This window comes from Streptomyces reniochalinae (assembly GCF_003323735.1).
Lineage (GTDB): Bacteria > Actinomycetota > Actinomycetes > Streptomycetales > Streptomycetaceae > Streptomyces > Streptomyces reniochalinae.
In genome coordinates this window covers 57,672-173,014 of record NZ_QOIM01000033.1, presented here as the reverse complement: position 1 = coordinate 173,014, position 115,343 = coordinate 57,672, and the positions used below count along the sequence as shown (strand labels likewise).

Genomic DNA, 115,343 nt, shown 5'->3' with positions numbered 1-115,343 from the left:
GGCTGGCCAACCCGCCGACGGTGGACGTGTCCGTCTCCCGCCGCATGGGCCTGTTCGTGGTCGGCCGCCTCTCGCTGCGGCACGGCATCCGCATCCAGCTGCGCCCCTCCGACTCCGGTGGCACGACCGCGCTGGTCATGCTCCCCATCGACGTCGCACAGGGCGCCAAGGGACGCGCCGGTGCGCCCGGCGGCCAAAGCGGACCGCCGCCCGCGCAGCAGCGCGGCGGCAGCAAGGGCGGCAACCTCGCGGCGGCCCTCCAGCGCGGCCCGCAGGGCGGCACGCCCGGTGCGCCGTCCGCGGGCACCGGCGCGGGAGCCGGAGCCGGCTCCCTGGGCCAGGGCGGCTCGCGGCTGGGCGCCCTGCCCACGCGCGGCCAGAACGGCGGCGGCGCCCGTCCGGCGCTGCCGGGCGGGGGCGGTGCGCAGGGCGCCTCGGGCGGCAGCGCCGTGAACTTCTTCGGAGCCCCGCCGAGCCCGGCCCGTCCGGGCGAGGCCCCCGCGGGCCCGAGCGGCGCCGGTGCCCCGCAACCCCCGCTGCCCACCCGCGGCGGCCCCGCCGGCCAGCTCCCCGGCGGGGCGAGCGAGGCCGCCGGTGCCCCACAGCAGGACGGCACGGACCGGTTCGCGCTGGAGCAGCGCTCGAGCGGCCCCGCCGAGACCGGCCAGTTCGCCCAGCCTGGCGGCCCCGCGCAGTCGGGCGCCCCCGCGCAGGACGAGGGCCCGGGCAGCACGAGCCAGTTCCCGCGTATCAGCGCCGGCGACGCGGGCCGGGCGGGCCGCTTCCCGCAGCAGGGTTCTCCGTCTCAGGGTCCCGGCAGCACGAGCGAGATTCCGCGGATCGCGCCGGACGGTCCCTCGGACACCGGCCAGTACGCGCAACCGGGCGGCCCCGAGTCCACGGGCGGATTCCCGCAGCCGGACGCGTCCAGGGGGACGGGCCAGTTCGCGCTGGAGCAGGGGCCGGCAGGACCGGCCGACACCGGCCGCTTCCCGCAGCAGGGTTCTCCGTCTCAGGGTCCCGGCAGCACGAGCGAGATTCCGCGGATCGCGCCGGACGGTCCCTCGGACACCGGCCAGTACGCGCAGCCGGCCGACCCCTACTCCACGGGCGGGTTCCCGCAGCAGTCGGGTCCGACGGACACCGGCCAGTTCCCGCCTCCCACGGACACCGGCCAGTTCGCGCTGCCGCAGCAGTCGGGTCCCACGGACACCGGCCAGTTCCCGCAGCAGTCCCCTCCCACGGACACCGGCCAGTTCGCGCTGCCGCGGCAGCCGGGTGGCCCGGCGGACACGGGTGAGTATCCGCAGGCGCCTTCCCCTTCGGACACCGGCGAGTACGCCGGCCCCGGCAGGCCCGACGGGCCGGGTCACACGGGCCAGTTCGCGCCGCCGCAGCCGGCGGACACGGCCGACGCGTCGCAGAGCCGCCCGAGCTGGGCGCGGCCCGAGCAGGGTCCGCCGCAGGACGCCGAAGCGCCGCGCGGCCACGACGAGCCCGAGGGCACCGGCGAGCACGCGCGGCCGCAGCAGCCCGGCACCGGTTACTCGGACGGCATACCCTCCGGGCCCCCGGCCCCGCAGGACGCACCGACTCCGATCTTCGCCTCCATGGAGTCCAACTGGTTCCGTGGCGCGGGGGAGCCCACCCCGCAGGCACAGCCGTACGAGGGCCGTCCGGGCCCGGCGGACGACGGCAGCGGTACGCAGGGCAACGGGCGGCAGCCCGCCCCGGCGTTTGCTCCCCGCCCCGGGCAGCCCGCCTCGGCGGTGCCGCCGCTGCCGCAGCGCCGGTCCACCCCGGGCGCTCCCGCCGGGAGCGACGGCGCTGTCGCCGAGGGCGATCCGGCGGCCTCCCACGGCGCGGCGCCCGACGCCGGCAACTGGGGAGCCTCGCCCAACGACGAGCGCTGGCGGCGTGCCGAGCAGCTGCGTGAGCCCGCTGCCGGCGGCGTCACGACCTCGGGTCTGCCGCGCCGTGTGCCCCGCGCCAACCTGGTGGCGGGTACCGCACAGCAGCAGTCCACCGCACAGTCCGGTCCACAGGTCTCCCGCGCGCCCAACGACGTGCGTGGCCGGCTGACCAATCTCCGCCGTGGCGTCCAGCAGGGCCGACAGGCCGGTACGGACACCCACGGCGCAGGCCCCACCTATCAGCAGGAGCGTTAGTTGAGTCCGATGAGCCAGGCTGCGCAGAATCTGAACTGGTTGATCACCAACTTCGTGGAGAACACCCCCGGGGTGTCGCACACGGTGGTGGTCTCCGCCGACGGCCTGCTTCTGGCCATGTCGGAAGGGTTCCCCCGGGACCGTGCCGACCAGCTGGCGGCGGTCGCCTCGGGGCTGTCCTCGCTGACGTCGGGTGCGTCGCGGATCTTCGAGGGCGGTGTCGTCAATCAGACCGTGGTGGAGATGGAGAGGGGATTCCTCTTCATCATGGCCATCTCCGACGGTTCCTCACTCGCCGTCCTCGCCCACCCGGAAGCGGACATCGGCCTAGTCGGCTACGAGATGGCGCTGTTGGTGGACCGTGCCGGAAGCGTACTCACTCCGGACGTACGCGCGGAACTCCAGGGAAGCATTCTCAACTGATCGTCACGCTCCCCCCACCTGAGCACCACAGTCCGCCCGCCGACCCCATGCCTCGCTCGGAGGAGCCATGACCCCGCCGCCCGCCTCGCACGACCCGTACGGCGCGTACAACGCCCATGCGCCGTACGGTGGTGAGGGCGACCAGCCGCTGGTGCGTCCCTACGCCATGACCGGCGGGCGCACCAGGCCGCGCTACCAGCTCGCCATAGAGGCCCTGGTGAGCAGCAACGCGGACCCGATGCAGTTGCAGGGGCTGCTCCCGGAGCACCAGCGGATCTGCCACCTGTGCCGGGAGGTCAAGTCGGTCGCGGAGGTCTCCGCGCTGCTGGCCATCCCGCTGGGGGTGGCCAGGATCCTCGTCGCCGACCTCGCCGAGGCCGGCATGGTGGCCATCCACCAGCCGGGCAGTGCCTCGGACCCGGGCGGTACCCCCGATGTGACGCTGCTGGAAAGGGTGCTCAGTGGACTTCGCAAGCTCTAGCCCGCAGATGGACCCGGCCGGGCGGCAGCCGGCCCCGCCGGTGGGTCCGATGGGCTCCATGGGCCAGCACGGCCAGCAGGGTTTCGGGGTGCCCGCGCCCGCGCGTTCGACGACCTCCGCGAAGATCGTGGTGGCCGGCGGTTTCGGCGTGGGCAAGACGACCTTCGTCGGCGCGGTCTCGGAGATCAACCCGCTGCGTACCGAGGCCGTGATGACCTCGGCCTCGGCCGGTATCGACGACCTGACCCACACCGGTGGCAAGACCACCACGACGGTGGCGATGGACTTCGGCCGCATCACGCTCGACGACGACCTGATCCTGTACCTGTTCGGTACGCCGGGTCAGGACCGGTTCTGGTTCATGTGGGACGACCTGGTGCGCGGTGCCATCGGTGCCGTGGTGCTGGTGGACACCCGCCGGCTGGCGGACTGCTTCCCCGCGGTGGACTACTTCGAGAACAGCGGGCTGCCGTTCATCATCGCCCTCAACGGGTTCGACGGGCACCAGCCCTACTCTCCTGAGGAGGTCCGCGAGGCGCTGCAGATCGGTCCCGACGCGCCGATCATCATCACCGACGCCCGCCACCGGGCCGAGGCCAAGAGCGGGCTGATCACGCTGGTGGAGCACGCACTGCTCGCCCGCCTCAAGTAGCGCCCTACGTCCGACGCCCCGGGCAGGGCCGCGCTGTGTTTTTCGCCATGTCCGGCAGCCGTCGCGGCTTCACGTTCATAACGTTTCGAAAGAGAATCGCGCCCGGCTGAACACGCCGGGCGTGCGGAACGTTTCGCTCTGCGCACGAATGCCGGGCCATTTGGCGCCGCACGGCCCCAATGCCCGTTTTTCTGTCGTCGGCTCCGCGCTGCTCTCTTCGCCTTCCGTAGCCCTCCGTAATCCGCCAGGTGTTTGGACGGGGCGGCTTTGACGTGCTGGAATTCCCTGAACTCAGCAGTAGCGCAGGCGCAGTACGTCCGAAGGCGTCGCGCACCGAGAGGTGAGAAGTCGAGTGAGGCGAACGACCAGGGGTACGCCGGGCCCGGCGCCGGAGCGCTCCGAGGGGGGCGTCTCCGCGGAGTCGCGGGGCAACTTCACCCCACCGCCGCGTCCCGCCGCGCCACGCGGGCCACAGGGTGCCGCGCGCCCTGTGCCTGCCACCGGCGGTGGCAGCCGGTGGTCGGCGCGCAACTGGCGCGTGGCCACCCGGCTGAACGCGATCCTGCTCATACCCGTGCTCGTCGCCCTCGTCTTCGGCGGATTCAAGGTCGAGTCCGACATCGCCGCGTGGCAGGACGCCAAGGAGGCCCAGCGTACGGCCGAACTCGTCGAGGCGGCAGCCGATTACGGCAACGCCCTCATCGACGAGCGTGACAGGACCGCCGAGCCGCTGCTGAAGGGAAAGAGGGACACCTCCGAGGTCAAGAAGGCCAGGGACGCCACGGACGCGGCCGCCAAGAAGTTCAAGCGCGCCGCCACCCACCTGCCGGACAATCCCGGCCTCAAGCGCCGGCTCGCCGCGTTCGAGAAGGCCGAACCGAAGCTCCCCGCCCTGCGCACCGCCGCGTTCTCCGGGGAACTGAGCGGGGTGCAGACGGAGGAGGGCTACGTCGACGTCCAGCACCCGCTGATGGAGTTCGCCAACGAGCTGGGTCTGGGCACCGGCAACGTCACCTCCTACGGCCGCACGGTCTACGCCATCTCGCTGGCCAAGGCCGCCGAGTCCCTCCAGCGCTCGCTGGGCACCCACCTGCTCGTCAAGCCGGGGCCCTCCGCCAAGGACAAGGAAGCGCAGCTCACCGCGCTGGCCTCGTACCACTACCTGGAGCGCATCGCCCTGGGCGAGTACACCTCCGGCGGCCGCCCCGAGGACGTGGACCTGCTCAAGGAGCAGGTCGCCAAGGCCAAGAAGGCGGGCAGCGCGCGCGTACAGGCGGCGCGCGAGAAGGCGACGGCGAGCGGACGGAAGTTCGTGGCGCCGCCCTCCATGGACGCGATGGTCAAGGCCATCGGCTCCGGTGCGAGCGCCCGTGAGCTGCGCGCCAAGGGCATCACCACCGACAGCTGGTTCGCGACCTCCACCGCCACGTTCGACGCCTACCGTGCCGTGGAGTCGAAGCTGACGCGCGACGCGGTCGCGGAGACGGAGAGCATCGCCTCCGACGCCCGCCGTGACGCGATCATCAACTCCGCGATCGTGCTGGTGGCGCTGCTGCTCGCGTTCGTGGTGGCCGGGCGGATGGCCCGCGCCATGAGTCTGAACATGCGGGCGCTGCGTGCGGCGGCCTTCGACGTCGCCCAGCAGCGGCTGCCGATGCTCGTCGACCAGCTCTCGCGCACCGACCCCGGCCGGGTGGACACGCGGGTGGCGCCCATCCCGCTCACCAGCAGGGACGAGATCGGCGAGGTCGCCCGCGCGTTCGACCAGGTGCACCGCGAGGCCGTACGGCTCGCGGCCGAGCAGGCGATGCTGCGCGGCAACGTCAACGCGATCTTCACGAACCTCTCGCGACGGAACCAGGGCCTCATCGAGCGCCAGCTGGGCCTGGTCACGGAGATGGAGAACAGCGAGGCCGACCCGGACCAGCTGGAGAAGCTCTTCCGGATGGACCACCTGGCCACCCGCATGCGCCGCAACGGCGAGAACCTGCTGGTTCTCGCGGGTGAGGAGCCCGGCCGCCGCTGGACGGAGCCGGTGCCGCTGGTCGACATCCTGCGCGCGGCCTCCTCCGAGGTCGAGCACTACGAGCGCATCGAGATCACCGGCATCCCGGAGACGGACATCCACGGGCAGGTGGTCAACGACCTGGTGCACCTGCTCGCCGAGCTGCTGGAGAACGCCGCCTCGTTCTCGTCGCCGCAGTCCAAGGTGCGGGTGACCGCGACGCGGCTCCCGGACGGCCGGATGATGGTCGAGATCCACGACAAGGGCATCGGACTGACCGCCGAGGACTTCGCGGACATCAACCACAAGCTCGCCAACCCGCCCACGGTGGACGCCGCCGTGTCCCAGCGCATGGGCCTGTTCGTGGTCGGCCGGCTCGCCGACCGGCACGGGATCCGCGTCCAGCTGCGGCCCTCGGGCGAGCAGGCGGGCACCACCTCGCTGGTGATGCTGCCCGACGTGATCACCCACGGCGGGGGAGGGGAGGAGGGCCTCGAGGAGGACTTCACCGTCTCCCGGATCGTCCCCGAGCACCAGAACGAGGGCGCCCGCCCGGTGCACGATGATTCCCGCTCGGCCGCGGAACTGGGCTTCGACGACTCGCGCTACGGTGCCTCGGCCCCGTCCTTGCCGAGGGGGCCCGCGGACCGCCAGCGGTTCCCCGCTGAGGGCACCGGGACGACGGAGTTCCAGCAGCAACCGCACTTCCCCGAGCAGCGGGGTCCCCTCCCGGGACAGGGCGGCGGGTACCCGCAGGGCTACGAGCCCTCGGGTGAGATCGCCGCGCAGCAGTACGCGGGCGCCGGGCACGACCAGCAGTTCGACCAGCAGTACGGGCAGCCCTACGGTCCTTCGCAGAGCCAGGACCCCTTCGCGAGCCCGCACGACCAGCCCTACGCGACCGGCCACCCGCAGTCCTTCGACGGGTCGGGCGCGAGGCTCCCCGGTGCCCCGGAGCAGCAGGATGCCAGGAGCCAACTCAGCCCGTACGAAAGCCAGTACGGCTCGCCGCAGCCAGAAGCGGAATCCTCCGTCGGCATGGCAGAGACGGACGCCGAGCGCGTAGGCTTCGACCGTCAGGGTCCCCTCCCCAGCAGCTATCGCACCACCACCGAAGCGGGCCTCCCGCGTCGTGAGCCGGGGCGAGCGCAGCAGGAAGGGGACGGGGGAGCGGGCGGCCCGGACCCGGCGCACGGCGGACAGGCACCGTTCGCGCAGTCCGAGCGGCCCTCGTCACCGGACGAAACCGGAATGCCCCGGCGGAACGAGAACGACGAACGCTGGGACAGGGCGGGCCAGTTGCGCGACCCGCAGGCCGGTGGCATCACCACCTCCGGACTGCCGCGGCGGGTGCCCAGGGCCAACCTGGTCGCGGGCGCCGCTGAGGAGAACCAGCGGGGCGGCCCCTCGGTCTCCCGCGCGCCCGAGGACGTGCGGGGCAGGCTGAGTAATCTGCACCGCGGCATCCGCCAGGGACGCACGGCGGGCGACCCCGACCAGACCGACCGACAGGGCTTCGGCCCCGGCAGCACCTACGATCAGGAGCGTTAGTGTGAGCCCGATGAGCCAGGCGGCGCAGAACCTGAACTGGTTGATCACCAACTTCGTGGAGAACACCCCCGGGGTCTCCCACACCGTGGTGGTCTCCGCCGACGGACTTCTGCTCGCGATGTCCGAGGGCTTTCCCCGCGACCGCGCCGACCAACTGGCGGCGGTGGCCTCGGGGCTGACCTCGCTGACGTCCGGTGCCTCCCGCATCTTCGAGGGCGGCGTGGTCAACCAGACCGTGGTGGAGATGGAGCGCGGCTTCCTGTTCATCATGGCCATCTCCGACGGTTCCTCGCTCGCCGTCCTCGCCCACCCGGAGGCCGACATCGGTCTGGTCGGCTACGAGATGGCCCTGCTGGTCGATCGCGCGGGAGGCGTCCTCACCCCGGATCTGCGCGCGGAACTGCAGGGCAGTCTTCTCAACTAGGGCACAACTGACCCGCGGCCGTGCGCATCGCGTCCGGGCGCCATAAGGTGCCGTGAGCGCAGACGGCCGTATGTCCGTGAGTCGGAGGAGGAAACGTGGCAACGCCCCCAGGAGGTCCGTCGTCGTACGGCAGTGGTCATACCGACCAGCCGCAGGACGCCCAGTCGGCCGCGGCCCCGGGCGGGGACGCGCCCTTCCTGAACCGTTTCAACTTCCCTTCGGCTCCCAGCGAGCACGTCCAGCGCCCGGCCGGCCCCGCCGACCCGCAGCCGCACGCGCCGCACCAGGGGCAGCAGCCGCCGCACCAGGGCCGGCAGCAGCCGCCCGGGCAGCCGCAGCACGGACAGCCCCAGCCCCCCGCGCAGCCCCAGTACGGTCAGCAGCCGCCCCACCAGGCCCAGCCGCCCCACCAGGCCCAGCCGCCCCACCAGGCCCAGCCGCCCCATCAGGCGCAGCCGGACCAGGGGGCGCAGCAACCGCAGCAGCCCCACCCCCAGTCGCCGCACCAGGCACCGCAGCCCCAGCAGCGGCGACCCCAGCAGTCCCGTATCCAGCCGGTGCAGCCCACGCACGGTGAGATGTCGGCCGCCAACGAGCGAAGCGCCGAACACTCCCCGCCCCCGCAGCAGCCGCTGGTGCGCCCCTATGCCATGACGGGTGGCCGGACCCGTCCCCGCTACCAGCTCGCCATCGAGGCGCTGGTGCACACCACGGCGGACCCCGCCCAGCTCCAGGGCCAGCTCCCGGAGCACCAGCGGATCTGCCGCCTGTGCTACGAGATCAAGTCGGTCGCCGAGATCTCCGCACTCCTGACCATCCCGCTCGGCGTCGCCCGGATTCTCGTCGCCGACCTGGCCGAAGCCGGGCTCGTGGCCATCCACCAGCCCGGTGGCGACGAGACCACCGCCGACGGCCAGCCAGACGTGACACTGCTCGAAAGGGTGCTCAGTGGACTTCGGAAGCTCTAGCGCCGGGCCCGTCGAAGATACGACAGCCCGTTCGACGACCTCCGCGAAAATCGTGGTGGCCGGCGGCTTCGGCGTGGGCAAGACGACCTTCGTCGGCGCGGTCTCGGAGATCAACCCGCTGCGCACCGAGGCCGTGATGACCTCAGCCTCGGCCGGTATCGACGACCTCACGCACACGGCCGACAAGACCACCACGACGGTGGCCATGGACTTCGGCCGCATCACGCTCGACCAGGACCTGATCCTGTACCTGTTCGGTACGCCGGGTCAGGACCGGTTCTGGTTCATGTGGGACGACCTGGTGCGCGGTGCCATCGGTGCCGTGGTGCTGGTGGACACCCGCCGGCTGGCGGACTGCTTCCCCGCGGTGGACTACTTCGAGAACAGCGGGCTCCCCTTCGTCATCGCCCTCAACGGGTTCGACGGGCACCAGCCCTACTCGCCCGAAGAGGTCCGCGAGGCGCTGCAAATCGGCCCCGACGCCCCGATCATCACCACCGACGCGCGCCACCGCGCCGACGCCAAGAGCGCACTGATCACGCTGGTGGAACACGCGTTGATGGCGCGGCTTCGCTGAGGAGCGCGCAGCCGGGCCGACGGCCGGGACGTCTCACGCGGGCCGCCGGCCGGGACGTCTCACGGACGGGGCCGGGGTGAGTCGGGGGAGGGCCACGGGCGAGGAAGGGCGGGGCACGGGACGAAAACACCCGGCCCCGCCCTGCGCGGCCGGTGGAATACGCTGGGGTCCCAGCCATTGACACCGGTATCAAAGGACCCCCGTGCGCATCGCAAGATTCTCCCTGGACGGAACCGTGGGTTTCGGCGTCGTGGAGGGCGAGCCCTCGACCCCCGAGGGCCCCGTCCTCGACATCATCAAGGGCCACCCCTTCGCGGAGTTCGAGCGCACGGGCCACAAGCTCCCCCTGAACAAGGTCAGGCTGCTCCCGCCGACCCTCCCCAACAAGGTCGTGGCGATCGGGCGGAACTACGCCGAGCACGCCAAGGAGATGGGCAACGAGGTCGACGAGACACCGGTCACCTTCTTCAAGCCGTCGACCTCCGTCATCGGGCCCGGCGACCCCGTCGCCTACCCCTCCTTCTCCTCCGAGCTGCACCACGAGGCGGAGCTGGCCGTGGTCATCGGCCGCATGTGCAAGGACGTGCCCCGCGAACGCGCCCGGGACGTCATCCTCGGCTACACCTGCGCCAACGACGTCACCGCGCGTGACACCCAGCGCTCGGAGAAGCAGTGGGCCCGGGCCAAGGGCTTCGACAGCTCCTGCCCCCTCGGCCCGTGGACGGAGACGGACCTGGACCCGGCCGACGTCGGCATCATGTGCACCGTCAACGGCGAACAGCGCCAGCTCGGCCGCACCAGCGAGATGGTCAGGCCCATCGAGGACCTGATCGTCCACATCACGGAGGCGATGACCCTCCTGCCCGGCGACGTCATCCTCACCGGCACCCCCGCGGGTGTCGGCCCCCTGCACGTCGGCGACGAGGTCGCCGTCACCATCGAAGGAATCGGCACTCTCACCAACAAGGTGATCAAGCGTGACTACTGAGTTCTCCGGGAGGGAAGGGACCGCGGGCTCGGACGTCCGCGTACGTTTCTGTCCCTCCCCGACCGGCAACCCCCACGTGGGCCTGGTCCGTACCGCCCTGTTCAACTGGGCGTACGCCCGGCACACGGGCGGCACCCTGGTCTTCCGCATCGAGGACACCGACGCGGCCCGCGACTCGGAGGAGTCCTACCAGCAGCTGCTGGACGCGATGCGCTGGCTGGGACTGGACTGGGACGAGGGCCCGGAGGTCCGTGAGGACGGCTTCGTCGCGGGCGGCGGCCCGCACGGCCCCTACCGCCAGTCCCAGCGCATGGACATCTACGCGGACGTCGCGCGCAAGCTGCTGGACGGCGGTTACGCCTACCCCTGCTACTGCACCGCCGAGGAGCTGGAGCACCGTCGCGAGCAGGCCCGCAAGGAGGGCCGCCCCTCCGGGTACGACGGCGCGTGCCGCGACCTGAGCGGCGAGCGGATCGCCGCGTACGAGGCCGAGGGCCGCAGCCACGTCGTCCGCTTCCGGATGCCGGACGAGCCGATCACCTTCACCGACGCGGTGCGCGGCGAGATCACCTTCCAGCCGGAGAACGTGACCGACTACGGCATCCTGCGTGCCAACGGTGCCCCTCTCTACACGCTGGTCAACCCGGTCGACGACGCGCTGATGGACATCACGCACGTCTTCCGCGGCGAGGACCTGCTCTCCTCCACCCCGCGCCAGATCGCCCTGTACTGGGCGCTGATGGAGCTGGGCATCGCCGAACGCGTCCCGGAGTTCGCACACCTGCCCTACGTCATGGGCGAGGGCAACAAGAAGCTCTCCAAGCGCGACCCCCAGTCCTCGCTCAACCTCTACCGGGAGCGCGGATTCCTCCCCGAGGGGCTGCTCAACTACCTCTCCCTGCTGGGCTGGTCGATCTCCGAGGACCGGGACATCTTCTCGCGGGACGAGATGGTCGCCGCCTTCGACATCCACGAGGTCAACGCCAACCCGGCGCGCTTCGACCTCAAGAAGTGCGAGGCGATCAACGCCACGCACCTGCGGGAGCTGCCGCTGGGCGACTTCGTCGCGGCCTGCGAGCCGTGGCTGAAGGCCCCCTACGCGCCGTGGCCGGCGCGGAACTTCTCCCAGCAGGCGTTCGAGGAGCTGGCCCCGCTGGCCCAGACCCGGCTCACGGTGCTCTCCGACATCACCGACAACGTCGACTTCCTCTTCCTCGACCAGCCTGTCGAGGACGAGAAGTCCTGGCAGAAGGCGATGAAGGAGGGCTCGGCCGACCTGCTGCGCACGGCGCGCGGCAAGCTGGACGTCGCCGACTGGACGTCCGCCGACGCGCTCAAGGAAGCCGTCCTGGCCGCGGGCGAGGAACACGGCCTCAAGCTGGGCAAGGCCCAGGCGCCGGTCCGCGTCGCCGTCACGGGCCGCACCGTGGGGCTGCCCCTGTTCGAGTCCCTCCAGGTGCTGGGCAAGGACCGCACCCTGGAGCGCGTCGACGCGGCCCTGGCGAAGCTGGACTCGTAGGCCCCGGACGGAAGACGGTGCTCCGTGGCGGGCCCGGCGGAACTCGTTTTGGAGCACCGTCTTCCATCGGGTAATGTTCTTCCTGTCGCCGAACGGGGCAGGCCGAAAGGGCCGGAACCGCAGGCGGCCACCCAGACAAGATCCCCGCAACCGGTTGCGGTTCAGGGGGTTGCGTTTCGGTGGGCTATGGTGTAATTGGCAGCACGACTGATTCTGGTTCAGTTAGTCTAGGTTCGAGTCCTGGTAGCCCAGCAAGATCCGCGCGCAGGTCACACCCTCCGCGAGATCGAGGCCCCCGTTGTGTAGCGGCCTAGCACGCCGCCCTCTCAAGGCGGTAGCGCCGGTTCGAATCCGGTCGGGGGTACGGATTCCGTCCGACAGGTCGGGATCTCAGGTAGGGCCCCCGTTGTGTAGCGGCCTAGCACGCCGCCCTCTCAAGGCGGTAGCGCCGGTTCGAATCCGGTCGGGGGTACTCGATCACGAAGGCCCCGCACCAGCAGGTGCGGGGCCTTTGCCGTGTTCCACTCCGCGAGGGCGGGCCGGGCGTCACTCCCTGTCCGCGCCCGCGAAGCGCCGCGCCGACTCCTCCGCGTGCGCCGGCCGCCGCGGACTCGGCAGCACGGGCTCGTGCGGCACCGTCGGCACCACACCGGCCTCGACCTGCGCGGGTCCGGGCGGGAAAGCTCTGGGACCTCCCGCGCGGGCCGTATCCGCCCGGCTCCTGGGGCTCCGGGCTCGTAGTGGGCCGGGCGGCGCGGCGGCGGGTCAGCTCGGGCGGCGCAGGGACTCGCTGAGGCGGGCGGCGGCGTCCACGATGGCCTGGGCGTGCATGCGTCCTGGGTGGCGGGTCAGGCGCTCGATCGGGCCCGAGACGGAGACGGCGGCCACGACGCGGTGGGAGGGGCCGCGCACCGGCGCGGAGACGGAGGCGACGCCCGGCTCGCGTTCGCCGATCGACTGGGCCCAGCCCCGGCGCCGTACGCCGGACAGCGCGGTGGCGGTGAACCGGGCGCCCTGGAGCCCGCGGTGCAGCCGCTCGGGCTCCTCCCAGGCCATCAGGATCTGTGCCGCTGATCCCGCCTTCATCGGCAGCGTGGAGCCGACCGGGACGGTGTCGCGCAGCCCCGAGAGGCGCTCGGCGGCGGCGACGCAGATGCGCATGTCGCCCTGGCGCCGGTAGAGCTGGGCGCTCTCGCCGGTCACGTCCCGTAGGTGGGTGAGTACGGGGCTCGCCGAGGCGAGGAGCCGGTCCTCGCCCGCCGCCGCGGCCAGTTCGCCCAGCCGCGGGCCGAGTATGAACCGGCCCTGCATGTCGCGGGCCACCATGCGGTGGTGTTCGAGGGCCACCGCCAGCCGGTGCGCCGTGGGGCGCGCGAGCCCGGTCGCGGAGACCAGCCCGGCGAGGGTGGCCGGACCGGACTCCAGAGCGCTCAATACCAAAGCCGCCTTGTCGAGAACGCCGACGCCGCTAGAGTTGTCCATGCGTCGATACTCGCGTCTCATAGTGTGAAACGCAAGTTCAATTTTCCGGGCGACCCGCCAACCTTGAAGGACGGCCGCCGCTCCTCGGGGTCCCCCCGGCCGAAGGCTGGGGCGGCGGAAAGCATCTCGACATGTGGTCGGCAGCGCTGCCGGCCGGAGGGAAAGCGATGGGACGCACACTCGCGGAGAAAGTCTGGGACGACCACGTCGTCAGGCGCGTGGAAGGCGAGCCGGACCTGCTCTTCATCGATCTCCACCTGCTCCACGAGGTGACCAGCCCGCAGGCCTTCGACGGTCTTCGCAAGGCGGGCCGCGGCGTGCGGCGTACCGACCTGACCCTCGCGACCGAGGACCACAACACCCCGACCCTGGACATCGACAAGCCGATCGCCGACCCGGTCTCGCGCACCCAGCTGGAGACGCTGCGCAAGAACTGCGCCGACTTCGGGGTCAGGCTGCACCCGCTGGGCGACGTCGAGCAGGGCGTCGTCCACGTCGTCGGCCCGCAGCTGGGGCTGACGCAGCCGGGCACGACGGTGGTCTGCGGCGACAGCCACACCTCCACCCACGGCGCCTTCGGGGCGCTGGCCTTCGGCATCGGCACCTCGCAGGTCGAGCACGTGCTGGCCACGCAGACGCTGCCGATGGCGCCGTTCAAGACCATGGCGGTCACCGTGAACGGCGAGCTGCCCGAGGACGTCACCGCCAAGGACCTGATCCTGGCGATCATCGCCCGCATCGGCACCGGCGGCGGCCAGGGCTATGTGATCGAGTACCGCGGCGAGGCCATCGAGAAGCTGTCGATGGAGGCCCGCATGACGATCTGCAACATGTCCATCGAGGCGGGCGCCCGCGCCGGGATGATCGCCCCGGACGAGACGACCTTCGCCTACGTCGAGGGCCGCGAGCACGCCCCCCAGGGTGAGGACTGGGAGGCGGCGGTCGCCTACTGGAAGACGCTGCGCACCGACGAGGACGCCGTCTTCGACCACGAGGTGGTCATCGAGGCCGCCGAGCTGGCGCCGTTCGTCACCTGGGGCACCAACCCGGGCCAGGGCGCCCCGCTGTCCCAGGCGGTGCCGGACCCGGCCACCTTCCAGGACGTCAGTGCGAAACTGGCCGCCGAGAAGGCCCTGGAGTACATGGGCCTGAGCGCGGGTCAGCCGCTGCGCGAGGTCGCTGTGGACACCGTCTTCGTCGGCTCGTGCACCAACGGCCGCATCGAGGACCTGCGTTCGGCGGCCACCGTGCTGGAGGGCCGGAGCGTGGCGGACGGTGTGCGGATGCTGGTGGTCCCCGGGTCGGTACGGGTGGCACTTCAGGCCGTCGAGGAAGGTCTGGACAAGGTGTTCACCGCCGCGGGCGCCGAGTGGCGGCACGCAGGATGCTCGATGTGCCTGGGCATGAACCCCGACCAGCTCCAGCCGGGTGAGCGCGCCGCCTCCACCTCGAACCGCAACTTCGAGGGCAGGCAGGGCAAGGGCGGACGCACTCACCTGGTGTCGCCGCAGGTGGCGGCGGCGACGGCGGTACTGGGCCATCTGGCCTCGCCCGCCGACCTGGCCGACGTACGCGAACCGGCCGCGGTCTGACAAGCGCAAGGCGCCCGAGGGAGACGCAACAGATGGAAGCCTTCACCACCCACACAGGCCGGGCCGTACCGCTGCGCCGCAGCAACGTCGACACCGACCAGATCATCCCCGCGCACTGGCTGAAGAAGGTCACCCGCGACGGTTTCGAGGACGGGCTGTTCGAGGCCTGGCGCAAGGACCCGGACTTCGTGCTCAACCAGCCGGCCCACCAGGGCGCCACTGTGCTGGTCGCGGGCTCCGACTTCGGTACCGGATCCTCGCGCGAGCACGCCGTCTGGGCGCTGCAGAACTACGGCTTCAAGGCCGTCATCTCCTCCCGGTTCGCCGACATCTTCCGCGGCAACTCGCTGAAGAACGGCCTGCTCACGGTCGTGCTGCCGCAGGAGACCGTGGAAGCGCTGTGGGAGCTGACGGAGGCGGAGCCGACCGCCGAGGTGACCGTCGACCTGGTGAACCGCAAGGTCGTGGCCCCCGGTGTCGAGGCGGACTTCGAGCTCGACGAGAACGCCCGCTGGCGGCTGCTGGAGGGGCTGGACGACATCAGCCTCACCCTGAAGAACGAGGAGGCCATCGCCGAGTTCGAGGCCTCCCGCGCGGCCTTCAAGCCCCGGACGCTGGCCGCCTGAGCCCCCTTCACCGCCTGTCAGGACCTCTCCGCGCCCCCGCCGCATCCGGCGGGGGCGCGGTGTTGTGCGGCCAGGACGCGGGAACTCGGGCAAGAGCACACGTGCGCCACTGAATGACGTGAATTAGTCTTGACGTCGGCTCCAGTCGCACCAAAGAACAGTGCCGTTCGCGACGCGCCAGCCCGACTCGTCGCGAGGGGGTCAACTCGGCTGCTGCCCAGTCGAGTTGCCGTCCACACCTCGTGAGGACCCGCCCGACGTCGACCCGCTGGAAGCGACAACTCACCCCAGATGGCACAATCACCGCATGGAACGCGACGGTCAACTGGAGCTCTACGACCGACTCGCCGCCCGACTCAAGGAGGCGCACTCCCGAGTGCGCTCCCCGCAAATCCCACAGAGCGCACGGGTCGCGCTGACCCGGAAGCTGCTCGTCATCACCGCGGCTTCCAAACACGATCTCGCCGATGCCGAACGGCGTCTGGAGCGTCTGATGGCCGACCTCGACGAAGGACGATTCACCGCAGGGCGGGGGGATGTGCGCGCGGACGGAACTCCGTGACGGGCGAGTTCGTTGCGACACAAGGGTGATTCGCCCGTTTCGTGTTTGATTTGCGGTATATATCTGCCTAACGTGCGAAAAAGCTGAACACATTCGTTCCGGCAATGTCTCCGAAGGGGAAGACGTGAACAAGGCGCAGCTCGTTGAAGCTATCCAAGATGACCTCGGTGGACGCCAGGACGCCGCCAAGGCGGTCGATGTCGTACTGGACGCGATCGTCCGTGCGGTTGTCGCCGGTGAGCGTGTTTCGGTCACCGGCTTCGGCTCCTTTGAGAAGGTCGACCGCCCGGCCCGTTACGCCCGCAACCCGCAGACCGGTGAACGCGTCCGGGTCAAGAAGACCTCCGTGCCGCGCTTCCGCGCAGGCGCCGGTTTCAAGGACCTGGTGAGCGGCGCGAAGAAGCTCCCCAAGAACGATGTCGCGGTCAAGAAGGCCCCCAAGGGCAGCCTCTCCGGCGGAACGGCCACCAAGAAGGCCACCGCCAAGAAGGCCGGCGCGAAGAAGGCCACGGCCAAGAAGACCACGGCCAAGAAGGCTCCGGCGGCGAAGAAGACCACCGCCAAGAAGGCCACCCCCGCGAAGAAGGCCCCGGCCAAGAGCACGGCGAAGAAGACCACCGCCAAGAAGACGCCGGCCAAGGCCCCGGCGAAGACCACGGCCAAGAAGGCCCCGGCGAAGAAGAGCACCGCCAAGAAGGCTCCGGCCCGCAAGACGGCCGCTCGCAAGACCACCGCGAAGAAGACCACCTCGCGCAGGCGGTGACGACCACCTCGCGCAGGCGGTGAGGACGCGGAGGCGGACACCGCACTCCGCCGCCCCGCCCGCAGGCGGGGCGAAACGATCCCTCTCCCGGACCAGGGCCCCGGGAAAGGGACCGGGCGGCACCATGCCGCGTCGGCAACGCCGGGCCGGGCTCCCTCGGGGGAGCCCGGCCCGCGGCCGTTCGGCCCCTTCCCGTGAATCCCGCCGAGCCTGCGGAGACCGTCGAGCCAGCGGAGGCGCCCGGGCAGCCGTTCACCGGAGCCGCGGACAGCCGTTCACCGGGTCCGGGCAGCAGTTCACAGGGTTTGCAGTGTCACCAGGGTCACGCGCCGGTCCGTGCCGCGGCCCTGGGTCTCGATCCGCACCCGCTGGCCCGCGCGCAGCAGCAGGAGCCCGCCCGCGTCGAACGCGGCCGCGTCGAAGGAGAGCGGGGTCCCGTCGTCGAGCAGCACGCTGCCCGAGCGGGAGTCCGGATCGTAGGTGTATGCCGTGGCCTGCATGGCGAAAGCCTAGCCGCAGCGGTCGGCCGCCCGTCTCGCGAGCACTCCCGCGGTGACGTCGCCGACACCCAGTGCCAGTGCGGCGCTCAGGTCGGCGGGCGTGTCCACGTCCTGGCGGACGCTGCGGACCCGGGGCAGGTCCAGCTCCCGCGCCCCTGAGGCCCGGTGCCGGGCTCGTGAGGGGCCCCCGAAAGCGGGGGAAAGCGCGGTGTCGGGCAGCGCCGTCAACAGCGTTGTTCCGATTTCCGCGGCGTCGGGCAGAAAAGCGCGGCGGAATTGTGCGGCCGCATTCAGCACGCGCGTCAATTCGGCGGGGCGCAGAGCGGGGAGGTCGGCGTTCAGCGCGGCGAGGGCCGTGTGCGGGTGCCGGGCGCGCGCGGCACCCGCTCCGTGGGCGAGGGCGGCGTTGAGGCCGTCCTGTGGCTCGTCCGGCACCCGGTGGGCGCCCAGCGCCTCCAGCGCCCGTGCGGCCAGCGGATCGTCCGTGACAACCACCACATCGCGCACCGCGGGGCTGCTGAGCGCGGCGCGCACCGTGTCCTGTGCGAACGCCAGCGCGAGTTGCGGCAGGGGAACGCCGGGGACGGCGCCCGTCAGCCTGCTCTTGGCCCGAGTCAGAGGCTTCAGCGGTACCACGAGGGTCCAGTCGACGGGCGTCACATGGGGCTGCATCGGCCCCATTCTCGCCTGCCCGCCCGGCGCCGGCGCAGGAGCGGGGTTACCGTGTGCCCCGCGACCGGGCACGGACAGTGTGCTCGACAGCGGGGCGGTTGGTGGCGACACTTGTGCGGTTGTCGATTGGCCCCCCAGTGGATGGGCCCCACAAGGAGCCCCCTAAAGGAGATGGTGTCCGGGTGTCCCGCCTCATCGTGCCCGCACCGGGAGCAACCCCGAGACCACCGGCCACACATGCCGGGACCGACGGGAACGAGGGGGCGCACGATGGCGGGGAGTGACGGCAAACGCAGGAAGATCGGTTTCTGGTACCGGCTCGCCGCATTTCTGGCGAAGCCGCCGCTGATCCTCCTCTTCAAGCGGGACTGGCGCGGAATGGAGAACATTCCCCGTGACGGCGGCTTCATCACCGTCGTCAACCACAACTCGTATCTCGACCCGCTCTCCTACGCCCATTACCAGTACAACACCGGTCGCGTCCCGCGCTTCCTGGCGAAGGTCGGCCTGTTCAAGGGCGGTTTCGTCGGCGCCGTCATGCGCGGTACGGGGCAGATCCCCGTCTACCGCGAGTCGACCGACGCGGTGGGCGCGTTCCGGGCCGCCGTGGAGGCGATCGAGAAGGGCGAGTGCGTGGCCTTCTACCCGGAGGGCACCCTCACCCGCGATCCGCAGATGTGGCCGATGACCGGCAAGACCGGTGCCGCCCGCGTCGCCCTGCTGACCAGGGCGCCCGTCGTGCCCGTCGCCCAGTGGGGCGCCAACCTGGCGATGCCGCCGTACGCCAGGGAGAAGAAGCTGCGGCTCTTCCCCCGCAAGACCCTCACCGTGCAGGCCGGCCCGCCGATCGACCTGTCCGCCTTCTACGACCGGGAGCCCACCGCAGAGGTGCTCCGCGAGGTCACGGACGTCATGATGGGCGCTGTCACCGAGCAGCTCGCCGTCGTCCGCGGCGAGGCGGCGCCCGCCGAGCGCTACGACATGCGCAAGGCGGCCGCTCTGCGGCGGGAGCAGCGTTCTTCGCGGGAGAACACGGGCGCCGGGCGGGAGAACACGGGCGCCGCGCACCACCAGCAGGACGAGCACGACGAGCCCGGCCCGGCTCCGGCCGCGGCCGAGGCGGCAGAGGGAGAGAAGAACGCGTGAGGGCGAGCGAGGCAGACCAGGAGCGGGACCGGAGGGAGGCGCGGGAGGCAGGGGAACACCCGAGGAAGGCCGCGGTCTTCGGCACGGGTTCCTGGGGCACCGCCTTCGCCGCGGTGCTCGCCGACGCCGGATGCCGGGTCACCTTGTGGGGCCGCAGGCCCGAGGTCGTCGAGGCGATCAACACCACGCGCCGCAACCCCGGCTACCACCCCGACATGGAACTCCCGGCAGGGGTGCGGGCCACCACGCAGGCCGCCGAGGCGGCGCGGGACGCCGACTTCACCGTGCTGTCCGTTCCCTCCCAGACGCTCCGCGCCAACCTGGAGTCCTGGCGGGAGATGCTGCACCCCGGCACCGTGCTCGTCTCCCTGATGAAGGGCGTCGAACTGGGCACGGCCAAGCGCATGAGCGAGGTCGTCGAGGAGGTGGCCGGAGTACCGGCCGAGCGGGTCGCCGTGCTGACCGGCCCCAACCTCGCCTGGGAGATCGCCGCCCGCCAGCCGGCCGCCGCGGTGGCCGCCTGCGCGGACGAGGAGGCGGCGCGGGCTGTGCAGAGCGCCTGCCACACCCCCTACTTCCGGCCCTACACCAGCACCGACGTGGTCGGCTGCGAGCTGGGCGGTGCCGTCAAGAACGTCATCGCGCTCGCGGTGGGCATCGCCGACGGCATGGGGCTCGGTGACAACTCCAAGGCGTCGCTGATCACCCGCGGGCTGGCCGAGACGACCCGGCTCGGTCTCGCCATGGGCGCCGAGGCACACACCTTCGCGGGCCTGGCCGGCATGGGCGACCTGGTCGCCACGTGTTCCTCGCCGCTGTCCCGCAACCACACCTTCGGCACCAACCTCGGCCGGGGCATGACGCTCCAGGAGACGATCGCGGTCACCAAGCAGACGGCGGAGGGCGTCAAGTCCTGCCAGTCGGTGCTGGACCTGGCCAGGCGGCACGGCGTGGAGATGCCGATCACGCAGACCGTCGTGGGGATCGTCCACGAGGGCAAGTCGCCGCACGTGGCCCTGAAGGAACTGATGTCCCGCAGCGCCAAGCCCGAGCGGGCCTGAAGGGGCGGGCGCCGGGTCCGGAGCGGCCGCGGGATCCGTGTGCGCCGGGCGCGCGCAACGGGGCGTCCGCATCGGCGGCGCGGGCCCGACGCGGTAAAGTCCCAGCGTTATGAGCAGCCAGAGCCCCGCCCCCAAGCCCCGAGTCGCCGTCGTCTTCGGCGGACGCAACTCAGAGCACCAGATCTCCGTCCTGACGGCCGGCGCGGTGCTGGGCGCCATCGACCGTGACAAGTACGAGGTGCTGCCCATCGGCATCACCGCGGACGGACGCTGGGCGCTGGCCGCCGACGATCCGGCCCGCATGGCGATCGACGGCCGCAGCCTGCCCAGCGTCGAGCAGCTGGCCGAGTCGGACACCGGCGGTGTGCTGCTGCCGGTCTCGCCCGCGAGCCGCGAGGTCGTCCACACGGAGCCGGGCCAGGTCCCCAAGACGCTCGGCGAGGTCGACGTGGTCTTCCCCGTGCTGCACGGTCCCTACGGCGAGGACGGCACCCTCCAGGGGATGCTGGACCTGGCGGGGGTGCCGTACGTGGGCGCCGGTGTGCTGGCGTCGGCGGTCGGCATGGACAAGGAGTACATGAAGCGGGTCTTCACCTCCTTCGGGCTGCCGGTCGGCCCGTACGTCACGGTGCGGCCGCGTGAGTGGGAGAGGGATCCTGCGGCGGCGCGCAAGAAGATCGTCGACTTCGCTGCCGAGCAGGGCTGGCCGGTCTTCGTCAAGCCCGCGCGTGCCGGCTCCTCGATGGGCATCACCAAGGTCGGTGGCCTGGGCGAGCTGGACGAGGCGGTGGAGGTCGCGCGGCGCCACGACCCGAAGATCATCGTCGAGTCGCTGCTGCGCGGCCGGGAGATCGAGTGCGGCGTCCTGGAGTTCGAGGAAGGACCGCGCGCCAGCGTCCCCGCGGAGATCCCGCCGGTCAGCGAGCACGACTTCTACGACTTCGAGGCCAAGTACATCGACTCGGCCTCCGGCATCGTGCCCGCGCCGCTGACCGAAGCACAGACGGCGCGGGTGCGCGAGCTGGCCGTTGCGGCCTTCGAGGCGGCCTCCTGCGAGGGGCTGGTGCGGGCCGACTTCTTCCTGTGCGAGGACGGCGAGTTCGTCATCAACGAGATCAACACGATGCCGGGCTTCACGCCGATCTCCATGTATCCGCGTATGTGGCAGGAGACCGGCGTCGGCTATCCGGAGCTGGTGGACCGCCTCATCCAGGCGGCGCTCACCCGCTCGACCGGCCTGCGCTGAACCGCCCCGGACCGGCGGCAGGGTCCGTCGCGGGGCCGGAGCGCTGCGGTCGCCTCTTCCGCGGGTCCGCAAGGGCGCTCAGCTCTTCTTCTTCGGGACCGAACGCTTGACCGCTTCGCTGAGGTCGGCCAGCGGGCTCACCTCGGGGGCGTAGTCGTCAGGGACGGTCAGTTCGATGTAGGCGGCCCGCTCCGTGGTGGTGAAGCGGTAGCCGTCGTCCCGCTTCTCCATCATCCAGGACACCCCGTTCACCTCCGCCGCCTCGGTGGTGGGGTTGTACTCTTCGTTGCCTGGCGTGAGCCTGGCGGGCCGTGGCACCCCGCAGCGCAACGCGATGGCGGGATCCCCCCAGACGGCCGTGTAGTCCGAGGCGGGGTCGGTCTCGCCGCGCTGCTGTCCGACGACCTTCTGGGGCAGCGCGTCGTGCAGCGTCCGGCACGCCTGGGCGGTCCTGCCGGAGGGGCTGGGGGGCGTGGGTCCGGCGTCACCGGTGACCGAACAGGCGGAGGCGGCCACGGCGGCCAGGCCGCAAGCGGCGATGTAACGGACGGGAACGGAACGAGGGCATGCCCGGCGTCGAATCCTCACCGGGCGAGCATACGGGGGGCTCAGAGGTGGACGATGGGGCAGGTCAGGGTGCGGGTGATGCCTTCCACTTGCTGGACCTTGGCGACCACCATGCGGCCGAGATCGTCCATCGTGTCGGCCTGGGCGCGCAGGATCACATCGTACGGACCCGTTACATCCTCGGCCTGGATCACGCCCGGGATCTTGGAGACGATCTCCGCGACGGTCGAAGCCTTGCCAACTTCGGTCTGAATCAAGACGTACGCCTGTACCACGGAACCTCCCAGGGGGCCGCGAGGATCATGCGGGGCGAGAGAGAGACGCCACCGTACCGCGTCGCCCCGGCCTCCGGGAGACCACCGGGCCGCCCTCGTGGCGGGGAGGCGGTGCCACACGGCGGTGCGGCACACGACAGCCACGGCGCACGAGGGGGGCGCGGGCGGGGGACCTCCGCGCACGGCACACCATCCGCGCACGACCGGCGCGCGAGCAACGACAGAAGCGAAAAGGGGCACGACAATGCGTGATCTGAACGGCGGTACCGCGCCAGGGCCTTCACCCTCCGGTGCCCAGACCCCCCACGGCCCGGCGCGGGAGCGGGCCAAGGGGACCGTGGGGGAGCTGGGGGAGTTCGGACTGATCCGGGAGCTGACCTCCCGGCTGACCTCCACGACCGCCGTACGGATCGGCCCGGGCGACGACGCGGCGGTGGTGGCCGCGCCGGACAGGCGGACCGTCGCCACCACGGACGTCCTCCTCGAAGGGCGCCACTTCCGCCGCGACTGGTCGACGGCGTACGACGTGGGGCGCAAGGCCGCGGCCCAGAACATGGCGGACATCGCGGCCATGGGCGCCTACCCCACGGCCCTGCTGCTCGGCCTCGTCGTCCCCGTCGACCTGCCCGCCAACTGGCCGACCGAGATGATGGACGGCATCCGGGACGAGGCGCAGGTCGCCTCCGCCGCGGTCGTCGGCGGCGACGTGGTGCGCGGCGACAGCGTCGTCCTGTCCATCACCGCGCTCGGCGACCTGCGCAACACCGACCCCGTCACCCGCTCGGGTGCCGGCGCCGGCGACGTCGTGGCCGTCACCGGGTGGCTCGGCTGGTCGGCGGCCGGGCACGCGGTCCTCACCCGCGGCTTCCGCTCCCCGCGCGCGTTCGTCGAGGCCCACCGGCGCCCCGAGCCGCCCTACCACGCGGGCCCCGCCGCCGCCGGGCTCGGCGCCACCGCCATGATCGACGTCAGCGACGGGCTGGTGGCCGACCTCGGGCACATCGCGGAGGCCAGCAAGGTCCGCATCGACATCCGCTCCGCCGACCTCGACGTCCCCGCGCAGATGTCCGACATCGGCCAGGCCGTCGGCGTGGACCCGCTCCAGTGGGTGCTCACCGGCGGAGAGGACCACGCCATCGTCGCCACCTTCCCCCGCGAGCAGAAGCTCCCCGCCCGCTGGCGCGTCATCGGCGAGGTCCTCGCCCCCTCCGCGCTGCCCCACGTGACGGTCGACGGCGCGCCCTGGACCAGGACGGGCGGCTGGGACCACTTCTCGGACGACATCGACGGCTGAGTACCGTCAATGCCATGGACGATGTGAACCCCCGCCCCGGCAGGCCGCCGCTGGTACTGACCGTCGCGGGATCCGACTCCGGCGGCGGCGCCGGTATCCAGGCCGACCTCAAGACCATGCTCGCGCTGGGCACCCACGGCATGAGCGTGATCGCGGCCGTCACCGCGCAGAACTCGCTGGGTGTGCAGGGCTATTGGGAACTGCCCGTCGAGGCCGTCCGCGCGCAGTACCGCAGCGTGGTGGACGACATCGGGGTGCAGGCCGTCAAGACGGGCATGCTCGCCTCGGCGGCGCTGGTCGAGACCGTCGCCGAACTCCTCGCCGGTACGGACGCCCCCGTCGTCGTCGACCCGGTGGGGGTCTCCAAGCACGGGGACTCGCTGCTGGCCGGCGACGCCGTCGACTCGGTGCGCTCCGAACTGCTGCCTGTGGCCACCGTCGTCACCCCCAACCTGGACGAGGTGGCCCAGCTCACCGGCGTCCAGGTCACCGGCGAGGAGGGCATGCGCGAGGCCGCGGCCGCCGTCCTCGCGCACGGGCCGCGCTGGGCGCTGATCAAGGGCGGGCACCTGCCGGGCGACGCCGTCGACCTGCTCACCGACGGCACGCGGGAGCACTGGCTGCGCGCCCCCCGCCGCGACAACCGGCACACCCACGGCACCGGCTGCACCCTGGCCAGCGCCCTGGCCGCGTCGCTGGCCAAGGGGCTGGACGTGCCGGCTGCCGCGCGCGCCGCGAAGGAGTACACGACGGGCGCGATCGAGGCGGGCTTCTCGCTGGGCTCGGGGCTGGGCCCGGTGCACCACGGGTGGCGGTCGGCGGAGCGCTGAGAGCGCACGCAGAAAACCGGCCCGCTCACAGCGGGCCGGTTCTTCGTTCTGCTCGGCGTGGGCCGCGCGGTTACGTCGGTGACGTCAGCGCGAGACCTTGCCGGCCTTGATGCACGAGGTGCAGGCGTTGAGGCGCTTCGGCGTCCCGCCGACCACGGCACGCACGCGCTGGATGTTCGGGTTCCAGCGACGGCGGGTGCGGCGGTGCGAGTGGGAGATGTTGTTGCCGAACTCCGGCCCCTTGCCGCAGACGTCGCAGTTCGCAGCCACGGGTCACTCCAAAGACTTCAGATACACGTACGGTGAATCCCGGCCACGCGGGACCACGAGTGACCGGGCGCGCCAGGGAGATCGTCGCCGACCGGACCAAACCATCCGGATCAGGCAACCGGAGCAGCATACAACGGCCGGTCTCGAACAGGGAAACCGGAGGAAACCCGGGCCCCTCCGTCCCGGCCCCGACCTGGGATTCCGCCGGGGGCCGCACTAGCCTTCCCCCACAACAGCCTCCCCGAGCGCCCCACCGTCCGCGCGGGCGCCCAGGGCGGCCCGCGCTCCGCACGAGGAGGTCAGGACACGTGCCGCAACCGCTCGACGCCGCCGCGGTACGCCGGTGGTGCGCCCTCGGCCGGGAGTCACTGCGCGCCCACTGTGCGCGCATGGACGCCATCAACGTCTTCCCGGTCGCCGACGGTGACACCGGCACCAACCTGTGCCTCACCTTCGAGGCCGCGGCGGAGGCGCTCTCGGCGCCGGAGGCGGCCCCCGGGGCCGAGGCGCTCCCGGCAGCGCTGGACGAGGAGCACGGTGGCCGGATGCTGCGCGCGATGGCGCACGCCGCGCTGCTCGGCGCCAGGGGCAACTCGGGCACGATCCTCGCCGAGTACCTGCGGGGCATGGCGCGGGGCCGCACCGAGGACGGCGGCCTCGCCGCGATGCTGCGCGGCGCCGCCCGGGCCGCCCGGGCCGCCGTCGCCCACCCCGTGGAGGGCACGATGCTGACGGTGGCGGCGGCCGCCGCTGACGCGGCCGAGGCGGGCGGTGATCCGGCCGCCGCCGCGAACGAGGCGCTGAGCGCCACCCCGGGGCAACTGGCCGCGCTGGCCAGAGCGGGCGTCGTGGACGCCGGTGCGCTCGGCCTCACGGCCCTGCTGGGGGCGCTGTGGGCGGCGCTGGGGGAGCAGGCGCCCCCGCTGCCCGAACCGTCCGAGCCGCCCGGGCCCTCTGTGCCTGCGGCGCGGGAGGCGCCCTGCGGCCCTGCCCGCGGGGAGCCCGTGCCCTCCCGTTCGGAGTTCGAGGTGATGTACCTCCTCGAAGCGGACGATCCCGCCGCCCTCGACGCGCTGCGCAGCCGCCTCGACCCGCTCGGTGACTCCCTGGTCATCGGCGGCGGTGAGGGGCTGTGGAGCGTCCACGTCCACGTCGCCGACGCCGGGGCGGCCGTGGAGGCGGGCCTTGCCGCCGGACGCCCGTACCGCATCCGCATCGCCCACCTGCCCGGGCCGCAGGGCGCACCGCGAAGCGACCGGGCGGCGGGCCCGGCGCCCGGCGCGGTGCCCGTGCGGCGCGCCGTCGTCGCCGTCGTCCCCGGAGAGGGGCTGGCCGCGCTCTGCCGTGACGCGGGCGCGAGCGCGCTGCCCGCTCCCGAGGCCGCCTCCGAGGAGGCGCTGCTCGCGGCGGTGCGGGCCTCGGGCGCCGGCGAGGTGGCGCTGCTGCCCAACGGCGGCGAGCTCCACACCGTCGCGGCGCGCGCTGCCGACGCCGCCCGAACCGAGGGCATCCGGTGCGCCGTCATCCCCACCCGCGCCGCCGTGCAGGGCCTCGCCGCGCTCGCCGTGCACCAGCCGGACCGCCGCTTCGACGAGGACGTCGTCACGATGACCTCGGCGGCCGGTGCGACGCGGTTCGGCGAGGTGACCGTCGCCACCCGCCAGGCGTGGACCTCCGCCGGTGTCTGTCAGGCCGGGGACGTGCTCGGGCTCGTCGAGGGCGATGTCGCCCTCATCGGGAGCGGCACAGCGCAGGTCGCCAAGGACGTGCTCGCCCGGATGCTGGCGCCGGGGGGAGAGCTGGTCACGCTCGTCCTCGGCGCGGACGCGCCGCAGGGCCTGGCCACGGAGTTGGAGGCGTACGTACGCGCCGGGCACCTGGCCGTCGACACCGTCGTCTACGAGGGAAGGCAGCACGACGCCTCGCTGCTCATCGGCGTCGAGTAGGCGCTGCTCGTCGGCGTCGGGCACAAGCGCGGCCGCGCGGCGCGCCGTGACGGCCGCAGGCCGGGCCGGGACGCGATCCTCGCGCTCGTGGCGAGTGACGCGCGCGTTGTCACACCCGTCCGCCAAAATGGTGCCGTGCCCCCGATCGAAACGACGCGAAGCGAACCGCTCCGAGAGCCGCTCAAAGCACTGCTCGGCGGCAACACCGCCAAGGCCATGGCGGACCATCTCGGCCTGCACACGGTCGGCGATCTGCTGCACCACTACCCGCGCAGATACGCCGAACGCGGTGAGCTGACGCGGCTGTCCGACCTGCCGCTGGACGAACACGTCACGGTCGTCGCCCGCATCCACGACGCACGGGTGCACAAGTTCAACCGGGGCAAGGGGCAGCGTCTGGAGGTCACGCTGACCGACGGCAGCGGCCGGCTCCAGCTCGTCTTCTTCGGCCGCTCGGTCCACTACCACCAGCGGGAGCTGCTGCCCGGCAGGCGCGGCCTGTTCGCGGGCAAGGTCGGGGTGTTCAACCGCAAGCTCCAGCTCTCCCACCCCGATTACAAACTGCTGGACGAGGAGAGCGACCAGCAGACGGTGGAGCGGTTCGCGAACGCCCTGCTGCCCCTCTACCCGGCGTGCCGCCAGCTGACGTCCTGGAGCATCGAGCAGTCGGTCGCCACGCTGCTGACGGCGCTGGAGGCCACCGGCTGGCGCGGGCTGACCGATCCGCTGCCCGAAGCGCTCCGCGCCCAGCGTGGACTCCTCCCGCTGCCCGAGGCGTTCGAGAAGGTGCACCGCCCGCGCACCAAGGCCGACATCGGCCAGGCGCGCTCCCGCCTCAAGTGGGACGAGGCGTTCGTCCTCCAGGTCGCCCTCGCCCGGCGCCGCGCCAAGGAGACGGAACTGCCCGCCGTGCCCCGCCGCCCCACCTCCGGCGGACTGCTGGAGGCGTTCGACGCGCGGCTGCCGTTCACCCTCACCGAGGGGCAGCAGCAGGTCAGCCGCGAGATCTTCGCCGACCTGGCCACCGAGCACCCCATGCACCGGCTGCTGCAAGGCGAGGTCGGCTCCGGCAAGACGCTGGTGGCGCTGCGGGCCATGCTCGCCACCGTCGACGCGGGCGGCCAGGCGGCGATGCTCGCCCCCACCGAGGTCCTCGCCCAGCAGCACCACAGGTCCGTCACCGAGATGATGGGCGAGCTGGCCGAGGGCGGCATGCTGGGCGGCGCCGAGCAGGGCACGAAGGTGGTTGTGCTGACCGGCTCGATGGGCGCGGCCGCCAGACGCAAAGCCCTGCTGGACCTGGCCACCGGCGAGGCCGGGATCGTGGTGGGCACCCACGCGCTGATCGAGGACAAGGTCACCTTCGAGGACCTGGGCCTGGTCGTGGTGGACGAGCAGCACAGGTTCGGTGTCGAGCAGCGCGACGCCCTGCGCTCCAAGGGCAAGCAGCCGCCGCACCTGCTGGTGATGACGGCGACACCCATCCCCAGGACGGTGGCCATGACCGTCTTCGGAGACCTGGAGACCTCCGTCCTCGACCAGCTTCCGGCCGGACGCTCCCCGATCGCCACCCACGTCGTCCCCGCGAGGGACAAGCCGCACTTCCTCTCCCGCGCCTGGGAGCGGGTGCGGGAGGAGGCCGAGGCCGGGCACCAGACGTACGTCGTCTGCCCCCGCATCGGTGACGACGAGGACGACAAGGCGGCGGGCTCACCCAAGAAGCGCGCCGCCGAGCCGGAAGAGGCCGATGCCCCCGAGGCGGGGGAGGAGGGGGACGGCGAGGAGAAGCGGCCCCCGCTCGCCGTCCTCGACATCGCCGCACAGCTCGCCGCGGGGCCGCTGGCCGGGCTGCGCGTGGGGGCGCTGCACGGGCGGATGCAGCCAGAGGCGAAGGACGACGTGATGCGGCGGTTCGCCGCAGGCGAGGTCGACGTGCTGGTGGCCACCACCGTCATCGAGGTCGGTGTCAACGTGCCCAACGCCACCGGCATGGTCATCATGGACGCCGACCGTTTCGGCGTCTCGCAGCTCCACCAGCTGCGCGGCCGCGTCGGACGCGGCGCGGCCCCCGGCCTGTGCCTGCTCGTCACCGACATGCCGCCCGAGAGCCCCGCGCGCACCCGGCTGGACGCCGTCGCCGCCACCCTCGACGGCTTCGAGCTCTCCCGCATCGACCTCGAACAGCGCCGGGAGGGCGACGTGCTGGGGCAGGCCCAGTCCGGGGTGCGCTCCTCGCTGCGGATGCTCGCCGTCATCGAGGACGAGGACATCATCGCCGAGGCCCGTGACGAGGCGGCACAACTGGTCGCCGACGATCCCGGCCTGGAACACCATCCGGAGCTGCGCACGGCACTGGCCGCCCTGCTGGACGCCGAACGCGAGGAGTACCTGGACAAGGGCTGAGCGCCCCCGCAGGTCTCTTGGGCGCGGGTACCGGCACGGGCGCCGGCTCTCGCGGGCTCCGGGGCACCTCCTCGCGCCGCCCGCCCGGCGCCGCGTGGGATCCTGGAGCCGAAGAGGACCCCACCAGCGAAGGACCCGTCACCCATGACCCGCGTCATCGCCGGAGCCGCCGGCGGCCGACGGCTCACCGTGCCGCCGGGCACGGGCACCCGCCCGACCTCGGACCGGGCCCGTGAGGGCCTGTTCTCCAGCTGGGAGGCCCAGTTGGGCGGCGCCGCCGCGTGGCAGGGGCTGCGGGTGCTGGATCTGTACGCGGGCTCCGGCGCGGTCGGTCTGGAAGCGCTCTCGCGCGGTGCGGCGCACACGCTGCTGGTCGAGCCGGACGCCAGGGCGGTGCGCACGCTCAGGCAGAACGTGCGTTCGGTCGGGCTGCCTGGGGCCGAGGTGCGTCAGAGCAAGGCGGCCAGGACGGTGGCGGATGAGCCGCCCGAGCACCCGTACGACCTGGTGTTCCTCGATCCGCCGTACGCCGTGACGGACGACGCCCTCAGGGAGATACTGCTCACACTCCGGGACGGGCACTGGCTGGCCGAGGATGCGCTGGCCACCGTGGAGCGCAGCACCAGGGGCGGTGAGTTCCGCTGGCCGGAGGGTTTCGAGGGGCTGCGGTCCCGTCGCTACGGCGAGGGAACGCTTTGGTACGGTCGCGCCGCCGCGCGGGAAGTTACCGCCGCGTCATGCTGAGATCACCTGAAGCGGGACATGGGGCCCGCTGTGAGGAGAGCGAGGAAGTGCCCGTGCGCCGCGCCGTCTGTCCGGGGTCCTTCGACCCGATCACCAATGGCCACCTCGACATCATCGAGCGCGCTTCCCGGCTGTACGACACGGTCCATGTGGCCGTGATGATCAACAAGTCGAAGCAGGGCCTCTTCGCCGTCGACGAGCGGATCGACCTGATCCAGCGGGTCACCGAGAGCTTCGGGAACGTGCGGGTGGAGGCCTTCCACGGGCTTCTCGTCGACTTCTGCAAGGACCGGGACATCCCCGCCATCGTCAAGGGGCTGCGCGCGGTCAGCGACTTCGACTACGAGTTGCAGATGGCACAGATGAACAACGGTCTCTCCGGCGTCGAGACGCTCTTCGTGCCGACCAACCCGACCTACAGCTTCCTCTCCTCCAGCCTGGTCAAGGAGGTCGCCGCCTGGGGCGGCGACGTCTCGCACCTGGTGCCCGAGACCGTCAACGCGGCGCTCGCCGAGCGGCTGAGCAAGCGCTGAGGCCCCTTCCCGGGGGACGGAACCCGTGGAAGAGGTGACGAGTCGGCGCTGACGGGCCGTACAGTCACCACCGTGGACGTACAGCAGAAACTCGACGAGATCGTCGCGACCGTCGACGGCGCGCGCTCGATGCCCATGTCCGCCTCGTGCGTGGTCAACCGCGCCGAACTCCTCTCCTTGCTGGAGGAGGTGCGCCAGGCGCTGCCGGGCTCGCTCGCCGAGGCCCGCGAGGTGCTCGGCGGCCGTGAGCAGGTGGTGGCCGATGCCCGGCAGGAAGCGCAGCACATCATCGAGACGGCCCAGGCCGAGCGCGCCTCACTGGTGACCGGCACCGAGGTCGCCCGCCACGCCCAGCAGGAGGCGGACCGCATCCTGGCGGAGGCGCGCCGGGAGGCCGAGGAGATCCGCGTCGAGGCGGACGACTACGTCGACAGCAAGCTCGCCAACTTCGAGGTGGTCCTCTCCAAGACGATCGGCTCGGTCGACCGCGGCCGGGAGAAGCTGCTGGGCAGCGGCCCCGGCGCCGAGGAGTGGAGCGACCAGTACGCGCAGGACGCTCCCGAGCGCACCGCCGACCCGCGTGAGCTGCAACGCCGTGCGGACGACTACGTGCAGGCCCGGCTCGGTTCGGTCTCGGCGGTGCTCGCCAAGACGCTGGAGGCCGTCGGCCGCGGCCGCCTCAAGCTGCGCGGTCACGAACCCGTCGACGAGCTGGCCGCCCACATGGCGGCGCAGGAGGGAGCGGAGGGCTACGCGGCGCACGCCAGCGACTCCGACTACCTGGCGGGCCTCGCCCACGCAGAACCGGTCGCCGCCGGGGGACCAGCGCAGGGGGGTGCCCCGCTGCCGGGCCAGGACCCGGCGCAGCAGCTGCACGAGGCGCAGCAGATGCAGCAGATGCACCGGACGCAGGACGTGCAGCCGCCGCACCCCGGGCACCTGCCGCCGCAGCCGCAGTCCCCGCCGGTCGCGGACCCGTACTACGCACAGCAGCCGCAGCCGTCGCCCTACGACGGTGGCGTACCGCAGCACGACCCTTACGCCGCGTACGCCCAGCAGAACGCGTACTACACCCAGCAACAGGACCCCTACGGCTACGGACAGCAGTCCGATCCCTACTACGCGCAGCAGGCCCAGCAGCCCGCCTACCAGTCACAGGTGCAGCAGCAGCCGCAGCTGGACGAGACGAGCCTGTTCGACACGAGCATGATCGACATCGAGCAGGTCAGGGCGTACGAGCAGCGCCACGGCCACGGCGGCTGAGCAGGCCGCGCCGGCGCGGCACCGGCCCTCCACCCGGCGGCGCCGGCGCAGGCAGAGCGCCGATTGGGTCATGGGGGAGCCGTCACGTATCCTGTCTCTTCGGTCGTGAGTACTCGCACGGCCGCAGCCCCACCGTAGAAAGCAGGACGCCCTGAACACCCCCCTCGACGCCCGCTCCCCCCTCGTGTTCGACACACGCGAGCTGGGGCGACGTCCTGGTGCGATGAAGCGGCTGACCCGCGAGGTGGAGTCCCCCCGCGACCTGGGGGTCGAGTTCGTCAAGGTGCCGGACGGTGCCACGATCGAGCTCGACCTGAGGCTGGAGTCGGTCATGGAGGGGGTCCTCGTCACGGGTACCGCCCGTGCGCCGCTGACGGGGGAGTGCGTAAGGTGTCTGGAGCCGCTCGACCAACGCGTCGAAGCGGACTTCCAGGAGATGTTCTCCTATCCCGACGCCGACGAACGGGGCCGCCCTGTGGCGGAACCCGGCGAGGGCGAGGACGACGAGGAGACGTACCTCCTCGAGGGCGACCTGTTCGACCTCGAACCCGTGCTGCGTGACGCGGTGGTGCTCGCACTGCCGTTGCAGCCGGTGTGCCGCGCGGACTGCCCCGGCCTGTGCCCCGACTGCGGGGCCAAGCTGGCGGACGAGCCCGATCACGCGCACGACGATGCCGTCGACATCCGGTGGGCGGCACTGCAGGATCTCGCCGAGACCATGAAGGACGGCGAGCAGGACAACGAGCCCCGCACCGACGGGGATGACTCACAGGAGAAGTAGCCGTGGCTGTTCCGAAGCGGAAGATGTCGCGCAGCAACACGCGCCACCGCCGGTCGCAGTGGAAGGCTGCGGTCCCGACCCTGGTGAAGTGCGAGCGCTGCCGCGAGCCCAAGCAGCAGCACATCGCGTGCCCGAGCTGCGGCACCTACAACAAGCGTCAGGTCCTCGAGGTCTGATCGGCGGGTGACAGGCTTCATGTCCAACGCCGGTACTCCGAAGAACGCCGCTCCCGGCAAGGGAGGGGATTCCGCGGAGCTGGTGGACGCGGCCTCGTCCCACGCGGTTCTGGAAGGGCGGCTCGGCTACAAGCTGGAGTCCGCCCTTCTGGTGCGTGCGCTGACGCACCGCTCTTTCGCGTACGAGAACGGCGGGCTGCCCACCAACGAGCGCCTGGAGTTCCTCGGTGACTCGGTCCTCGGACTGGTTGTCACCGACACGCTCTACCGCATGCACCCCGACCTGCCTGAGGGCCAGCTCGCGAAGCTGCGGGCCGCGGTGGTCAACTCGCGGGCGCTGGCGGGTGTCGCCCGGGGTCTCGACCTCGGCGCCTTCATCCGTCTCGGCCGGGGCGAGGAGGGGACCGGCGGCCGCGACAAGGCCTCGATCCTCGCCGACACCCTGGAGGCGGTCATCGGTGCCGTCTACCTCGACCAGGAGCTGGAGGCGGCCTCCGAACTGGTGCACCGCCTCTTCGACCCGCTGATCGAGCGCTCCTCGAACCTGGGCGCCGGACTGGACTGGAAGACCAGCCTCCAGGAGCTGACGGCCGCGGAGGGCCTCGGCGTCCCCGAGTACCTCGTCTCCGAGACGGGTCCCGACCACGAGAAGACCTTCACGGCTGCTGCCCGCGTCGGTGGTGTCGCGTACGGCACCGGCACAGGACGCAGCAAGAAGGAAGCCGAGCAGCAGGCCGCCGAGGCGGCCTGGCGTGCCATCTCGGCGCGCAGCGAGGCCGCGGCCGTCGCCGGTGCGGGCGCCGGCAAGCCGGCGAAGGGCGCGGCGGACTCGGCGAAGGGCGCGGGCCCGTCCGTCGAGGGGCAGGTGGCGCAGGCCGACGGCGGCCCCGCGCCGGACGGCCGGCGCGGCGAGCCGAGCCAGGACACCACCGCTCCCCGCTGAGCGCGGAGCGCACGCCGGGCCCTCGCCCGGACCGTGCGGACCGCACCGCGAACCGTTGCACACGGCCGCTCCCGACCGGGGGCGGCCGTGCGGTGTCGTAGCCCCGGAACCGCGGGGCCCCACCGCCCGTACCGCCTGGAGGAACCGTGCCCGAACTGCCGGAAGTCGAGGTCGTCCGCCGCGGCCTGGAGCGCTGGGTCAGCGGCCGTACGGTCACGGCCGCCGAGGTCCTCCACCCGCGCGCCATCCGCCGCCACGTCGCGGGGCCGCTGGACTTCGCCGGCCGGCTCGCGGGCCGCCGCATCGGCGCGGCCATGCGGCGCGGGAAGTACCTGTGGCTGCCCGTCGACGACGGGGCACACGCCCTCCTCGCGCACCTCGGGATGAGCGGCCAGCTCCTCGTCCAGCCCGCCGCCACCCCCGACGAGCGGCATCTGCGGGTCAGGTTCACCTTCGAGGACGCGGACGGGGGCGAGCTGCGCTTCGTCGACCAGCGCACCTTCGGCGGACTCTCGCTGCACCCGGCGTCCCCTGACGGGCTCCCGGACGTGATAGCCCACATCGCCCGCGACCCGCTCGATCCCGAGTTCGACCAGGCGGCCTTCCACGCCGCCCTGCGCCGCCGCCGCACGACGGTCAAGCGAGCCCTGCTCGACCAGTCCCTGATCAGCGGCGTCGGCAACATCTACGCCGACGAGGCGCTGTGGCGCGCCCGACTGCACTACGACCGGCCCACCGCCACCCTGACCCGGACACAGACCACCGAACTGGTGGCACACGTCCACGATGTCATGACGGCCGCGCTGGCCGCGGGCGGCACCAGCTTCGACAGTCTCTACGTGAACGTCAACGGCCGGTCCGGCTACTTCGAACGCTCCCTGGACGCCTACGGACGCCAGGACGAGCCCTGCCGTCGCTGCGGCACCCCGATGCGCCGCAGCGCGTGGATGAACCGCTCCAGCTACTTCTGCCCGCGCTGCCAGCGGGCACCGCGCCCACGCCCGGCCCGCGCGTAGCCGCCCGGCCCCGCACCCGGCCGCGCGGCCGGGGCACCGTCGGACGTCGCCCGGTCCCGCACCCGACCTCCCGGCTCCGAGGCACCGGCGCAGCCGCCCGGTCCGGGCCACCGGCTGGCCCGGTCGCGGGTCAGAAGCCGAAGTCCTGGGTCCACCAGGGGCCGCCCTCGGCGAAGTGCGCGCCGACGCCCAGCGTGCGGTAGTCGCAGTTGAGGATGTTCGCGCGGTGGCCCGGGCTGTTCATCCAGGAGTCCATCACCGAGCGCGCGTTCGCCTGACCGCGTGCGATGTTCTCGCCGCCCAGGTCGGTGACGCCCGCGGCCTCCGCACGGTCCCAGGGGCTCTTGCCGTCGGGCGAGGTGTGCGAGAAGAAGCCGCGCCGTGCCATGTCGGCGCTGTAGCCGCCGGCGAGCGCGGCCAGGTCGCCGTCGGCCTTCACGGGCCGGCAGCCGGCCTTGGCGCGCTCCTGGTTGACCAGGGTGAGCACCTCCTGCTCGGCGGCGGACTCCTGGTCGGCCGCCGCCGTGCTCCCGCCCGCTGAACCGCTCCGCGCCGGGTCGCGGTCCCGCCCGCCGCGGGAGCCGCGCTCCTCGTCCCCGTCCGGGGCTGCCGTGGGGCGGGAGGGGGAAGTCCTGGAAGGCGAGGGTGAGGGTTCGTCCTTCGGCGAGTGCCGGCTTCCGGGGGCGGTCGTGCGCCCGCCGTCGTCGTCCGGGGCCGCGGTGGCGGTCGGCTCCGCCGGGGCGCCGGATGCCGTGGGGGGTCCGGTCTCCTCGGGCTCCTCCTGGGCACGGACGCGGTGATCACCGGGCCCCTCGGAGCCGCCGGGCGCGGGTATCAGACCCGACGCCACGGCCACCACTCCCATCGCCAGGGCGGCGGAGGCTCCCAGCAGCCCCGTCCGCACCGGGGCTCCGGTACGCCGGGGGCGCCTGCCGTGCCGCTGCCGGGGCGCGCTCCGGGCAGGGGCGTCCGTCGGCGCGGACGGGGTGGGGGTAGCGCGTCGATGGCGGCCCATCTGTGCTGTCCTCACGTTGCTCGGCGGTCGCTGCGGCTCACTGTTTCCTCTTCCCCGCCCGAAGTGTGCGGGGCGTGTGAAGAGAGTTGCCGGGCAATGTACGGCATCCGCACGGGGGTGGATGTGTCCGCTCGGGAATTGTCCGGATAGCGTGCACCCATGGTTGCCATCAACCCGACCGACGACAGCCCGGACGGACGGCTGCACGAACCGGAACGCGAGCCCGCGTGGGCGACGGAGCGTGACCGGATGTCAGAGCAGGTGCCCGAGCAGACGGCCGGGGCGCGGCCGCAGGACCCCGCCCGCCTGACCGCGTGGGTGCGCGGCGAGGTGCAGGGCGTGGGCTTCCGCTGGTTCACCCGCGCGGCGGCACTGCGCATCGGGCGGCTCGTCGGCTTCGCCCTCAACCTGGGTGACGGGCGGGTCCAGATCGTGGCGGAGGGCACCCGTGCCGACTGCGAGCAGTTGCTGGAGTGGCTGCGCGGCGGGGACACGCCCGGACACGTGGACGGTGTGACCGAGATTTGGGACACACCCCGCGGGGGGTACCGCGGCTTCGCGATCCGGTGATCCACAACGGTTGCCATTCGGGCTGTGGCGTGCAAAGCTGCCGCAACGAGTCAGCGCGGTGGATCTTCCTCCCAGCCCCCGAGGGCAGCCTGCTCCGGCGCCGGACGCCGTCGAGTCAAGGCACACCCGGGGGCGCCACGTGTGATCGTGTTGACCGTCAAACCTTTTGGTGAGACCCTGGAATCCCCGCGCACCTGAGCTGTTTGATCGAAGAATCTTCAGTAAAAGTCCAGAGCAGACCCTCAACGGTGCGATTCCCTCACGACCCACCAGACTCACGGTCGGTCACTCAGTGTGGAGGACCATCCATCATGGCAAAGGCGCTTCTCGGTCACGTCGGCGGCTCCGACCCCCGGGTGCTCGCCGAGATGCGACGGCTGCAGCAGCGTGTCCAGGACCTCGAATCCGAACTTGTACGGATGCAGGCCGAGAACGACGCTCTGTCCGCCGCCGCTCGGCATGACTCGGTGTTCGACGACATCGATGTGACGACGGCCGAGCCCGCGCTCACCTGATCCAGCCCTCGGGGCAGGACAGGCTTAGCGGGACGGCCGCGCTCGAAAGTCTGTAAGGGACGCTTCGGCGTCCCTTTGCTCTTCCCGTGCCACGCTGGGCGTTGTCGTTGCTGGACGGCGTCGTCGGCGTCGGCTTCTGTCGTCCGCCGCACCACGACCGCACGGCCGTGCCCTCCTGATGCCGCGTGGCGGTCTCGGTGCGCTTCGTTACGTCTGGTGTGCCCTGGTGCCTCCACGGCGAAACCCGGCGGCGCGACCCCGGCGGCGAAACCTTCCCGTCCCCCCTCGGTGCGGTGGGCGCGACATCCCCGTACCAACCTCGGTAGGGTCCGGACGCGTGCACCTCAAGAGCCTGACACTGCGGGGGTTCAAGTCCTTCGCCTCCGCCACGACGCTGCGCTTCGAGCCCGGCATCACCTGCGTCGTCGGCCCCAACGGCTCCGGCAAGTCCAACGTCGTCGACGCCCTCTCGTGGGTGATGGGCGAACAGGGCGCCAAGTCGCTGCGCGGCGGCAAGATGGAGGACGTCATCTTCGCCGGGACCACGGGGCGCCCGCCGCTGGGCCGGGCCGAGGTCTCCCTGACGATCGACAACGCCGACGGCGCACTGCCCATCGAGTACGCCGAGGTCACCATCACGCGGATCATGTTCCGCAACGGCGGCAGCGAGTACCAGATCAACGGCGACACCTGCCGGCTGCTCGACATCCAGGAGCTGCTGTCCGACTCCGGTATCGGCCGCGAGATGCACGTCATCGTCGGCCAGGGGCAGCTCGACGGCGTCCTGCACGCCGACCCGACGGGGCGCCGCGCCTTCATCGAGGAGGCCGCCGGTGTGCTCAAGCACCGCAAGCGCAAGGAGAAGGCGCTGCGGAAATTGGACGCCATGCAGGCCAACCTGGCCCGGGTCCAGGACCTCACCGACGAGCTGCGCCGCCAGCTCAAGCCGCTCGGCCGGCAGGCCGCCGCCGCCCGCAAGGCACAGGTCATCCAGGCCGAGTTGCGGGACGCCCGGCTCCGCCTGCTGGCCGACGATCTCGTCTCGCTGCGGGAGGCGCTGCGCACCGAGGTCGCCGACGAGGCGGAGCTCAAGCAGCGCAAGCAGGCGGCGGAGGCCGAGCTGAAGGACGCCCTGCGCCGGGAGGCCGAGCTCGAGCAGCAGGTCCGCACGCTGACGCCCCGCCTGGAGCGCGCACAGCAGACCTGGTACGAACTCTCCCAGCTGGCCGAACGCGTGCGCGGCACCATCGGCCTGGCCGACCAGCGCGTCCAGCACGCGGCCTCCCCCCAGCCCGAGGAGCGCAGGGGGCGCGACCCGGAGGAGATGGAGCGCGAGGCGGCCCGCGTCCGTGAGCAGGAGGCGGAGCTGGAGGCCGCGCTGGAGGCCGCGACGACGGCGCTGGACGAGACCGTCGCCCACCGCGCCGAGCTGGAGCGGCGGCTGGCCGACGAGGAGCGCAGGCTGCGCGACGAAGCCCGGGCGCTGGCCGACCGGCGGGAAGGACTCGAACGCCTGCGCGGCAAGACGAGCACGGCGCGCAGCCGTATGGCCTCCGCGCAGGCCGAGATCGACCGCCTCGCCACCTCCAGGGACGAGGCACTGCGGCGCGCCGAGGCGGCCCAGGAGGAGTACGAGGCACTGCGCGGAGAGGTGCAGGGGCTCGACCAGGGCGACGAGGAACTGGCCGAACGCCACGAGACCGCCAAGCGCGAACTGGCCGAGGCGGAGAGCTCCTTCAACGCCGCACGGGACGCGCTGAACGAGGCCGAACGTGAACGTGCCGCCGTCTCCGCGCGCCACGACACCCTGGCCCTCAACCTGCGCCGCAAGGACGGTACGGCCGCGCTGCTCGCCGCCAGGGACCGCCTCGCCGGGCTGCTCGGCCCGGCGGCCGAACTGCTGACCGTGACCCCGGGCCACGAGCTGCCCATAGCGGCGGCGCTGGGCTCGGCCGCCGACGCGGTCGCGGTGACGGACGTGCGGACGGCGGCCGAGGCGCTGCGACTGCTGCGCAAGGAGGACGGCGGGCGCGCCTCCCTGATCGTGGCCAACGAGGAGTGCGAGCGGGCGGACGCGACACCACCCGGCGACGGCGCCGCGCCTCCGTCCGGCTCCGGGACCGGCACCGTTCCCTCCCGTACCACCGCCGCGACAGCGCTGGTGGCCGCGCCGGAACAACTCCGTCCCGCCGTCGACCACCTGCTCGCCCGCACTGTCGTCGTCGACAGCCTGGAGACGGCCGAGGAGGTCGTCAGGGCGCACCCCCGCCTCACGGCGGTCACCGCGGAAGGCGACATCCTGTCCGCGCACCGCGCCGGCGGCGGCTCGGAGGGGGCTCCTTCCCTGCTGGAGGCGCAGGCGGCGGTGGACGAGGCGGCGTCCCGCCTCACCGAGCTGGAGAACCGCTGCGAGCGCCTCAAGGAGGAGCAGGCCGAGGCCAAGGAAGCCCGCCGTACCAGGGCCGCGGCGCTCGACGACCTCGCGGCCCGCAGGTCCGCGGCGGAGCGCGAGAAGTCCCGGGTCGCCGGTCGGGTGGGCACCCTGGGAGGGCAGGCGCGCGCCGCTCAGGGCGAGGCGGAGCGGGCCGAGGCGGCGGTCGCCAAGGGCGAGGAGGCCCTGACGCGGGCGGGGCAGGAGGCCGAGGAGCTGGCCGCGCGGCTCGCTGTCGCCGAGGAGGCCCACGAGGCGGAGGTCTCGGACGACCCGGACACCTCCGTGCGGGACCGGCTCGCGGCCGACGGCGCCAACGCGCGCCAGACGGAGATGGAGGCCCGGCTCCAGGTCCGCACGCACGAGGAGCGGGTCAAGGCGCTCGCGGGGCGCGCGGACTCCCTCGACCGGGGTGCCCGCGCCGAGCGTGAGGCCAGGGCGCGTGCGCGGGAGCGCAGGGAGCGGCTGCGCCACGAGGCGGAGGTGGCCGAGGCCGTCGCCGACGGCGCCCGGCAGCTGCTCGCGCACGTCGAGGCTTCGCTGGAGCGGGCGCGCGAGGAACGGGAGGCCGTCGAGTGGGCCAAGGCCGAGCGCGAGCGGGCTCTGGGCGAGGAGCGCAGCCAGGGCCGCGGTCTCAAGGACGAGTTGGACAAGCTGACCGACTCGGTGCACAAGGGCGAGGTCCTCGGTGCCGAGAAGCGCATGCGCATCGAGCAGTTGGAGAAGAAGGCCCTGGAGGAACTGGGCGTCGAGCCGGAGGGGCTGGTACGGGACTACGGCCCCGACCAGCTGGTCCCGCCCACGTCACCCGACGAAGCCACAGAAGCCACAGAAGCCGACGAGGCCACCGGGGACGGTGGCGCTGCCGGTGACAGCGGGGCCGCCGAGGACGGCGGGACCGTCGAGAACGGCGGCGCGGGGGACGGTGTCCGGAAGGCCACCGGTCCGGCGCGGCGTCAGGCGCGGGGCGGGGAGCCGGTGCCGTTCGTCCGCGCGGAGCAGGAGAAGCGGCTCAAGGCGGCCGAGCGCGCCTATCAGAAGCTCGGCAAGATCAATCCTTTGGCGCTGGAGGAGTTCGCCGCGCTGGAGGAGCGGCACCAGTTCCTGAGCGCGCAGCTGGAGGACCTGAAGAAGACGCGCGCCGACCTGTTGCAGGTCGTCAAGGAGGTGGACGAGCGCGTCGAGCAGGTCTTCACGGAGGCGTACCACGACACGGCCCGCGAGTTCGAGGGCGTCTTCTCGCGGCTGTTCCCCGGCGGCGAGGGGCGGCTGGTACTCACCGACCCCGACGACATGCTGACCACCGGTGTGGACGTGGAGGCCAGGCCGCCGGGCAAGAAGGTCAAGCGGCTGTCGCTGCTGTCGGGCGGCGAGCGGTCGCTGACGGCTGTCGCGCTGCTGGTGTCGATCTTCAAGGCGCGGCCGAGCCCCTTCTATGTGATGGACGAGGTCGAGGCGGCGCTGGACGACACCAACCTCCAGCGGCTGATCCGGATCATGGAGGAGCTCAAGGACAGCTCCCAGCTGATCGTGATCACCCATCAGAAGCGCACGATGGAGGTCGCCGACGCGCTCTACGGCGTCTCCATGCAGGGCGACGGCGTCTCGAAGGTCATCAGCCAGCGCCTCAGCTGAGAAGGCGCCCTCCTTCGGTAAGCCTTATTGCTTCACAAGCCGAACACTGCATCTGCTGTGTTGTGCGTAGGGTCGCGCAAGCCGACCTATTGACTTCATGAATTGAAGATTTAAAGTCTGAGGTGCCCCCGTGAGCTCGAAGGCGGCTGCGCGCGACGCGCATCCGTCTTCGACCTTTGGACGGAGGCGTCCCCTCCCGGCACCGTGGCCGGGGTACCTCAGGAGAACAACGTGACCAGCACACCGCAGGCGGTGCCGCAGACGCGGCCCGGCTCCGCAGGACACACGGCCCCGCTCGGCCGTGTCGTCTTCATCACCGCCGCAGCCGCCATGGGCGGCTTCCTCTTCGGCTACGACAGCTCAGTGATCAACGGAGCGGTGGAGGCGGTCAGGGACCGTTTCGACGTCGGTTCAGCGCTGCTGGCGCAGGTCATCGCGGCCGCCCTGATCGGCAGCGCCATCGGCGCCGCCATAGCCGGACGCATAGCCGACCGGATCGGCCGCATCCCCGTCATGCGGCTGGCCGCCGTCCTGTTCACCGTCAGCGCCGTCGGCTCGGCCCTCCCGTTCGCGCTGTGGGACCTGGCGCTATGGCGCGTGCTGGGCGGTATCGCCATCGGCATGGCGTCCGTCATCGGCCCCGCCTACATCGCGGAGGTCTCCCCGCCCGCCTACCGCGGCCGGCTCGCCTCCTTCCAGCAGGGCGCCATCGTGCTGGGCATCGCCGTCTCCCAGCTCGTCAACTGGGGCATCCTCACCGTCGCCGACGGGGACCAGCGCGGCACCCTGGCGGGTCTCGAGGCCTGGCAGTGGATGCTCGGCATCATGGTGATCCCCGCGGTCGCCTACTTCCTGCTCTCCTTCCGCATCCCCGAGTCCCCCCGCTTCCTGATCTCCGCGGGACGCGAGAGCGAGGCCCGCCGCGTACTGGCCGGCGTCGAGGGCGAGCGCACCGACCTGGACCAGCGCGTCGACGAGATCGAGACGGCGATGCGCAGCGAGCACCGGTCCTCCTTCCGCGACCTGCTCGGCGGGCGCTTCGGGCTGCTGCCCATCGTGTGGGTCGGCATCGGACTGTCGGTCTTCCAGCAGCTGGTCGGCATCAACGTCGTCTTCTACTACTCCTCGACGCTGTGGCAGTCGGTGGGCGTCGACCCCAGCAGCTCGTTCTTCTACTCCTTCACGACGTCGATCGTGAACATCGTCGGCACCGTCATCGCGATGGTCTTCGTCGACCGGATCGGCCGCAAACCGCTCGCGCTGATCGGTTCGGTGGGCATGACGCTCTCGCTGGCGGCGGTCGCCTGGGCGTTCTCGTACAAGACGGGGTCGGGGGAAGACGTCTCGCTGCCGGACGCCCAGGGCGTCGTCGCCCTCGTCGGCGCGCACACCTTCACGCTGTTCTTCGCGCTCTCGTGGGGCGTGGTCGTCTGGGTGCTGCTCGGCGAGATCTTCCCCAACAGGATCCGCGCCGCCGCGCTCGGTGTCGCGGCCTCCGCCCAGTGGGTCGCCAACTGGGCGATCACGGCCAGCTTCCCGAGCCTGTCGGAGTGGAACCTGTCCGTCACCTACATCGTGTACACGGTCTTCGCCCTGCTCTCCATCCCGTTCATCCTCTTGTGGGTGCGCGAGACCAAGGGCAAGGCGTTGGAGGAGATGGGCTGAAGTCCCCGCCGCCCGCTCCTCGTACGGCGCTGCCCCGGCCCCTCGCCAGGAGCCGGGGCAGCGGACTGTCCGGCTCCGGTGAAAGCGGGCCAGGACGCGACCCTCCGGCTCGCCCCGGCGCTACTCCTCGATCTCCGCGAGCCGGGGGATGACCTTCTCGGCCAGCAGGCGCAGAGAGCGCCTGCCCTCCTCGACGGGCATGCCCCCGCACAGCGGGTGCAGCAGCAGCTGCCGGGCCCCTGCCGGCTGCCCGGCGACCAGCGTCAGGCACTGTTCCGGCGTGAGGAACCGGTAGACGCCCTCCGCGCGCAGGTCCTCCACCGTGGTCGCCCGCGCCGTCATCAGCGAGTGCACGTTGGAGGTCTGCCACGAGGCGTACCGGCGCGCTTCGTGGAGGAAGTGCCCGCCCAGCTCGGCCCAGGCGCGGTCGGGGTCGTCTGTCAGATGCACGGCAGGAAGCTCAGGCGGTGGCAGCAGGCACAGCGGCGCGATCCCGGCATCGGCGCAGCGCTCCTCGTAGTAGCGCGCCAGCTCGGGCAGGTGTGCGGGCAGGAACAACGGCAGCCCCAGCCGTGCGGCGCGGCGTGCCGCCGGACGGGAGCTGCCGCCGACGAACAGCGGCGGGTGCGGGCGGGTGTGCGGGCGGGGGGTGACCCGCACGGTGCGGCCGCGGTAGGTGAACGGCTCGCCCGTCCAGGCGGCCAGCAGCGTCTCCAGCGCCTCGTCCTGGAGTGCGCCGCGCCGGGCGAAGTCCACCCCGAGCGCCTCGTACTCCTCTCTGCGGTAGCCGATCCCCGCCACGGTGATCAGGCGCCCCCCGCTCGCCAGATCGAGGACGGCGAGGTCCTCGGCGAGCCGCAGCGGGTCGTACAGCGGCGCCAGGATCGCGCAGGCCGTCACCAGGGTGTTGCTGGTGCGTCCCAGCAGCGCGCCCGCCAGCGCGAGCGGAGCGGGGAGCCAGCCGTCGGCCGAGCCGTGGTGCTCCTCGACGATGAGAGAGGTCACACCGTGTTCGTCGGCGTAGGCCGCCATCTCCAGCGCCGCGCGGTAGCGGTCGCCCAGCGACGGTTTGGATGTCGCGCCCGAACACGCGTCGGGCTGGACGAGATTGAAGCGGATGGTGGTCGTCACGGTCACGTAGGGCTCCCCGGCAGGCGGCACGGTGCGTGACGGAAGGTAACCCAGCGCGCGCGAGGAGGGAATGACCGCGAAGCGTTGACGGTGGCGGATACTGGAGCCGCTATGGAAATCGTCATCCTTGTCGTAGTCATCGCTGTGGTCGCTCTCGCCGCGATCAGTGGGCTCGTGGTGACCGGCCGGCGCAAGAAGGCGGCCGAGACCGAGGAGCCCCGCACCCCCGAGAGCACGACCGAAGCGCCCACACGTACCGCCGAGCCGACGGTGGGGGAGGAGGCGGAGGCCCCGCCCGAAGGCGCCCGCCGTCCCATCGAGGAGGTCGGCCTCCCCGAAGCGGAGGAGGCGGAGGCACCCCCCACCCCCGAGGCCGCCGAGGCCGCACCCGAGCTGGAGACCCCCGCGCCGACCGCGGGCCGCCTCGTGCGGCTGCGCGCCCGGCTGTCCCGCTCCCAGAACTCCCTGGGCAAGGGGCTGCTGACCCTGCTGTCCCGGGAGCACCTGGACGAGGAGACCTGGGAGGAGGTCGAGGACACCCTGCTGACCGCCGACGTCGGCGTCGGCCCCACCCAGGAACTGGTCGAACGGCTGCGCGAGCGCGTCAAGGTGCTCGGCACCCGCACCCCCGAGGAGTTGCGCACGCTGCTGCGCGAGGAGCTGCTCACCCTCGTCGGCCCCGACCTCGACCGCACCGTCCACACCGAGACGCAGGGGGCCGTCGACCGCCCCGGCGTCGTCCTCGTCGTCGGCGTCAACGGCACCGGCAAGACCACCACCACGGGCAAGCTCGCCCGGGTGCTGGTCGCGGACGGCCAGTCCGTGGTGCTCGGCGCCGCCGACACCTTCCGCGCGGCAGCCGCCGACCAGCTGGAGACCTGGGGCACCCGCGTCGGCGCCCGTACGGTCCGCGGCCCCGAGGGCGGGGACCCGGCCTCGGTCGCCTTCGACGCCGTCAAACAGGGCACCGAGGCGAGCGCCGACGTGGTGCTGATCGACACGGCGGGCCGGCTGCACACCAAGACCGGGCTCATGGACGAGCTCGGCAAGGTCAAGCGCGTCGTGGAGAAGCAGGGCCCCGTCGACGAGGTGCTGCTGGTGCTGGACGCCACGACGGGGCAGAACGGGCTGGTGCAGGCCCGGGTCTTCGCTGAGGTCGTGGACATCACCGGCATCGTCCTGACCAAGCTGGACGGCACCGCCAAGGGCGGCATCGTCATCGCCGTGCAGCGCGAGCTGGGCGTCCCCGTCAAGCTCGTGGGGCTGGGCGAGGGGGCGGACGACCTGGCGCCGTTCGAGCCCGACGCCTTCGTTGACGCCCTGGTCGAGGAGGCCTGAGCCGACGCTTCTGGGCCGGGCCGATGCCCGTGGGCCGGGGCCGACGCCCTGGTCTGCGGCGATGCCCTGGTCTCGGGCCTGCGTCCGGGGCGAGCCCAGGGTGCGGTGCGCTGTGGCGACCGGCCGTTCCGCCGGGTCTCTTCCGTGAGGGCCGCTCGTCGTCCGCCCGTGGTGGGAGGTGTGGGGGTCCGACCCACACCTCCTCCCGGGGGGAGGGCATCCGGCCGGTGCCGACTACCGCGCCGCGGGGCCGCCACCCGCCGTGCGCGGGCGCACGATCGCCGAGCGATGGCAGACGTAGGCCAGCGTTCCCAGCAGCAGCCGCGCCTGCGGCGGACGCCCGGCCGTCTCCAGGGTGGGCGGGCGCAGCCAGCCGACCGGGCCGTGGGCGGCGAGGTCGGAGGGGGGCGCCGTGATGTGCTCCCCCTCGCCCCTGCCGCGCAGGTCGAGGTCCGCGTCGTCCCATCCCGTCCGGTAGAGCAGATCGGGCAGCTCGGCCGCCGCGCCGGGGGCGACCAGGAACCAGGCCCTGCCGTGCGGCGTCACCGCCACGGGGCCCAGCGGCACCCCCATGCGCTCCAGCCGCACCAGCGCGCACCGGCCCGCGTCGAGCCCCACCTCGAGCACGTCGAAGGAGCGGCCTGTCGGCAGCAGGGTGGCGGCGCCGGGCACCTGGGACCAGGCGCGCGTGGCCTCGTCGAGGGTGGCACCCGCGGGCACCTCCAGCGTCGCGTCGAGGGGGTGGTCTCCGGGTGCCGGGCACGCGGCGGCGCCGCACGAACAGGTGACGCGGCCCCCTGACCGCGCGGCCCGGGCGCCCGGGACGACGTCCCAGCCCCACAGGCTCGTGTACTCCGCCACGGTGGTGCACACCTGGGCGCGCTCGCGCCTGCGTGCACCGGGCCGCAGTTCGCGGATCTCGCGGATGCCGCTGAGACCGCCGATGGCGCCGATCGTGAAGCCCATGCTCACTCCAACGGGTCCCGAATGCTGATGGTTACGAAAAGTTGCACACAGTGACGATGGGACTGCCGGAACGGGCGGGGAGTGGGGCCGTCTCTCCGTGGGCTGATGCCCTGTGTCAAGTCAAGCGCTTACTGGCGCTGAAGGGTTCATTCGAAGGGGTGGCGAATGGTGGCGATTCTGCAATTACGCTCGCCAGGCCCGTGATCGTAGGATTACTTTCGGTACACACAGTGGAGAGAGCGCGGCGGCGGATTATGCCTGGGGCATGGCGTGGGCCGAGGGTGCGGTGGGGCGCGCGGGGGAGCGCGGGGCCGCCCCGGCCGGTGTCCGTCGCCGACGCGGGATGGGGGCGTTACCAGTGGCTGAGCGAGGCCGGACGAGCAAGAGCCCGAACGAGCGCCTGGGCTCGTGGTTCGTGCGCAGTGGCTGGTCGAAGGGTGAACTGGCGCGCCAGGTCAACCGCCGTGCACGGCAGTTGGGCGCGCACCACATCAGTACCGACACCTCGCGGGTGCGCCGCTGGCTGGACGGCGAGCAGCCCCGCGAGCCCATCCCCCGCATCCTCTCGGACCTGTTCTCCGAACGCTTCGGCTGCGTCGTCCCCGTCGAGGACCTGGGACTGCGGCCCGCCCGGCGGTCCCCCGCCGCCTCCGGCATCGACCTGCCCTGGGCGGGTCCCCAGACCGTCGCGATGATCAGCGACTTCACCCGCAGTGACCTGATGCTGGGCCAGCGCGGCTTCCTGGGCACCTCGCTGGCCGTCTCCGCCGGTCCCGCCCTCGTCGAGCCCATGCAACGATGGCTGGTCCCCGGACCGCAGTCCGACGCGCCGACGCTCCCGGGGCAGGCCGGCGGGCAGGGCTCAGGGCAGGCCGGCGCGGACGGCCACGGGCGGCCCGGCTCCACGGCCGTTCCCGCGCCCAGGGCGGCGGCCGCGGGGCAGCGGCGTCCGCAGCGGCTCTCGGGACCCGAGCTGGCGCTGCTGGAGCAGACGACGCAGATGTTCCGCGCCTGGGACGCCCAGTGCGGGGGCGGGCTCCGCCGCAAGGCCGTCGTCGGCCAGCTCCACGAGGTCACCGACCTCCTCCAGGAACGTCACCCCGAACCGGTCAGGCGCCGCCTCTTCCGTGTCACGGCCGAACTGTCCGAGCTGGCGGGCTGGATGAGCTACGACGTCGGCCTCCAGCCCACCGCGCAGAAGTACTTCGTCCTCGCCCTGCACGCCGCCAAGGAGGCCGGTGACCGGCCGCTCGGCTCCTTCGTCCTCAGCAAGATGGCCCGCCAGATGATCCACCTGGGCCGCCCTGAGGACGCCCTGGAGCTGACCCATCTCGCCCAGTACGGCAGCAGGGAAGGCTCCACCCCCCGCACCCAGGCCATGCTCCATGCCATGGAGGCCCGCGCCTACGCGAACATGGGTCAGCCGGGCAAGTGCAAGCGCGCCGTGCGGATGGCCGATGAGACCTTCGCCGACATCGACCGCAGCGACGCCGACCCCGACTGGATCCGCTTCTTCTCCGAGGCCGAACTGTGCGCGGAGAACGCGCACTCCTACCGCGACCTGGCCTACTCCTCCGGGCGCAGCCCCAGCTACGCGTCCCTGGCCCGGCCTGCGATGGAGCGTGCCGTCGAACTGTTCGCGCGCGAGGCGCGGGAGGCCGAGGGCGGGGGGCACCAGCGCTCCTACGCGCTCAACCTGATCGGGATGGCCAGCGTGCACCTTCTCCAGAACGAGCCCGAAGGGTGCGTCGCCCGCGCCAGCGAGGCCCTCGGGCTGGCCAAGCGGCTGCGTTCCGAGCGGGTCAACAACCGGCTGCGGCGCACCACCGCGGGTGCCGTCCGCGAGTTCGGCGGGGTCGCGGACGTCGTACACCTCAGCGAGCGGCTGCGCGTGGAACTGGCCGAGAACGAGGCCGTGGCCGGCTGACGCGGACGTGCGCTTCATCTCCTCGTAACACCGTCGGGCCGGTTTTCACGGTCGCGCAACACCGCGTGGCGGCGGCGGAAACCGGGCGGGGGAAATCTGGCGGACACGCCCGCCCTCCCGCGGCCTTCGGCCGGGCGGGGCCCCATGGCCCCCAGGGGCCACGATTCGAGGAGACGTTCGCATTGAACGGCGCGGATACCGCTTTCGTCCTGGTCAGCGCGTTCTTCGTGATGCTGATGACGCCTGGCCTCGCCTTCTTCTACGGCGGCATGGTCCGGGTCAAGAGCGCCCTGAACATGCTGATGATGTCCTTCATCTCGCTGGCGGTCGTCAGCGTGCTGTGGGTGCTCTTCGGCTACTCGCTCACCTTCGGCCCCGACACCGGCGGCCTCATCGGCAACCTCGACCACGCCGGGCTCAGCGGGCTCTCGCCCGACTCCCTCACCGAGCGGGGCGGCATCCCCGTGCTCGCCTTCGTCCTGTTCCAGATGATGTTCGCCGTCCTCGCGCCGGCGCTGATGAGCGGCGCCCTCGCCGACCGCGTGACGTTCGGCGCCTGGGCGGTCTTCCTCGCCCTGTGGGTGACGCTCGTCTACTTCCCCGTCGCGCACTGGGTGTGGGCCGAGGGCGGATGGCTCCGCGAGCTGGAGGTCATCGACTTCGCCGGGGGCACGGCCGTCCACATCAACGCCGGCGTCGGCGCACTGGCCGCCGTCCTGGTCGTCGGCAAGCGCATCGGCTTCACGAAGGACCCGATGCGCCCGCACAACCTGCCGCTGGTCGTGCTGGGCGCCGCCCTGCTCTGGTTCGGCTGGTTCGGCTTCAACGCCGGCTCCGCACTCGCCGCCGACGGCACGGCCGCCACCATGGCGCTCAACACCCAGATCGCCACCGGCGCCGCCCTCGCGGGATGGCTGGCCTACGAGCGCCTGCGCCACGGAGCCTTCACCACGCTGGGCGCGGCCTCGGGGGCGATCGCCGGGCTGGTGGCCATCACCCCGGCAGGCGCCTCGGTCAACGCCATGGGCGCGCTGGTTATCGGCGTGGTGGCCGGCCTCGTCTGCTCCTGGGCGGTCGGCCTGAAGTACAAGCTCGGCTACGACGACTCGCTCGACGTCGTCGGCGTCCACCTCGTCGGCGGTCTCGTCGGCACCCTGCTGGTCGGGTTCCTCGCCGTGGACGGCGTGGGCGGCCCCGTCCAGTTCGGCAAGCAGGCCCTCGGCGCCTTCTCGGTGCTGGCCTTCTCCTTCGCCGTCTCGTGGCTGCTGGCCAAACTGGTGCAGGCCACGATCGGCTTCCGCGCCGACCCCGACGACGAGACGGCCGGCGTCGACCAGGCGTTCCACGCGGAGACGGCGTACGACTTCACCGCCGTCGGCGGCTCCGCGGGCCGTGACCCCGGCGGACCGCCCGCCGCGCCCGGGACTGCCCCTCGTCCGAGCCGCGCGACCAAGGTGGACGCATGAAACTCATCACCGCCGTGATCAAGCCCGCACAGCTCGACGAGGTCAAGGAGGCGCTGCGCGCCTTCGGCGTCCAGGGCCTCACCGTCACCGAGGCCGGAGGATACGGCCGCCAGCGCGGGCACACCGAGGTCTACCGCGGGGCCGCGTACACGGTCGACCTGGTCCCCAAGAAGCGCGTCGAGGTGCTGGTCCCTGACCAGGACGCCGGGCAGCTCGTCGACGTCGTCGTCGAGGCGGCCCGCACCGGGAAGATCGGCGACGGCAAGGTCTGGGCCGTGCCCGTGGAGACCGCCGTGCGCGTCAGGACGGGCGAGCGGGGCCCGGACGCGCTGTGAGCGGTTCCGGAGCGGGGCGACAGCGTCCAGAGTGGTGTGCCCGCTCCCGGCGAGGGACTTGAGCTTCCGCCGCGGGGAGGGGGCCGGCGCGGGGGAGCGGGGTGCGGAACCCTCCAGGGAGCGGTCGGCGGCAGGGGCCGGGGGCCGCCTCGCGGGGAGGCCGTACACCACCCGATCCGGACTGGCGGGGACCCGTTGCCGGGAGGGCGGCTACCCTTGCCAGTGATTGACTCCGCCACCGACCCGAGGACCGACGAGCGCTGTGTTCGATACCCTTTCCGACCGCCTGAGTGCGACGTTCAAGAACCTCCGGGGCAAAGGGCGCCTCAGCGAGGCGGACATCGACGCCACCGCGCGTGAGATCCGCATCGCCCTGCTCGAGGCGGACGTCGCGCTTCCTGTTGTCCGCGCCTTCATCAAGCAGGTCAAGGAACGCGCCGCGGGGGCCGAGGTCTCCCAGGCGCTGAACCCTGCCCAGCAGGTCATCAAGATCGTCAACGAGGAGCTGGTCGGCATCCTCGGCGGCGAGACGAGGCGCCTGCGGTTCGCCAAGAACCCGCCGACCGTCATCATGCTCGCCGGCCTCCAGGGCGCCGGCAAGACGACGCTGGCGGGCAAGCTGGGCCGCTGGCTCCAGCAGCAGGGGCACACGCCGGTCCTGGTCGCGGCGGACCTCCAGCGCCCGAACGCGGTCAACCAGCTCTCGGTCGTCGCCGAGCGCGCCGGGGTGGCCGTCTTCGCGCCGGAGCCGGGCAACGGGGTCGGCGATCCGGTCAAGGTCGCCCAGGACTCGATCACCTACGCGCGTGACAAGCAGCACGACGTGGTCATCGTCGACACCGCGGGACGCCTGGGTATCGACCAGGAGCTGATGCGGCAGGCCGCCGACATCCGCGACGCCGTCAGCCCCGACGAGGTCCTCTTCGTCGTCGACGCCATGATCGGCCAGGACGCGGTCACCACGGCGGAGGCCTTCCAGGAGGGCGTCGGCTTCGACGGCGTCGTGCTCTCCAAGCTGGACGGCGACGCGCGCGGTGGTGCGGCGCTCTCCGTGGCCCAGGTCACCGGCAAGCAGATCATGTTCGCCTCCAACGGCGAGAAGCTGGACGACTTCGACGCCTTCCACCCGGACCGGATGGCGTCCCGCATCCTCGGCATGGGCGACATGCTCACGCTGATCGAGAAGGCGGAGCAGACCTTCAGCCAGCAAGAGGCCGAGAAGATGGCCGCCAAGCTGGCGAAGGGGCCCAAGGAGTTCACGTTCGACGACTTCCTGGCCCAGATGGAGCAGGTCCGCAAGATGGGCTCGCTCTCCAAGCTGCTCGGCATGATGCCGGGCATGGGCCAGATGAAGGAGCAGATCAACAACCTGGACGAGCGCGAGGTCGACCGCACGGCCGCCATCATCAAGTCGATGACGCCGGCGGAGCGCGCGGAGCCCACGCTGATCAACGGCTCCCGCCGGGCCCGTATCGCCCGGGGTTCCGGGGTGGACGTCAGCGCCGTCAAGAACCTGGTCGAGCGCTTCTTCGACGCCCGCAAGATGATGTCCAAGATGGCACAGGGCGGCGGCATGCCGGGTATGCCCGGGATGCCGGGAATGCCCGGAGCCGGGGGCGGCAAGAAGAAGGGCAAGCAGCAGAAGAAGACCAAGGGCAAGCGCCAGTCGGGCAACCCGATGAAGCGCAAGCAGGAGGAGCAGGCCGCGGCCGCCCGCCGGGCCGAGGGCGAGCAGGGTGGCGCCTTCGGCATCCCCGGCGCGGGCCAGGACCCCGGCGACTTCGAACTCCCTCAGGAGTTCAAGGACATGCTGCCCCCGAAGTGACCTCCCCTGACGCGAGCCTGCCGCGGCAAAGGCGGATGATGTCGTCCATGCGCGTATACATCCGCCCCCCGCGGCCCTCCGACGAACAGCTCTACAGCGAGGCCGTCGTGCGGTCGGCAGACCACCTCAGCCCGTGGAACCCCGTCGAGCCCGACGGCCTCCCCGACCTGCTGCGCCGCCAGGGCCCCGCGCTGCGCACCTTCCTCATCCTCGACCGGGAGGACGAGGGCTTGGTCGGCCGGGTGAACGTCGCCAACATCGTCAGGGCGCGCTTCCGCAACGGATCCCTCGGCTACGACAGCTACCTGCCCTACGCCGGGACGGGACGGATGACCGAGGGGCTACGGCTGGTGGTCGACCGTTGCTTCCAGCCGGGACCCGACGGGCTCGGGCTGCACCGGCTGGAGATCAACGTCCAGCCGGAGAACGAGCGGTCACTGGCGATGGCCAAGCGGCTCGGCTTCCGCCACGAGGGCTACTCTCCGCGCATGCTCTTCATCAACGACGCCTGGCGGGACCACGAGCGCTTCGCACTGACCTCGGAGGAGTGGCCGGGGCCGAGCTTCTGACCCCGCCGCGTCGCGCCGGACAAGGCCGCGGAGCCGTCGCCGCGGTCCTGTCCCCTGCCTTTCCGGAGTCCCGCGCTCCCCGCGTGCGCCCGCTGCTCACCGCGCCACGCGCTTCTCCGTTCGGCGCGCCTGAGCGGGCTTCCAGCGGCTTTGCCGCAGCGCGCGCCTGCCGGGCGCCCTACGATGCCCGCCATGGCGAAATCACCCGTCCTCACCCCCAGGGCCGAGGACTTCCCGCGCTGGTATCAGGAACTGGTGAACAAGGCGGAGCTCGCGGAGAACGGGCCAGTGCGCGGCACGATGGTGATCCGACCGTACGGCTACGGCATCTGGGAGCGCATGCAGGCCGACATGGACGCGCGCATCAAGCGCACAGGTGTGCAGAACGCCTACTTCCCCCTGCTGATCCCGCAGTCCTACATGACCAAGGAAGCCGAGCACGTCGAAGGCTTCTCACCCGAACTGGCCGTCGTCACCCACGGCGGAGGCAAGGAGCTGGAGGAGCCCGCCGTGGTGCGGCCCACCTCCGAGACGATCATCAACGACTACTTCGCGAAATGGGTGCAGAGCTACCGCGACCTGCCCCTGCTGATCAACCAGTGGGCCAACGTGGTCCGCTGGGAGATGCGGCCCCGGCTCTTCCTGCGCACCTCCGAGTTCCTGTGGCAGGAGGGGCACACCGCGCACGCCACCTTCGATCAGGCGCGCGACTTCGCCGCCCGCATCCACCGTGACGTCTACCAGGACTTCATGACCGAGGTCCTGGCCATCGACGTGGTGCCCGGCCGCAAGACGGCCCGCGAACGCTTCTCCGGTGCGCTGAACACCCTCACGCTCGAGGCGATGATGGGCGACGGCAAGGCCCTCCAGATGGCCACCAGTCACGAGTTGGGGCAGAACTTCTCCCGCGCCTTCGGCACCAGGTTCCTCACCAGGGAGGGCACCCGCGAACACGCCTGGCAGACCTCCTGGGGCAGCACCACGCGCATGGTGGGCGCGATGGTGATGGCGCACGGCGACGACGACGGACTCCGCCTGCCGCCGCGGCTGGCCCCCGTGCAGGTGGTGGTCCTCGTGGTCAAGGGCGAGGACGCCGTGCTGAGCCGGGCACGTGCCCTGGCCGAGGACCTGAGCACCGCGGGGCTGCGGGTGCGGATCGACGACCGTACGGACGTCCCCTTCGGGCGGCGCGCGGTCGACTGGGAGCTCAAAGGGGTGCCCGTACGGGTCGAGATCGGCCCGCGCGACCTGGCAGGGGAAGCCCCCGGCGGGGGTGGGACCGCCACCCTGGTGCGCCGCGTGCCGCGTACCAAAGAGCAGGTCCCGCTCGCCACCCTGGCCACCGCCCTCCCCGGCTTGCTGGAGGACGACCAGGCCCTCCTGCTGCACCAGACGCGCGAGCGGCGTGAACTGCGCACAGAAAACGTCCGTACCATCGGCGAGGCCGTGGAAGCCGCCACGACCGGCGGATGGGCGCGCCTGCCGTGGTCAGCGCTCGGTCCCGAGGGCGAGACGGCGCTGGCCGAGCACGCGGTGACGGTGCGCTGTCTGGTCGCCGAGGACGGCGCGGTGCCGCGCACGGAGGACGAACCGGGCACGGTCGCGCTGGTGGCGCGCGCCTACTGAGGTGTCCGTACGGACGTGCCCGTACCGGTGATACGTCCCGGGTTGCGGCGGGTGCGCGGCTTGGCCGCAGATCGGGGCACCCGCCCCGCTCCCGCCGCAACGACGCCGACTGACTGGTACGTGCAAAATATTTGCGATGCCCCGGAATCGGAACACCGGGGCCCTTCCGCTCGTTGAGAACGACGTGAGCACGACACCACCAGTTCTCGCCGCCGAGCTGGCAGCCGCCTGGGCCGATATTCAACGGCACCACCCCGAGCTGCCGGACCTGGCCGCGCCCGAATCACTCATCGGAGAGTCCTCGTCCGCCTGCGGTACCGGTCTCTCCTTCGAACGGCTGCTGCACGAGGCAGTCCACGGCATCGCCGCGGCCCGCGGTGTCCGTGACACCTCACGCGCGGGCCGCTATCACAACCGCCGCTTCCTGGCGATCGCCGAGGAGCTGGGGCTCGACCACCCCGAGGAGCCGCATCCGAGCAGCGGCTTCTCCCTCGTGGTCCTCACGCCCGACACCCGGCGGCGCTACCGGCCCACCATCGAGCGGCTCCAGCGGGCCCTGAAGGCCTACAGCGCGGCCACCGACACCGACACCGGGCGCAGTTTCCGCGGCCCCGCCGCGCGCCACGGCTCGTCGGGGGGCGGGGTGCGCGTGAAGGCGGTGTGCGACTGCGGCCGCAACGTCCGGGTCGTTCCCTCGGTGCTCGCGCAGGCCCCCATCATGTGCGGAGCCTGCGGCAAGCAGTTCCGCATCCCCGCCGAGACGGTGCCCGCCGAGATGGCCGCGAGCGCGGAGCCGGTCCCCGTCGGCTGACCCGCACCCGCTGCCGCTCCCAGGCACCCGCCGGGCGGGGCCGTCCCGGATTCCGCCGGCCCGTCGCCTGCTTCCGGTGCGGACTTCCGGCGGGTGCGGGTGCTCGGGGTACGGCGGACGGGGGCGGTTTCCGGGCGGCCACGCGGTGTGGCATCATGGTCGGCTGAACTCGACAGTCGCACAGGACCCCTCTCTCCTCCGGCTGACGCGTCCATCGGACACCCGGCGCCGCAACCCCACGTGGCATCCCCGACGTGTCCACCCACGTCAAGACCAGGAGACACCACACCCGTGGCAGTCAAGATCAAGCTGAAGCGTCTGGGCAAGATCCGTTCGCCTCACTACCGCATCATCGTCGCCGACTCCCGCACCCGCCGTGACGGCCGGGCCATCGAGGAGATCGGCCTGTACCACCCGGTGCAGAACCCCTCGCGCATCGAGGTCGACTCGGAGCGTGTGCAGTACTGGCTCGGCGTCGGCGCCCAGCCGACCGAGCCCGTCGAGGCGATCCTCAAGGTCACCGGCGACTGGCAGAAGTACAAGGGTCTGCCCGCGCCGGAGCCGATGAAGGTCCCGGAGCCGAAGGCCGACAAGCGCGCCCTCTTCGAGGCCGCCGCCAAGGAGTCCGCTGACGAGCCGCAGGGTGAGGCCATCACCCCCAAGGCCAAGAAGGCGGACAAGGCCGAGAAGAAGGCGGACGCCGAGGCGTCGGCCGCCACCGAGTCGACCGAGGCCTGAGGATGCTCGAGGAGGCCCTCGAGCACCTGGTGAAGGGCATCGTCGACCACCCCGGCGAGGTGGGGATCGCATCCCGCAACCTCCGTCGCGGACGCGTGCTGGAGGTCAGGGTGCACCCCGACGACCTCGGCAAGGTGATCGGCCGCAACGGTCGCACCGCGCGCGCTCTGCGCACCGTCGTGGGAGCTCTGGGCGGCCGTGGAATCCGCGTCGACCTCGTCGACGTGGACCAGGTCCGCTGAAGAGCGGTATGCAGCACCGGCACGGGCCGGGGACGGCGACCACGCCGTCCCCGGCCCGTTGTCGCGTCGCCGCCTTCTCCGCCCCTCCCGCCCCTCCCACCCCAGTTTCTTACGTACGGATGAGCACCGAGCACGGAGAGGCACAGTGCAGCTAGTCGTCGCGCGGATCGGCCGCGCCCACGGCATCAAGGGCGAGGTCACGGTCGAGGTCAGGACCGACGAGCCGGAGCTCAGGCTCGCGCCCGGCGCGGTGCTGGCCACGGACCCGGCCTCCGCCGGACCGCTGACCATCGCCGCCGGGCGGGTGCACAGCGGACGGCTGCTGCTGCGCTTCGAGGGCGTCCGCGACCGCAACGCCGCCGAGGCCCTGCGCAACACACTGCTCGTCGCGGAGATCGACCCCGCGGAGCGTCCGGAGGACCCGGAGGAGTTCTACGACCACCAGCTGGAGGATCTGGAGGTGGTCACCGTCGAAGGAACCGTCGTCGGACGTGTCGAGAGCGTCGCGCACCTGCCGGCCCAGGACCTGCTCGTGATCCGCGGCGCGGACGGCGGGGAAGTGCTGGTCCCGTTCGTCAGCGAGATCGTTCCTGAGGTCGACCTGGACGCTCAGCGCGCCGTCATCGACCCGCCGCCCGGCCTCCTCGCCGAGGAGGAGTCCGAGACCGGCCCACTCGAGGAGAAGTTCGACGACTCCGACGAAGAAGAGGCGAGGACCGACCCGGGGAACCCGCGGTGAGGCTCGACGTCGTCTCGATCTTCCCCGAGTACCTGGAGCCGCTGAACGTCTCCCTGGTGGGCAAGGCCCGCAGCCGCGGCGTGCTGGACGTCCGCGTCCACGACCTGCGGGACTGGACGCACGACCGGCACCACACCGTCGACGACACCCCCTACGGGGGCGGCCCCGGCATGGTGATGAAGCCGGAGCCGTGGGGCGAGGCCCTCGACCACGTGCTGGCGAGCGGCGCGCCGGGGCATGAGCGGCCCGTCCTGGTCGTGCCCACCCCCAGCGGCAGACCGTTCACGCAGGAACTGGCCGTCGAACTGTCCGCCGAGCCCTGGCTGGTCTTCACGCCCGCCCGGTACGAGGGCATCGACCGCCGCGTCATCGAGGAGTACGGGGAGCGGCTCGACGTACGGGAGGTCTCCATCGGCGACTACGTGCTCGCCGGCGGGGAAGCCCCGGTGCTCGTCATGGTCGAGGCGATCGCCCGGCTGCTGCCCGGCGTGCTGGGCAACGCGGCCTCGCACCAGGACGACTCCTTCGCGCCCGGTGCCATGGCCGACCTGCTGGAAGGGCCCGTCTACACCAAGCCGCCCGAGTGGCGCGGACGCGGCATCCCCGAGGTGCTGCTCAGCGGCCACCACGGTCGGATCGCCCGCTGGCGCCGCGACCAGGCCTTCGCCCGCACCACCGGTCACCGGCCCGATCTGATCGAGCGCTGCGACCCGGACGCGCTGGACAAGTACGACCGCGCGGCGCTGGAGGAGCTGGGCTGGTACCGGGACGCGGACGACGGCCACTGGCGCCGCCCGCCGGGCGAGTAGCCTCCGCGCGCCTCTCCCGCCCGACCGATTTGGGGCGGAGGGGTGGCCCGTGGAACAATGGGCAGCTGCCTCCCATCCGGCGCGCGACCCTGCCACAGGGGGACCGACGCCCGCCGCGAACGGCGGCTCTCCGACCAGATCACAATATGCCGCTGATGACCTGTGGCATCAGCGAGGAAAGCAGACGGACATGTCTCATCTTCTCGACAGCGTCGACGCCGCGTCCCTGCGCGACGACCTCCCGGCCTTCCGCCCGGGCGACACGGTCAACGTGCACGTGCGCGTCATCGAGGGCAACCGCTCCCGTGTCCAGCAGTTCAAGGGCGTCTGCATCCGCCGCCAGGGCTCCGGCGTGCGGGAGACCTTCACCGTCCGCAAGGTCAGCTTCAGCGTGGGCGTCGAGCGCACCTTCCCGGTGCACACCCCGATCGTCGAGAAGATCGAGGTCGTGACCCGCGGCGACGTCCGCCGCGCCAAGCTGTACTACCTGCGTGACCTGCGCGGCAAGGCCGCGAAGATCAAGGAGAAGCGCGAGAACTGATCTCGCGTCCTCGGTGTTCGGGGCGCCGGTTAGGCTTCCGCCCGATGGACACCGAGGAACAGCACGACGAACCGGAGCGCGATCGCTCCTCCGCTTCCGCACAGGAAGCCGGGGGTCGGTCGCGCTTCGCGCGTCCGGCCCTGTACGCGGGGCTCGTGCTGGGGGCACTCTTGCTGACGAACGCTTTCGTCATGCAGCCTTTCCTGATCCCGAGTTCCTCGATGGACCCCACCCTGCGCGTCGGGGACCGGGTGCTGGTGAACAAACTGGCCTACCGCTTCGGTGACGGTCCACAGCGCGGGGACGTCATCGTCTTCGACGGCACCGATTCGTTCTCCGCGGACGCGGACCCCGACACCAACTCCGTCACGACCGCACTGCGCAAGGCGGGCGCGGCGACCGGGCTGGTGCCGCCCGCCGAGACCGACTACGTCAAGCGCGTCATCGGGGTCGGTGGAGACCTGGTGCGCTGCTGCGACAGGCGGGGAAGGATCGAGGTGAACGGTCGGCCCGTGAGCGAGGACTATCTGCACCCCGGCGACGCGCCCTCCACGGTGCCCTTCGAAACACGGGTACCGGAGGGGCGCCTGTGGGTGATGGGTGACCACCGCGACAAGTCCAGCGATTCCCGTGACCACCTCGGTGATCCCGGCGGTGGCACCGTCCCCGTCGACCGCGTGATCGGACGGGGGGACTGGATCGGCTGGCCGCTGGGCCGCGTCGGCTCCCTCCCCGCGGGTGCGGACGGTGACGATGACTGACCCCGAGGGCGGGTACGGACACCAGCACCCTCACGGGGCAGGGCAGCAACCCCAAGGCCCGTGGCCGCCGCCCCACAACCCGTGGCAGGCCGCCGGATACCCCAGCGACCCCTCGTACGGCCGTGCGGACCCCTATGGGTACGGCGACGTGGCCACGCCCTACCAGCACCCAGGTGCGGCACCGTACGACCGGTCCGGCGCCACGGTTCCCTCCGGCTACCCCGGCGAGGCCGAGCCGTACGACCCCTCCGGTGCGGCGGCCGGGCCATACGACAACGCCACCGGTTCCGCGGGGGCGTACGACCCCTCCGGCGCGCTCCTCGGGCCCGGCGGGGCCGAGGAGTGGGGCCCGGAGGAGGAGTCGGCGCCGCTGCGGCGTCCCGGCCAGGGGCGGGCCGACCGCAGACGGGCCGCGAAACGCATCAAGCGCCGCCGGAGGCTCTCGGCCACGAAGGAGATCCCGATCCTCGTCGGGGTCGCCGTGCTGATCGCTCTCGTGCTCAAGACCTTCCTCGTGCAGGCTTTCGTCATCCCTTCGGGCTCCATGGAGCAGACCATCCGGATCGGCGACAGGGTCCTCGTCGACAAACTCACACCCTGGTTCGGAGCGGAGCCGCACCGCGGTGACGTCGTCGTCTTCGAGGACCCGGGCGGCTGGCTCGAGGACGAGAAGAAGGAGAAGAAGAACGCTCCCTGGGGGATCCAGCAGGGCAAGGAGCTGCTGACCTTCATCGGGCTGCTGCCCTCGGACGACGAGCAGGATCTGATCAAGCGCGTCGTCGGCGTCGGCGGTGACACCGTACGCTGCTGCGACAAGCAGGGACACGTGACGGTGAACGGCACGCCTCTGGATGAGCCGTACGTTCATCCGGGCAACAAGCCCTCGAAGATCGAGTTCGAGGTGACCGTTCCCCACGGACGCGTGTTCGTGATGGGCGACCACCGGGCCAACTCCGCCGACTCCCGTTACCACTTGCAAGAGCCCGACAAGGGAACGATCGGAGTGGACCGGATCGTTGGAAGAGCGGTCGTCATCGCCTGGCCGTTCGACCACTGGAGACGGCTCGAAGAGCCCGAGACCTACGCTTCGGTGCCCGACGCGGGCGGTACTTCGGCGGCGCCGCCCGGGGGCCGTGAGAATCGAGTGGCGCAACTCCCGTTCTCTGCGGAACTTCCGCTCGTTATGGGAGTGGTGGGCTTGTCCCGATTGCGGAACAGGCGAACGCGCAGCGTGAGGAGTGGATGTGGGGGACTTGGCGGTCGGCGCACGGTCCGGTTCCGGGTACCCGGAGGACGAACGTCCTGGTACGGACGGCAGGACGGGCGACGCAGGACCACCGGCCGTGGGAAGAGAGAGTGACGGCGTGACCGCCGAGACCGACGGGACAGCAGCGGGCTCCGGAGCGGGCGGAGACGGGCCGCGCGGCTCTTTCCCGCCCCCCGGCCACCGGCTGCCGGAAGCGGAGCGAGCAGCTCACAGCAAGCGAGACGAGTACACGGACCGGGCCGACCACATGGACGACAACGGCGGGCCGCACCAGAACGCCGAGTGGGGCGGAGCAGGCGGCGGCCGAGAGGACGGCCGCAAGGGCCGTAAGGACGCCAAGCAGCAGCGCTCCTTCTGGAAAGAACTCCCGATGCTCATCGGCATCGCGCTGGTCCTCGCCCTGATCATCAAGACCTTCCTGGTCCAGGCCTTCTCCATCCCCTCGGCTTCCATGCAGGACACCCTCCGGATCGGTGACCGCGTCCTCGTCGACAAGCTCACTCCGTGGTTCGGGGCGACACCCGAGCGCGGCGAAGTCGTCGTCTTCCACGACCCGGGCGGCTGGCTGCCCGAGGCCCAGGTGGAGGAGAACTTCGTCCAGAGCGCGCTCAGCTTCATCGGCCTGATGCCCTCCGCCAACGAGAAGGACCTCATCAAGCGGGTCATCGCGGTAGGCGGCGACACGGTCGAATGCAAGAAGGGCGGAAAGGTCCACGTCAACGGAGAGGCCCTGAACGAGTCCTCGTACATCTACCCCGGCAACAGCCCGTGCGACGACAAGCCGTTCGGCCCCCTCAAGGTGCCCGAGGGCAAGCTGTGGGTGATGGGCGACCACCGTCAGGACTCCCTCGACTCCCGCTACCACCAGAACCAGGCAGGTGGCGGCTTCGTTCCCGAGGGGCAGGTCGTCGGACGGGCCATCGTGAAGGCCTGGCCGATCGACCGGTGGGGCACGCTGCCCGTCCCCGCGACCTTCGACCAGCAGGGCGTCCAGGCACGCGCGCTGAACGCCGCACCCGGTGCCGTCGGGCTCGCCGGAGCTGTCCCGCTGGTGCTCTGGCGCCGCAGGCGGCGGCTCGTTCTGACGGCCAAGCCGGCCGGAGCCGCCAGGCACACCGGGGCCGCGGGGCCCACTGAGCCCACGCCGGCCACCGGAGCGACGAAGGGCGAGGGCTGACGTATCCCGTACTCCTGGGTAGGGTGCCGCGCAGATTCGAGGCTGCCGCGGAGAACCCGGGAGAACGCACGTGAGCAACGCAAGCCGTACCGATGAGGGCCGCGGCCGACTGGGCAACCGACTGTCCGGAGTGGCCGTGGCCCTCGGCTGCGTGCTCTTCCTCGGAGGTTTCGTCTGGGGCGCGCTGCTGTACCAGCCGTACACGGTGCCGACCGACTCCATGGACCCCACCGTGAAGGCCGGAGCCCGGGTGCTGGCCGAGCGTGTGGACGGAGACGAGCTGCACCGGGGCGACGTGGTCGTCTTCCAGGACTCCGTCTGGGGTTCCGTTCCCATGGTCAAGCGGGTCGTGGGCGTCGGAGGCGACAAGGTGGCCTGCTGCGACCGGCAAGGACGGCTCACCGTCAACGGCGAGAGCGTCGACGAGCCTTATCTGCACAGTCAGGGCCGCGACTCGCAGCGGCCCTTCGATTCCACGAAGGTGCCCGAAGGGAAGCTTTTCCTGCTCGGCGACAACCGATCGGCCTCCCTCGACTCGCGCGTACACCTGGAGGACGGCGAGCACGGTGCGGTGCCCCGCTCCGCCGTCAAGGCGCGCGTGGACGCCATAGCCTGGCCCGTCGGCGGGCTCGGCATGCTGCCCGAGGCGAGCGGATTCGCCGACATGCCCGGCGGCACCTCCAGCAGCGGCCCCCTGCCGACGGCACTGCTCGCCGTCGTGGTGGGCGCGGTCCTGGTGCTGGGCGGAGCCGCCTGGGGGCCGATCGCGCGACGCCGCGCGATGTCGGCCCGCCGCCGCTCGGGGTGACGCACAATAGGGGGACGCACGGCTGAAGGGGAACATGCCATGAGCGCCGAGGACCTCGAGAAGTACGAGACCGAGATGGAGCTGAAGCTCTACAGGGAGTACAGGGACGTCGTCGGTCTGTTCAAATACGTGATCGAGACCGACCGGCGCTTCTACCTCACCAACGACTACGAGATGCAGGTCCACTCGGTGCAGGGCGAGGTCTTCTTCGAGGTCTCGATGGCGGACGCCTGGGTGTGGGACATGTACCGGCCGGCCCGGTTCGTCAAACAGGTACGGGTGCTCACGTTCAAGGACGTCAACATCGAGGAGCTGAACAAGAGCGAGCTCGACCTGCCGGAGGATTCGGACTTCAAGGGCTAATCCTGGCGAATCACCCTCGATGTGATCCTTGTGGTCCTGGTGATCCCTGTGGTTTTGGTGGCCCTGGTGATCCCCGTGATCATGGTGATCCTTGTGAGTGACGGAGTTGTCCACAACCACCCGGCGCTCCACAGAAACAGATCAAGATCCACACGCTGCCTCCGGTACCGCCACAGTCGGTGCCGGAGGTGGTTCATGTGAACACCAGCGAAGCGTGGCGCGTTCGGCCCGGTGGCCCGAACGCGCGGAAGATGGACGGTCCCGGCTCGGCCGAACGGCGGACCACCGACCGTCCCGGCTCCGCCGATCAGAGCGACCGGGGAGCGGTCGGGCGAACCTCTGAGGGGCCGCTCCTTGACGACCGAATCCTTGATGGGCGAGGTGGCCAGGGGGCGGGTAGGCGCTGCCCCGGCGGGCAGTGCGACGGCCGGGAGACGGGCGGGCGCAGCGGCCCGGGTGCCGACGGGCGCTGTCGCGCCGGGCGGGGCGAGCGGAATGCCGACGGGCGGAGCGCTGACAGGTCGCGCGGCTCGGGTTCCGTCGGGCGGGGCGCCGGCGGTCGGGAGCCCGCTGACCGGGAGCTCGCCGGTCGGAGGTTCGGCGATGGGGACGTGCAGGGCCGCGACGTCAGCGGGCGCTCCACCGGTGCACAGGGCACCGCTGAATGGGAGCCCAGCGGTCCCCGCGCCGCCAGGCGGAGCACCGGGGCGGCGGGCGTGGGGTCGCCGGGTGTCGGGGCGCGGGGCGGCCGCGGGCAGCCGGGCACGGGGTCGCGCGGTGCGCGGACCGGCCGGGCGGCAGGCGCTCCCGGCCCAGCCCGGGCCAGGAGCGCCTTGGGACGGTACGGAGAGGACCTCGCGGCGCGACGGCTGCGCGAAGCGGGAATGACCGTCCTGGAGCGCAACTGGCGCTGCGCCGAGGGGGAGATCGACCTGATCGCGCGCGACGCCGACGCCGTGGTGATCTGCGAGGTCAAGACCCGCAGGGCCGCTCCTTTCCAGCACCCCATGGAGGGCCTGCCACCGGCGAAGACGGCTCGTCTGCGCCGCCTGGCGGCGCGCTGGCTCACCGAGTGCTGGATCGCCCGTTATGGGCAACCGCCCGTGGGCGGCGTCCGTATCGACCTCGTCGGCATCGTCCTTCCCGACCGTGGAGCGCCCGTGCTCCAGCACGTCCGGGGGGTGGGCTGATGGGATTCGCCCGTACGTGCGGGGTGGCGCTGGTAGGCGTCGAGGGAGTGCTGGTCGAGGTCCAGGCCGACCTCGAGCCCGGAGTCGCCGCCTTCACCCTCGTGGGACTGCCGGACAAGAGCCTCACCGAGAGTCGGGACCGGGTGCGCGCAGCCGTAGTCAACACCGGAGTGCCCTGGCCGCAGAAGAAGCTCACCGTGGGCCTCAGCCCCGCCTCGGTTCCCAAAGGCGGCAGCGGGTTCGACATCGCGGTCGCGTGCGCCGTCCTGGCGGCGGCAGAACGCATCGACCCCCGCGAGATCGCCGAGGTGGTGATGATCGGCGAACTGGGCCTCGACGGCCGCGTCCTGCCGGTCCGGGGCGTCCTGCCCGCCGTTCTGGCGGCCGCCGACGCGGGGTACCGGCAGGTCGTCGTTCCCGAACAGACGGCGGCCGAGGCCTCGCTGGTCCCGGACGTCTCCGTAGTGGGGGTGCGCAGCCTGGGCCAGCTCATCGCGGTGCTCAACGACGAGCCGGTACCCGAGGAGGAGCGGCCGGACGCGGGCCTGCCCGGGTCCGTCCACGCCGGTCTCGCCGGTCTCCCCGCCGCAGCACCGGGACTGACCGGCCTGCTGGCCGAGGAGCGCCCTCTCGACCTGGCCGAAGTCACCGGACAACGGCACGCGCGGCGCGCGCTGGAGATCGCCGCGGCCGGACGCCACCACATCTTCTTCAAGGGACCGCCGGGCGCGGGGAAGACCATGCTGGCCGAGCGCCTGCCGGGGTTGCTGCCACCGCTCAGCCGCAAGGAAGCGCTGGAGGTGACGGCCGTGCACTCCATCGCGGGAGCGCTGCCACCAGGCCAACCGCTGGTCGCCCGGCCTCCCTACTGCGCGCCGCACCACTCGGCGACCATGGCGGCACTGGTCGGCGGAGGCTCCGGCGTGCCCCGCCCCGGCGCGGTTTCGCTCGCCCACCATGGCGTTCTCTTTCTGGACGAGGCCGCGGAGTGCAGCGCCCGGGTCCTGGACGCGATGCGCCAGCCGCTGGAGTCCGGGCACGTCCTGGTGGCTCGGGCCGCGGGCATGATGCGCATGCCGGCCCGTTTCCTGCTCGCCCTGGCCGCGAATCCGTGCCCGTGCGGACGCCACGGCAGCGCCAATGCCGCATGTGAGTGCAGGCCTGCTTCGGTGCGCCAGTACCGTGCCAGGCTCTCGGGGCCGCTGCTGGACCGGGTCGATCTACGGGTCCTCGTCGAACCCCTCGCCCGGTCCGAGCTGATGGCGGCCGTCGGAGGCGGTGAACCCACCGCCGTGGTGGCCACCCGCGTGCTGGAAGCGCGGGATCGCGCCGCTGCGAGGTACGCCGGAACACCGTGGAAGACCAACAGCGACGTGCCAGGCCACGAGTTGCGCACCCGCCACCCCGCGCGGCCGGGGGCGCTCAGCGAGGCGGAGGACGAGTTGGAGCGCGGCGTACTCACCGCTCGCGGCCTCGACAGGGTGTTGCGGGTCGCGTGGACGGTCGCCGACCTGGCCGGCCACGAGAGGCCGACGCGTGACGACGTCAACTACGCACTCGGACTGCGGACCGGTGTACACCGAGGAGCCCTCGCCCCGGAGGTGTTCGCATGACCGGCGGCGGCACACGACCGACGAAACGGCCCAGGCCGGGGCCGGGCTCCGCTCCGGAGGCCGACGCCCACACCTGTCACGCATGGGCGCAGACCCCCCACGGTGCCGGGCCGGGGAGCACCCCTTCGACGGCGGACCCATCCCGCATCGACACCGGGCCCAGCCCTGGGGACCGCCTGCTCGATCCGAGCGATCCGGCGTCGCGCGCCCCCTCGCAGACCACACCACGCTCCACGGCCGGCGCCCACGGCGCAGACTCTGTGAGCTCCAGCCATGTGCGAACAGGTCTCGACGCGGGTCCCGCGACCCCCAGCCATGCACGATCGGGGCTCGACGCGGGCCCGGGGGGCGCGGCACACACCAGCGGCACCACAGGATCCAGTCCCTGCGCGAACCCGAACCCGGGCCCGGGCCCCGCCCCGGGCCCGGATTCAGAAGAAGGAAGGCCGGTGAACTCGCCGTCACGGGGCGCGGTGCCGCCGGAGAGGACCGGCAAGGGGTCCTCCGCATGGTCGGAACGGCTCGCCCGAGCGGCTCTGACCCGCATCGCCGAGCCGGGAGACGAACAGGTGGGGCGGTGGGTCGCGGCCCATGGCGCCTGCGCGGTCGTCGAAGCGGTGCGCGGTTCAGGGGCGCCGCTTGACGGGGCCGGCGAACAGCGCTGGGCGGGGTTGCGGCTGCGGGCCGCCGACGCACGACCCGACGCCGACCTCGGCGCCGCCGAACGGGCTGGTGGCCGGTTCGTCTGCCCCGGCGACCCGGAGTGGCCGAGCCAGCTGGACGACCTGGGCCTTGCGCGCCCCCTCGGACTGTGGGTCAACGGCGTTCCGTCACTGCGTGTATGGGCGCTTCGTTCGGTCGCGGTGGTCGGCGCCCGCGCCTGTACCGAATACGGGGCGCACTGCGCCGCCGTACTCGCGGCCGGCCTGGCCGAGCGGGGCTGGACTGTCGTCTCCGGGGCCGCCTACGGCATCGACGCGGCCGCGCACCGGGGCGCCCTCGCCCTTCGCGGGCCGACGGTCGGCGTCCTGGCCTGCGGGGTGGATGTCGCCTACCCGCCGGGGAACCAGGAGTTGATCCGGGCGCTGGGGGAGCGCGGTCTGCTCGTCGCCGAACTGCCGCCGGGTGCTCATCCGACCCGCAGCAGGTTCGTCCTCCGCAACCGTGTGATCGCGGCCCTCACCCGGGGCACGGTCGTGGTCGAGGCCGCGGTGCGCAGTGGCGCGCTGGTCACGGCGCGCCGCGCGCTCAGGCTGGGGCGTCACGTGATGGGTATGCCGGGCCCGGTCACCTCCGGTCTCTCGCAGGGCGTGCACGAACTTCTGCGCGGCGAGGCCACGGTGGTCACCGACGCCGCCGAAGTGATCGAGCTCGTCGGCGCGATGGGGGAGCTCGCCCCACAGCGCCGAGGGGAGGCCGTACCGCGGGACACGCTCAGCCGCAGCGCGTCACGCGTACTGGAAGCGGTTCCGGGGCGAGGCGTGAGCGACCCCGCCCGGATCGCCCGCTCCGCCGGTGTGCCCGCCCAAGTCGTTCTCGCCCGGCTTCATGAGCTGCGGGCTCTCGGATTCGTCGAACGAGACGGTGACCAATGGAAGTTGGCCCGCCACCGCAAGGGGCACACCTTCGAGTGATGAGGCGGTCCTTGACCTGGGGCTATCGGGTGAAAAGCTGAGCCGTGCGCCCTCGCCGGGGCGGCACGGGCCACGCGAGGCTGCGCACCCTGGCCCGTGCCCGGTCACCCGCACCGCACCCGCCGTACGGTCCCGTCGAGACGTCGCGGCAACGAGCACGCCAGCACGGAGGAGGAAGAACGATACGTCGCACGTTGCGACGCCGCGGTCACGTTACGCTCACTCCGTCTCTCCGCGAGACGCATGTGTCCGCGCTTCAACAGACCCCCACTACCCAGCAGAACGGCTCAAGGCGACGTATGCCTCAGCACATCTCCGGGCCCGACCGCACAGCCGCAGCGGCTTCCGCCGTCACACGCGCCGTGGTCGACGACAACGCGCCCAGGACTGCGCCCAGCTCGCTGGATGAACTCTGGCGGTCCTACAAGGCGACGGCCGACAGCAGGCTGCGTGAACAGCTGATCCTGCACTATTCGCCGCTGGTCAAATACGTCGCGGGCCGAGTCAGCGTGGGGCTGCCCGCCAACGTGGAGCAGGCCGACTTCGTCTCCTCCGGGGTCTTCGGACTCATCGACGCCATCGAGAAGTTCGACCCCTCCCGTTCCATCAAGTTCGAGACGTACGCCATCACCCGCATCCGCGGAGCGATGATCGACGAGCTGCGGGCGCTCGACTGGATCCCACGCTCGGTGCGCCAGAAAGCCCGTGCGGTGGAGCGCGCGTACGCCACTCTCGAAGCCAGACTTCGACGCAGTCCCTCGGAAGCCGAGGTGGCCGGCGAGATGGGCATCGAGACCGAGGAACTGCACGGCGTCTTCAGCCAGTTGTCGCTCGCCAACGTCGTCGCCCTCGAAGAGCTTCTGCACGTCGGCGGTGACGGGGGCGACCGGCTGAGTCTCGTGGACACGCTCGAGGACACCGCCGCTGACAACCCCGTGGAGGTCGCGGAGGACCGCGAACTGCGCCGCTTGCTCGCCCGGGCCATCAACACCCTGCCGGATCGCGAGAAGACCGTGGTCACTCTCTACTACTACGAGGGGCTCACCCTGGCCGAGATCGGCCAGGTGCTCGGAGTCACCGAGAGCAGGGTCAGCCAGATCCACACCAAATCGGTTCTGCAACTGCGCGCCAAGCTCGCCGACGCCGGGCGCTGACGGAGACGGCCGGCCACCGTCCACCGCCGGACCGCGGCCTCGACGGACCGTGGCCGCGCCAGACCGCGGACCCGCCGGGCTAGGGAGTGTCTTCAAAGTAGCGGCGTCCGCCCGGAGGGCGGGCCTGGCGGTGTCTGGTGCGTGCGCTCGCAAGGCGGAGGAGGGAGTCCCTGCGTGGGGGCACCTCCCGGGGCGAGCGAAGCCGAGCCCTGGGGGAAGCGGCGACCGACGACAACGCCGCGAGCGTGCGTGCCAGGCGCCGCCAGGCAGGCGGGACTTTGAAGACACGACCTAGGGGAGGCCAGCAGTCGGGGAGGGCCGGCTGGATCGATTCGCCGGGACTCATGTGAACCGTGGGCGAGGGTCCGTAAACTGGAGGCGTGCCCAGGATTCGAGCGGCCTCCGTGGCCGAGCATCGGAACATGCAGCGTGCGGCCCTGTTGGACGCCGCCCGGTCGCTGCTGTCCGAGGGCGGGACCGAAGCGCTGACCTTTCCCGCCCTCGCCCAGCACACCGGCCTCGCGCGCTCCTCCGTATACGAGTACTTCCGCTCCCGTGCCGCCGTCGTGGAAGAGCTGTGCGCCGTCGACTTCCCCGTGTGGGCGGCGGAGGTGGAGTCGGCGATGCGGGCTGCGAAGACGCCGGAGGGCAAGGTCGAGGCCTATGTCCGCCGGCAGCTCGCGCTCGTCGGAGACCGGCGCCACCGCGCCGTCGTCGCGATCTCCGCGGGCGAGCTGGACGCGGGGGCCCGCGAACGGATCAGGGCTGCGCACGGTGGACTGATCTCCATGGTCGTCGAAGCGCTCGGCGATCTCGGTCACGAGCAGCCCCGCCTCGCCGCGATGCTCCTCCAGGGAGTCGTGGACGCGGGGGTGCGCCGTATCGAGCTGGGCGCAGCCGAAGAGCCCGAGCAGATCGCCGAAGCCGCCGTCTCCATGGCGCTGAACGGCGTGCGAGGCTGACCCCTTAGGCCGACCCCGCTTTCAAGCTGACCCGGCTGACGAAACCGTCGCGTCTGTCGGCGCTGTCGAGGCCGGCGGGGCGGCGCGGTGGCGTCGGCGTCGGTGTGGTGACCCTTGCCACCTCGGTGAGAGCCGGTGTTCGTGCCCGGTCGTCTGGGGCCCGTGTATGGCCGGTCGGGGCTCGCGACCGGTCCGCACTCTCCGGACTCGCGCCATTCCTGGACGACTGCTGAAGCGCACGGGCCCTCGGGTGCTGTTCCGATGCGTAGGCATGGGGGCCCGCCGGGCGATGCGTCTTCGCGCCGTCGCGGGCTCCCCGCGCGCCCCCGGTGTGCGGTCCGGTTCCGCAGTTGTCGGTGGGCCCAGAGCGCGCAGACGGTCAGCGCGGCTGTCGCGCTCCAGGCGGCGAGGTCGACCGCGCCGCTGATGGCGGCTGGAGACGCGGCCCTGTGCGCGGCGGTGACGCCCTTGTCCGTCTTCCGTTTCCGACCTGCTGCCGCTTCGGGGACCGGCACTCCGAAGATCGGGAGCAGCCGGGATCGGCCGCCCAGCAAGGAGGCGGGCAGCAGGGAGAGCGGATCGAGGTAGCGCTCGCCGCGCAGGAGCCCCCAGTGCAGACAGGTGCGGGGGCAGTGCTGCCCCCGCACGACCGTCCCGACCTTCTCGCCGGCCTCCACCCGGTCGCCCTTGTGCACGGAGGGCCGCACGGGCTGGTAGGTCGTCCGCAACGGTGGCCGGCCCGTTCCGGAGAGCTCGATCGAGACGACACCGCGCCCCGCGACCTTTCCCGCGAAGGAGACCTTTCCCGCGGCCACCGCCCGCACCGGCTGGCCCGGGCCGGCCGCGAGGTCCACACCCCGGTGGCCGGGAGCCCACCGTTGGCGCGGCGGGTCCCAGCCGCGGTCCACGCGTGGCCGACGGGCACCGTCCTCCCCGTCGACCGGCCAGTTCCGGCCGACGGGCCGGCGGACGGTCCGGTGCGCGGCGGCCGTACCGTCCGCGTGTTCAGGAGGAACTCCCGCACCCGCGGGCGTGGGGTGGACATCGGGTGCGGGAGGCTTGGAGGGCCACGGCGTACTGGGCGACCCGGCGGCGGAACCCACCGCGGGCCACGCCCCCGGCCACACCAGCGCCAGAGCGCAGATAACCGCCGCGGACCGCAGTGGTCCGCGTGGTGCGGCGAGCCGGGAGCGCGCCCCCAGGGCGGCCAGGAGGGCGAAGAAGACCCGAACGATCATCGGAGCGGCCCGTACCTCCCCGCTCGGCAGCCGCGCAGATCGCTCACGTCGCGCAGGTCGCCCAGGTCGCGCAGGTCGAGCTGATCGCGCAGACCGCTCACGCCGCTCAGGCGGCGTGCTGGTGCGTGCCCCCTCGGCCGGGGGCCTGTGCCGTGTCATGCGGAAACCGTCGCGCGGATCGTCGGCGCTCGGGGATCATGACCCGCATCTGTGGACAACCGGCAAGTTGTGGACAACGCCGTCACTCGTGTGAGCGGATGGGGCCGTGTGAGCGGATGCGGTCCGTGCGAGCGGACGGGGCCGTCACGAGCGGCCATCGCGAGCGGCCGTCACGAGCGGTCGTCGCGAGCGGTCGTCGCGAGCGGTCGCCTGCCACGCCTTTCAGCCGGTACGGGCGTCAACGGCCGGCCCGCTGTCCTCTCAGCTTCTGTCCCTTCCGCCCCTGGGCTCTCTCGGCCCCCGCCCGGCGCGGCCCACCTCCGCGGTCCCGTACACTGCTGGTGCGGCCCGGGTGACCGGGCTGACTTCGCACGCCCCGCCACCCTCACCCGGTGGCCGCGCATCTCGGTCCCAGGAGTGGTCGTCATTCGGCCCCCCAGGGCGGCGCGCAGGGGCGTCAGGCAAGCGGAGGCGTCCGCCTTCGCTGACGACAACCGAGTAACCCAAGGAGAACGGCCATGGCCGTCGTCACGATGCGGGAGCTGCTGGAGAGCGGCGTCCACTTCGGGCACCAGACCCGCCGCTGGAACCCGAAGATGAAGCGCTTCATCTTCACCGAGCGCAACGGCATCTACATCATCGACCTGCTCCAGTCGCTGTCGTACATCGACCGCGCCTACGAGTTCGTCAAGGAGACCGTCGCGCACGGCGGCTCCATCATGTTCGTCGGCACCAAGAAGCAGGCCCAGGAGGCCATCGCCGAGCAGGCCACCCGCGTGGGCATGCCCTACGTGAACCAGCGCTGGCTCGGCGGCATGCTGACCAACTTCTCGACCGTCTACAAGCGGCTTCAGCGCCTCAAGGAGCTGGAGCAGATCGACTTCGAGGACGTGGCCGCCTCCGGCCTCACCAAGAAGGAGCTCCTGGTCCTCTCCCGCGAGAAGGCGAAGCTGGAGAAGACCCTCGGCGGCATCCGCGAGATGCAAAAGGTCCCCAGCGCCGTCTGGATTGTGGACACCAAGAAGGAGCACATCGCCGTCGGTGAGGCGCGCAAGCTCAACATCCCGGTGGTCGCGATCCTCGACACCAACTGCGACCCGGACGAGGTCGACTACAAGATCCCGGGCAACGACGACGCGATCCGCTCCGTCACCCTGCTGACCCGTGTGATCGCCGACGCGGTCGCCGAGGGGCTCATCGCCCGTTCGTCCGGCGGTTCCGCCGAGAGCAAGGGCGACAAGGCCGCCGGTGAGCCGCTGGCCGAGTGGGAGCGCGACCTCCTCGAGGGTGAGAAGGCCGCCGAGAAGCCGGCCGCCGAGGCCGAGGCCGCCGAGAAGCCCGCCGAGGCCGAGGTCGAGGCCGAGAAGCCCGCCGAGGAGCAGCCGGCCGCCGAGGCACAGCCCGTCGCCGAGGCCGAGCAGCCGACGGGCGCCGCCGAGCAGGGCTGACCGACCGGTCCACGCGGACCGCGTGGGCCCTCGGGGTTCATGGTGAGACGGCGGGGGCCGGGCGCCCCCGCCGTCCAGCCGTGACCTGGGCCGTGCTCACGTGATCCACATCCATCCTCATCGACTTTTCGACTTTCCGGGAAGAGATTCACAGACCATGGCGAACTACACCGCCGCCGACGTCAAGAAGCTCCGGGAGCTGACCGGCGCCGGCATGATGGACTGCAAGAAGGCGCTGGACGAGGCCGAGGGCAGCGTCGACAAGGCCGTCGAGGTCCTTCGCGTCAAGGGCCAGAAGGGCGTCGCCAAGCGCGAGAGCCGCACCGCGGAGAACGGCGCGGTCGTCGCCCTCATCGCCGACGACAACACCGCCGGTGTGCTGGTCGAGCTGAAGTGCGAGACGGACTTCGTCGCCAAGGGCGACAAGTTCGTGGCCGTCGCCGAGTCCATCGCCAAGCACGTCGAGGCCACCTCTCCGGCGGACATCGACGCGCTGCTCACCTCCGAGATCGAGGCCGGCAAGACCGTCCAGGCCTACGTCGACGAGGCCAACGCGACGCTCGGCGAGAAGATCGTGCTGGACCGCTTCGCGCAGTTCTCCGGCGCCTTCGTCGGCTCCTACCTGCACCGCACGAGCCCGGACCTGCCCCCGCAGGTCGGCGTGCTGGTCGAGCTGGACTCGGCGAACGCCGACATCGCCAAGGACGTCGCGCAGCACATCGCCGCGTTCTCCCCGGCCTACCTGACCCGCGAGGACATCCCGGAGGAGACGGTCGCCAACGAGCGCCGGATCGCCGAGGAGACCGCCCGCGAGGAGGGCAAGCCCGAGCAGGCTCTGCCGAAGATCATCGAGGGCCGGGTCAACGGCTTCTTCAAGGAGAACACCCTCCTCGACCAGCCCTTCGCCAAGGACAACAAGAAGTCCGTGCAGAAGGTCCTGGAGGAGGCCGGTGTGTCGCTGAAGCGCTTCGCCCGCTTCCGCGTCGGCGCCTGAGGGCGCGGTCCTGACGTATCCCGCAGGCCGGTTCCGCCAGCGCGTGTCCCGTACACACCGGGCACCGCACACGGAACCGGCACGGGCCCGATAAGGTCGGGCACAGGGCAGTTGTGACGAGGAGGCCATTGCCGCAGAGGGAACCGCGAGGGTCCGACGGCAGTGGCCTCTTTCGTATGTGCACGAGGAGATCTCCATGACTAGCAATGACACCGGCAATGACAGCGACAGCCGCCGGCGCTTCCTGCTGAAGCTCTCCGGCGAGGCGTTCGCCGGGGGCGGTGGCCTCGGTGTCGACCCCGACGTCGTGCACAAGGTGGCACGGGAGATCGCCTCGGTCTGCCGGGACGGCGCCGAGATCGCCGTCGTCATCGGCGGCGGCAACTTCTTCCGCGGGGCCGAACTGCAACAGCGCGGTATGGACCGGGCCCGCTCCGATTACATGGGCATGCTGGGCACGGTGATGAACTGCCTGGCGCTCCAGGACTTCCTGGAGAAGGAGGGCATCGACTCGCGCGTCCAGACCGCCATCACCATGGGGCAGGTCGCCGAGCCCTATATCCCGCTGCGTGCCATCCGGCACCTGGAGAAGGGCCGGGTCGTCATCTTCGGCGCCGGTATGGGCATGCCGTACTTCTCCACCGACACCACCGCGGCCCAGCGTGCGCTGGAGATCAACGCCGAGGTGATGCTGATGGGCAAGAACGGCGTGGACGGTGTCTACGACTCCGACCCGCGGAGCAACCCCACGGCGGTGAAGTTCGACGCGCTCGAGTACGGCGAGGTCATCACCCGCGACCTCAAGGTCGCCGACGCGACCGCGATCACGCTCTGCCGGGACAACAAGCTGCCCATCCTCGTCTTCGAACTGCTCGCCGAAGGCAATATCGCCCGCGCGGTCAAGGGTGAGAAGATCGGCACCCTGGTGAGCAACCAGGGCACCCGGGCCTGACCGGCTCCGCCGCCTGCCCGGTCCCGTCGGCGGTCCGGGCGTCGCGCGGTCCGTACGGGCCGGTGGTGCTCCGACGCGTCGGCCACACCGCGGGGCGGACCTGTGGCTCCGCACCACGGGGCTCGCGACGCCGCGGTATGGCAACACCGCGGTACGGGAACGGCCCGGTACGGGGATGGACAACAGCCTGCCGGTCGGACACCGTGCAGGAATCAGTGCACTGCGGGGGCCGGGGCGGCCCGCGGGGCGGCCGACAGCTCACCGCCCCGGATGAAGCAGTCAGGCTCATTCATCGAACCAGGAGCACGTGGTGATCGAAGAGACCCTCCTCGAAGCCGAGGAAAAGATGGAGAAGGCGGTCGTCGTCGCCAAGGAGGACTTCGCCGCTATCCGCACCGGCCGTGCGCACCCGGCGATGTTCAACAAGATCGTGGCGGAGTACTACGGCACGCTGACGCCGATCAACCAGCTGGCGTCGTTCTCCGTTCCGGAGCCCCGGATGGCGGTGGTGACCCCGTTCGACAAGAGCTCGCTGCGCAACATCGAACAGGCCATCCGCGACTCGGACCTGGGCGTCAACCCGTCGAACGACGGCCACATCATCCGGGTGACGTTCCCCGAGCTGACCGAGGAGCGGCGCCGGGACTACATCAAGGTCGCCAAGAACAAGGGCGAGGACGCCAAGATCTCCATCCGCAGCGTGCGGCGCAAGGCCAAGGAGACCATGGACAAGGCCGTCAAGGACGGCGAGGTCGGTGAGGACGAGGGCCGCAGGGGCGAGAAGGAACTCGACGACACCACGGCCAAGTACGTCGCACAGGTGGACGAGCTGCTCAAGCACAAGGAGGCCGAGCTGCTCGAAGTCTGAGGTCCCCAGTCTCAAGGTCCGAGGTCGAAGGCTGCTATCTGTGAACGACTCATCCTGGGGAGCGCCGCAACCACACGCGGGGTACCGGGGCCCTGGCGAGCAGGGGCCCGTCGCCCCGTCGGCGCTGCCCCGCCCGGGCGACGGTCACCTCTCCACGCGCGACGTGAGCGTCCCCGTGCACGATGTGGGGGGTGATGCGTCGCAGACTCGGCGTATGCCCATTGTGTCCGACCCCGGGGACCCCGGGGACGAGGGAGGCGGCCCCTCAGGCCGCCGCCCGGAACGTCCCGGCGTCCCAGGTCCCGGCCCCGCCGACTCCACGGGCGGTGCGCAGTCCCGCGACCAGGACCGGCCGCACGCGCAGCCGAGCCGTCCGCACGAGCAGCCGGACGTCCCGACGGGCGCCACCCCCGCGCCGGCCGCCGGGGAGGGCAAGAAGCGTGCCGGGCGGGACCTGCGGGCGGCCATAGGGGTCGGCGTCGGGCTCGGTGTGGTGATTTTGGCCTCGCTCTTCTTCTACAAGCCCGTCTTCCTCGGCGTCATCGTCGTCGCCGTGGTGGTCGGACTGTGGGAGCTGACCTCGCGGCTCAAGGAGCGCAAGGACATCAGCGCCCCTCTGGTGCCTCTGGCGGTGGGTGGGGCCGCCATGACCGTCGCCGGGTACCTGCGGGGCGCGGAGGGCGCCTGGGTGGCGATGGCCCTCACGGCTCTCGCGGTGCTCGTGTGGCGCATGGCCCAGCCACCGGCCGACTACCTGCGGGACGTGACGGCGGGCCTCTTCGCGGCCTTCTACGTCCCGTTCCTCGCCACCTTCGTCGCCCTCATGCTGGCAGCCGGCGACGGGCCGTGGCGGGTGCTGACGTTCCTGATCCTCACCGTCGTCAGCGACACCGGTGCCTACGCCGTGGGATGGCGCTTCGGACGGCACAAGCTGGCGCCCCGCATCAGCCCGGGGAAGACCAGGGAAGGTCTGATCGGCGCGGTGTCGTTCGCCATGGTGGCGGGGGCACTGTGCACCCAGTTCCTGATCGACGACGGCAGCTGGTGGCAGGGGCTTCTGCTGGGCCTGGCCGTCGCCGTCAGCGCCACCCTGGGTGACCTCGGCGAGTCGATGATCAAGCGCGATCTGGGCATCAAGGACATGGGCACCCTGCTGCCGGGCCACGGCGGCATCATGGACCGCCTCGACTCCCTCCTGCCGACGGCCCCCGTCGTCTGGCTGCTCCTGGTGATCTTCGTCGGGGCAGGCTGAGAGAGCACCGCCGCGGGTCTGCGACACTGGGAAGGTCATGCCTAAGCCCGGAGAACTCACGTTCGTCGCGCCGCGCGGAGCCAAGAGGCCGCCGCGGCACCTCGCCGACCTCAGCCCCGCCGAGCGGCGCGATGCCGTTGCCGCGGCGGGGGAGAAACCGTTTCGCGCCAAGCAGCTCTCGCAGCACTACTTCGCGCGGCTGGAGCACAGTCCCGAGCAGTGGACGGACATCCCCGCCGCCGCTCGCGAGAAGCTGGCCGCCGAGCTGCTGCCCGAACTGATGAGCGTGGTGCGGCACATCAGTTGCGACGACGACGCGACCCGCAAGACGCTGTGGAAGCTGCACGACGGGACGCTCGTGGAGTCCGTGCTGATGCGGTATCCGGACCGGGTCACCATGTGCATCAGCTCACAGGCCGGCTGCGGCATGAACTGCCCGTTCTGCGCGACCGGCCAGGCCGGGCTGGACCGCAATCTGTCCACCGCCGAGATCGTCCACCAGATCGTCGACGGGATGCGTGCCCTGCGGGACGGCGAGGTGCCCGGTGGCCCGGCACGGCTGTCCAACATCGTCTTCATGGGCATGGGCGAGCCGCTGGCGAACTACAAGCGGGTCGTCGGAGCGATCCGCAGGCTGACCGACCCGGAGCCCGACGGGCTGGGAATCTCGCAGCGCGGGATCACCGTCTCCACCGTGGGCCTGGTTCCGGCCATGCTGCGTTTCGCCGACGAGGGCTTCAAATGCCGCCTGGCCGTCTCGCTGCACGCCCCCGACGACGAGCTGCGCGACACCCTCGTCCCCGTCAACACCCGCTGGAAGGTCAGGGAGGTGCTGGACGCGGCCTGGGAGTACGCGGCCAAGTCCGGGCGCCGGGTCTCCATCGAGTACGCCCTGATCAAGGACATCAACGACCAGGCGTGGCGTGCCGACCTGCTGGGCCGGCTGCTGAAGGGCAAGCGGGTGCACGTCAATCTCATCCCGCTCAACCCGACGCCCGGCTCCAAGTGGACCGCCTCCCGCCCCGAGGACGAGGCCGAGTTCGTGCGGACACTCGCCTCGCACGGTGTAGCGGTGACCGTTCGGGACACCCGGGGGCAGGAGATCGACGGGGCGTGCGGCCAGCTCGCGGCAACGGAACGCTGACGACCGCCTGGTCGGGCCCGGCTGGTACTGTTCGAAGGGTGTGCCCGAACGGCACCTCACCGGCCGGTCGAGACCGGCTTCGCACACACGCCGATGCCGGCTCGCCACCGACCGGCCGGTAGCGGCACCCACAACCGAACAGCCGACAGGGGAGCGCTCACAGCGCTGAGAGTGCGGCCGTGCGTCCCGTACGTGCCGCAGACCCTCGAACCTCGCCCGGGTCATGCCGGGTAGGAAGTCGATGCCTTGATGAACACGCATGTGCGGCGCGCCGCCGCTGCCACCACAGCCGTCCTCACCCTCGCCCTTCTCGCCACCGCTTGCGGCGGCTCTGGGGGCGGCGGTGACTCCAAGACGGTCACTCTGGTCACGCATGACTCCTTCGCCGCCTCCAAGTCCGTCCTGCGGGACTTCACCAAGAAGACCGGCTACAAGGTCAAGGTGCTGCGTGGGGGCGACGCCGGAGCCGCCGTCAACCAGGCCGTCCTCAACAAGGGCAACCCGCAGGGAGACGTCTTCTTCGGCGTCGACAACACCCTTCTGTCCCGCCCTCTCGACCGTGGTGTCTTCACGCCGTACGAGGCCAAGGGGCTGGATGAGGTTCCCGAGCGGCTCCAGGCCGACCGCGACAAGCACCGGGTCACCCCCGTCGACACCGGCGAGGTGTGCGTCAACTACGACCGTGCCTGGTTCGCGGACAAGAAGCTCGAACCCCCGCGGACCCTGGACGATCTGACCAAGCCCCGTTACAAGGACCTCCTGGTGACCGAGGACGCCGCCACCTCGTCGCCCGGCCTGGCCTTCGTCCTGGCGAGCGTCGCCGAGTACGGCGAGAAGGGCTGGCAGGGCTACTGGAAGAAGCTGCGGGCCAACGGTGTGGAGGTCGTCGACGGCTGGGAGCAGGCTTACAACGACCGTTTCACCGGGTCACGCGGCGGCAAGGGCAAGGGCGACAAGCCTCTCGTCGTCTCCTACGCCTCCAGCCCGCCCGTCGAGGTGCTGGGGGACAAGTCTCCGCCCGCGCAGGCGCCCACGGGCGTCGCCAAGGGGACGTGTTTCCGGCAGACCGAGTACGCCGGGCTGCTCGACGGGGCCAAGAACAGCAAGGGCGGCAAGGCGCTGCTGGACTTCCTGCTCGGCAAGCGGTTCCAGGAGGATCTGCCGTTGCAGATGTTCGTCAGCCCGGTCCGTGAGGACGCCCGGCTGCCGAAGCTGTTCACCAAGTACGGCCAGACCATCGAGGACCCGGCCACCCTGGCCCCCGAGAAGATCACCAAGAATCGTGAGCGGTGGATCAAGACGTGGACCTCGCTCGCCGTGAAATAGCCCCCCGGGGCCGCACCCGCCCCCGGGCCCTGGGGACCTGGGTGCGGCTCGGGCTGATGGCCGTGCCGGTGGCGTTCTTCGCCGTCTTCTTCGGATACCCCGTCGCTGCGATCGTCGGGCGCGGGCTGCGCGCGGGCGGGCAGTGGCACCTGGAGCGGATCGGGCAGGTGCTCGGTGACGGGGCCACCCTTCAGGTGCTGTGGTTCACCGTGTGGCAGGCGGCGGCCTCCACGGCCCTCACGCTCGCTCTGGCGTTGCCCGCCGTCTGGGTCTTCGCGCGGCTCGACTTCCCCGGCAAGCGGCTGCTGCGCGCCCTGGTGACCGTGCCGTTCGTCCTGCCGACCGTGGTCGTCGGCTCCGCGATCCTCGCCCTCGCCGGGCGCGGAGGGGTACTCGACGAATGGGTCGGACTGCGGCTGGACACCAGCGTATGGGCCATCCTGCTGGCACACGTGGTCCTCAACTACGCCGTCGTCGTCCGTACGGTCGGCGGTTTCTGGTCCCAGTTGGACCCGCGCCAGGAAGAGGCGGCACGGATGCTGGGCGCCGGACGGTTCACCGCGTGGCGGCGGATCACGCTGCCCGCGTTGGCGCCGTCCGTCGGAGCCGCGGCCCTCATCGTCTTCCTGTTCACCTTCACCAGCTTCGGTGTCATCCAGGTGCTCGGCGGGCCGCGCTTCGCCACGCTGGAGGTGGAGATCTACCGCCAGACCGCCTCCTTGCTGGACCTGCCGACGGCCGCGGTGCTCACGCTGCTCCAGTTCGCCGCTGTGGCGGCACTGCTGGCGGTGCACGCCTGGTCGCTGCGGAAGCGGGAGACGGCGCTCCGTCTGCTGCCGGCCGAACACACCGCACGGCGCCCGTCGGGGGCCGGCCAGTGGACGGTGCTGTGCTGCGTACTGGCCACGATCTTCGTGCTGACTGTCGTGCCGCTGCTCGTACTGGTCCAGCGGGCGTTCGACGGGCCGGACGGATACGGGCTCACCTCCTTCCGTGACCTGGCCGGACAGGCGGAGGGCGCCACCTTCGTCGTCGCCCCCTTGGAAGCCATCGGCAACTCTCTGGCGTACGCGGCGGTGGCGACCGCCATCGCCCTGGTGATCGGGGGACTGGCCGCCGCGGCCCTCACGGTCACCCCCCGCACGAACGGCGGCGCCGCCCGCACCGGCCGACTTGTGCGCGGATTCGACGCCCTGCTGATGCTGCCGCTGGGGACGTCCGCCGTCACCGTCGGGTTCGGCTTCCTCATCGCGCTGGACGAGCCGCCGCTGGATCTGCGCTCGACGTGGATCCTGGTGCCCCTGGCACAGGCACTGGTGGGCGTGCCCTTCGTCATCCGCACCATGCTGCCCGTCCTGCGCGCCGTGGACGTCCGTCTGCGCGAGGCCGCCGCCGTACTGGGAGCCTCGCCGCTGCGTGCCTGGAGGGAGGTCGATTTCCCACTGGTGCGCCGGGCAATCCTGGTGGCAGCGGGCTTCGCCTTCGCGGTCTCCCTGGGCGAGTTCGGCGCCACCGTGTTCATCGCGCGCCCGGACACCCCGACACTGCCGGTAGCCGTGGCCCGGATGCTGGGCCGCGCGGGGGAGTCCAACTACGGCCAGGCGATGGCCCTGAGCACCATCCTGATGCTCGTCTGCACGGCCGTTCTCTTCGCGCTGGAGCGCGTGAGGACCGACAGCCAGGGAGAGTTCTGAAAATGCTGCGACTGGACGGCGTGACCGTACGGTTCGGGACGCACACGGCGCTGGACGCGGTCGACCTGGAGGTCTCCGCGCACGAGACGGTGTGCGTGCTGGGCCCCAGTGGCAGCGGGAAGTCCACCCTCCTGCGGGTCGTCGCCGGACTCCAGCGAGCCGACGAGGGCCGCGTACTGCTCTCCGGACGCGACCAGAGCGCCGTACCGCCGCACAAGCGGGGCGTCGGACTGATGTTCCAGGACCACCAGCTCTTCCCCCAGCGGGACGTCGCAGGAAACGTCGCCTTCGGCCCGCGCATGCACCGTACGGGCCGTGCCGAGACCGAGCGCAGGGTCGCCGAACTGCTGGAGCTCGTCGGGCTGCCCGGGGCGGGACGGCGCAGTGTGACGGCGCTGTCCGGCGGCGAGCAGCAGCGCGTGGCACTCGCCCGCGCGCTGGCGCCCGAGCCCCGGCTGCTGATGCTGGACGAGCCGCTGGGGCAGCTCGACCGCGGACTGCGCGAGCGCCTCGTCGTCGAGTTGCGCGCCCTCTTCCAGCGGCTGGGCACCACGGTGCTGGCTGTCACGCACGACCACGGCGAGGCCTTCGCGCTCGCCGACCGGGTGGTGGTCATGAGGGAGGGCCGTATCGCACAGACAGGCACCCCGCTGGAGGTCTGGCAGCGCCCCGCCTCCCCGTTCGTCGCCCGCTTCCTCGGCTTCGACAACCTCGTCCCCGCGACCGTGGTCGGTCAGGCGGCCGACACCGCCTGGGGGACACTCCCGGTCCCCGAGGGCACCCCGCGGGGCACCACCCGACTGCTCGTGCGCCCAGGAGGGGTCTCGCTGCGTGCTCCTCAGGAGGGGCTGCGCTGCACCGTGGAGGCGCGTACGTTCCGTGGCGGGGACGCGTCCACGGTGACCGTGCTGCTGCGCCCGCACGACGGGCCGCCCCTGGAGGCCGCCTGCACCCTGCGCGACGCTCCCGAGGAGGGCGCGGAAGTGGGCGCCGTCTTCGACCCACGCGAAGTGGTCGCCCTCACCGGACCGGACGAAGAGAGCGTCGGAACGGACGAAGAGGTCTTTGAAACGGACGAGGACGGCCCCGGAACGGACGCGAGGGACGCCGAAACAGATGACGGCAGCTCCCGGCCCGGCCTCTTCCCCGGCCAGCTGTTCGGGGAGGACGTGCCCAAGGACGCGTGACCGGCGCCGGCGCGCACGGCGTTGCCGTCGCAGCACTTGCGCGGGGAGAGACGTGTGGGGAACCGCGCAGCGCGGCCCAGGGGTCAGCGCGTCGGCAGCGGAGCCAGGAGGCCCGCTACCAGCATCGGCGTGGCGAACACCGCCGCGACGACCGCCACCCGCACCGCCGCCACCGCGCGCCTCGTTCCGCGCGAGGCGCCGAGCCGCTCGAGAAGTACGGCCAGGGGCGCCCTGGAGTGGCGTGCCCTGGCCATCGCCGCCAGTGTCACGCCTCCCACGCAGCAGGCGACCAGCGCCGCGGCCAGTGTCCCCGCGGGCCCCGGAGCGGGCAGCTCCGTCTCCGCCAGCCGTGCGCGGACGGCGACGAGCGCGGCGGCGCCCACCACGCCGAGCGCGGCCAACGGGCGCCCGGCGAGGGCGGACTCGCGGGCGAGGGCCCTTCCCGCCAGGAGCCGTACCGCCCCTGGCCGGCCCGCCGTCAGCAGCCGTCCGGCCAGACTGGTCAGCGCGGGACCGGCCAGCACCAGTCCGAGCGCCGTGAGCAGCCACCCGGCGGCCAGCGGCGAGGAGGCCAGCTCCGCGGGGCGCGGTGTCCCCGTGCGGGCGGTCTCCGGTGTGTGCCGTACCGCGTAGGCGGCCAGCAGCAGCCCGGCGGCGGCCAGTACGAGACCCGCTGTGAGGGCGGCCGTGCCGGTGAGGCGTCGCCTGTTCGGAGCCTGACCGCAGGGTGTGGCGCCGGTGGCTGCCGTCCCTGTTCTGGCTGCCCGGGCGGCGGCGAGGGCGGCCAGCAACGGAACGGCGGTCAGCAGCGTCAGCGCGGCCGGCAGCGGGAGGGCCTCCTGCGCGAGCGGCAGTTCGACGGCGGCGCCGGGGAGGCGCACAACGGGTGCTCCGTCATCTGCGCCGCCCTGCCCCCGCACCGTGATCAGCAGTGCCAGCCCGCCGCCCACCGCGCAGGGGATCGCCGCCGTGCGGGCGACCAGCAGCGGGAGGCGCACGGGGCCCAGTCCTGCCGCGTCCAGTCCCGAGCGCAGGGGAGCGCCGGGTTCGGCCTCCGCGAGGGCGGCGGCGAGGTGGGCGGTGACCGCGAGGGGGATCAGGCACCACAGCAGCCCCGGCAGGGCGCCTGCTGGGCGGGCTGGATGCTCAACGGCGCGGGAGAGGGCGGTGAGCAGCAGGAGGCCGACACCCGCCGACGCGAAGACGAGCAGCAGTCTCAGCAGCTGTGCGAGCGGCGGCGCCCCCAGGGTCAGACGGAGAGTGAGCATGCTGCGGTGCCCTCCGGTCTCGCAGGGTTTTGCAGCTCTTCGGCGGGAGGGACGCGCGATCGGCGCCCGTCCGCCAGGGCGAAGACCCGGTCAGCGAGGGCGGCGCCGGTCTCGTCGGCGGTCCGGGCCGTCCGGGTGAGCGTGAGGTCGTGGGTGGCGAGCACGACGGTGATGCCGTGCGAGCGGGCGGCCGCGCTGAGGGTGCGCAGGACCTGGGCGCGGTCCGTGCGGTGGAGCGGTGCGGTGGGCTCGTCGGCGAAGAGGACGGCGGGGGAGTGGACGAGGGCGCGCGCGACGGCGACGCGCTGCCGCTCGGCCTGCCGCAGCGCGGCTGGCCGTTTGCGCGCGCAGCCGCCCACGTCCAGCCGGTCCAGCCACGCGCAGGCCTGCTTGCGGGCGGCGCGGTAGCCGGTGCCGTGCAGCAGGAGGGGGAGGGCCGCGTTCTCCCAGGCGGTCAGCTCGCCGACGAGGCGGGGGCTGCTGTCGATCCAGCCGAACCGGTGCAGCCGCAGACGCTCGCGGGCCGCGCGGCCGAGTGTGTGCACGGGGGAGCTGTTGAACCAGACCTCGCCCGCTTCCGGCAGCGTCTGTCCGGACAGACAGCGCAGCAAAGTGGTCTTTCCGCTGCCCCGAGGGCCGCTGACGGCGACGACCTCTCCCTCCCGGATGCCGAAGGAGACGCCCCGCAGGGCGGGTGAACCGTCGTAGGCGTAGTGCAGTCCGCGGGCCCAGAGCACGTCGTCCGGCGGGGCGGCCATGCGGGCACCTCCACTCAACATCGCGATCCGTCGTTCCCTCTGGAGGGTGAAACGAGAGGCGGGGGCATCGGTCACTGGAACCGGTGCCCCCGCCCCCGTACGGACCGACGCGAGGAGCGGCAGGAGGCGGTTTACAGCTTCGTCCACGCCTCCGTCAGCACGGACCGCAGGATCTGTTCGGCCTCGTCGAAGACCTTCTGGTCGGAGATCAGCGGCGGTGCCAGCTGGATGACCGGGTCACCCCGGTCGTCGGCGCGGCAGTAGAGGCCGTTCTCGAACAGCGCCTTGGACAGGAAGCCGTAGAGCACCCGCTCGGACTCCTCGTCCGTGAACGTCTCCTTGGTCGCCTTGTCCTTGACGAGCTCGATGCCGTAGAAGAACCCGTTGCCGCGCACGTCGCCGACGATCGGCAGGTCGTGCAGCTTCCGCAGCGTCTGGAAGAACTTCGCCTCGTTGTCGAGCACGTGCTGGTTGAGGCCCTCACGCTCGAAGATGTCGATGTTGGCCAGGGCGACGGCCGAGGAGACAGGGTGGCCGCCGAAGGTGTAGCCGTGCAGGAAGGTGTTGTCTCCCTCGTAGAACGGCTCGGCGAGGCGGTCGGAGATGATCGCGGCGCCTATCGGGGAGTACCCGGAGGTCATGCCCTTGGCGCAGGTGATGATGTCGGGCACGTAGCCGAACTTGTCGCACGCGAACATCGTGCCCAGCCGGCCGAAGGCGCAGATGACCTCGTCGGAGACGAGCAGCACGTCGTACTGGTCGCAGATCTCGCGGACCCGCTGGAAGTAGCCGGGCGGCGGAGGGAAGCAGCCGCCCGCGTTCTGCACCGGCTCCAGGAAGACCGCGGCGACGGTCTCCGGGCCCTCGAAGAGGATCTGCTGTTCGATCTGGTCGGCGGCCCAGCGGCCGAAGGCCTCCGGGTCGTCACCGTGCAGCGGGGCGCGGTAGATGTTGGTGTTCGGCACCTTGTGCGCGCCGGGGACCAGCGGCTCGAAGGGCGCCTTGAGGGCGGGCAGGCCGGTGATGGACAGGGCGCCCTGCGGTGTGCCGTGGTAGGCGACGGCCCGCGAGATGACCTTGTGTTTCATCGGGTTGCCGGTCAGCTTGTGGTACTGCTTGGCCAGCTTCCAGGCCGTCTCCACGGCCTCACCGCCGCCGGTGGTGAAGAAGACCTTGTTCAGGTCGCCCGGCGCGTAGTGGGCCAGTCGCTCTGCCAGCTCGACGGCCTTGGGGTGCGCGTAGGACCAGATGGGGAAGAAGGCCAGGTCCTGCGCCTGCTTGTTGGCCGCCTCGGCCAGCTCGGCGCGGCCGTGCCCCGCCTGGACGACGAACAGGCCCGCCAGGCCGTCGAGGTAGCGCTTGCCGTCGGTGTCGTAGATGTGGACGCCCTCACCGCGGGCGATGGTCGGCACCGGTGCGTCCCTGTACGACGACATGCGGGTGAAGTGCATCCACAGGTGGTCGTGCGCGGTGCGGGAGAGGTCCTTGCTCCCCTGGGCGGCGTGACTGTCCTTGCTCACTTTTATCGCGTTCCCCATGTGTAGGTCTGCTTGCGCAGCTTGAGGTAGACGAAGCTCTCCGTCGAGCGCACGCCCGGCATGGTCCGGATGCGTTTGTTGATCAGCTCCAGGAGATGGTCATCGTCGTGGCACACGATCTCGACCAGCAGGTCGTACGAGCCCGCCGCGATCACGACGTAGTCGACCTCGTCGATCTGCGCGAGCGCGTCGGCGACCGGCTCGACGTCACCGTCGACCGTGATGCCGAGCATCGCCTGGCGCATGAAGCCGACGGTCAGCGGATCCGTCACGGCGACGATCTGCATGACGCCCTGCTCCTGGAGCTTTTGGACGCGCTGCCGCACGGCCGCCTCGGACAGGCCCACGGCCTTGCCGATGGCGGCGTACGGACGCCGTCCGTCCTCCTGGAGCTGTTCGATGATCGCCAGGGACACGGCATCCAGGGAGGAGGAGCCGCCTGTCTTCTTCGAGTCGCGAGCCACAGGTGCCACTGTGCATGAGACCTCCTCCGTCCCGCAACCCGTGAGCGATGTAATCCGCATAGTTCTAACCGAGTTAAAACTGAATCCGTCGTTCGATGCGGCCAGGTGTATCGAAAACGTTGGTCGGCCGGTTAGGCTGGCAGTCTCACCCAATGGACAACGGAGCAGGAGGGGTGCGAAGTGACCACCGAGCTGCGTCGACTGCGCAACTACATCGACGGGGAGTTCAGGGACGCCGCTGACGGCCGGACCACCGAGGTGGTCAACCCGGCGACGGGTGAGGCGTACGCGACGGCGCCGCTGTCCGGCGCCGCCGACGTCGACGCCGCGATGGCCGCCGCCGAGGCCGCCTTCCCGGCCTGGCGCGACGCGACGCCCGGCACCCGCCAGCAGGCGCTCCTCAAGATCGCCGACGCGCTGGAGACGCGCGCCGACGAGCTGCTGGCCGCCGAGTGCGAGAACTGCGGCAAGCCGCTGGAGCTGACCCGGCAGGAGGAGCTGCCGATGATGCTCGACCAGATCCGCTTCTTCGCCGGCGCGGCCCGGATGCTGGACGGCAAGGCCGCCGGCGAGTACATGGAGGGCCTCACCTCCTTCGTGCGGCGCGAGCCGATCGGCGTGTGCGCGCAGGTGGCGCCGTGGAACTACCCGGCCATGATGGCGGTGTGGAAGTTCGCCCCGGCGCTGGCCGCGGGCAACACCGTGGTGCTCAAGCCCTCCGACACGACACCGGCCTCCACGGTCTTCCTGGCCGAGGTGATGGGCGAGATCCTGCCCAAGGGGGTCTTCAACATCGTCTGCGGCGACCGCGACACAGGACGCCTGCTGGTCGAGCACGACACCCCGGCGATGGCCTCGATCACCGGTTCGGTACGCGCCGGCATGGAGGTGGCCGCCAGCGGCGCCAAGGACCTCAAGCGCGTCCACCTGGAACTGGGCGGCAAGGCGCCCTGCATCGTCTTCGACGACGCCGACATCCCGGCCGCCGTGGAGGGCATCAGGGACGGCGGCTTCTTCAACGCCGGACAGGACTGCACCGCGGCCACCCGCGTGCTCGTCCAGGAGGGCGTGTACGAGGAGTTCGTGCAGGCCCTCGCCAAGGCGGCGGCAGAGGTCAAGACGGGCGACCTCAGCGACGAGGACTGCTTCTACGGCGCGCTGAACAACCCCACCCACCTGGAGAAGGTCGCGGGCTTCATCGACCGCCTGCCGGCCCACGCCAAGGTGGAGGCGGGCGGCGAGCGCGTCGGCGACAAGGGCTTCTTCTACGCGCCCACCGTGGTCTCCGGGCTCAAGCAGGACGACGAGATCATCCAGAACGAGGTCTTCGGCCCCGTCATCACCGTCCAGAAGTTCACCGACGAGGCGCAGGCCGTCCAGTGGGCCAACGACGTCGACTACGCGCTGGCGTCGTCCGTGTGGACGAACAACCACGGCACCGCCATGCGGCTCTCCAAGGCGCTCGACTTCGGCTGCGTGTGGATCAACACCCACATCCCGCTCGTCGCCGAGATGCCGCACGGAGGCTTCAAGAAGTCCGGCTACGGCAAGGACCTGTCGATGTACGGGCTGGAGGACTACACGCGGGTCAAGCACGTGATGACCGCGCTGTGAGCCACGTGGCCGGCTGAGCTTCCGCTCGGGCTCTCACACGGCACCCGAGGGGCCCGCACCCACCGTGCACGGTGGGTGCGGGCCCCTCGTCCGTGCCACGGTCCGGCGCGCCCCCAGCGCTCCGTCAGAGGCTCGTCACCGCCTCAGGACTGGTACGGGTTCTGCGGCTGCTGGGCGGCGAAGGGGTTGCCGTTCGGCGCGGCACCCGGCTGCGGCGGGACACCGTTGCCGCCCTGCGGGCCGAACTGGCCGCCGGGCGCGCCACCGTGGGCGAGCATCTGCTCCGCCGACTCCTTGGAGATCTCGGTCCCGGCGCCGCAGAACGTGCACTGGATCGAGTGCTTCGCGGGTGCGATCGGGAAGAGCGGAATGAAGAACAGGGAGAACTTCGTGACCCGTTTGCGCAGCGGGTGCGCGGCCGGATTGCCGCAGAAGCCGCAGAGCAGGTTCAGCATGGCCAGCTGCACCAGCTTGCTTGAGGTGCCGAAGATGAGCACGGTGGGCTCCGTTCCCGAGAGCGTAGGCGTCGGAGGGAAGCCAACCATTCCCACCGCGCCCACCGTAAGCCGCTCAGGTAACAGCCCCGCTCCAACCGTGCGTCCCGGCCGCGTTCGCCCGGTCGCGGACGAGCCGCTCGATGTGGTTGGTGGTGATCGCGTCCACCCCCATCATTGCGAGCCGGCGCATCGTGCGCACCCGGTCGGCCGTCCACGCGGACACGAGGCGGCCGTCTGCGTGCGCCCGGGCCACCAGCGGGGCCGTGAGCAGTCCGAAACCGTAGTTGAGCCAGCGGGGACGCAGCTCCTCCAGCAGCGTCGGGCGCACCGGTGCCGCGCGGTCCCAGCTGAGCGCCACTTCCGCGCCCGGGTCAGCGGCGCGTACCCCGCGCATCGCCACCGGGCCGCCGCAGTAGTACACGCGCTCGGCGGCGCCCGCCTCGCGCACCGCGGCGACAGTGGCCGGCACGGCCGCCGGGTCCGGAAGATCGATCAGCGTGCGGACCGCCCGTGTGGCGGCCAGTGCCTCGGCCAGGGTGGGCACGCCCGCCGCCAGGGAGGCCAGCCGCTGCCGGGTCAGCGCGGCCACCGCGACGTCATGCCCCCACAGCCGCGCCAGTGTGCGGTCGTGCAGCACCACGGGGATCCGGTCGCGGGTGAGCCGTACGTCCAGCTCGACGGCGTCCGCGCCCGCCGTGACGGCGGCACGGAAGGAGGGCAGGGTGTTCTCCCGGGCCACGAAGGGCGCGCCCCGGTGTGCGACAGCGGTCACCACGCGCAGCGGATCGGGGACGCTCACTTGTGACGCTGCCAGCCGGCCAGGTAGGTGTCGATCTCCTCGCGGAGCCGGGCCTTTCCCGCGGTGTCGAGGAACGACACCTCGACGGCGTTCCGGGCGAGGGCCGCCAGCCCGGGCGCGTCCAGCCCCAGAAGCCGCGCGGCGATGCCGTACTCGGTGTTGAGATCCGTGCCGAACATCGGTGGATCGTCGCTGTTAATCGTGACCAGGACGCCCGCTTTGACCATCTCGGCGAGCGGATGGTTCTCCAGTGACTCCACGGCGCGGGTCGCGATGTTGGAGGTGGGGCAGACCTCCAGCGGGATGCGGTTTTCCGCCAGGTGCTCCAGCAGCCGGGGGTCCCGCACCGCGCTCGTGCCGTGTCCGATGCGCTCGGCGCGCAGTGAGGTGAGCGCGTCCCAGATCGTCTCGGGGCCCGTCGTCTCGCCCGCGTGCGGCACGCTGTGCAGCCCGATGGCCAGCGCGCGGTCGAAGTACGGCTTGAACTGGGGCCTGGGGACACCGATCTCCGGGCCACCGAGGCCGAAGGAGACCAACCCCTCGGGGGTCATCTCGGTCGCGATCCGGGCGGTCTCCTCCGCCGACTCCAGCCCTGCCTCACCGGGGATGTCGAACGTCCAGCGCAGCACGACGCCGAGTTCCCGCTCCGCCGACCGGCGGGCGTCCTCGATCGCTTCCAGGAACGCACCGTCCGGAATGCCGCGGCTGACGGAGCTGTAGGGGGTGACGGTCAGCTCCGCGTAGCGGATCGACTGGCGTGCCATGTCACGGGCGATCTCGTAGGTGAGCAGCCGCACGTCCTCCGCGTCCCTGATGAGACTCACCACGGCGAGGTAGACCTTGATGAAGTGGGCGAAGTCGGTGAACGTGAAGTACTCCGCGAGCGCTTCCGGATCGGCCGGTACGCCCGCTTCCGGATGCCGTGCCGCGAGTTCGGCGACGATACGGGGCGAGGCGGAACCGACGTGGTGGACGTGCAGCTCGGCCTTGGGCAGGCCCGCGATGAAGGCGGTCAGGTCGGAAGAATCGGACAACAGGTGCCTCCAGCTCTTGAGGGACCGGATCATCGTAGGCGCCGCCACGCAGCGGTGGAGTCCGAGAGCCGATCAGGCGGCAGAACGCATGTACGTATACGCGGGGAGTCGGCAGTGAGCCCTGTCCGGGCCGCGGCATAGCATGGGAGGCGCACCAGGGGAGGGCACGAGAGGGGGCACGATGGGCCACGGGGTGGGAGACCCGCCGCCTTCCGGAGCGCCGGGTCGGCCGGGCGGAAGCAGCGGCAAGAACCAGGAGAGCGACCAGCCGCCGCCGATACCGCTGGCCCCTGACGGGCCCGGCCGTACGTACGGCTCGGCGGCGAGTGCCCCGTACGGAGGGCAGAGCGGGTACGCCGGAGCGGAAGCGCCGAACGCGTACGGCGGCACACCTCCCGGACACGCGGCGCCCGCGGGGTACCCCACGGCGGGCGCGTACGGCGCCGGTGCGTGGTACGGCCCGCAGGGCGGCTACGGCACTCACGGTACGGCTGCGTACGCCCCCTACGGATACGGGTGGCAGGGTCCGCCCCTGCCGGCCGGCAAGTCGATAGCCGCCATGGTGGTCGGCATCGTCAGTGCCGTGCTGATCATCACCTGCTGGGGCAGCTTCCTCAGCGTGATCTCCTCCACCGTCGCGCTCCTCCTGGGGATCAGCGCCCGGCGTGCGGTGCGCAGGGGAGAGCTGGGCGGCCGGGCGCAGGCGACGGCCGGTTTCGTGCTGGGCATCGTCAGCCTCGCTCTTTCGGTGATCGTCAGCGTGCTTCTGGCGCTCTCCTTGACGGTCTGGGCCGACGAGAGCGGTGGTGGGGACTCGGGTCCGGGCGGCAGTGGCGACTCCTACGGCGCCAGGGGCGCGGCTGCTGTGCCTGTGGCGCTCTCGCTCGGCAGGTGACCCGGCCGGGGCGGCGGGGCTGCTGAGCGCTCCCCCGCCACCGGACGCCCGGCCTCGGGCGCGCGCGGTGGGCGGGTCCCGCGCTGCCGTCGTGTCTTCGCCGGCTTCCCCGTACGTCCTTCCGGACGCTCTTCACATGACCTGGCGCCGGGGTCGGCTCGGCTTGAGGGCTTCACGCGGTCTGCCTGCCTCCGCGCGGGCGTCTCGCGGGCCGTGCGGCAGGGGTGTCCGGGGCATGCCGAGCGCCGGACGGAACAGACAACAGAGTTCAGATTCCGTGGCGTAATCAAAAGATGACTACGGAATCCCTTGTTGGATGGCTGAACCCCTGCCAGGATCGGCTGCCAACAGTGGTCCGGGCCACGGTCCGGCGTCGGTGGGACGCGGGTCGGCGGACGACGCGAGCCGTGCCGTGGGACCACCGCAACGCCTCGCACGCCGTAGTGGTCAGGAGTCCCGATGGTTCAGCGCTTCGATGTGTCCGAACGGTTCGCCGCGGGTGCCCAGTACGTGGCCGGACGGCTCGGCCCCGGCACCTCGGGCCGCTCACACGCGATCGTCGACCCGGCGACGGGAGAGGACGTCCACACGATCGCACTCGCCGGCCCCGCAGACGTCGACGCCGCGGTCCGCGCCGCTCGCGAGGCCTTCCCAGGCTGGGCCGGCGCCACCCCGGCCGAGCGTTCCGACGCCATGCACCGCTGGGCCGCCCGGCTGGGCGAGCTGACCGACGCGTTCGTGTACGCCGAGTCGCTCCAGTGCGGAAAGCCCCTCAAGCTGTCCGCCGAGTTCGACGTTCCCGGCTCCTTCGACAACGTGGCGTTCTTCGCCGGCGCGGCACGCCATCTCACAGGCGCCGCAGCGGCCGAGTACAGCGGCGAGCACACCTCGGCCGTCCGCCGCGAGCCGCTCGGCGTCATCGGCTCCATCGCTCCCTGGAACTATCCGCTCCAGATGGCCGCCTGGAAGGTCCTGCCGGCCGTGGCCGCGGGCAACACCATCGTGCTCAAGCCCTCTGAACTGACCCCTCTCACCTCGCTGATGTTCGCTCAGGCCGCGACGGAGGCCGGCATCCCCGACGGGGTCGTCAACATCGTGACGGGCGCGGGCCACGACGCGGGCGAGGCGCTGGTCGCCCACCCCGATGTCGCGATGACCTCCTTCACCGGCTCCACCGCCGTCGGCCGCCGGGTCGCCGAGATCGCCACCACGGCGTCGCGGCCCGCCAAGCGCCTGCACCTCGAACTGGGCGGCAAGGCACCCTTCCTGGTGTTCGACGACGCGGATCTGGAGGCCGCCGCTCACGGAGCCGTCGCGGGCGCGTTGATCAACACAGGCCAGGACTGCACGGCCGCGACCCGCGCCTACGTGCAGCGTCCGCTCTACGACGCGTTCGTCAGCGCCGTCGCCGACCTGATGAGCGGCGTGCGTGTCGGTGACCCGTTCGCCCAGGACACGGATCTCGGCCCGCTGATCTCGCACGCGCAGCGCGACCGGGTCGCCGGCTTCGTGGACCGGGCCCGCGCCTACGCCACCGTCGTCACCGGCGGCGAGGCCCCTGGCGGAGAACTCGCCAAGGGCGCCTACTACCGGCCGACACTCCTGACCTCGGCCCCGCAGGACAGCGAGGTCGTACAGCAGGAGATCTTCGGCCCGGTCCTCGTCGTCCTCCCGTTCGACACCGACGACGAGGGCATCGCGCTGGCCAACGACACCCCCTACGGGCTGGCCGCCTCCGCCTGGAGCCGCTCGGTCTTCCGCACCGGGCGCGCTGCCCGCGAGATCCAGGCGGGGTGTGTGTGGCTCAACGACCACATCCCCATCATCAGCGAGATGCCACACGGCGGCTACAAAGCCTCCGGACACGGCAAGGACATGTCCGCCTACTCCTTCGAGGAGTACACCCAGATCAAGCACGTCATGTCGGAGACGACGGGCCTCGTGCGCAAGGACTGGCACCGCACGGTTTTCGGCGACCGCTGAGCCGCGGGTGTGCCACCGTCGAGCCGCGGGTGCGCCACCGTCGAACCGCGGGTGCGCCACCGTCGAGCCGCGGTGCGTCACTGCCGAGCGGCGAGGCCGCCCCCTGGCGACCCCGGCCCAGCCCCCTCACGCTCGCCCCCCACCCTCGTCCCCATCCCTTTGCCCACCCACCCATCTCCCTCACCTCCCCCTTCACCCCTTCCCCTCCTCCTTCAGGAAGGCGGTCCCCCATGGACCTGTACGAAGGCCTGCCGGAGCCCGTTGCCAAGGCGTGGGAACGCGGCCTGACAAGCGGCCGCGCCGCGATGTCCCGGCGCAGACTGCTGCGGGCCGCCTCCCTCGCCGCCGCCGGAACGACCCTGGCCGCCTGCGGCATTCCGCCCGCCGCAGGCGGCAAAGGCGGTGAAGGAGCCGAGGAAGCTCCCGACTACTCCAGGAAGGAGAAGGTCCTCAACTTCGCCAACTGGCCGCTCTACGTCGACGTCGACGAGAAGAACAAGAAGAAGCATCCGACGCTCGACCGCTTCGAGCGCGAGTCCGGGATCAAGGTCAAGTACGTCGAGGACATCAACGACAACAACGAGTTCTACGGGAAGATCAAACCGCAGCTCGCGGCGGGCCAGAGCACCGGACGCGACCTGATCTGCCTCTCCGACTGGATGGCGGGCCGCCTCATCAGGCAGGGCTACGTGCAGCGGCTCGACCCGGCGAACATGACGCACGCGGTCACCAACCTGGAGGACCGGTTCCGCGCGGCGGCACACGACCCCGGGCGGCAGTACAGCTACCCCTGGGCGGGAACCGCCTGCATCGTGGCCTACAACAAGAAGGCCACCAAGGGAAAGAAGATCACCAGCGTCTCGCAGCTGCTGGAGGACGACGCCCTCAAGGGCCGGATATCCATGCTGACGGAGATGACCGACACCGTCGGTCTGACCATGCTCGACATGGGGGCCGACTCCGAGCACTTCACCGAGGACCAGTTCGACGCGGCGATCGCCCGTATCCAGAAGGCCGTGGACCGCCAACAGCTGCGTCGCTTCAGCGGCAACGACTACCTGGACGAGCTGAACTCCGGCGACATCGCCGCCTGCCTGGCCTGGGCCGGCGACATCGTGCAACTCCAGATGGACAACGACGACATCGCCTTCGCGGTGCCCGACCGCGGCTACCTGTTCGGCACCGACGACCTTCTCGTCCCCGCCGAGGCACGCCACCAGAGCAACGCCGAAGCGCTGATCGACTACTACTACCAGCCCGACGTGGCCGCCCAGCTGGCCGCGTGGGTCAACTACATCTGCCCGGTCACCGGGGCCAAGGCCGAGATGGAGAAGATCGACAAGGAGCTGGCGGACGACCCGCTCGTCTTCCCCGACCAGCACATGATCGCCAAGGGAAAGAACTTCCGCCCGATGAGCGCCAAGGAAGAGGCACGGTACGAGGAGAAGTTCTCCAAGCTCATCGGGGCCTGAGCCCGCCGGGCTCTGTGCCGACGCGCGAGATCCCTCCGCTCCAGAAAGGATTCCACTTCAGGGAGCGCCTCTGCCACGGGCTGTGCCTACGGCACAGGAAGTGTCTCCGCCACAGGAAGTGCCCAAGCCGCAGGAAGGACTTCCCCCTCGGGGAACGCCTTCATCTCACGAAGCGCGTCCGCCGTCACGCAGTGCCTCCGCTCCACGCAGCGCCGCCGTTTCAGGAAGGGACTCCGCACCGCACGCGTCTCCGTCTCCACCTCCGTCCGTCGGGCAGTCGCCCGTGCCGGGTTCCGACCTTCCCCCGTTCGCCGCGGGAGGCCCATCGGCCCGCCGGGCTCAGCCCCTCCTCCGAGGACCGGCCATGACCATCACTCTTTCCGGTATCTGCAAGACCTTCGGCGACTTCACCGCCGTCCACCCGCTCGACCTCACCATCCCCGAAGGCTCCTTCTTCGCCCTCCTCGGCGCCTCCGGCTGCGGCAAGACCACCACCCTCCGCATGCTCGCGGGGCTGGAGGAGCCGACCGGCGGCACGATCCTGCTGGGCGACGACGACATCACGCACCTGCCCCCGCACAAGCGCCCCGTCAACACCGTCTTCCAGAACTACGCGCTCTTCCCCCACCTCGACATAGCCGAGAACGTGGCCTTCGGACTGCGCCGCCGCGGTGTGAAATCCGTACGCGCACAGGTGGCGGAGATGCTCGACCTGGTGCAGCTGGGCGGCATGGCCCGGCGCAAGCCACGGCAGCTGTCCGGCGGCCAGCAACAGCGCGTGGCCCTCGCCCGCGCGCTGATCAACCGGCCTCGTGTCCTGCTCCTCGACGAGCCACTGGGGGCGCTCGACCTCAAGCTGCGCCGTCAGATGCAGCTCGAACTCAAGCGTATCCAGACGGAGGTCGGCATCACCTTCGTGCACGTCACCCACGACCAGGAAGAGGCCATGACCATGGCCGACAGCGTCGCCGTGATGTACCGGGGCCGCGTCGAGCAGCTCGGCCCGCCCGCCGAGCTGTACGAGAACCCCCGCTCCACTTTCGTCGCGAACTTCCTGGGCACCTCGAACCTGTTCGAGGCCGAGATCCTCTCCCACCTCAGCGCCCTCGGCCCGAGCGCCGAGGCGGCCGGGGAGGGGGAAGAGCCAGTGGAAAGTGGGACCTCGATCGTGTTCGAGGCACCGGAGGGGGCTGAGACTCCAGCGGATGCGGGGGCGGCTGAGGCACCGGAGGGAGCGTCCGCTGAGGAAGCCCCCGGCGAGACCCGGGTCCAAGTGGCCGGCGCCGACGTCACGCTTCGGCTCCCCACCAGCCGCTGCGCCGTCGAGGGAGCCGAGAGCGTCGAGAAGGGCACGAAGATACTCGTCGGCGTACGGCCGGAGAAGATCGCCCTCCTTCACCCGGACGAGGCGGACGCCGTCCCGGCGACCGACAACCAGCTCACCGGTCGCATCAAGGACGCCGGCTACCTCGGGGTGTCCTGGCAGTACCTGGTGGAGACCCCGGCGTGCTCCGACCTCACGGTCTACGAGCAGAACGTGGAGCGCGACACCAGGCTCACCGCCGGAGCCGACGTCGTGCTGCACTGGCGGCCGGCCCACACCTTCGCCCTGGACGCGACCCAGGACGCGGCAGCGGGCGAGGAGATCCTGTGACGGCCCTGGCGCCCCTTGCGGGGACCTCCGAGACGCCGTCGGCGCCGCAGGGCGGCGCGGGCTCGGACGACGGGGCGGGGCCCGGTGCCGGCCCGGGCGGGGGCGGGCGGCGCAGGCTGACCCCGTACTGGCTGCTGCTGCCCGCCGGGCTGTGGCTCGCCGTCTTCTTCGTCGCGCCGCTCTTCTACCAGGCCTCCACCTCGGTCCAGAGCGGTTCCCTGGAGGAGGGGTTCCGGGTCACCTGGCGGTTCTCCAACTACAGCGACGCGCTGGCCGCCTACGGCGAGCACTTCCTCCGTTCGTTCGGCTACGCGGCCACCGCCACGGCCCTCTGCCTGGCGATCGGCTACCCGCTCGCCTACATGATCGCTTTCAGGGCCGGACGGTGGCGCAACCTGGTGCTGGTGATGGTGATCGCGCCGTTCTTCACCAGCTTCCTCATCCGCACCCTGGCGTGGAAGACGATCCTGTCCGACGGCGGACCCGTCGTCGGCGCCCTCAGCTCCCTCCACGTGCTCGACCTGACGAGCCGGCTGGGGCTGACCGGTGACGAACGGCTGCTCGCCACGCCCCTCGCGGTCGTCTGCGGACTCACCTACAACTTCCTCCCGTTCATGATCCTGCCGCTGTACAGCTCGCTGGAGCGGATCGACACCTCGCTGCACGAGGCCGCCCGCGACCTGTACGCCACGCCGGCCACCACCTTCCGGAAGGTGACGTTCCCGCTCTCGCTGCCGGGCGTGGTGGCGGGCACGCTGCTCACCTTCATCCCGGCCTCGGGCGACTACATCAACGCACAGCTCCTGGGCTCTCCGAACGAACAGATGGTCGGCAACGCCATCCAGAAGCAGTTCCTCAACGTCCTGGACTATCCGACGGCGGCAGCGATGTCCTTCCTCCTGATGGCCCTCATCCTGATCATGGTCAGCGCCTACATGCGCAAGGCGGGAACGGAGGAACTCGTCTGATGCCGACGTCCACCGCATCGCCCGCCCCCGAGCCCACCGACCACGCGTCCGCCCCCAGGACCGCTGCCCTGTCCGCCACCGGATCCGCCACCGCCTCCCCCTGGCCGGCTTCCTCGCGGTCCCTGGGTGCGCTGTTGCGCCGGCTGCGCCGGAACGCCGTCGTCATGGCCGGGTGCGCCGCACTGGCGTACCTGCTGCTGCCGAACCTGGTCGTCCTGCTGTTCTCCTTCAACAAGCCCGCAGGGCGGTTCAACTACGCCTGGCAGACCTTCTCCACGGACGCCTGGACGGACCCCTGCGGGGTCGCCAACCTGTGCGGCTCGCTCGGGCTCAGTCTCCGCATCGCGGTGCTCGCGACGCTGCTCGCCACCGCGTTCGGAACCGTCGCCGCCTTCGCGCTCGCCCGCTACCGCTTCCGCGGCAAGAGCGCCACCAACGCGCTGATCTTCCTGCCGATGGCCATGCCCGAGGTCGTGATGGCCGCCTCCCTGGGCACCCTGTTCCTCAACATGCGCATCGAGTTCGGCTTCTGGACGATTCTCATCGCGCACGTCATGTTCTGCCTCAGCTTCGTCGTCGTCGCGGTCAAGGCGCGTGTGATGAGCATGGATCCCCGGCTCGAGGAAGCCGCACGCGACCTGTACGCCGGTCCCTTCCAGACGTTCTGGCGCGTCACGCTGCCGCTCGCGGCACCCGGTATCGCCGCCGGGGCCATGCTCAGCTTCGCGCTCTCGTTCGACGACTTCATCATCACCCAGTTCAACGCGGGCCCCTCGACCGTCACCTTCCCGATGTTCGTGTGGGGTGCCGCACAGCGCGGCGTGCCGGTGCAGGTGAACGTCATCGGATCGGCGATGTTCGTCCTGGCCGTCGCGATCGTGCTCGGCGGCCAGATCGTGGCGAGCCGGCGCAAGAAGTCCTGACGCCGCCCCCTCCATGGCGAGCCGAAGCCCGCTCGCCGGGGCGAACTCCGCAGTCGCGGGGCCGCCCTCGTGTATGAGAACAAGGAGCCGATAACCGTGAGCGATGCCGTGGCCTCTCCAGCTGCCCTCCGCTCTCTCGCCGACGCCCAGCCCGTGCCGTTCTGGCTGGACGACCCCGCATACCGCCCGACCGCGCGCCCCGCCCTCATCGGTGACGAGCGCTGCGACCTGCTCGTCGTCGGCGGCGGCTACAGCGGGCTGTGGACGGCACTGCTCGCCAAGGAGCGCGACCCCCGGCGCGACGTGGTGCTCGTCGAGAGCGAGGAGGTCGGCTGGGCCGCCTCAGGGCGCAACGGCGGCTTCTGCGCGGCCTCCCTCACCCACGGATTCGGCAACGGGCTCGCCCGCTGGCCCGACGAGATCGGCCAGCTGGAGCGGCTTGGGCAGCGCAACCTCGACGCGATCGAAAAGGCCGTCACGCGCTACGGCCTCGACTGCGACTTCGAACGCACGGGCGAGATCAGTGTGGCCACCGAGCCCCACCAGGTGGCCGAACTGGAGGAGTGGGCACACGAGGCGCGGGAACGCGGCGTGGGGGAGGGGCTGACCTTCCTGGACGAGAGCGCCCTGCGCGCCGAGGTCGACTCGCCCACCTTCCTGGCGGGCCTGTGGGACCGCACCGGCGTCGCTATGCTCAACCCCGCCCGCATGGCCTGGGGTCTCAAGCGCGCCTGCGCACAGGCGGGCGTCCGCTTCTACGAACACACGCCGGCCACCCGGCTGGACACCCGAGGGTCCGAGGTGGCCGTCGCCACCCCCTACGGGCGCGTCTGTGCACGGCAGGTCGCCCTCGGCACCAACGCGTTTCCCTCCCTTCTGCGCCGGGTACGGCCTTTCGTCGTCCCTGTCTACGACTACGCCCTGATGACGGAACCGCTCAGCGACGACCAGCACGCCGCCATCGGCTGGCACAACCGCCAGGGCCTCGGTGACAGCGCCAACCACTTCCACTACTTCCGCATCACCCCCGACAAGCGCATCCTGTGGGGCGGCTACGACGTGCTGTACCACTACGGCAGCCGGATCTCCCGCGAGTACCACCAGCGCCCCGAAACGTTCGCCAAGCTCGCCCAGCACTTCTTCCGCTGCTTCCCACAGCTGGAGGGCCTGCGTTTCAGCCACCGCTGGGGCGGTGCCATCGACACCTGTTCGCGCTTCTCGCCCTTCTTCGGCACCGCCATGGAGGGGCGCGTCAGCTACGCGCTCGGCTACACGGGACTCGGCGTCGGTGCCACCCGCTTCGGCGCCGAGGTCATGCTCGACCTCCTCGCCGGCCGACGCACCGAGCGCACCGCACTGGAGATGGTCCGCAAGAAGCCGCTGCCCTTCCCGCCCGAACCGGTGCGCTGGGCCGGTATCGGCATCACCCAGTGGTCGCTGGCCCGCTCGGACGCCCAGGCGGGACGGCGCAACCTGTGGCTGAAAGCCATGGACAAGGTCGGCATGGGCTTCGACAGCTGACGGCCGTGCGACATGCGAGCGTCGGCCCGGCGGCTCAGGCCGGGGACTCCGAGGCGGGAGGGGGAGCACGGCGTGCGGAACGAGACGTACGGCGGGCAAAAGCGGCGGCTGAAGAGAGCAGCAGCACGCTGAGGCACCAACTGGCCACCACATCCAGCGGCCAGTGGTAGCCCCGCCACACCAGCCCCAGCCCGTTGCCCAGGGAGAGCACCACGACACCCGTCCACGCCACGACCAGCAGCGCGCGGGGGAGCCAGGCGGCCACGACAAGCAGCGCTCCGCCGAGAGCCACCGTGGTGGTGGCGGCATGCCCCGAAGGGTAGAAGCCGCCGCCTCCCAGGGGCCCCGTACGGTCCGTCCAGCTCTTCACCCCCGTGACGACCAGCGCCATGACGACCATGGCCGAGACGTAACAGAGCACCGGCCGCCAGCCGCGGCCCCGGGTGAGCCAGAGCGCGAGAGCCATGGCGGCGGCGAGCACCGGTAGAGCCACCGTCATGTTGCCGACGTCCGACAGCGACTCGGCCGCCGTCCGGGAAGGAGCGGCCGCCCGCATGCCGTCACTCAACTCCTCGTCCCAGCGGACCAGCTGCCCTCGCGCGCACACCTGCCAGGTGGACAGCGAGAAGAGAACACCGCACAGCAGGCAAGCGATCAGCCGCAGTACGGGAACAGCGGAAGGCGAGCGGGGGGAATCGGTCATCGACGTGCTGGGCCGCCCAGGAACCGGGGGGATTCCGGGGCGGCCGTCTCGACCGGGCTCGCGCAGGTCCCGGGGGGTGTGGGACAAGCCGTCATCCGATCGAGGAGATACGTGCGCGAGGGCACGACCGGGCCGGTCTCGGGGAAAGACGGGCTCGGGCCGGGACACCGGGGTGGTTCCTCCCCGCGTTCCGGCAACACGGAAGACCGTACGGCAGGCGAGCGCGACCCGACAGACGGGACACGCACCGGACATCGGCCCCGCACACATTCTTCACCGGCACCGCTCCCCTGCTGGTCAACGCGCCACAACGGACACAGCAGGACGCTTCGACGCCGGCCGCTGAGACATCACGTTACCGGGGGGTCGCCCGGGTGGTCGGTAACGTGGAAAGGGGCATGCGGAAGAGGGGGCGTGCGGGGACGCGGAAGTGCGGGCGCCTGAGCGAGCGCCCGCACTTCCGGTGGGTGGGGCACCGAACTTTCGGTGGGTGCGTCACCGAGCCCCGTCGGCCCTCACCATTCCCGAGAGCGCGTCCTCCAGGATGTCGAGGCCCTCGTTGAGCAGGTCCTCGCCGATGACCAGCGGCGGCAGGAAACGGACCACGTTGCTGTACGTACCGGTCGTCAGGACGAGCAACCCCTGCTGGTGGCAGGCTTTGGCGAGCGCCGCGGTGGCCTCCGGGTCGGGCTCCTTGCCGCCGGGCTTGACCAGCTCGATGGCGAGCATCGCACCGCGCCCGCGCACCTCACCGATGATGCCGGACTGCTCCGCGATCTTCTCCAGCCGCGGCTTCATGATCTCCTCGATGCGGCGGGCCTTGGCCGGCAGGTCGAGTTCACGCATCGTCTCGATCGAACCGAGCGCCGCCGCGCACGCCACAGGGTTGCCGCCGTAGGTGCCGCCGAGCCCGCCGCTGTGCGCGGAGTCCATGATCTCGGCGCGTCCGGTGACGGCCGCCAGCGGCAGGCCGCCCGCGATGCCCTTGGCCGTGGTGATCAGGTCCGGGACGAGCCCCTCGTCCTCACACGCGAACCACTGGCCCGTGCGGCAGAAGCCCGACTGGATCTCGTCCGCCACGAAGACGATGCCGTTGTCCCGCGCGAACTGCTGGATGCGCGGAAGGAAGCCCTTCGCCGGGACGATGAAGCCGCCCTCGCCCAGCACCGGTTCGATGATGATCGCCGCGACGTTGTCGGCGCCGATCTGCTTGGTGATCTGATCGATGGCCTGGGCCGCCGCCTCCTCGGCGCAGTTCTCCGGGCCGGTCAGCCAGCGGTAGGGGTAGGCGACGGGGACGCGGTACACCTCGGGCGCGAACGGGCCGAAGCTGTGCTTGTACGGCATGTTCTTGGACGTGAGCGCCATCGTCAGGTTGGTCCGGCCGTGGTAGCCGTGGTCGAAGACGACGACAGCCTGGCGTCCGGTGTGCGCACGGGCGACCTTCACGGCGTTCTCGACCGCTTCCGCGCCCGAGTTGAACAGCGCGCTCTTCTTCGCGTGGTCTCCGGGCGTGAGCGCGGCCAACTCCTCACAGACCCGCACGTACGGCTCGTACGGCGCCACCATCGCACAGGTGTGCGTGAAATCGTTGAGCTGCTCCGTCGCGCGGCGCACCACGGCTTCCGCGCTGTTGCCGACCGAGGTCACGGCGATGCCGGAGCCGAGGTCGATGAACGAGTTCCCGTCCACGTCCTCCAGGACACCGCCGCCCGCACGCCGAGCGAAGACCGGCAGCACCGTCCCGACGCCACTGGCGACCGAGGCCTGCTTGCGCGCCATCAGCTCCTGCGACTTCGGCCCGGGGATGGCGGTGACGACACGCCGCTCCTGGGGGAGGGTGGGCCCTCCGGACAGTTCAGTCATTGCGGTCATAACGCACTCCTCGGGAGAAACGGGGGTCTCGTACTTCGCAGGCTAGGGGCACGTGCGCGACCGACACATGCTCCGCTCCGGAGAAGTGTGGTGCGTCGGTTGGCCACCACGGACATAGGCGAGGCAGGGGCGGCGAGCCCGACGCGACCGCCACCGCCTCGTCCCGCCCTGCGCGTCGCCGTCCGATACGGCGGCCTCCCGGTGGCCCCGCGCACCGAACGACCCGCCTGCGGGCGCGGGCGTGGACCAACTGAGGTGGGTGGCCGCTAGATTGGAGGCAGGAGGGTGTCGGCCCCACCAGGCCGACACGTCGGGGCGTCAGGGAGCTGAGGCAGCACATGGACATGGGGCTTCCCCACCGGAAGCAGGGCACGGGCAGTCCGGACGGCTCCGCTCACCCATGGCAGGAGCCGTCACCGCGCTACGCGCCGCCCTCACCAGCCGAGCCTCCATCAGCAGCCGAGGCCCCATCCGCCGGCCCCGCGACTCCCCCCGGCGTGCCCCCCGCGCGCCCCGCGCCACCGCCACCCACCACGCCACCCGCGGCGCGTGACACGACCGGCGCCGGCGGGGGCGCGATCGGCGCACACGGGGTGGAGACCGGGCCACCTCCCATGCCCTCCGGCACACCGCAGTCCGCGCCCCCGCTCGCCGACTGGCTACGCCTGCCCCGCCCCGACGCCCTGCCCGGCGTGTGGCGCTGCGGTTACCAACCGCGCCCGCCGGAAGACCCCGACCGCATCCCCGCCCGGCAACTCGTCAGCGGCGCGCTCGTCTCGTTCCTGATGGGCTGGCTGCTGTGGTCGTTGCTGTGGAACGGGTATCTGGGCGACTACTGGAAATGGCCGCTTCTCGCTCTCACACCGGACTCCTGGCGGGAATCCGGTGGAGATCACACGCTCTTCGGGTGGGCGACCCGTCTCTACAGCACCGCATTGTTCGTCGGATTGGCGGTCTTCTTCGGTCGCATCGGCCGATGGGACGAGCTTCTTCGTCGCGCGGGAGCACTGCTGCGCGGTGACGGTTCACGCAGCCAGGCAGGCGTCACCCCCGACCGCGTCACCGAACCCTCTCCCACCCCCCCTCCCCACCTGGACCCCGTCGAGTGGCCCGAGCTGCGGTCCGGTGGGGCGGGGGAGGCCGCCGAGCGACTGGCGGCGGAGCTGCGGGCGGGGAGGATGACGGACGTCGACCACGCCCGCATCGACCGGGCGTGGCAGACGGTGCGCGCGCGTCCGCAACGCTTGTCGGCGTTCGTGGACGGTGTGGTCAGCGAGGGGGCGGGCGCCTGCCGGCACCCCTCGGGCGCTCGGGATCTCCCTGTCAGGGCCGCGCGGCATGACCTGTCGGTGCGGCAGGTGCGGATCGGCAGGGCCGCCGACACGGAGCGCAATCCGCACGAGTACCGGGGGGCGGGCGTGGCGCTGGACCCCTCACTGCTGGGGACGTCGGCGCTGGCTGTCGGGCCGCCGGGGACGGGCAAGACGACGAAGCTGGCCCGGCCCGTGGTGGAGTCGCTCTGTTTGCAAGCGTTGGCGGGGCAGGCCGCGGTGATCGCGGTGAGCCCCGCGGGCTCCCACTTCGTGCACGACGAGTCCTTCGATCTCGTCGTGCGGTTGGGGCACCCGGACTCCACTCACGACCTGGACCCGTACGGGGGTACGACGGACCCGGACGAGGCCGCCGGCATGCTGGCCGAGGCGCTGGTGGGCGACCTGGCCGCGGCCTTGCCCGGCGGGGACAGCCGTCGGGCGGCCACGGCGCTGGCGCAGCTCATCGGCCCGTTCGCGGCGGTGCACCGGCGTTTCCCCGCGGTGCCGGAGCTGCGTGAGCTGCTGGACGGTGCTCAGGGAGCGCTCGACGCGCTGCGGGACGCCCTGCGCGCTGAGGGGCAGAGTGCTCAGCTGCGCGAGCTGGACGCCTTCGAGCGCCAGTCCGGGCGTGCGGGAGACGTGGCCGCGCTGCTGGCCGACCGTATCGCGCTGCTGGACAGGCCCGCCTTCGCGGACTTCTTCCTGCCCGAGGGCAGCCCGAGGGCGGAGGGGCGGCGCCCCTTCTCGCTGCGGGCGCTGGAGCACCCGCTCAGGGTCCGCGTGGATCTGCCCGAACGGGGGCACGCGGAGGCGTCGCGCATTCTGGCCCGACTGGTGCTGGCGCAGTTCACCGAGTGCGCCGTGGCGCGGGCCGACCAGTCGCTGTTCACCTGCCTGGTGCTGGACGACGCGGCGCAGACCGTCACGCCTCAGGCGTTGCGCGGGCTTCAGCGGCTGCGCTCGGCGCACGCCGGTGTGCTGCTCACGTTGCGTGCGCTGGACGACGTGCCCGAGCCGCTGCGTGGCCCTTTGCTGGGCGCGGTCGGGTGCCGGATGGTGTGTGCGGGGGTCACTCCGTGGGACGCGGAGCGGTTCGCCGAGGTGTGGGGCACGGAGTGGGTGCAGACCCGTACGGTGACCAATCGGCAGCTCGTCTCGGACGAGCCGGTCACGCGGATGCTGCACGCGGTCAGGCGGCTGGCGACAGGGAAGCATGTGACGGCCGAGTCGGTCACTGTCCGTAGTGAGCAGCGGGAACGGTGGTCGGCGTCCGATCTGGCCAACGAGTTGCAGCCCGAGCACGCCGTTCTCTCCTTCACCACGGTGCGTGGTGAGCGCACCCCGCCGATCCTCACCAAGCTGGGGGAGTGACCGGCTCCGGCGGAGAAGCAGCCGGGAAGGTACCGGGAAGCAGCCGGGAAACTGCGCGAACGCTCGGGCGACAGCCGAGAGGGCGCCGAATGTGAGTCCGGGAAGGAACCGGGGACTGATCGGGGAGCCGCGAGGAATCCGAGAAAACCCGGACTGGCACCCGGACCCCCGCCCGATCGAGTGAATGACCGAACGGGGACGGACGCCTGTACGGTGAAATGCGTTATGCCACCGACTCTTGCCACGCTCGTCCAGAACTCCGCGCTCCGCCTCTCCGTGCTCGCGGGGCACGACCGGCTGGACGCGTCCGTGCGGTGGGCGCACGCCAGTGAGCTCGCGGATCCGACGCCGTACATGGACGGCGGCGAACTCATACTCTTCACGGGCCTCAAGCTGGACGCGGACGACCCCGAGGTGATGGGCGCCTACGTGCGCAAGCTCGTCGGCAAGGGGGTGGTCGGTCTCGGCTTCGCCGCCGGGGTCAACTACGACGGGGTGCCCGGGCCGCTCGTCGAGGCGTGCCGGCGCGCGGATCTCCCGCTGCTCGAGGTGCCGCGGCGCACTCCGTTCATCGCGATCAGCAAGGCCGTCTCGGCGGACATCGCGGCGGAGCAGTACCGGGCCGTGACGGCCGGGTTCGACGCGCAGCGCGAGATGACCCGGGCCGCGCTCTCGCGCGAGGGGCCTTCCGCGCTGCTCGCCCGGCTGGCTTCGCAGGTCGACGGGTGGGCGGCGCTCTACGACGCGTCCGGCACCGTCGTCGCGACGGCCCCCGCCTGGGCGGTGCGGCGTGCGGCGCGTTTCGTGGGCGACGCCGAACGGCTGCGGGACCGGCCGACGCCGGCCAGCGCGGTCGTCAGCGAGGCGGACAGCGGTGACGACCGCGTCGAACTCCAGTCGGTCGGCGGCGGCAGACGCGCGAAGGCCGTGCTGGCGGTGGGGACAGCGGCTCCGTTGGGGACGGCGGAGCGCTACGCCGTGAACTCGGCGATCGCCTTGCTGACTCTCACCATGGAGCGTTCCCGCGCCTTGCAGGAGGCGGAGCAGCGGCTGGGGGCCGCGGTGATGAAGATGCTGCTCGTCGGCGAGGGCGATCACGCCCGTGCGGTGGCAGGACAGCTCTACGGGGGATTGCTGGACGCGCCGATGCGGGTGATCGTCGCGGAGCCCGCCTCCGCTGCCGCTGCGCGGTACGCGCAGGAGAGCATCGCGGCGGCCCATTCCGGCACCTCCGGCACTTCGGATGTCTCGGGTGTTTCCGGGTACCGGGCGCGTCCGGGCGGGGCGTCCCCGCCCGGGGCCGGGGCTCCGGTCGTCGGCTCGCGCACCTCTGCGGCGACGGCCGCGGTGCACTCCTCCACCACCCTTCCCACCGGTTACCTCGCCCGCGCGGGCGAGCCCTGCGGCCTGACCGACCTGGCAGGCTTCTCCGGCGGCGCGCCTGCCGTCTTTGGGCCGAGGGAGGCGAAGGCGTCGGCCGCGAAGAGGGTTCCCGCCCCGAAGGCGGCCCCTTCCGCCACCTCCGCGTCCCGGGGGAGGTCCACGTCCCCGTCGGCGGCCCCGTCCGCCAAGGAGCCCGTCGGCAGGAAGTCCGCCACCCACGAGACCGCCGCTGACGTGCCCTCCGGCCTCAACCCCGCGCACACACACGGCCCTGCCACGTCAACGACGCCGGCCGTGGTGGTCGCACCGGGTGGCGCCCCGCAGGCCGACGGCTCCGACGCGGGGCGGCTGGGACAGATCGTCTGGCCGCTGGAAGAGCTCGCCGACACGATCGAGACGGCGGCCGCACGCAACGGGGAAGCCGTGCTCGTGGTGCCCGACGGGGCGCGATTGGTGGTGCTGGCGGCGGACGGAGGGGCCGCGGTGGCCGCGTGCGCCGAGTTCGCCGCGACGGCCGATGCCGCTCAGCCGGGGCGGCGGCCCGAGGGGGGCGCCGAGGAGGGGCTGTCGATCGGCGTGTCCGCGCCGGCGGGGCTGCCGGCCGCCGCCGTCGCGTTCAAACAGGCCGACCAGGCACTGTCCGTCGCCAGGCGGCGCGGGGTGCCGCTCGTCGAGCACGAGGACGTGGCCGCGGGCTCCGTGCTGCCCCTGCTCGCCGACGATGCCGTGCGGGCCTTCGCGGACGGGTTGCTGCGGGCGCTGCGGGAGCACGACGCGAACGGCAGGGGCGACCTGGTCGCCTCGCTGCGGGCCTGGCTCTCGCGGCACGGCCAGTGGGACGCGGCCGCGGCGGAGCTGGGCGTGCACCGGCACACCTTGCGGTATCGGATGCGCCGGGTGGAGGAGATCCTGGGGCGTTCACTGGACGATCCGGATGTCCGCATGGAGCTGTGGCTGGCTCTCAAAGCCACCAGCTGACAGTCTCCGGGCCATGCCCACGTAACGGACGCCCGTGCGGGCGAGAGGCTTCGCGCAGGCGGCACTTCGTGCGGGGCGAAGGGTTTCCTCGGGAGGCGGTGCCCGCGCGAGGTGAGGGGTTCCACGTAAGGAACGCCCGTGCGGGGCGACCGGCACAGGGACAATGCGTAGCAAGCCGCCGCCCGAGTGCTACGTTCCGGACAAGAAGCGGTCGGGCTCGCACGGCCTACGGTGGACGCGGAAACCGAGCCACTCATCCGCATCCGGAAGGCGATCCGCAGTGACGACAGCGAATTCTCCTCACGCATTCTGGCTCGCCGGCCGCAAGGCCACCGGCGACAGCACGCTCGATGTCACCTCGCCGTGGGACGGCAGGCACGTCGGCGCCGTCAGCATTCCCACCGCGGAGCAGGTGGAGGAGGCCGTGGCCGCCGCTGTCGCGGTCGCCGACGAGTTCTCCGCGACGCCCGCCCACGTCAGGGCCGCCGCGCTCGACCACGTCACGCGCCGCCTGGAGGAGCGTGCGGGCGAGATCGCCGAGTTGATCTCCGCCGAGAACGGCAAGCCCATGAAGTGGGCGCGCGGTGAGGTCGGCCGCTGTGTGTCCGTCTTCCGCTGGGCCGCCGAGGAGGCGCGCCGTTTCAACGGCGGCGAGGCCCAGCGCCTCGACTCGGACGCGGGCGGTACGGGCCGGCTCGCCTTCACCCGCCGCTTCCCCTACGGCCCCGTCCTGGGGATCGCGCCGTTCAACTTCCCCCTGAACCTGTGCGCCCACAAGGTGGCCCCGGCGCTCGCGGTCGGCACCCCGATCCTTCTCAAGCCGGCGCCCGCCACGCCGCTGTCGGGTCTGCTGCTGGGTGAGCTGCTGGCCGAGACGGACCTGCCCGCCGGGTCGTGGTCGGTGCTGCCGGTGCCGAACGACCAGATGCCGGGTCTGGTGCAGGACGAGCGGCTGCCGATCATCTCCTTCACGGGTTCCGCGCCGGTCGGCTGGTCCATCCTCGACTCGGCGCCGCGCAAGCGGGTCACGTTGGAGCTGGGCGGCAACGGCGCCGCTGTCGTCCTCGCCGACTACTCCTCCGAGGCGGATCTCGACTGGGCGGCGCAGCGCATCGCCACCTTCTCCAACTACCAGGCGGGACAGTCCTGCATCTCGGTGCAGCGGGTGGTCGCCGACGCGTCCGTGTACGACCGCCTGGTGCCCAAGGTCGTGGCCGCGGTCGAGGCGCTCAACACCGGCGACCCCTCCGACGAGTCGACGGATGTCGGCCCGCTGGTGAGCGAGGAGGCGGCGCGCCGTGTCGAGTCGTGGGTGGGCGAGGCCGTCTCCCGGGGCGCGAAGGTGCTCACGGGCGGCAAGCGGGACGGCGCCAGCGTCGAGCCGACCGTCTTGGAGAACGTCCCCGCGGACACCCAGATCGGCTGTGAGGAGGTCTTCGGGCCCGTCATGTCGTTCGTGAAGGTGAACGGCGAGAAGGAGGCCTTCGCGGCGGTCAACGACTCCAGGTACGGCCTGCAGGCCGGCCTGTTCACGCACGATGTGCAGGCCGCCTTCCGTGCGCACCGGGGTCTGGAGGTCGGCGGTGTCGTCGTGGGTGACGTGCCGTCCTACCGCGCCGATCAGATGCCGTACGGAGGAGTCAAGGACTCCGGTGTGGGCCGTGAGGGTGTGCGCTTCGCGATGGAGGACTACACCTACGAGCGCGTCATGGTGCTCACGGGCCTCGAGCTCTGAGTACGGGTCAGTACCGGTCCACTCTTCCGCGCCGCTGCCGGGCGCCCGTTCGAGGGCGCCCGGCAGCGGCGTACCGGCTTCCGGCCCGCCCGGCCCCCTCCCGGCGCCTGTTCCCTTCCGCTCCCTCTCCGGCGGGCGGCCTGTACGCAGATACGTCTCTTATGTACCTACTAGTACGTATGGTGACCTAGAGTGTCCCCCATGAGCGGTACGGACACGGCCAGGAAGCTGATCGAGGCCACCCAGGAACTCCTGTGGGAGCGCGGTTACGTGGGCACCAGCCCCCGCGCCATCCAACAGCGGGCCGGGGTGGGCCAGGGCAGTATGTACCACCACTTCGGCGGCAAGCCCGACCTGGCACGGGCGGCGGTGCGCAAGAGCGCGGAGGAGCTGCGGACGCTCGCGGACGCGGAACTGGCGCGCGAGGGGAGCGCACGCGAGCGCGTGGCGGGGTATCTGCGGCGGGAACGCGAGGTGCTGCGCGGCTGCCGGCTCGGCGGGCTGGCCCAGGACCCGGACGTGGTCGCCGCCCCGGAGCTGCGCGCGCCGCTCAGCCAGACCTTCGCCTGGCTGCGGACGCGGCTGGCCGGAGTCCTCGAAGAGGGCCGCGCGAACGGGGAGTTCGGCCCTGCCCTGGACGCCGTCGGGGTGGCCGCCGCGATCGTCGCCGTCGTCCAGGGCGGTTACGTGCTCGCGCGATCGGCCGGTGCGCCCGAGCCGTTCCACGAGGCGGCGGACGGCCTGCTGGCGCTCCTGGACGCGCAGGCGGCCGGAACAGGCGCCGCCACGGGCGCCGCGTCGTGACGCCCGACTGCGGGAGGCCGCGGGGCGGAAGGCGCGGGGACGCGAGCCCGGAGCGCGGGATACAGGACGTCCCCGGGGCCGCCCCGTCACCCGGCGACGCGGATCCCTCCGCCCCCGCGTTCGACAAGGCGGAGGGCACGGCCCCGTCGCCCGGCGGCGCGGGGGCTGCCGCCCCGTTGCCCGGCGGCCCAGAGGACACCGCATCCTCGTCCCCCGGCAGGGTGGGCGCTCCCGCCGTCCGGACCGTCCTCGGGGATCTGCTCGGGGCCGAATTGGGTGTCTGTGACAGCCACGACCATCTCTTCCTGCGCAGTCCGCGGCTGCCCGGCCAGGAGTTGGCCGACGCCGAAGCCGCGGAGCGGCAACTGCGCGAGCTCGCCGCGCACGGTGGGCGAAGCCTCGTGCAGTGGACGCCTTACGGAATGGGCCGCCATGCCGGTGCTCTGGCGGAACTGGCCCGGCGCACAGGTGTCCGTCTGGTCGCGGCGACGGGGCTGCACCAGGCCGTCCACTACGCCGAGGAGCCCCCCTCCGACCTTGCTGCGCTCTTCGTGGAGGAGCTGACCCTCAGGGTGCGCGGGGGCATCTGCGGCGCGGCTCCGAGGGCGGGGCTGATCAAGGTCGCGGGGGACTTCCACGGGCTCGGCCCGCACGCGCGGCGGACGTTGACGGCCGCAGCCGAGGCCCACCACGCGACGGGCGCCCCGATCGCCGTCCATCTGGAGCTGGGCACGGGCGCGGCTGAGGTTCTCGGCCTCCTGTGCGAGCGGCTGGGTGTGCCGCCGTCCCGTGTGCTGCTGGGGCATCTGGGCCGGTGTCCGGACCTCCAAACGCAGCGGGAGGCGGCGCGGTCCGGTGCCTGGCTGGTGTTCGACGGCCCCTCGCGTGCGCATCACGCAACGGACTGGCGGCTGTTCGACAGCCTCGCGGACCTCGCGGAGCGCGGGTACGGCGACCGCCTGCTGCTGGGAGGCGACACGGTCACCGCGCAGGCGCGGGCCGAGATCGGGGTGGCGCAGGTGAGTCGCGTGCTGCGGCCGCGTGTGGCACGCGAGTTGGGCGAAGCCCTCGCCCGGCGCATCTTCGTCGACAACCCCGCGCAGGCTTTCGCCGTCCACTGGAAGAGCTGAGCTCCACCCGCCGGCCGACACCGGAGACCGACAGCCGACGACACCCCGTCAGTCGTCAGCCGAGGGACGCCAGGCCGGTGGGATGCCGCTGGAACGCCGCCGGTGGAAGCCGGACGGCCTCCGGCGGCTCACCCGGCCGCCGCACGGCCCGTCAGACCTCAGGCAGGCATACGGACCCGCACCGAACAGACACGATCCGACCAGCGAGGAGACCCCTCATGTTCGTCTTTGCGCAGATCAGTGACGTCCATCTCGGCCAGGACCGGGGGGACGGGGGAGCGCGGGCGCGGGCTCGTGCGGAACGGGTGCTGGCATGTCTCGCGGGTCTCCCTGGCGAGTTGGACGCCGTGCTGCTCACCGGGGACATCGCCGACCACGGGACGGAGGGCGAGTACCGGCTGGCGGCCGAACTGTTCGCCGCGCACGGGGTCCTGCCGCTCACCTGTCCCGGCAACCACGACGTACGCGGCCCGTACCGCTCCGTGCTGCTGGGCGGGGACGCGGTCGACGCCTCGCCCGTCAACCAGGCACACCACCTGCCTGGTGCGACGCTCCTGATGTGCGACTCCAGCGTGCCCGGCAAGGGGCACGGCTACCTCGACGACACGACGCTCACCTGGCTCGACGCGGAGCTGGACGCGGCGCCGGACGGCAGGCCGGCCTTCGTCTGCTTCCACCACCCGCCCGTCCCGCTGCACGGCCAGTACGTCGATGCCATCCGGCAGTTCGGCCAGGAGCGTCTTGCCGAAGTCGTCGGCAGGCATGGCAACGTCGCCGGTCTGCTGTGCGGGCACAGCCACACTCCCGCGGTCACCACTTTCGCCGGGCTGCCGCTGGTGGCGGCGCCGGGGGTGGTCTCGACGCTCAGGATGCCCTGGGAGGGCGAGGACGACGGTCCCCTCGACTACGAACTGCCGCCGCTGATCGCCTTCCACGTGCACGACGACGAGGGAAGGCTCACCACCCACTTCCGGGCCGTCCCCTGACCTGCCCCTGTCGCGTCCCGTAAGGGCCCAGAACCGGCCTTCCCTCCCCGCCGCCCGGTTACAGTGCTCGACAGTGCACGGGGAACGCAGTTCCGCAGCACTCGCGTGCGAGGGTGGCCGCATCCACAGGGGAGGTGGGGATCGATGTCCTTGCGTGAACAGTGGCAGCGACGGCGCGTCGGCCGCACCCTGACGACCGCCGTGGCGGGCATCGCCCTGCTGCTGTTGCTCGTGATCCTCGTCCTGATGATGACCGGTCACTACGCGCCGCCGGACGACGCGACACCGTGAAGCGGCACGTTCCCGCAGGCGCGGCGAGGAGCGACACGTCCGCAGGGCGAACAGTGCCACGTCCGCACGGCGAGGGGCGCCACGTCCGTGTGGCGAGGAGCGGCACATCCGCACACCGAACAGCGCCACGTCCTGAGCCTCTCAGCCGGCGCGGCCTCCCCCTGACCGCGGCCTGTCTCCCCCCGGGTCCCGGGACGTGGCGCTCTTCCTGGGACCAGAAGGTACGCGGGTGGTGCCCGTCCGGGCGTCACCGTACGGCGGTAAGTGGAACCTGTCCTTCTGCGGTAGCCGGCGCTCAGACGTCGTACCAGCGCTGTAGGGAGCAACGCGCCCACACAGCGCGCCCGGTGGATGTCGACCGTCCGCATGGGTGGCTACGCTGCGACGATGCTGAGCACGACGGCCTGGACCCAGCTGCGCCGCGCGGCCGAGCGCGTACCGGCGTGGGCCTACGACGGTGCCATCGCGCTCGCCATCACGGCCGTCAGCCTTCTGCTGGGCCACGACCGCACCCCCGTGGGCTGGTCAGGTCTGGATACGCCAGGCACCCTGCTGACCTGTGCGGTGAACCTGCCGCTCGCCTTCCGGCGGCGGAAACCGGTCATTCTGTGTCTCGGCGTCCTCGCGGTGTGGACCGTGTACGTCGCCCTCGACTACTGGCCCGTCGTCAACACCCTGGGACCGCTCCTCGCGCTGTACACCGTCGCCTCGTCCCGGCCGCTGCGCTCTGCGCTCCCCTGCGCACTGCTGCTGGCCGGGGTGTGGAACTTCGCGGGGACGACGGGCCACGAGAGTGCGTGGGCCACCGTGTTCGGACAGAGCGTGCTGTACACCAGCGTCCTGTGTGGGTTCGGGCACCTGGCGCGCAAGTCGGCACAGCGCAACGTCGAACTGGCGGATCTCACCGGACAGCTGCGCCGTGAGCGGGCCGGGGCCGAGCGCCGCGCCGTGGCGGAGGAGCGGGTCCGCATCGCCCGGGAGCTGCACGACGTGGTGGCGCACCACATGTCGGTGATCTCCGTCCAGGCGGGCCTGGCCGGATACGTCTTCGACTCCGATCCGCAGACCGCGCGAGGCGCCCTCGGCACCATCTCCGGCACCTCGGGGGAGGCCCTGGCCGAACTGCGGCGGCTCCTGGCGGTGTTGCGCATCGAGGAGGGCGACCGTCTCGACGGCGGTGACGCGCGGCTCGTCGACCGTGGTGACACGGGCACGGCGTTCGGCCCCGCGCCCGGGCTCGACCAGCTGCCCGAGCTGGCGGAGCGCGTCCGGGCAGCGGGCATAGCCGTGGCGGTCACGGTCACCGGGGAGCCCCGCGACCTGGCGCCCGGTCTCGGCCAGTGCGCCTACCGCGTCGTCCAGGAAGCGCTCACCAACGTCCTCAAACACGCCTACCCCGCCCAGGCGTACGTCGCCGTCGGCTACGAGCCCCGCCGGCTGGCCGTGACCGTCACGAACGACGGCCGCCGGACGCCCGTGCCGCCCGGCCTGGGTTCGCCCCCTCCCAGCGGGCACGGCTTGATGGGGATGCGGGAGCGCGCAAGGATCTACGGGGGCCGGTTGGAGGCCGGGCCCCGGGCGAGCGGCGGTTTCGAGGTGCGACTGCTCCTCCCCGCCTGAGAGCCCTGAGCGCGCAGGGGGGGGGACGAATACGGTGACGATCAGGGTTCTCGTCGTCGACGACCAGGTGCTCATCCGGGCGGGTGTCGCCGCTCTGCTGCGGGCGGCGCCCGGCATGGAGGTGGTCGGTGAGGCGTCCGACGGTGACGAGGCGGTCGTGCTGGCCGCCGAACACCGTCCGGACGTCATCCTCATGGACATCCGGATGCCGGGCACCAGCGGCATCACAGCCACCGAACGCATCCTGGAGGCGAGCGGCGAGCCCCGCCCCCGCATCCTGGTGCTGACCACCTTCGATCTGGACGAGTACGTCTACGCGGCGCTGCGCGCAGGGGCGTGCGGTTTCCTGCTGAAGGACACGGGGCCGCAGCGACTGCTGGCCGCCGTCGCCGCGGTCGCGGAGGGGGACACCCTCTTCTCCCCGAGTGTCACGCGCCGGCTGATCGAGGCGTACGCGCCGGCCCCGGGCCAGGCCGCGCCGCCTCCCGAGACCCTCGAGGTGCTCACCGGCAGGGAGGTGGACGTGCTCCGTCTGGTCGCGGGCGGTCTCTCCAACCCCGAGATCGCCGAAACCCTGGTCATCAGCGAGTCCACGGTCAAGACGCACCTCAACCGCACCATGGCCAAGCTCGGCCTGGGCAGCCGCGCCCAGGCCGTCGTCCTGGCGTACGAGTCCGGTCTGGTCACCCCTGGCGGCGGCCACGCGGGGTGAACCATCCGGCCGGAGCGGGGCTGAAAGCGGCTCACGGCGAGGTGTGCGCGGCGCGACCCGAGAGCGAGGGCGGCACCAGATGACCCGCATGCCGAGAGCGTGGCGAGCCGACAGGACGGTGGGCCCGTTCTGCCGGCATCGTGCGCGCGGTGACCGGCCTCTGCGCGCGCGGTGAATGGTAGGGGCGGAGGGAATGGGGTACACACGACCGAGCAGGACCCGACAGCGCCCCCAGGGGGCGCCTGCCGGACACCACCACCGTCACGTACCGCGAACCGCCTCCCACACCCCTCCGAGGTGAGCGAGATGACCGTCTCCGAACGCGAAGCCCGCGAAGTCGCCGAGGCGGCCCGGGAGAAGGACTGGCGCAAGCCCAGCTTCGCCAAGGAACTGTTCCTCGGCCGCTTCCGCCTCGATCTCCTCCACCCGCACCCGGAACCGGCGGCCGAGGACATCGCGCGGGGCGAGGAGTTCCTGGCCAGGCTGCGCGACTTCGTCGAGACCACGGTCGACGGACCACTGATCGAACGTGAGTCCAGGATCCCGGACGAGGTGATCACCGGCCTGAAGGAGCTGGGGGCGCTCGGCATGAAGGCCGGCACCGAGTACGGCGGGCTCGGGCTGACCCAGGTGTACTACAACAAGGCACTCGCCCTGGTCAGCTCCGCCAGCCCGGCTGTGGGCGCGCTGCTGTCCGCGCACCAGTCCATCGGTGTACCGCAGCCCGTGAAGATGTTCGGCAGCCAGGAGCAGAAGGACGCCTTCCTGCCGCGCTGCGCCCGCAGCGACATCTCCGCGTTCCTGCTGACCGAACCCGACGTGGGCTCCGACCCCGCACGGCTGGCGACCACCGCCGTGCCCGACAGCGCTGGCGCCTCCGGTCCGCACGAGGCAGGGGGCGAGGGAGACTACCTGCTCGACGGGGTGAAGCTGTGGACCACCAACGGGGTGATCGCCGACCTCCTCGTCGTCATGGCACGCGTGCCCGAGCCCGCCGCCGACGACCCGCGCCGCGCCGCAGGGCACAAGGGCGGCATCACCGCGTTCGTCGTCGAGGCCGGCTCCGAGGGCATCACCGTGGAGAACCGGAACGCCTTCATGGGGCTGCGCGGCATCGAGAACGGTGTCACGCGCTTCCACCGGGTGCGCGTCCCCGCGGCCAACCGCATCGGCCCCGAGGGCGCGGGGCTCAAGATCGCGCTCACCACGCTCAACACCGGCCGCCTCTCCCTGCCCGCCACCTGCGTCGGCGCGGGCAAATGGTGCCTGCGCATCGCCCGCCAGTGGTCCCGCGAACGGGTCCAGTGGGGCAGGCCGGTCGCCGAGCACGAGGCCGTCGGCGGCAAGATCTCCTTCATCGCCGCGACGACGTTCGCGCTGGAGGCCGTGCTCGACCTGTCCTCGCAGATGGCCGACGAGGAGCGCAACGACATCCGCATCGAGGCGGCGCTCGCCAAGCTCTACGGCAGTGAGATGGCCTGGAAGATGGCCGACGAACTGGTCCAGATCCGCGGCGGACGCGGGTTCGAGACCGCCGCGTCCCTCGCCGCCCGCGGCGAACGCGGTGTCCCCGCCGAACAGCTCCTGCGCGACCTGCGTATCAACCGCATCTTCGAGGGCTCGACGGAGATCATGCACCTGCTGATCGCCCGCGAGGCCGTGGACGCGCACCTGTCGGTCGCCGGCGACCTCATCGACCCGGACAAGACCCTGGCCGACAAGCGCAAGGCAGCCGTCACGGCGGGTACCTTCTACGCCAAGTGGCTGCCCCGGCTCGTCGCGGGCTCGGGCCAGTTGCCCGGCGCCTACGCCGAGTTCGGCACACTCGCCCCCCACCTGCGCCACGTCGAGCGCACCGCACGCAAGCTCGCCCGCTCCACCTTCTACGCCATGTCGCGCTGGCAGGGCCGGATGGAGACCAAACAGGGCTTCCTCGGGCGCATCGTGGACATCGGTGCCGAACTGTTCGCGATGAGCGCCGCCTGCGTCCGCGCGGAGAAGCTGCGGCGCGACGGCACCGACGGTGCCGAAGGGCGGGCCGCGTACCAGCTCGCGGACGCGTTCTGCCGCCAGTCCCGCCTCCGCGTCGACGAACTGTTCGACCGTCTGTGGAGCAACACCGACGACCTCGACCGCAAGGTCGTCCGCGAAGTCCTCGACGGCTCCTACACCTGGCTTGAGGAAGGCGTCATCGACCCCTCGACCGACGGGCCGTGGATCGCGGAGGTGGCCCCCGGTCCGTCTACGAAGGAGAACGTCCACCGACGTATCCGTTGATGCGCACGCTGCCCAGCACGCCCCGGGCGCCCTAGAGTCGGGGTGTGAGCGAGCAGACGCACAACACCGTGGACGGGCAGGTCAGTGCCGGTGCGGTGGTGCAGGCCGCCAGTATCGGCGCGGTGCACCACCACACCTATGCCGCACCGGAGGAGCCCGCGGCCCCACCGGTGCAGCTCCCCGTCGAGTCCGCGCACTTCGCGGACCGGGATGACGAGCGGGCCGGTGTGGCGCGGGCACTCGGA

At 71.7% G+C, this 115,343-nt stretch carries 101 protein-coding genes, 3 tRNA genes and 1 pseudogene (2 of these 105 cut by a window edge); 86 read left to right on the top strand and 19 right to left on the bottom strand.

Annotated elements, in window-relative coordinates:
* The 13 genes from DQ392_RS14175 to DQ392_RS14115 all read left to right on the top strand — a co-directional run.
* Positions 1-2,168 carry the 3' portion of a sensor histidine kinase gene (locus DQ392_RS14175; protein WP_114015945.1) on the top strand. It extends 2,023 nt beyond the left edge of the window, so the window shows 2,168 of its 4,191 coding nt (coding positions 2,024-4,191); the start codon falls outside the window, past its left edge; the stop codon is at positions 2,166-2,168.
* 9 nt (positions 2,169-2,177) lie between these two features.
* Positions 2,178-2,591 (top strand): roadblock/LC7 domain-containing protein, encoded by a 414-nt coding sequence (locus DQ392_RS14170; protein ID WP_181856416.1) that lies wholly within the window; start codon positions 2,178-2,180, stop codon positions 2,589-2,591.
* A gap of 67 nt (positions 2,592-2,658) precedes the next feature.
* On the top strand, positions 2,659-3,072 hold the full coding sequence (locus tag DQ392_RS14165; protein ID WP_114015943.1) for a DUF742 domain-containing protein: 414 nt from the start codon (positions 2,659-2,661) through the stop codon (positions 3,070-3,072).
* Positions 3,073-3,130: 58 nt separating this feature from the next.
* A complete protein-coding gene (locus DQ392_RS14160) occupies positions 3,131-3,724 on the top strand; it encodes a GTP-binding protein (protein ID WP_114016025.1) in 594 nt (197 codons plus the stop codon).
* 352 nt (positions 3,725-4,076) lie between these two features.
* Positions 4,077-7,280, top strand: a complete 3,204-nt coding sequence (locus DQ392_RS14155) for a sensor histidine kinase (RefSeq protein ID WP_114015942.1) — start codon at positions 4,077-4,079, stop codon at positions 7,278-7,280.
* 10 nt (positions 7,281-7,290) lie between these two features.
* Positions 7,291-7,704: a roadblock/LC7 domain-containing protein gene (locus DQ392_RS14150; RefSeq protein WP_037792627.1), complete on the top strand. Its 414-nt coding sequence runs from the start codon at positions 7,291-7,293 to the stop codon at positions 7,702-7,704.
* A 197-nt stretch (positions 7,705-7,901) separates the two neighbouring features.
* On the top strand, positions 7,902-8,672 hold the full coding sequence (locus DQ392_RS14145; protein ID WP_245981474.1) for a DUF742 domain-containing protein: 771 nt from the start codon (positions 7,902-7,904) through the stop codon (positions 8,670-8,672).
* Positions 8,653-9,249 carry a GTP-binding protein gene (locus DQ392_RS14140; protein WP_114015940.1) on the top strand — a complete coding sequence of 199 codons (597 nt, stop codon included), beginning with the start codon at positions 8,653-8,655 and terminating at the stop codon, positions 9,247-9,249. Before DQ392_RS14145 ends, DQ392_RS14140 begins: the two co-directional genes overlap by 20 nt.
* Before the next feature lie 202 nt (positions 9,250-9,451).
* Entirely contained in the window at positions 9,452-10,237 is a 786-nt protein-coding gene (locus tag DQ392_RS14135; RefSeq protein ID WP_114015939.1) for a fumarylacetoacetate hydrolase family protein, read from the top strand.
* Positions 10,227-11,756, top strand: coding sequence for a glutamate--tRNA ligase (gene gltX / locus DQ392_RS14130; protein WP_114015938.1), 1,530 nt, complete (start codon positions 10,227-10,229; stop codon positions 11,754-11,756). Before DQ392_RS14135 ends, gltX begins: the two co-directional genes overlap by 11 nt.
* 180 nt (positions 11,757-11,936) lie before the next feature.
* Positions 11,937-12,008: transfer RNA gene (locus DQ392_RS14125), tRNA-Gln, on the top strand.
* 39 nt (positions 12,009-12,047) lie between these two features.
* Positions 12,048-12,120: transfer RNA gene (locus DQ392_RS14120), tRNA-Glu, on the top strand.
* A 35-nt stretch (positions 12,121-12,155) separates the two neighbouring features.
* Positions 12,156-12,228, top strand: a tRNA-Glu gene (locus DQ392_RS14115).
* Positions 12,229-12,521: 293 nt separating this feature from the next.
* Here DQ392_RS14115 and ndgR read toward each other — a convergent pair.
* Positions 12,522-13,238: an IclR family transcriptional regulator NdgR gene (ndgR, locus tag DQ392_RS14105; RefSeq protein WP_114015937.1), complete on the bottom strand. Its 717-nt coding sequence runs from the start codon at positions 13,236-13,238 to the stop codon at positions 12,522-12,524.
* A 167-nt stretch (positions 13,239-13,405) separates the two neighbouring features.
* On the opposite strand from ndgR, the gene leuC reads away from it, so the two are divergent.
* From leuC to DQ392_RS14085, 4 genes are all read left to right on the top strand, one after another.
* Positions 13,406-14,830 (top strand): 3-isopropylmalate dehydratase large subunit, encoded by a 1,425-nt coding sequence (gene leuC / locus DQ392_RS14100; RefSeq protein ID WP_114015936.1) that lies wholly within the window; start codon positions 13,406-13,408, stop codon positions 14,828-14,830.
* Positions 14,831-14,862: 32 nt separating this feature from the next.
* Positions 14,863-15,456: a 3-isopropylmalate dehydratase small subunit gene (leuD, locus tag DQ392_RS14095; protein ID WP_114015935.1), complete on the top strand. Its 594-nt coding sequence runs from the start codon at positions 14,863-14,865 to the stop codon at positions 15,454-15,456.
* A gap of 307 nt (positions 15,457-15,763) precedes the next feature.
* Entirely contained in the window at positions 15,764-16,018 is a 255-nt protein-coding gene (locus tag DQ392_RS14090) for an SCO5555 family protein (RefSeq protein ID WP_114015934.1), read from the top strand.
* A gap of 124 nt (positions 16,019-16,142) precedes the next feature.
* Complete coding sequence (locus tag DQ392_RS14085) at positions 16,143-16,781, top strand: HU family DNA-binding protein (protein WP_114015933.1); 639 nt, start codon at positions 16,143-16,145, stop codon at positions 16,779-16,781.
* Positions 16,782-17,077: 296 nt separating this feature from the next.
* On the opposite strand, the gene DQ392_RS14080 is transcribed toward DQ392_RS14085, so the two are convergent.
* On the bottom strand, positions 17,078-17,281 hold the full coding sequence (locus tag DQ392_RS14080) for a hypothetical protein (protein ID WP_114015932.1): 204 nt from the start codon (positions 17,279-17,281) through the stop codon (positions 17,078-17,080).
* A gap of 9 nt (positions 17,282-17,290) precedes the next feature.
* Positions 17,291-17,962 (bottom strand): 2-phospho-L-lactate guanylyltransferase, encoded by a 672-nt coding sequence (gene cofC / locus DQ392_RS14075; protein ID WP_114015931.1) that lies wholly within the window; start codon positions 17,960-17,962, stop codon positions 17,291-17,293.
* A 261-nt stretch (positions 17,963-18,223) separates the two neighbouring features.
* On the opposite strand from cofC, the gene DQ392_RS14070 reads away from it, so the two are divergent.
* The 3 genes from DQ392_RS14070 (at position 18,224) to DQ392_RS14060 (ending at position 21,406) form a co-directional block, all read left to right on the top strand.
* Entirely contained in the window at positions 18,224-19,099 is an 876-nt protein-coding gene (locus tag DQ392_RS14070) for a lysophospholipid acyltransferase family protein (RefSeq protein ID WP_114015930.1), read from the top strand.
* A complete protein-coding gene (locus DQ392_RS14065; RefSeq protein WP_114015929.1) occupies positions 19,096-20,160 on the top strand; it encodes an NAD(P)H-dependent glycerol-3-phosphate dehydrogenase in 1,065 nt (354 codons plus the stop codon). Before DQ392_RS14070 ends, DQ392_RS14065 begins: the two co-directional genes overlap by 4 nt.
* 109 nt (positions 20,161-20,269) lie before the next feature.
* The gene (locus tag DQ392_RS14060; RefSeq protein WP_114015928.1) at positions 20,270-21,406 is read left to right on the top strand and encodes a D-alanine--D-alanine ligase family protein; all 1,137 of its coding nucleotides are present in this window, start codon (positions 20,270-20,272) and stop codon (positions 21,404-21,406) included.
* Between the two features lie 78 nt (positions 21,407-21,484).
* Here DQ392_RS14060 and DQ392_RS14055 read toward each other — a convergent pair whose 3' ends face one another.
* The gene (locus DQ392_RS14055; RefSeq protein ID WP_342774941.1) at positions 21,485-21,994 is read right to left on the bottom strand and encodes a DUF3515 domain-containing protein; all 510 of its coding nucleotides are present in this window, start codon (positions 21,992-21,994) and stop codon (positions 21,485-21,487) included.
* Between the two features lie 20 nt (positions 21,995-22,014).
* Positions 22,015-22,248, bottom strand: a complete 234-nt coding sequence (locus DQ392_RS14050; protein ID WP_114015926.1) for an Lrp/AsnC family transcriptional regulator — start codon at positions 22,246-22,248, stop codon at positions 22,015-22,017.
* 244 nt (positions 22,249-22,492) lie between these two features.
* Here DQ392_RS14050 and DQ392_RS14045 point away from each other — a divergent pair, with 244 nt between their 5' ends.
* On the top strand, positions 22,493-23,542 hold the full coding sequence (locus tag DQ392_RS14045; protein WP_114015925.1) for a thiamine-phosphate kinase: 1,050 nt from the start codon (positions 22,493-22,495) through the stop codon (positions 23,540-23,542).
* Positions 23,543-23,556: 14 nt separating this feature from the next.
* A complete protein-coding gene (gene thiD, locus DQ392_RS14040) occupies positions 23,557-24,372 on the top strand; it encodes a bifunctional hydroxymethylpyrimidine kinase/phosphomethylpyrimidine kinase (RefSeq protein WP_114015924.1) in 816 nt (271 codons plus the stop codon).
* Between the two features lie 84 nt (positions 24,373-24,456).
* Here the strand turns inward: thiD and rpmB are convergent, their stop codons facing one another.
* Positions 24,457-24,642 (bottom strand): 50S ribosomal protein L28, encoded by a 186-nt coding sequence (gene rpmB, locus DQ392_RS14035; RefSeq protein ID WP_016470082.1) that lies wholly within the window; start codon positions 24,640-24,642, stop codon positions 24,457-24,459.
* 308 nt (positions 24,643-24,950) lie between these two features.
* Between rpmB and DQ392_RS14030 the strand changes: the two genes are divergently transcribed.
* The 9 genes from DQ392_RS14030 (at position 24,951) to mutM (ending at position 34,447) form a co-directional block, all read left to right on the top strand.
* On the top strand, positions 24,951-26,588 hold the full coding sequence (locus tag DQ392_RS14030) for a DAK2 domain-containing protein (RefSeq protein ID WP_114015923.1): 1,638 nt from the start codon (positions 24,951-24,953) through the stop codon (positions 26,586-26,588).
* 216 nt (positions 26,589-26,804) lie between these two features.
* On the top strand, positions 26,805-28,991 hold the full coding sequence (gene recG, locus DQ392_RS14025) for an ATP-dependent DNA helicase RecG (protein ID WP_245981469.1): 2,187 nt from the start codon (positions 26,805-26,807) through the stop codon (positions 28,989-28,991).
* A gap of 144 nt (positions 28,992-29,135) precedes the next feature.
* Positions 29,136-29,735, top strand: coding sequence for a 16S rRNA (guanine(966)-N(2))-methyltransferase RsmD (rsmD, locus tag DQ392_RS14020; RefSeq protein WP_114015921.1), 600 nt, complete (start codon positions 29,136-29,138; stop codon positions 29,733-29,735).
* A gap of 53 nt (positions 29,736-29,788) precedes the next feature.
* Entirely contained in the window at positions 29,789-30,268 is a 480-nt protein-coding gene (gene coaD / locus DQ392_RS14015; RefSeq protein WP_114016024.1) for a pantetheine-phosphate adenylyltransferase, read from the top strand.
* A gap of 72 nt (positions 30,269-30,340) precedes the next feature.
* The gene (locus DQ392_RS14010; RefSeq protein WP_114015920.1) at positions 30,341-31,531 is read left to right on the top strand and encodes an ATP synthase F0 subunit B; all 1,191 of its coding nucleotides are present in this window, start codon (positions 30,341-30,343) and stop codon (positions 31,529-31,531) included.
* A gap of 223 nt (positions 31,532-31,754) precedes the next feature.
* The gene (locus DQ392_RS14005; RefSeq protein WP_245981467.1) at positions 31,755-32,312 is read left to right on the top strand and encodes a YceD family protein; all 558 of its coding nucleotides are present in this window, start codon (positions 31,755-31,757) and stop codon (positions 32,310-32,312) included.
* 2 nt (positions 32,313-32,314) lie between these two features.
* Complete coding sequence (gene rpmF, locus DQ392_RS14000) at positions 32,315-32,488, top strand: 50S ribosomal protein L32 (protein WP_016470089.1); 174 nt, start codon at positions 32,315-32,317, stop codon at positions 32,486-32,488.
* 19 nt (positions 32,489-32,507) lie between these two features.
* A complete protein-coding gene (rnc, locus tag DQ392_RS13995; RefSeq protein ID WP_114015918.1) occupies positions 32,508-33,431 on the top strand; it encodes a ribonuclease III in 924 nt (307 codons plus the stop codon).
* Between the two features lie 146 nt (positions 33,432-33,577).
* Complete coding sequence (mutM, locus tag DQ392_RS13990) at positions 33,578-34,447, top strand: bifunctional DNA-formamidopyrimidine glycosylase/DNA-(apurinic or apyrimidinic site) lyase (RefSeq protein ID WP_114015917.1); 870 nt, start codon at positions 33,578-33,580, stop codon at positions 34,445-34,447.
* A 130-nt stretch (positions 34,448-34,577) separates the two neighbouring features.
* Here the strand turns inward: mutM and DQ392_RS13985 are convergent, their stop codons facing one another.
* Positions 34,578-35,462, bottom strand: a complete 885-nt coding sequence (locus DQ392_RS13985; RefSeq protein ID WP_114015916.1) for a CAP domain-containing protein — start codon at positions 35,460-35,462, stop codon at positions 34,578-34,580.
* Between the two features lie 249 nt (positions 35,463-35,711).
* Between DQ392_RS13985 and DQ392_RS13980 the strand changes: the two genes are divergently transcribed.
* From DQ392_RS13980 to DQ392_RS13965, 4 genes are all read left to right on the top strand, one after another.
* Complete coding sequence (locus DQ392_RS13980) at positions 35,712-36,032, top strand: acylphosphatase (protein ID WP_114016023.1); 321 nt, start codon at positions 35,712-35,714, stop codon at positions 36,030-36,032.
* A gap of 311 nt (positions 36,033-36,343) precedes the next feature.
* Positions 36,344-36,547, top strand: coding sequence for a hypothetical protein (locus DQ392_RS13975; protein WP_114015915.1), 204 nt, complete (start codon positions 36,344-36,346; stop codon positions 36,545-36,547).
* A 337-nt stretch (positions 36,548-36,884) separates the two neighbouring features.
* A complete protein-coding gene (gene smc / locus DQ392_RS13970; RefSeq protein WP_114015914.1) occupies positions 36,885-40,613 on the top strand; it encodes a chromosome segregation protein SMC in 3,729 nt (1,242 codons plus the stop codon).
* A 231-nt stretch (positions 40,614-40,844) separates the two neighbouring features.
* Complete coding sequence (locus DQ392_RS13965; protein ID WP_425470529.1) at positions 40,845-42,278, top strand: sugar porter family MFS transporter; 1,434 nt, start codon at positions 40,845-40,847, stop codon at positions 42,276-42,278.
* A gap of 120 nt (positions 42,279-42,398) precedes the next feature.
* Here the strand turns inward: DQ392_RS13965 and DQ392_RS13960 are convergent, their stop codons facing one another.
* Positions 42,399-43,415 carry an LLM class flavin-dependent oxidoreductase gene (locus tag DQ392_RS13960; protein WP_114015913.1) on the bottom strand — a complete coding sequence of 339 codons (1,017 nt, stop codon included), beginning with the start codon at positions 43,413-43,415 and terminating at the stop codon, positions 42,399-42,401.
* A 105-nt stretch (positions 43,416-43,520) separates the two neighbouring features.
* Here DQ392_RS13960 and ftsY point away from each other — a divergent pair, with 105 nt between their 5' ends.
* Positions 43,521-44,747 (top strand): signal recognition particle-docking protein FtsY, encoded by a 1,227-nt coding sequence (ftsY, locus tag DQ392_RS13955; protein ID WP_114015912.1) that lies wholly within the window; start codon positions 43,521-43,523, stop codon positions 44,745-44,747.
* A 234-nt stretch (positions 44,748-44,981) separates the two neighbouring features.
* Here the strand turns inward: ftsY and DQ392_RS13950 are convergent, their stop codons facing one another.
* A complete protein-coding gene (locus DQ392_RS13950) occupies positions 44,982-45,713 on the bottom strand; it encodes a bifunctional DNA primase/polymerase (protein ID WP_114015911.1) in 732 nt (243 codons plus the stop codon).
* A gap of 343 nt (positions 45,714-46,056) precedes the next feature.
* Between DQ392_RS13950 and DQ392_RS13945 the strand changes: the two genes are divergently transcribed.
* The 22 genes from DQ392_RS13945 to DQ392_RS13835 all read left to right on the top strand — a co-directional run bounded on the left by DQ392_RS13945 (position 46,057) and on the right by DQ392_RS13835 (position 68,270).
* Positions 46,057-47,640, top strand: a complete 1,584-nt coding sequence (locus tag DQ392_RS13945; protein ID WP_114015910.1) for an NsdA family TPR-like regulatory protein — start codon at positions 46,057-46,059, stop codon at positions 47,638-47,640.
* Between the two features lie 182 nt (positions 47,641-47,822).
* Positions 47,823-49,106 carry an ammonium transporter gene (locus DQ392_RS13940; RefSeq protein WP_114015909.1) on the top strand — a complete coding sequence of 428 codons (1,284 nt, stop codon included), beginning with the start codon at positions 47,823-47,825 and terminating at the stop codon, positions 49,104-49,106.
* On the top strand, positions 49,103-49,441 hold the full coding sequence (locus tag DQ392_RS13935; RefSeq protein ID WP_114015908.1) for a P-II family nitrogen regulator: 339 nt from the start codon (positions 49,103-49,105) through the stop codon (positions 49,439-49,441). The genes DQ392_RS13940 and DQ392_RS13935 overlap by 4 nt, the downstream gene beginning before the upstream one ends.
* A gap of 262 nt (positions 49,442-49,703) precedes the next feature.
* A complete protein-coding gene (gene ffh, locus DQ392_RS13930) occupies positions 49,704-51,266 on the top strand; it encodes a signal recognition particle protein (RefSeq protein WP_114015907.1) in 1,563 nt (520 codons plus the stop codon).
* A gap of 47 nt (positions 51,267-51,313) precedes the next feature.
* Entirely contained in the window at positions 51,314-51,835 is a 522-nt protein-coding gene (locus tag DQ392_RS13925) for a GNAT family N-acetyltransferase (protein WP_245981448.1), read from the top strand.
* 192 nt (positions 51,836-52,027) lie between these two features.
* Positions 52,028-53,461, top strand: coding sequence for a proline--tRNA ligase (proS, locus tag DQ392_RS13920; protein ID WP_114015906.1), 1,434 nt, complete (start codon positions 52,028-52,030; stop codon positions 53,459-53,461).
* 136 nt (positions 53,462-53,597) lie between these two features.
* Positions 53,598-54,272, top strand: a complete 675-nt coding sequence (locus DQ392_RS13915) for a hypothetical protein (protein ID WP_181856414.1) — start codon at positions 53,598-53,600, stop codon at positions 54,270-54,272.
* 291 nt (positions 54,273-54,563) lie between these two features.
* Positions 54,564-55,010: a 30S ribosomal protein S16 gene (gene rpsP, locus DQ392_RS13910; protein ID WP_114015904.1), complete on the top strand. Its 447-nt coding sequence runs from the start codon at positions 54,564-54,566 to the stop codon at positions 55,008-55,010.
* 2 nt (positions 55,011-55,012) lie between these two features.
* Complete coding sequence (locus DQ392_RS13905; RefSeq protein ID WP_114015903.1) at positions 55,013-55,252, top strand: RNA-binding protein; 240 nt, start codon at positions 55,013-55,015, stop codon at positions 55,250-55,252.
* Between the two features lie 145 nt (positions 55,253-55,397).
* A complete protein-coding gene (gene rimM / locus DQ392_RS13900; protein WP_114015902.1) occupies positions 55,398-55,991 on the top strand; it encodes a ribosome maturation factor RimM in 594 nt (197 codons plus the stop codon).
* On the top strand, positions 55,988-56,800 hold the full coding sequence (trmD, locus tag DQ392_RS13895) for a tRNA (guanosine(37)-N1)-methyltransferase TrmD (RefSeq protein WP_114015901.1): 813 nt from the start codon (positions 55,988-55,990) through the stop codon (positions 56,798-56,800). Before rimM ends, trmD begins: the two co-directional genes overlap by 4 nt.
* Before the next feature lie 190 nt (positions 56,801-56,990).
* Complete coding sequence (gene rplS / locus DQ392_RS13890) at positions 56,991-57,341, top strand: 50S ribosomal protein L19 (protein ID WP_114015900.1); 351 nt, start codon at positions 56,991-56,993, stop codon at positions 57,339-57,341.
* 44 nt (positions 57,342-57,385) lie between these two features.
* The gene (gene lepB, locus DQ392_RS13885; protein ID WP_114015899.1) at positions 57,386-58,102 is read left to right on the top strand and encodes a signal peptidase I; all 717 of its coding nucleotides are present in this window, start codon (positions 57,386-57,388) and stop codon (positions 58,100-58,102) included.
* Between the two features lie 370 nt (positions 58,103-58,472).
* Positions 58,473-59,462, top strand: a complete 990-nt coding sequence (lepB, locus tag DQ392_RS13880) for a signal peptidase I (RefSeq protein WP_114016020.1) — start codon at positions 58,473-58,475, stop codon at positions 59,460-59,462.
* Positions 59,347-60,546, top strand: coding sequence for a signal peptidase I (gene lepB / locus DQ392_RS13875; protein WP_425470528.1), 1,200 nt, complete (start codon positions 59,347-59,349; stop codon positions 60,544-60,546). Before lepB (DQ392_RS13880) ends, lepB (DQ392_RS13875) begins: the two co-directional genes overlap by 116 nt.
* Positions 60,547-60,616: 70 nt before the next feature.
* The gene (lepB, locus tag DQ392_RS13870) at positions 60,617-61,354 is read left to right on the top strand and encodes a signal peptidase I (RefSeq protein WP_114015898.1); all 738 of its coding nucleotides are present in this window, start codon (positions 60,617-60,619) and stop codon (positions 61,352-61,354) included.
* A gap of 39 nt (positions 61,355-61,393) precedes the next feature.
* A complete protein-coding gene (locus DQ392_RS13865; protein WP_114015897.1) occupies positions 61,394-61,717 on the top strand; it encodes a DUF2469 domain-containing protein in 324 nt (107 codons plus the stop codon).
* Positions 61,718-62,433: 716 nt separating this feature from the next.
* Positions 62,434-62,907, top strand: a complete 474-nt coding sequence (locus DQ392_RS13860; protein ID WP_114016018.1) for a YraN family protein — start codon at positions 62,434-62,436, stop codon at positions 62,905-62,907.
* The gene (locus tag DQ392_RS13855; RefSeq protein ID WP_114015896.1) at positions 62,907-64,520 is read left to right on the top strand and encodes a YifB family Mg chelatase-like AAA ATPase; all 1,614 of its coding nucleotides are present in this window, start codon (positions 62,907-62,909) and stop codon (positions 64,518-64,520) included. The genes DQ392_RS13860 and DQ392_RS13855 overlap by 1 nt, the downstream gene beginning before the upstream one ends.
* Positions 64,521-64,969: 449 nt before the next feature.
* A complete protein-coding gene (gene dprA / locus DQ392_RS13850) occupies positions 64,970-66,154 on the top strand; it encodes a DNA-processing protein DprA (RefSeq protein ID WP_114015895.1) in 1,185 nt (394 codons plus the stop codon).
* 299 nt (positions 66,155-66,453) lie between these two features.
* Positions 66,454-67,308, top strand: coding sequence for an RNA polymerase sigma factor WhiG (gene whiG / locus DQ392_RS13845; protein WP_114015894.1), 855 nt, complete (start codon positions 66,454-66,456; stop codon positions 67,306-67,308).
* 422 nt (positions 67,309-67,730) lie between these two features.
* Positions 67,731-68,270 (top strand): TetR/AcrR family transcriptional regulator, encoded by a 540-nt coding sequence (locus DQ392_RS13835; protein WP_114016017.1) that lies wholly within the window; start codon positions 67,731-67,733, stop codon positions 68,268-68,270.
* Between the two features lie 635 nt (positions 68,271-68,905).
* On the opposite strand, the pseudogene DQ392_RS36195 reads toward DQ392_RS13835, so the two are convergent.
* Positions 68,906-69,508 (bottom strand): annotated as a pseudogene (locus tag DQ392_RS36195) (murein hydrolase activator EnvC family protein); the annotation flags it as partial.
* Positions 69,509-70,185: 677 nt separating this feature from the next.
* Between DQ392_RS36195 and rpsB the strand changes: the two are divergent.
* The 9 genes from rpsB to DQ392_RS13785 all read left to right on the top strand — a co-directional run bounded on the left by rpsB (position 70,186) and on the right by DQ392_RS13785 (position 80,532).
* Complete coding sequence (gene rpsB, locus DQ392_RS13825) at positions 70,186-71,115, top strand: 30S ribosomal protein S2 (RefSeq protein WP_114015892.1); 930 nt, start codon at positions 70,186-70,188, stop codon at positions 71,113-71,115.
* Positions 71,116-71,272: 157 nt separating this feature from the next.
* Positions 71,273-72,109 carry a translation elongation factor Ts gene (gene tsf, locus DQ392_RS13820; RefSeq protein WP_114015891.1) on the top strand — a complete coding sequence of 279 codons (837 nt, stop codon included), beginning with the start codon at positions 71,273-71,275 and terminating at the stop codon, positions 72,107-72,109.
* A gap of 196 nt (positions 72,110-72,305) precedes the next feature.
* The gene (gene pyrH, locus DQ392_RS13815; protein WP_114015890.1) at positions 72,306-73,061 is read left to right on the top strand and encodes a UMP kinase; all 756 of its coding nucleotides are present in this window, start codon (positions 72,306-72,308) and stop codon (positions 73,059-73,061) included.
* 310 nt (positions 73,062-73,371) lie between these two features.
* Positions 73,372-73,929: a ribosome recycling factor gene (gene frr, locus DQ392_RS13810; protein WP_114015889.1), complete on the top strand. Its 558-nt coding sequence runs from the start codon at positions 73,372-73,374 to the stop codon at positions 73,927-73,929.
* A 40-nt stretch (positions 73,930-73,969) separates the two neighbouring features.
* Entirely contained in the window at positions 73,970-75,181 is a 1,212-nt protein-coding gene (locus DQ392_RS13805; RefSeq protein ID WP_114015888.1) for a phosphatidate cytidylyltransferase, read from the top strand.
* A gap of 37 nt (positions 75,182-75,218) precedes the next feature.
* Positions 75,219-76,325 carry a dual-specificity RNA methyltransferase RlmN gene (gene rlmN, locus DQ392_RS13800; protein WP_114015887.1) on the top strand — a complete coding sequence of 369 codons (1,107 nt, stop codon included), beginning with the start codon at positions 75,219-75,221 and terminating at the stop codon, positions 76,323-76,325.
* Between the two features lie 249 nt (positions 76,326-76,574).
* Complete coding sequence (locus tag DQ392_RS13795) at positions 76,575-77,651, top strand: thiamine ABC transporter substrate-binding protein (protein ID WP_114015886.1); 1,077 nt, start codon at positions 76,575-76,577, stop codon at positions 77,649-77,651.
* Positions 77,627-79,345: an ABC transporter permease gene (locus tag DQ392_RS13790; RefSeq protein ID WP_425470532.1), complete on the top strand. Its 1,719-nt coding sequence runs from the start codon at positions 77,627-77,629 to the stop codon at positions 79,343-79,345. Before DQ392_RS13795 ends, DQ392_RS13790 begins: the two co-directional genes overlap by 25 nt.
* 2 nt (positions 79,346-79,347) lie before the next feature.
* A complete protein-coding gene (locus DQ392_RS13785; protein ID WP_114015885.1) occupies positions 79,348-80,532 on the top strand; it encodes an ABC transporter ATP-binding protein in 1,185 nt (394 codons plus the stop codon).
* Positions 80,533-80,615: 83 nt separating this feature from the next.
* Here the strand turns inward: DQ392_RS13785 and DQ392_RS13780 are convergent, their stop codons facing one another.
* The 4 genes from DQ392_RS13780 to DQ392_RS13765 all read right to left on the bottom strand — a co-directional run bounded on the left by DQ392_RS13780 (position 80,616) and on the right by DQ392_RS13765 (position 84,569).
* Complete coding sequence (locus DQ392_RS13780; RefSeq protein WP_114015884.1) at positions 80,616-81,800, bottom strand: hypothetical protein; 1,185 nt, start codon at positions 81,798-81,800, stop codon at positions 80,616-80,618.
* A complete protein-coding gene (locus DQ392_RS13775) occupies positions 81,782-82,558 on the bottom strand; it encodes an ABC transporter ATP-binding protein (protein WP_114015883.1) in 777 nt (258 codons plus the stop codon). The genes DQ392_RS13780 and DQ392_RS13775 overlap by 19 nt, the downstream gene beginning before the upstream one ends.
* A gap of 131 nt (positions 82,559-82,689) precedes the next feature.
* Positions 82,690-84,096 (bottom strand): aspartate aminotransferase family protein, encoded by a 1,407-nt coding sequence (locus tag DQ392_RS13770; protein ID WP_114015882.1) that lies wholly within the window; start codon positions 84,094-84,096, stop codon positions 82,690-82,692.
* Positions 84,081-84,569, bottom strand: coding sequence for an Lrp/AsnC family transcriptional regulator (locus DQ392_RS13765; RefSeq protein WP_181856413.1), 489 nt, complete (start codon positions 84,567-84,569; stop codon positions 84,081-84,083). The genes DQ392_RS13770 and DQ392_RS13765 overlap by 16 nt, the downstream gene beginning before the upstream one ends.
* 171 nt (positions 84,570-84,740) lie before the next feature.
* Between DQ392_RS13765 and DQ392_RS13760 the strand changes: the two genes are divergently transcribed.
* The gene (locus tag DQ392_RS13760; RefSeq protein ID WP_114015880.1) at positions 84,741-86,174 is read left to right on the top strand and encodes a gamma-aminobutyraldehyde dehydrogenase; all 1,434 of its coding nucleotides are present in this window, start codon (positions 84,741-84,743) and stop codon (positions 86,172-86,174) included.
* A gap of 143 nt (positions 86,175-86,317) precedes the next feature.
* Here the strand turns inward: DQ392_RS13760 and DQ392_RS13755 are convergent, their stop codons facing one another.
* From DQ392_RS13755 to DQ392_RS13745, 3 genes are all read right to left on the bottom strand, one after another.
* Positions 86,318-86,671, bottom strand: a complete 354-nt coding sequence (locus DQ392_RS13755; protein ID WP_114015879.1) for a zinc ribbon domain-containing protein — start codon at positions 86,669-86,671, stop codon at positions 86,318-86,320.
* A gap of 73 nt (positions 86,672-86,744) precedes the next feature.
* Positions 86,745-87,452, bottom strand: coding sequence for a glycerophosphodiester phosphodiesterase (locus DQ392_RS13750; protein WP_114016015.1), 708 nt, complete (start codon positions 87,450-87,452; stop codon positions 86,745-86,747).
* 14 nt (positions 87,453-87,466) lie between these two features.
* Positions 87,467-88,504 carry an adenosine deaminase gene (locus DQ392_RS13745; protein ID WP_245981442.1) on the bottom strand — a complete coding sequence of 346 codons (1,038 nt, stop codon included), beginning with the start codon at positions 88,502-88,504 and terminating at the stop codon, positions 87,467-87,469.
* A gap of 181 nt (positions 88,505-88,685) precedes the next feature.
* Here DQ392_RS13745 and DQ392_RS13740 point away from each other — a divergent pair, with 181 nt between their 5' ends.
* From DQ392_RS13740 to DQ392_RS13710, 7 genes are all read left to right on the top strand, one after another.
* Positions 88,686-89,399 carry a DUF4190 domain-containing protein gene (locus DQ392_RS13740; protein ID WP_114015877.1) on the top strand — a complete coding sequence of 238 codons (714 nt, stop codon included), beginning with the start codon at positions 88,686-88,688 and terminating at the stop codon, positions 89,397-89,399.
* Between the two features lie 459 nt (positions 89,400-89,858).
* Positions 89,859-91,382: a gamma-aminobutyraldehyde dehydrogenase gene (locus DQ392_RS13735; protein WP_114015876.1), complete on the top strand. Its 1,524-nt coding sequence runs from the start codon at positions 89,859-89,861 to the stop codon at positions 91,380-91,382.
* A 230-nt stretch (positions 91,383-91,612) separates the two neighbouring features.
* Complete coding sequence (locus DQ392_RS13730) at positions 91,613-92,854, top strand: polyamine ABC transporter substrate-binding protein (protein ID WP_114015875.1); 1,242 nt, start codon at positions 91,613-91,615, stop codon at positions 92,852-92,854.
* Positions 92,855-93,218: 364 nt separating this feature from the next.
* A complete protein-coding gene (locus DQ392_RS13725; RefSeq protein WP_114015874.1) occupies positions 93,219-94,508 on the top strand; it encodes an ABC transporter ATP-binding protein in 1,290 nt (429 codons plus the stop codon).
* A complete protein-coding gene (locus DQ392_RS13720) occupies positions 94,505-95,476 on the top strand; it encodes an ABC transporter permease (protein ID WP_114015873.1) in 972 nt (323 codons plus the stop codon). Before DQ392_RS13725 ends, DQ392_RS13720 begins: the two co-directional genes overlap by 4 nt.
* Positions 95,477-95,640: 164 nt before the next feature.
* On the top strand, positions 95,641-96,399 hold the full coding sequence (locus tag DQ392_RS13715; protein ID WP_245981466.1) for an ABC transporter permease: 759 nt from the start codon (positions 95,641-95,643) through the stop codon (positions 96,397-96,399).
* A 96-nt stretch (positions 96,400-96,495) separates the two neighbouring features.
* Entirely contained in the window at positions 96,496-97,920 is a 1,425-nt protein-coding gene (locus DQ392_RS13710; RefSeq protein ID WP_114015871.1) for an NAD(P)/FAD-dependent oxidoreductase, read from the top strand.
* A gap of 34 nt (positions 97,921-97,954) precedes the next feature.
* On the opposite strand, the gene DQ392_RS13705 is transcribed toward DQ392_RS13710, so the two are convergent.
* Positions 97,955-98,623 carry a phosphatase PAP2 family protein gene (locus DQ392_RS13705; protein WP_245981441.1) on the bottom strand — a complete coding sequence of 223 codons (669 nt, stop codon included), beginning with the start codon at positions 98,621-98,623 and terminating at the stop codon, positions 97,955-97,957.
* Between the two features lie 495 nt (positions 98,624-99,118).
* The gene (gene gabT / locus DQ392_RS13700) at positions 99,119-100,489 is read right to left on the bottom strand and encodes a 4-aminobutyrate--2-oxoglutarate transaminase (RefSeq protein WP_114015869.1); all 1,371 of its coding nucleotides are present in this window, start codon (positions 100,487-100,489) and stop codon (positions 99,119-99,121) included.
* 623 nt (positions 100,490-101,112) lie between these two features.
* On the opposite strand from gabT, the gene DQ392_RS13695 reads away from it, so the two are divergent.
* The 11 genes from DQ392_RS13695 to DQ392_RS13650 form a co-directional block, all read left to right on the top strand.
* Positions 101,113-103,182, top strand: coding sequence for a type IV secretory system conjugative DNA transfer family protein (locus DQ392_RS13695; RefSeq protein WP_245981439.1), 2,070 nt, complete (start codon positions 101,113-101,115; stop codon positions 103,180-103,182).
* Between the two features lie 225 nt (positions 103,183-103,407).
* Positions 103,408-105,543: a PucR family transcriptional regulator gene (locus DQ392_RS13690; RefSeq protein ID WP_114015867.1), complete on the top strand. Its 2,136-nt coding sequence runs from the start codon at positions 103,408-103,410 to the stop codon at positions 105,541-105,543.
* Between the two features lie 280 nt (positions 105,544-105,823).
* Positions 105,824-107,278, top strand: coding sequence for an aldehyde dehydrogenase family protein (locus DQ392_RS13685; protein ID WP_114015866.1), 1,455 nt, complete (start codon positions 105,824-105,826; stop codon positions 107,276-107,278).
* Between the two features lie 201 nt (positions 107,279-107,479).
* Positions 107,480-108,082, top strand: a complete 603-nt coding sequence (locus DQ392_RS13680; protein WP_114015865.1) for a TetR/AcrR family transcriptional regulator — start codon at positions 107,480-107,482, stop codon at positions 108,080-108,082.
* Positions 108,083-108,303: 221 nt separating this feature from the next.
* Positions 108,304-109,212: a phosphotriesterase family protein gene (locus DQ392_RS13675; RefSeq protein WP_114015864.1), complete on the top strand. Its 909-nt coding sequence runs from the start codon at positions 108,304-108,306 to the stop codon at positions 109,210-109,212.
* A 218-nt stretch (positions 109,213-109,430) separates the two neighbouring features.
* Positions 109,431-110,198 (top strand): metallophosphoesterase, encoded by a 768-nt coding sequence (locus DQ392_RS13670; protein ID WP_114015863.1) that lies wholly within the window; start codon positions 109,431-109,433, stop codon positions 110,196-110,198.
* A 144-nt stretch (positions 110,199-110,342) separates the two neighbouring features.
* On the top strand, positions 110,343-110,489 hold the full coding sequence (locus DQ392_RS34455; protein WP_181856411.1) for a hypothetical protein: 147 nt from the start codon (positions 110,343-110,345) through the stop codon (positions 110,487-110,489).
* Positions 110,490-110,876: 387 nt separating this feature from the next.
* Entirely contained in the window at positions 110,877-112,109 is a 1,233-nt protein-coding gene (locus DQ392_RS13665; protein ID WP_114016014.1) for a sensor histidine kinase, read from the top strand.
* Positions 112,110-112,143: 34 nt separating this feature from the next.
* Complete coding sequence (locus tag DQ392_RS13660) at positions 112,144-112,821, top strand: response regulator (protein ID WP_114015862.1); 678 nt, start codon at positions 112,144-112,146, stop codon at positions 112,819-112,821.
* A gap of 306 nt (positions 112,822-113,127) precedes the next feature.
* Positions 113,128-115,098, top strand: a complete 1,971-nt coding sequence (locus tag DQ392_RS13655) for an acyl-CoA dehydrogenase family protein (protein WP_114015861.1) — start codon at positions 113,128-113,130, stop codon at positions 115,096-115,098.
* 44 nt (positions 115,099-115,142) lie between these two features.
* Positions 115,143-115,343, top strand: the 5' portion of a protein-coding gene (locus tag DQ392_RS13650) for an ATP-binding protein (RefSeq protein ID WP_114015860.1). Its footprint extends 2,013 nt past the window's final position; only the first 201 of its 2,214 coding nucleotides appear in the window; the start codon lies at positions 115,143-115,145; its stop codon lies beyond the right edge, outside the window.

Coding starts and splice junctions, on each gene's coding strand:
- leuC (WP_114015936.1), top strand. CDS start 13,406: ATGGGACGCACACTCGCGGAGAAAGTCTGGGACGACCACGTCGTCAGG.
- DQ392_RS13835 (WP_114016017.1), top strand. CDS start 67,731: ATGCAGCGTGCGGCCCTGTTGGACGCCGCCCGGTCGCTGCTGTCCGAG.
- cofC (WP_114015931.1), bottom strand. CDS start 17,962: ATGGGGCCGATGCAGCCCCATGTGACGCCCGTCGACTGGACCCTCGTG.
- DQ392_RS13725 (WP_114015874.1), top strand. CDS start 93,219: ATGACCATCACTCTTTCCGGTATCTGCAAGACCTTCGGCGACTTCACC.
- DQ392_RS34455 (WP_181856411.1), top strand. CDS start 110,343: ATGTCCTTGCGTGAACAGTGGCAGCGACGGCGCGTCGGCCGCACCCTG.
- DQ392_RS13780 (WP_114015884.1), bottom strand. CDS start 81,800: ATGCTCACTCTCCGTCTGACCCTGGGGGCGCCGCCGCTCGCACAGCTG.
- DQ392_RS14060 (WP_114015928.1), top strand. CDS start 20,270: ATGAGCAGCCAGAGCCCCGCCCCCAAGCCCCGAGTCGCCGTCGTCTTC.
- DQ392_RS13690 (WP_114015867.1), top strand. CDS start 103,408: ATGCCACCGACTCTTGCCACGCTCGTCCAGAACTCCGCGCTCCGCCTC.
- DQ392_RS13855 (WP_114015896.1), top strand. CDS start 62,907: ATGGGATTCGCCCGTACGTGCGGGGTGGCGCTGGTAGGCGTCGAGGGA.
- DQ392_RS13740 (WP_114015877.1), top strand. CDS start 88,686: ATGGGCCACGGGGTGGGAGACCCGCCGCCTTCCGGAGCGCCGGGTCGG.
- ndgR (WP_114015937.1), bottom strand. CDS start 13,238: ATGGACAACTCTAGCGGCGTCGGCGTTCTCGACAAGGCGGCTTTGGTA.
- rpsB (WP_114015892.1), top strand. CDS start 70,186: ATGGCCGTCGTCACGATGCGGGAGCTGCTGGAGAGCGGCGTCCACTTC.
- proS (WP_114015906.1), top strand. CDS start 52,028: ATGGCGAAATCACCCGTCCTCACCCCCAGGGCCGAGGACTTCCCGCGC.
- DQ392_RS13695 (WP_245981439.1), top strand. CDS start 101,113: ATGCCCTCCGGCACACCGCAGTCCGCGCCCCCGCTCGCCGACTGGCTA.
- DQ392_RS14070 (WP_114015930.1), top strand. CDS start 18,224: ATGGCGGGGAGTGACGGCAAACGCAGGAAGATCGGTTTCTGGTACCGG.
- DQ392_RS13980 (WP_114016023.1), top strand. CDS start 35,712: ATGTCAGAGCAGGTGCCCGAGCAGACGGCCGGGGCGCGGCCGCAGGAC.
- DQ392_RS13915 (WP_181856414.1), top strand. CDS start 53,598: ATGCCCCGGAATCGGAACACCGGGGCCCTTCCGCTCGTTGAGAACGAC.
- DQ392_RS13775 (WP_114015883.1), bottom strand. CDS start 82,558: ATGGCCGCCCCGCCGGACGACGTGCTCTGGGCCCGCGGACTGCACTAC.
- gabT (WP_114015869.1), bottom strand. CDS start 100,489: ATGACTGAACTGTCCGGAGGGCCCACCCTCCCCCAGGAGCGGCGTGTC.
- DQ392_RS13785 (WP_114015885.1), top strand. CDS start 79,348: ATGCTGCGACTGGACGGCGTGACCGTACGGTTCGGGACGCACACGGCG.
- DQ392_RS14090 (WP_114015934.1), top strand. CDS start 15,764: ATGGAACGCGACGGTCAACTGGAGCTCTACGACCGACTCGCCGCCCGA.
- DQ392_RS13705 (WP_245981441.1), bottom strand. CDS start 98,623: ATGACCGATTCCCCCCGCTCGCCTTCCGCTGTTCCCGTACTGCGGCTG.
- rplS (WP_114015900.1), top strand. CDS start 56,991: ATGTCTCATCTTCTCGACAGCGTCGACGCCGCGTCCCTGCGCGACGAC.
- DQ392_RS14165 (WP_114015943.1), top strand. CDS start 2,659: ATGACCCCGCCGCCCGCCTCGCACGACCCGTACGGCGCGTACAACGCC.
- DQ392_RS14160 (WP_114016025.1), top strand. CDS start 3,131: ATGGGCCAGCACGGCCAGCAGGGTTTCGGGGTGCCCGCGCCCGCGCGT.
- DQ392_RS13950 (WP_114015911.1), bottom strand. CDS start 45,713: ATGGGCTTCACGATCGGCGCCATCGGCGGTCTCAGCGGCATCCGCGAG.
- DQ392_RS14150 (WP_037792627.1), top strand. CDS start 7,291: ATGAGCCAGGCGGCGCAGAACCTGAACTGGTTGATCACCAACTTCGTG.
- recG (WP_245981469.1), top strand. CDS start 26,805: ATGGCGGACCATCTCGGCCTGCACACGGTCGGCGATCTGCTGCACCAC.
- ftsY (WP_114015912.1), top strand. CDS start 43,521: ATGGAAATCGTCATCCTTGTCGTAGTCATCGCTGTGGTCGCTCTCGCC.
- DQ392_RS13935 (WP_114015908.1), top strand. CDS start 49,103: ATGAAACTCATCACCGCCGTGATCAAGCCCGCACAGCTCGACGAGGTC.
- thiD (WP_114015924.1), top strand. CDS start 23,557: ATGGACGATGTGAACCCCCGCCCCGGCAGGCCGCCGCTGGTACTGACC.
- tsf (WP_114015891.1), top strand. CDS start 71,273: ATGGCGAACTACACCGCCGCCGACGTCAAGAAGCTCCGGGAGCTGACC.
- DQ392_RS13925 (WP_245981448.1), top strand. CDS start 51,314: ATGCGCGTATACATCCGCCCCCCGCGGCCCTCCGACGAACAGCTCTAC.
- DQ392_RS13655 (WP_114015861.1), top strand. CDS start 113,128: ATGACCGTCTCCGAACGCGAAGCCCGCGAAGTCGCCGAGGCGGCCCGG.
- DQ392_RS13905 (WP_114015903.1), top strand. CDS start 55,013: ATGCTCGAGGAGGCCCTCGAGCACCTGGTGAAGGGCATCGTCGACCAC.
- DQ392_RS13865 (WP_114015897.1), top strand. CDS start 61,394: ATGAGCGCCGAGGACCTCGAGAAGTACGAGACCGAGATGGAGCTGAAG.
- DQ392_RS13985 (WP_114015916.1), bottom strand. CDS start 35,462: ATGGGCCGCCATCGACGCGCTACCCCCACCCCGTCCGCGCCGACGGAC.
- DQ392_RS13770 (WP_114015882.1), bottom strand. CDS start 84,096: ATGGGGAACGCGATAAAAGTGAGCAAGGACAGTCACGCCGCCCAGGGG.
- DQ392_RS14170 (WP_181856416.1), top strand. CDS start 2,178: ATGAGCCAGGCTGCGCAGAATCTGAACTGGTTGATCACCAACTTCGTG.
- rnc (WP_114015918.1), top strand. CDS start 32,508: ATGTCCAACGCCGGTACTCCGAAGAACGCCGCTCCCGGCAAGGGAGGG.
- whiG (WP_114015894.1), top strand. CDS start 66,454: ATGCCTCAGCACATCTCCGGGCCCGACCGCACAGCCGCAGCGGCTTCC.
- DQ392_RS13670 (WP_114015863.1), top strand. CDS start 109,431: ATGTTCGTCTTTGCGCAGATCAGTGACGTCCATCTCGGCCAGGACCGG.
- DQ392_RS14045 (WP_114015925.1), top strand. CDS start 22,493: ATGCGTGATCTGAACGGCGGTACCGCGCCAGGGCCTTCACCCTCCGGT.
- DQ392_RS13735 (WP_114015876.1), top strand. CDS start 89,859: ATGGTTCAGCGCTTCGATGTGTCCGAACGGTTCGCCGCGGGTGCCCAG.
- leuD (WP_114015935.1), top strand. CDS start 14,863: ATGGAAGCCTTCACCACCCACACAGGCCGGGCCGTACCGCTGCGCCGC.
- lepB (WP_114015899.1), top strand. CDS start 57,386: ATGGACACCGAGGAACAGCACGACGAACCGGAGCGCGATCGCTCCTCC.
- DQ392_RS13715 (WP_245981466.1), top strand. CDS start 95,641: ATGGCCGGGTGCGCCGCACTGGCGTACCTGCTGCTGCCGAACCTGGTC.
- DQ392_RS13665 (WP_114016014.1), top strand. CDS start 110,877: ATGCTGAGCACGACGGCCTGGACCCAGCTGCGCCGCGCGGCCGAGCGC.
- DQ392_RS13795 (WP_114015886.1), top strand. CDS start 76,575: ATGAACACGCATGTGCGGCGCGCCGCCGCTGCCACCACAGCCGTCCTC.
- rsmD (WP_114015921.1), top strand. CDS start 29,136: ATGACCCGCGTCATCGCCGGAGCCGCCGGCGGCCGACGGCTCACCGTG.
- DQ392_RS13730 (WP_114015875.1), top strand. CDS start 91,613: ATGGACCTGTACGAAGGCCTGCCGGAGCCCGTTGCCAAGGCGTGGGAA.
- DQ392_RS14005 (WP_245981467.1), top strand. CDS start 31,755: ATGAAGCGGCTGACCCGCGAGGTGGAGTCCCCCCGCGACCTGGGGGTC.
- DQ392_RS13975 (WP_114015915.1), top strand. CDS start 36,344: ATGGCAAAGGCGCTTCTCGGTCACGTCGGCGGCTCCGACCCCCGGGTG.
- DQ392_RS13945 (WP_114015910.1), top strand. CDS start 46,057: ATGGGGGCGTTACCAGTGGCTGAGCGAGGCCGGACGAGCAAGAGCCCG.
- DQ392_RS13680 (WP_114015865.1), top strand. CDS start 107,480: ATGAGCGGTACGGACACGGCCAGGAAGCTGATCGAGGCCACCCAGGAA.
- DQ392_RS14080 (WP_114015932.1), bottom strand. CDS start 17,281: ATGCAGGCCACGGCATACACCTACGATCCGGACTCCCGCTCGGGCAGC.
- pyrH (WP_114015890.1), top strand. CDS start 72,306: ATGACTAGCAATGACACCGGCAATGACAGCGACAGCCGCCGGCGCTTC.
- rlmN (WP_114015887.1), top strand. CDS start 75,219: ATGCCTAAGCCCGGAGAACTCACGTTCGTCGCGCCGCGCGGAGCCAAG.